Annotated in this window: 106 protein-coding genes (2 of these 106 cut by a window edge); 66 read left to right on the top strand and 40 right to left on the bottom strand. The window is 65.8% G+C overall.

Going from position 1 to position 113,670, the window contains the following annotated elements:
• The 6 genes from trpB to KYC_RS11105 all read left to right on the top strand — a co-directional run.
• Positions 1 to 374: the final stretch of a tryptophan synthase subunit beta gene (gene trpB, locus KYC_RS11130; RefSeq protein WP_008162038.1), read on the top strand. The gene continues 826 nt to the left of window position 1, outside the view; 374 of the gene's 1,200 nt are visible here — the last part of the coding sequence; its start codon lies off the left edge, out of view; the stop codon is at positions 372 to 374.
• 4 nt (positions 375 to 378) lie between these two features.
• On the top strand, positions 379 to 1,242 hold the full coding sequence (gene trpA / locus KYC_RS11125; protein WP_008162036.1) for a tryptophan synthase subunit alpha: 864 nt from the start codon (positions 379 to 381) through the stop codon (positions 1,240 to 1,242).
• 36 nt (positions 1,243 to 1,278) lie between these two features.
• Positions 1,279 to 2,154, top strand: coding sequence for an acetyl-CoA carboxylase, carboxyltransferase subunit beta (gene accD, locus KYC_RS11120; RefSeq protein ID WP_008162034.1), 876 nt, complete (start codon positions 1,279 to 1,281; stop codon positions 2,152 to 2,154).
• Between the two features lie 262 nt (positions 2,155 to 2,416).
• Complete coding sequence (locus KYC_RS11115) at positions 2,417 to 2,965, top strand: acyloxyacyl hydrolase (RefSeq protein ID WP_008162032.1); 549 nt, start codon at positions 2,417 to 2,419, stop codon at positions 2,963 to 2,965.
• A 292-nt stretch (positions 2,966 to 3,257) separates the two neighbouring features.
• Positions 3,258 to 4,265, top strand: coding sequence for a tripartite tricarboxylate transporter substrate binding protein (locus tag KYC_RS11110; protein ID WP_008162031.1), 1,008 nt, complete (start codon positions 3,258 to 3,260; stop codon positions 4,263 to 4,265).
• A gap of 63 nt (positions 4,266 to 4,328) precedes the next feature.
• Positions 4,329 to 5,876: a UxaA family hydrolase gene (locus KYC_RS11105; RefSeq protein ID WP_008162030.1), complete on the top strand. Its 1,548-nt coding sequence runs from the start codon at positions 4,329 to 4,331 to the stop codon at positions 5,874 to 5,876.
• Positions 5,877 to 5,944: 68 nt separating this feature from the next.
• Here the strand turns inward: KYC_RS11105 and KYC_RS11100 are convergent, their stop codons facing one another.
• Positions 5,945 to 6,880: a dihydrodipicolinate synthase family protein gene (locus KYC_RS11100; protein ID WP_008162029.1), complete on the bottom strand. Its 936-nt coding sequence runs from the start codon at positions 6,878 to 6,880 to the stop codon at positions 5,945 to 5,947.
• A gap of 164 nt (positions 6,881 to 7,044) precedes the next feature.
• Between KYC_RS11100 and KYC_RS11095 the strand changes: the two genes are divergently transcribed.
• On the top strand, positions 7,045 to 7,941 hold the full coding sequence (locus KYC_RS11095; protein ID WP_008162028.1) for a LysR family transcriptional regulator: 897 nt from the start codon (positions 7,045 to 7,047) through the stop codon (positions 7,939 to 7,941).
• Positions 7,942 to 8,079: 138 nt separating this feature from the next.
• Here the strand turns inward: KYC_RS11095 and KYC_RS11090 are convergent, their stop codons facing one another.
• Positions 8,080 to 11,133: an Rne/Rng family ribonuclease gene (locus tag KYC_RS11090; protein WP_008162027.1), complete on the bottom strand. Its 3,054-nt coding sequence runs from the start codon at positions 11,131 to 11,133 to the stop codon at positions 8,080 to 8,082.
• A gap of 507 nt (positions 11,134 to 11,640) precedes the next feature.
• Between KYC_RS11090 and KYC_RS11085 the strand changes: the two genes are divergently transcribed.
• The 4 genes from KYC_RS11085 (at position 11,641) to msrQ (ending at position 15,080) form a co-directional block, all read left to right on the top strand.
• The gene (locus KYC_RS11085) at positions 11,641 to 12,618 is read left to right on the top strand and encodes an RluA family pseudouridine synthase (protein ID WP_085945446.1); all 978 of its coding nucleotides are present in this window, start codon (positions 11,641 to 11,643) and stop codon (positions 12,616 to 12,618) included.
• 1 nt (position 12,619) lies between these two features.
• On the top strand, positions 12,620 to 13,282 hold the full coding sequence (locus KYC_RS11080) for an HAD family hydrolase (protein WP_008162025.1): 663 nt from the start codon (positions 12,620 to 12,622) through the stop codon (positions 13,280 to 13,282).
• A 180-nt stretch (positions 13,283 to 13,462) separates the two neighbouring features.
• Positions 13,463 to 14,425 carry a protein-methionine-sulfoxide reductase catalytic subunit MsrP gene (gene msrP / locus KYC_RS11075; protein WP_008162019.1) on the top strand — a complete coding sequence of 321 codons (963 nt, stop codon included), beginning with the start codon at positions 13,463 to 13,465 and terminating at the stop codon, positions 14,423 to 14,425.
• Positions 14,426 to 14,435: 10 nt separating this feature from the next.
• A complete protein-coding gene (gene msrQ, locus KYC_RS11070) occupies positions 14,436 to 15,080 on the top strand; it encodes a protein-methionine-sulfoxide reductase heme-binding subunit MsrQ (RefSeq protein ID WP_008162017.1) in 645 nt (214 codons plus the stop codon).
• A gap of 19 nt (positions 15,081 to 15,099) precedes the next feature.
• Here msrQ and KYC_RS11065 read toward each other — a convergent pair whose 3' ends face one another.
• From KYC_RS11065 to KYC_RS11055, 3 genes are read right to left on the bottom strand one after another with little or no spacing between them, the layout of a single operon-like run.
• Positions 15,100 to 15,885 (bottom strand): N-acetylmuramoyl-L-alanine amidase, encoded by a 786-nt coding sequence (locus KYC_RS11065; RefSeq protein WP_043518149.1) that lies wholly within the window; start codon positions 15,883 to 15,885, stop codon positions 15,100 to 15,102.
• A gap of 2 nt (positions 15,886 to 15,887) precedes the next feature.
• Positions 15,888 to 16,598, bottom strand: coding sequence for an SAM-dependent methyltransferase (locus tag KYC_RS11060; protein WP_008162014.1), 711 nt, complete (start codon positions 16,596 to 16,598; stop codon positions 15,888 to 15,890).
• Positions 16,595 to 17,197 carry a Maf-like protein gene (locus KYC_RS11055; RefSeq protein ID WP_008162008.1) on the bottom strand — a complete coding sequence of 201 codons (603 nt, stop codon included), beginning with the start codon at positions 17,195 to 17,197 and terminating at the stop codon, positions 16,595 to 16,597. Before KYC_RS11055 ends, KYC_RS11060 begins: the two co-directional genes overlap by 4 nt.
• A gap of 72 nt (positions 17,198 to 17,269) precedes the next feature.
• On the opposite strand from KYC_RS11055, the gene KYC_RS11050 reads away from it, so the two are divergent.
• The 19 genes from KYC_RS11050 (at position 17,270) to KYC_RS10960 (ending at position 34,242) form a co-directional block, all read left to right on the top strand.
• Positions 17,270 to 17,962 (top strand): YceD family protein, encoded by a 693-nt coding sequence (locus tag KYC_RS11050; RefSeq protein ID WP_081478018.1) that lies wholly within the window; start codon positions 17,270 to 17,272, stop codon positions 17,960 to 17,962.
• Between the two features lie 52 nt (positions 17,963 to 18,014).
• A complete protein-coding gene (gene rpmF / locus KYC_RS11045) occupies positions 18,015 to 18,197 on the top strand; it encodes a 50S ribosomal protein L32 (protein WP_006218037.1) in 183 nt (60 codons plus the stop codon).
• A 59-nt stretch (positions 18,198 to 18,256) separates the two neighbouring features.
• Positions 18,257 to 19,324 (top strand): phosphate acyltransferase PlsX, encoded by a 1,068-nt coding sequence (gene plsX / locus KYC_RS11040; protein WP_043518120.1) that lies wholly within the window; start codon positions 18,257 to 18,259, stop codon positions 19,322 to 19,324.
• Positions 19,324 to 20,310, top strand: a complete 987-nt coding sequence (locus tag KYC_RS11035; RefSeq protein ID WP_043518119.1) for a beta-ketoacyl-ACP synthase III — start codon at positions 19,324 to 19,326, stop codon at positions 20,308 to 20,310. The genes plsX and KYC_RS11035 overlap by 1 nt, the downstream gene beginning before the upstream one ends.
• A 95-nt stretch (positions 20,311 to 20,405) precedes the next feature.
• Positions 20,406 to 21,341: an ACP S-malonyltransferase gene (fabD, locus tag KYC_RS11030; protein ID WP_008162004.1), complete on the top strand. Its 936-nt coding sequence runs from the start codon at positions 20,406 to 20,408 to the stop codon at positions 21,339 to 21,341.
• Between the two features lie 3 nt (positions 21,342 to 21,344).
• Positions 21,345 to 22,097 carry a 3-oxoacyl-ACP reductase FabG gene (gene fabG, locus KYC_RS11025; protein WP_008162003.1) on the top strand — a complete coding sequence of 251 codons (753 nt, stop codon included), beginning with the start codon at positions 21,345 to 21,347 and terminating at the stop codon, positions 22,095 to 22,097.
• A gap of 212 nt (positions 22,098 to 22,309) precedes the next feature.
• Entirely contained in the window at positions 22,310 to 22,549 is a 240-nt protein-coding gene (acpP, locus tag KYC_RS11020) for an acyl carrier protein (protein ID WP_003813816.1), read from the top strand.
• Positions 22,550 to 22,736: 187 nt separating this feature from the next.
• Positions 22,737 to 23,966 (top strand): beta-ketoacyl-ACP synthase II, encoded by a 1,230-nt coding sequence (fabF, locus tag KYC_RS11015; protein ID WP_008161990.1) that lies wholly within the window; start codon positions 22,737 to 22,739, stop codon positions 23,964 to 23,966.
• Position 23,967: 1 nt separating this feature from the next.
• A complete protein-coding gene (locus KYC_RS11010; protein ID WP_008161989.1) occupies positions 23,968 to 24,462 on the top strand; it encodes a protein YgfX in 495 nt (164 codons plus the stop codon).
• Entirely contained in the window at positions 24,459 to 25,058 is a 600-nt protein-coding gene (gene rpoE / locus KYC_RS11005; RefSeq protein ID WP_008161984.1) for an RNA polymerase sigma factor RpoE, read from the top strand. The genes KYC_RS11010 and rpoE overlap by 4 nt, the downstream gene beginning before the upstream one ends.
• Positions 25,059 to 25,070: 12 nt before the next feature.
• The gene (locus KYC_RS11000) at positions 25,071 to 25,577 is read left to right on the top strand and encodes a sigma-E factor negative regulatory protein (RefSeq protein ID WP_008161982.1); all 507 of its coding nucleotides are present in this window, start codon (positions 25,071 to 25,073) and stop codon (positions 25,575 to 25,577) included.
• The gene (locus tag KYC_RS10995) at positions 25,577 to 26,665 is read left to right on the top strand and encodes a MucB/RseB C-terminal domain-containing protein (protein WP_008161980.1); all 1,089 of its coding nucleotides are present in this window, start codon (positions 25,577 to 25,579) and stop codon (positions 26,663 to 26,665) included. The genes KYC_RS11000 and KYC_RS10995 overlap by 1 nt, the downstream gene beginning before the upstream one ends.
• Before the next feature lie 37 nt (positions 26,666 to 26,702).
• A complete protein-coding gene (locus KYC_RS10990) occupies positions 26,703 to 28,190 on the top strand; it encodes a DegQ family serine endoprotease (RefSeq protein WP_043518117.1) in 1,488 nt (495 codons plus the stop codon).
• A gap of 191 nt (positions 28,191 to 28,381) precedes the next feature.
• On the top strand, positions 28,382 to 30,175 hold the full coding sequence (gene lepA, locus KYC_RS10985; RefSeq protein ID WP_008161975.1) for a translation elongation factor 4: 1,794 nt from the start codon (positions 28,382 to 28,384) through the stop codon (positions 30,173 to 30,175).
• 24 nt (positions 30,176 to 30,199) lie between these two features.
• Positions 30,200 to 31,084 (top strand): signal peptidase I, encoded by an 885-nt coding sequence (lepB, locus tag KYC_RS10980; protein ID WP_008161973.1) that lies wholly within the window; start codon positions 30,200 to 30,202, stop codon positions 31,082 to 31,084.
• Between the two features lie 2 nt (positions 31,085 to 31,086).
• On the top strand, positions 31,087 to 31,848 hold the full coding sequence (gene rnc, locus KYC_RS10975; RefSeq protein ID WP_043518115.1) for a ribonuclease III: 762 nt from the start codon (positions 31,087 to 31,089) through the stop codon (positions 31,846 to 31,848).
• Complete coding sequence (gene era / locus KYC_RS10970) at positions 31,845 to 32,735, top strand: GTPase Era (protein WP_008161968.1); 891 nt, start codon at positions 31,845 to 31,847, stop codon at positions 32,733 to 32,735. Before rnc ends, era begins: the two co-directional genes overlap by 4 nt.
• Positions 32,728 to 33,315 carry a DNA repair protein RecO gene (gene recO, locus KYC_RS10965; RefSeq protein WP_008161966.1) on the top strand — a complete coding sequence of 196 codons (588 nt, stop codon included), beginning with the start codon at positions 32,728 to 32,730 and terminating at the stop codon, positions 33,313 to 33,315. The genes era and recO overlap by 8 nt, the downstream gene beginning before the upstream one ends.
• An 18-nt stretch (positions 33,316 to 33,333) precedes the next feature.
• Entirely contained in the window at positions 33,334 to 34,242 is a 909-nt protein-coding gene (locus KYC_RS10960; protein WP_008161964.1) for a LysR family transcriptional regulator, read from the top strand.
• A 50-nt stretch (positions 34,243 to 34,292) separates the two neighbouring features.
• On the opposite strand, the gene KYC_RS10955 is transcribed toward KYC_RS10960, so the two are convergent.
• The 9 genes from KYC_RS10955 to KYC_RS10915 form a co-directional block, all read right to left on the bottom strand.
• Positions 34,293 to 35,393 carry a pyridoxal-phosphate dependent enzyme gene (locus KYC_RS10955; protein ID WP_043518113.1) on the bottom strand — a complete coding sequence of 367 codons (1,101 nt, stop codon included), beginning with the start codon at positions 35,391 to 35,393 and terminating at the stop codon, positions 34,293 to 34,295.
• A 3-nt stretch (positions 35,394 to 35,396) separates the two neighbouring features.
• Positions 35,397 to 36,377, bottom strand: a complete 981-nt coding sequence (locus KYC_RS10950; protein ID WP_008161960.1) for a M14 family metallopeptidase — start codon at positions 36,375 to 36,377, stop codon at positions 35,397 to 35,399.
• Between the two features lie 31 nt (positions 36,378 to 36,408).
• A complete protein-coding gene (locus tag KYC_RS10945; protein ID WP_008161958.1) occupies positions 36,409 to 37,365 on the bottom strand; it encodes a Bug family tripartite tricarboxylate transporter substrate binding protein in 957 nt (318 codons plus the stop codon).
• Positions 37,366 to 37,455: 90 nt separating this feature from the next.
• Complete coding sequence (locus KYC_RS10940; RefSeq protein WP_008161955.1) at positions 37,456 to 38,745, bottom strand: NTP/NDP exchange transporter; 1,290 nt, start codon at positions 38,743 to 38,745, stop codon at positions 37,456 to 37,458.
• 4 nt (positions 38,746 to 38,749) lie between these two features.
• A complete protein-coding gene (locus KYC_RS10935) occupies positions 38,750 to 39,664 on the bottom strand; it encodes an aldo/keto reductase (protein ID WP_008161953.1) in 915 nt (304 codons plus the stop codon).
• Between the two features lie 77 nt (positions 39,665 to 39,741).
• A complete protein-coding gene (locus KYC_RS10930; RefSeq protein WP_008161952.1) occupies positions 39,742 to 40,452 on the bottom strand; it encodes a Bax inhibitor-1/YccA family protein in 711 nt (236 codons plus the stop codon).
• Between the two features lie 131 nt (positions 40,453 to 40,583).
• On the bottom strand, positions 40,584 to 40,982 hold the full coding sequence (locus tag KYC_RS10925) for a hypothetical protein (protein WP_008161951.1): 399 nt from the start codon (positions 40,980 to 40,982) through the stop codon (positions 40,584 to 40,586).
• A 64-nt stretch (positions 40,983 to 41,046) separates the two neighbouring features.
• Positions 41,047 to 41,508, bottom strand: coding sequence for a DNA polymerase III subunit chi (locus KYC_RS10920; RefSeq protein ID WP_008161950.1), 462 nt, complete (start codon positions 41,506 to 41,508; stop codon positions 41,047 to 41,049).
• A gap of 22 nt (positions 41,509 to 41,530) precedes the next feature.
• Complete coding sequence (locus KYC_RS10915) at positions 41,531 to 43,039, bottom strand: leucyl aminopeptidase (protein ID WP_008161947.1); 1,509 nt, start codon at positions 43,037 to 43,039, stop codon at positions 41,531 to 41,533.
• Between the two features lie 57 nt (positions 43,040 to 43,096).
• On the opposite strand from KYC_RS10915, the gene lptF reads away from it, so the two are divergent.
• A complete protein-coding gene (gene lptF, locus KYC_RS10910; RefSeq protein ID WP_081478017.1) occupies positions 43,097 to 44,200 on the top strand; it encodes an LPS export ABC transporter permease LptF in 1,104 nt (367 codons plus the stop codon).
• A 43-nt stretch (positions 44,201 to 44,243) separates the two neighbouring features.
• On the opposite strand, the gene KYC_RS10905 is transcribed toward lptF, so the two are convergent.
• Positions 44,244 to 45,164, bottom strand: a complete 921-nt coding sequence (locus tag KYC_RS10905; RefSeq protein ID WP_008161943.1) for a LysR family transcriptional regulator — start codon at positions 45,162 to 45,164, stop codon at positions 44,244 to 44,246.
• Between the two features lie 214 nt (positions 45,165 to 45,378).
• Between KYC_RS10905 and KYC_RS10900 the strand changes: the two genes are divergently transcribed.
• The 4 genes from KYC_RS10900 (at position 45,379) to KYC_RS10885 (ending at position 49,771) form a co-directional block, all read left to right on the top strand.
• Positions 45,379 to 46,596: an ABC transporter substrate-binding protein gene (locus tag KYC_RS10900; protein WP_008161942.1), complete on the top strand. Its 1,218-nt coding sequence runs from the start codon at positions 45,379 to 45,381 to the stop codon at positions 46,594 to 46,596.
• Positions 46,597 to 46,705: 109 nt separating this feature from the next.
• On the top strand, positions 46,706 to 48,199 hold the full coding sequence (locus KYC_RS10895) for a CoA-acylating methylmalonate-semialdehyde dehydrogenase (RefSeq protein ID WP_008161941.1): 1,494 nt from the start codon (positions 46,706 to 46,708) through the stop codon (positions 48,197 to 48,199).
• A 94-nt stretch (positions 48,200 to 48,293) separates the two neighbouring features.
• Positions 48,294 to 49,238, top strand: a complete 945-nt coding sequence (locus KYC_RS10890; protein WP_008161940.1) for a CysB family HTH-type transcriptional regulator — start codon at positions 48,294 to 48,296, stop codon at positions 49,236 to 49,238.
• A 209-nt stretch (positions 49,239 to 49,447) separates the two neighbouring features.
• Positions 49,448 to 49,771 (top strand): DUF2325 domain-containing protein, encoded by a 324-nt coding sequence (locus tag KYC_RS10885; RefSeq protein ID WP_035212827.1) that lies wholly within the window; start codon positions 49,448 to 49,450, stop codon positions 49,769 to 49,771.
• Between the two features lie 180 nt (positions 49,772 to 49,951).
• On the opposite strand, the gene KYC_RS10880 is transcribed toward KYC_RS10885, so the two are convergent.
• On the bottom strand, positions 49,952 to 50,611 hold the full coding sequence (locus KYC_RS10880; protein ID WP_043518110.1) for a C40 family peptidase: 660 nt from the start codon (positions 50,609 to 50,611) through the stop codon (positions 49,952 to 49,954).
• A gap of 153 nt (positions 50,612 to 50,764) precedes the next feature.
• On the opposite strand from KYC_RS10880, the gene KYC_RS10875 reads away from it, so the two are divergent.
• The 6 genes from KYC_RS10875 (at position 50,765) to ltaE (ending at position 58,902) form a co-directional block, all read left to right on the top strand.
• Positions 50,765 to 52,789 carry a propionate--CoA ligase gene (locus tag KYC_RS10875; RefSeq protein ID WP_274428494.1) on the top strand — a complete coding sequence of 675 codons (2,025 nt, stop codon included), beginning with the start codon at positions 50,765 to 50,767 and terminating at the stop codon, positions 52,787 to 52,789.
• Entirely contained in the window at positions 52,786 to 53,193 is a 408-nt protein-coding gene (locus KYC_RS10870; RefSeq protein WP_008161933.1) for a GlcG/HbpS family heme-binding protein, read from the top strand. Before KYC_RS10875 ends, KYC_RS10870 begins: the two co-directional genes overlap by 4 nt.
• Positions 53,190 to 54,530, top strand: a complete 1,341-nt coding sequence (locus KYC_RS10865) for an MFS transporter (protein ID WP_008161932.1) — start codon at positions 53,190 to 53,192, stop codon at positions 54,528 to 54,530. The genes KYC_RS10870 and KYC_RS10865 overlap by 4 nt, the downstream gene beginning before the upstream one ends.
• 325 nt (positions 54,531 to 54,855) lie before the next feature.
• Positions 54,856 to 56,835: an acetate--CoA ligase gene (gene acs / locus KYC_RS10860; RefSeq protein ID WP_008161929.1), complete on the top strand. Its 1,980-nt coding sequence runs from the start codon at positions 54,856 to 54,858 to the stop codon at positions 56,833 to 56,835.
• 128 nt (positions 56,836 to 56,963) lie between these two features.
• A complete protein-coding gene (locus tag KYC_RS10855; protein ID WP_008161927.1) occupies positions 56,964 to 57,851 on the top strand; it encodes a DMT family transporter in 888 nt (295 codons plus the stop codon).
• Between the two features lie 40 nt (positions 57,852 to 57,891).
• A complete protein-coding gene (gene ltaE, locus KYC_RS10850; protein ID WP_008161926.1) occupies positions 57,892 to 58,902 on the top strand; it encodes a low-specificity L-threonine aldolase in 1,011 nt (336 codons plus the stop codon).
• A gap of 71 nt (positions 58,903 to 58,973) precedes the next feature.
• Here ltaE and KYC_RS10845 read toward each other — a convergent pair whose 3' ends face one another.
• The 4 genes from KYC_RS10845 to KYC_RS10830 form a co-directional block, all read right to left on the bottom strand.
• Positions 58,974 to 59,318, bottom strand: a complete 345-nt coding sequence (locus KYC_RS10845; protein WP_008161924.1) for an antibiotic biosynthesis monooxygenase family protein — start codon at positions 59,316 to 59,318, stop codon at positions 58,974 to 58,976.
• Positions 59,315 to 60,421: a cytochrome P450 family protein gene (locus KYC_RS10840; RefSeq protein ID WP_008161922.1), complete on the bottom strand. Its 1,107-nt coding sequence runs from the start codon at positions 60,419 to 60,421 to the stop codon at positions 59,315 to 59,317. Before KYC_RS10840 ends, KYC_RS10845 begins: the two co-directional genes overlap by 4 nt.
• Positions 60,422 to 60,493: 72 nt before the next feature.
• On the bottom strand, positions 60,494 to 61,345 hold the full coding sequence (locus tag KYC_RS10835) for an NAD-dependent epimerase/dehydratase family protein (protein ID WP_008161920.1): 852 nt from the start codon (positions 61,343 to 61,345) through the stop codon (positions 60,494 to 60,496).
• A gap of 73 nt (positions 61,346 to 61,418) precedes the next feature.
• Positions 61,419 to 63,065: an electron transfer flavoprotein-ubiquinone oxidoreductase gene (locus KYC_RS10830; RefSeq protein ID WP_008161918.1), complete on the bottom strand. Its 1,647-nt coding sequence runs from the start codon at positions 63,063 to 63,065 to the stop codon at positions 61,419 to 61,421.
• Between the two features lie 128 nt (positions 63,066 to 63,193).
• On the opposite strand from KYC_RS10830, the gene KYC_RS10825 reads away from it, so the two are divergent.
• The 3 genes from KYC_RS10825 (at position 63,194) to KYC_RS10815 (ending at position 65,280) form a co-directional block, all read left to right on the top strand.
• Positions 63,194 to 63,628: an acyl-CoA thioesterase gene (locus KYC_RS10825; RefSeq protein ID WP_008161916.1), complete on the top strand. Its 435-nt coding sequence runs from the start codon at positions 63,194 to 63,196 to the stop codon at positions 63,626 to 63,628.
• A 287-nt stretch (positions 63,629 to 63,915) separates the two neighbouring features.
• The gene (locus KYC_RS10820; protein WP_008161914.1) at positions 63,916 to 64,614 is read left to right on the top strand and encodes a CoA transferase subunit A; all 699 of its coding nucleotides are present in this window, start codon (positions 63,916 to 63,918) and stop codon (positions 64,612 to 64,614) included.
• 12 nt (positions 64,615 to 64,626) lie between these two features.
• Complete coding sequence (locus KYC_RS10815; RefSeq protein WP_008161912.1) at positions 64,627 to 65,280, top strand: CoA transferase subunit B; 654 nt, start codon at positions 64,627 to 64,629, stop codon at positions 65,278 to 65,280.
• A gap of 82 nt (positions 65,281 to 65,362) precedes the next feature.
• On the opposite strand, the gene KYC_RS10810 is transcribed toward KYC_RS10815, so the two are convergent.
• Positions 65,363 to 65,821, bottom strand: coding sequence for a GNAT family N-acetyltransferase (locus tag KYC_RS10810; protein WP_100148288.1), 459 nt, complete (start codon positions 65,819 to 65,821; stop codon positions 65,363 to 65,365).
• 186 nt (positions 65,822 to 66,007) lie between these two features.
• Here KYC_RS10810 and KYC_RS10805 point away from each other — a divergent pair, with 186 nt between their 5' ends.
• The 9 genes from KYC_RS10805 (at position 66,008) to KYC_RS10765 (ending at position 77,144) form a co-directional block, all read left to right on the top strand.
• Positions 66,008 to 66,883, top strand: coding sequence for a MurR/RpiR family transcriptional regulator (locus KYC_RS10805; RefSeq protein WP_008161908.1), 876 nt, complete (start codon positions 66,008 to 66,010; stop codon positions 66,881 to 66,883).
• On the top strand, positions 66,880 to 67,860 hold the full coding sequence (locus KYC_RS10800) for an isoaspartyl peptidase/L-asparaginase family protein (protein ID WP_008161906.1): 981 nt from the start codon (positions 66,880 to 66,882) through the stop codon (positions 67,858 to 67,860). The genes KYC_RS10805 and KYC_RS10800 overlap by 4 nt, the downstream gene beginning before the upstream one ends.
• Positions 67,861 to 67,900: 40 nt before the next feature.
• The gene (locus KYC_RS10795) at positions 67,901 to 69,787 is read left to right on the top strand and encodes a dipeptide ABC transporter ATP-binding protein (RefSeq protein ID WP_008161904.1); all 1,887 of its coding nucleotides are present in this window, start codon (positions 67,901 to 67,903) and stop codon (positions 69,785 to 69,787) included.
• Positions 69,788 to 69,824: 37 nt separating this feature from the next.
• The gene (gsiB, locus tag KYC_RS10790; RefSeq protein ID WP_043518106.1) at positions 69,825 to 71,378 is read left to right on the top strand and encodes a glutathione ABC transporter substrate-binding protein GsiB; all 1,554 of its coding nucleotides are present in this window, start codon (positions 69,825 to 69,827) and stop codon (positions 71,376 to 71,378) included.
• A gap of 89 nt (positions 71,379 to 71,467) precedes the next feature.
• Positions 71,468 to 72,388 carry a glutathione ABC transporter permease GsiC gene (gene gsiC / locus KYC_RS10785; protein WP_008161900.1) on the top strand — a complete coding sequence of 307 codons (921 nt, stop codon included), beginning with the start codon at positions 71,468 to 71,470 and terminating at the stop codon, positions 72,386 to 72,388.
• Between the two features lie 7 nt (positions 72,389 to 72,395).
• Positions 72,396 to 73,295 carry a glutathione ABC transporter permease GsiD gene (gene gsiD, locus KYC_RS10780; protein ID WP_008161897.1) on the top strand — a complete coding sequence of 300 codons (900 nt, stop codon included), beginning with the start codon at positions 72,396 to 72,398 and terminating at the stop codon, positions 73,293 to 73,295.
• Between the two features lie 95 nt (positions 73,296 to 73,390).
• Positions 73,391 to 74,485, top strand: a complete 1,095-nt coding sequence (locus tag KYC_RS10775; protein ID WP_008161895.1) for a DmpA family aminopeptidase — start codon at positions 73,391 to 73,393, stop codon at positions 74,483 to 74,485.
• A gap of 20 nt (positions 74,486 to 74,505) precedes the next feature.
• Positions 74,506 to 75,339 (top strand): M55 family metallopeptidase, encoded by an 834-nt coding sequence (locus KYC_RS10770; protein ID WP_008161893.1) that lies wholly within the window; start codon positions 74,506 to 74,508, stop codon positions 75,337 to 75,339.
• Positions 75,340 to 75,353: 14 nt separating this feature from the next.
• The gene (locus KYC_RS10765; protein WP_008161892.1) at positions 75,354 to 77,144 is read left to right on the top strand and encodes an aminopeptidase P family protein; all 1,791 of its coding nucleotides are present in this window, start codon (positions 75,354 to 75,356) and stop codon (positions 77,142 to 77,144) included.
• An 81-nt stretch (positions 77,145 to 77,225) separates the two neighbouring features.
• On the opposite strand, the gene KYC_RS10760 is transcribed toward KYC_RS10765, so the two are convergent.
• Positions 77,226 to 78,209, bottom strand: coding sequence for a hypothetical protein (locus tag KYC_RS10760; protein WP_008161890.1), 984 nt, complete (start codon positions 78,207 to 78,209; stop codon positions 77,226 to 77,228).
• A 224-nt stretch (positions 78,210 to 78,433) separates the two neighbouring features.
• Between KYC_RS10760 and KYC_RS10755 the strand changes: the two genes are divergently transcribed.
• The 4 genes from KYC_RS10755 (at position 78,434) to ftsB (ending at position 82,355) form a co-directional block, all read left to right on the top strand.
• The gene (locus tag KYC_RS10755; protein ID WP_008161888.1) at positions 78,434 to 80,086 is read left to right on the top strand and encodes a CTP synthase; all 1,653 of its coding nucleotides are present in this window, start codon (positions 78,434 to 78,436) and stop codon (positions 80,084 to 80,086) included.
• A gap of 203 nt (positions 80,087 to 80,289) precedes the next feature.
• Entirely contained in the window at positions 80,290 to 80,574 is a 285-nt protein-coding gene (locus tag KYC_RS10750; protein ID WP_008161884.1) for a DUF1330 domain-containing protein, read from the top strand.
• Between the two features lie 4 nt (positions 80,575 to 80,578).
• Positions 80,579 to 81,865: a phosphopyruvate hydratase gene (eno, locus tag KYC_RS10745; RefSeq protein ID WP_008161881.1), complete on the top strand. Its 1,287-nt coding sequence runs from the start codon at positions 80,579 to 80,581 to the stop codon at positions 81,863 to 81,865.
• Positions 81,866 to 81,932: 67 nt separating this feature from the next.
• On the top strand, positions 81,933 to 82,355 hold the full coding sequence (gene ftsB / locus KYC_RS10740; RefSeq protein WP_008161879.1) for a cell division protein FtsB: 423 nt from the start codon (positions 81,933 to 81,935) through the stop codon (positions 82,353 to 82,355).
• A gap of 90 nt (positions 82,356 to 82,445) precedes the next feature.
• Here ftsB and KYC_RS10735 read toward each other — a convergent pair whose 3' ends face one another.
• The 14 genes from KYC_RS10735 to KYC_RS10670 all read right to left on the bottom strand — a co-directional run bounded on the left by KYC_RS10735 (position 82,446) and on the right by KYC_RS10670 (position 97,053).
• On the bottom strand, positions 82,446 to 83,228 hold the full coding sequence (locus KYC_RS10735) for a TadE/TadG family type IV pilus assembly protein (protein WP_100148287.1): 783 nt from the start codon (positions 83,226 to 83,228) through the stop codon (positions 82,446 to 82,448).
• A gap of 69 nt (positions 83,229 to 83,297) precedes the next feature.
• The gene (hslO, locus tag KYC_RS10730; protein ID WP_008161872.1) at positions 83,298 to 84,227 is read right to left on the bottom strand and encodes an Hsp33 family molecular chaperone HslO; all 930 of its coding nucleotides are present in this window, start codon (positions 84,225 to 84,227) and stop codon (positions 83,298 to 83,300) included.
• A gap of 74 nt (positions 84,228 to 84,301) precedes the next feature.
• Positions 84,302 to 84,823 carry a gamma carbonic anhydrase family protein gene (locus KYC_RS10725; protein WP_008161871.1) on the bottom strand — a complete coding sequence of 174 codons (522 nt, stop codon included), beginning with the start codon at positions 84,821 to 84,823 and terminating at the stop codon, positions 84,302 to 84,304.
• A gap of 2 nt (positions 84,824 to 84,825) precedes the next feature.
• Positions 84,826 to 86,541, bottom strand: coding sequence for an acetate--CoA ligase (locus tag KYC_RS10720; protein WP_008161870.1), 1,716 nt, complete (start codon positions 86,539 to 86,541; stop codon positions 84,826 to 84,828).
• A gap of 125 nt (positions 86,542 to 86,666) precedes the next feature.
• On the bottom strand, positions 86,667 to 87,539 hold the full coding sequence (locus tag KYC_RS10715) for a UDP-2,3-diacylglucosamine diphosphatase (protein WP_085945445.1): 873 nt from the start codon (positions 87,537 to 87,539) through the stop codon (positions 86,667 to 86,669).
• A gap of 110 nt (positions 87,540 to 87,649) precedes the next feature.
• Complete coding sequence (locus tag KYC_RS10710; protein ID WP_043518141.1) at positions 87,650 to 88,546, bottom strand: DUF2167 domain-containing protein; 897 nt, start codon at positions 88,544 to 88,546, stop codon at positions 87,650 to 87,652.
• 148 nt (positions 88,547 to 88,694) lie between these two features.
• A complete protein-coding gene (locus tag KYC_RS10705; protein ID WP_008161864.1) occupies positions 88,695 to 89,216 on the bottom strand; it encodes an RDD family protein in 522 nt (173 codons plus the stop codon).
• A 178-nt stretch (positions 89,217 to 89,394) separates the two neighbouring features.
• Entirely contained in the window at positions 89,395 to 89,583 is a 189-nt protein-coding gene (locus KYC_RS10700; RefSeq protein ID WP_008161862.1) for a hypothetical protein, read from the bottom strand.
• A 250-nt stretch (positions 89,584 to 89,833) separates the two neighbouring features.
• Complete coding sequence (locus tag KYC_RS10695) at positions 89,834 to 91,483, bottom strand: THUMP domain-containing class I SAM-dependent RNA methyltransferase (RefSeq protein ID WP_420796111.1); 1,650 nt, start codon at positions 91,481 to 91,483, stop codon at positions 89,834 to 89,836.
• A 159-nt stretch (positions 91,484 to 91,642) separates the two neighbouring features.
• The gene (locus KYC_RS10690; protein WP_008161857.1) at positions 91,643 to 92,071 is read right to left on the bottom strand and encodes a CopD family protein; all 429 of its coding nucleotides are present in this window, start codon (positions 92,069 to 92,071) and stop codon (positions 91,643 to 91,645) included.
• A gap of 121 nt (positions 92,072 to 92,192) precedes the next feature.
• Positions 92,193 to 93,644, bottom strand: a complete 1,452-nt coding sequence (locus KYC_RS10685; RefSeq protein WP_008161854.1) for a bifunctional 2-methylcitrate dehydratase/aconitate hydratase — start codon at positions 93,642 to 93,644, stop codon at positions 92,193 to 92,195.
• Positions 93,645 to 93,701: 57 nt separating this feature from the next.
• Positions 93,702 to 94,895, bottom strand: coding sequence for a bifunctional 2-methylcitrate synthase/citrate synthase (prpC, locus tag KYC_RS10680; RefSeq protein WP_008161853.1), 1,194 nt, complete (start codon positions 94,893 to 94,895; stop codon positions 93,702 to 93,704).
• Between the two features lie 90 nt (positions 94,896 to 94,985).
• Positions 94,986 to 95,876, bottom strand: a complete 891-nt coding sequence (gene prpB / locus KYC_RS10675) for a methylisocitrate lyase (protein WP_008161851.1) — start codon at positions 95,874 to 95,876, stop codon at positions 94,986 to 94,988.
• A gap of 187 nt (positions 95,877 to 96,063) precedes the next feature.
• On the bottom strand, positions 96,064 to 97,053 hold the full coding sequence (locus tag KYC_RS10670; RefSeq protein ID WP_008161849.1) for a malate dehydrogenase: 990 nt from the start codon (positions 97,051 to 97,053) through the stop codon (positions 96,064 to 96,066).
• A 355-nt stretch (positions 97,054 to 97,408) separates the two neighbouring features.
• Between KYC_RS10670 and KYC_RS10665 the strand changes: the two genes are divergently transcribed.
• The 8 genes from KYC_RS10665 (at position 97,409) to KYC_RS10630 (ending at position 104,440) form a co-directional block, all read left to right on the top strand.
• Positions 97,409 to 98,188, top strand: coding sequence for a GntR family transcriptional regulator (locus KYC_RS10665; RefSeq protein ID WP_008161847.1), 780 nt, complete (start codon positions 97,409 to 97,411; stop codon positions 98,186 to 98,188).
• Positions 98,189 to 98,308: 120 nt separating this feature from the next.
• Complete coding sequence (sdhC, locus tag KYC_RS10660; protein ID WP_008161845.1) at positions 98,309 to 98,722, top strand: succinate dehydrogenase, cytochrome b556 subunit; 414 nt, start codon at positions 98,309 to 98,311, stop codon at positions 98,720 to 98,722.
• Positions 98,723 to 99,106 carry a succinate dehydrogenase, hydrophobic membrane anchor protein gene (gene sdhD / locus KYC_RS10655; RefSeq protein WP_008161843.1) on the top strand — a complete coding sequence of 128 codons (384 nt, stop codon included), beginning with the start codon at positions 98,723 to 98,725 and terminating at the stop codon, positions 99,104 to 99,106.
• Between the two features lie 3 nt (positions 99,107 to 99,109).
• Positions 99,110 to 100,888 (top strand): succinate dehydrogenase flavoprotein subunit, encoded by a 1,779-nt coding sequence (gene sdhA, locus KYC_RS10650; RefSeq protein ID WP_008161839.1) that lies wholly within the window; start codon positions 99,110 to 99,112, stop codon positions 100,886 to 100,888.
• 18 nt (positions 100,889 to 100,906) lie between these two features.
• Entirely contained in the window at positions 100,907 to 101,623 is a 717-nt protein-coding gene (locus KYC_RS10645) for a succinate dehydrogenase iron-sulfur subunit (RefSeq protein ID WP_008161837.1), read from the top strand.
• A gap of 26 nt (positions 101,624 to 101,649) precedes the next feature.
• Positions 101,650 to 101,910, top strand: a complete 261-nt coding sequence (locus KYC_RS10640; RefSeq protein WP_008161833.1) for a succinate dehydrogenase assembly factor 2 — start codon at positions 101,650 to 101,652, stop codon at positions 101,908 to 101,910.
• Between the two features lie 19 nt (positions 101,911 to 101,929).
• On the top strand, positions 101,930 to 103,240 hold the full coding sequence (gltA, locus tag KYC_RS10635; protein WP_008161831.1) for a citrate synthase: 1,311 nt from the start codon (positions 101,930 to 101,932) through the stop codon (positions 103,238 to 103,240).
• Between the two features lie 90 nt (positions 103,241 to 103,330).
• Entirely contained in the window at positions 103,331 to 104,440 is a 1,110-nt protein-coding gene (locus KYC_RS10630) for a hypothetical protein (protein ID WP_008161829.1), read from the top strand.
• Positions 104,441 to 104,449: 9 nt separating this feature from the next.
• On the opposite strand, the gene KYC_RS10625 is transcribed toward KYC_RS10630, so the two are convergent.
• From KYC_RS10625 to mdeB, 3 genes are all read right to left on the bottom strand, one after another.
• On the bottom strand, positions 104,450 to 104,902 hold the full coding sequence (locus KYC_RS10625; RefSeq protein ID WP_008161827.1) for a DUF2214 family protein: 453 nt from the start codon (positions 104,900 to 104,902) through the stop codon (positions 104,450 to 104,452).
• A gap of 97 nt (positions 104,903 to 104,999) precedes the next feature.
• Positions 105,000 to 107,300 (bottom strand): NADP-dependent malic enzyme, encoded by a 2,301-nt coding sequence (locus KYC_RS10620; protein WP_008161825.1) that lies wholly within the window; start codon positions 107,298 to 107,300, stop codon positions 105,000 to 105,002.
• 240 nt (positions 107,301 to 107,540) lie between these two features.
• Positions 107,541 to 110,228: an alpha-ketoglutarate dehydrogenase gene (mdeB, locus tag KYC_RS10615; RefSeq protein WP_008161824.1), complete on the bottom strand. Its 2,688-nt coding sequence runs from the start codon at positions 110,226 to 110,228 to the stop codon at positions 107,541 to 107,543.
• 213 nt (positions 110,229 to 110,441) lie between these two features.
• Here mdeB and KYC_RS10610 point away from each other — a divergent pair, with 213 nt between their 5' ends.
• Positions 110,442 to 112,481 (top strand): OPT family oligopeptide transporter, encoded by a 2,040-nt coding sequence (locus tag KYC_RS10610; protein ID WP_008161821.1) that lies wholly within the window; start codon positions 110,442 to 110,444, stop codon positions 112,479 to 112,481.
• 47 nt (positions 112,482 to 112,528) lie between these two features.
• Here the strand turns inward: KYC_RS10610 and KYC_RS10605 are convergent, their stop codons facing one another.
• A protein-coding gene (locus KYC_RS10605; protein ID WP_008161819.1) for a M20 family metallopeptidase crosses the window boundary here: on the bottom strand, positions 112,529 to 113,670 show its 3' portion. The gene runs 91 nt beyond the window's last position; 1,142 of the gene's 1,233 nt are visible here — the last part of the coding sequence; the start codon falls outside the window, past its right edge; the stop codon is at positions 112,529 to 112,531.

The following is a 113,670-nucleotide window of genomic DNA, read 5'->3' as shown; positions in this document are numbered from 1 at the left end:
TGGCCGCGGGCCAGGTCGGCGTGCTGCACGGCAACCGCACCTACGTCATGCAGGACGCCGACGGTCAGGTTCAGGAGACGCATTCGGTCTCCGCCGGCCTGGACTACCCTGGCGTGGGCCCCGAGCACGCCTGGCTCAAGGATACGGGCCGCGCCGAATACGTCGGCATCACCGACGACGAAGCCCTGAAGGCCTTCCACGATTGCTGCCGCATCGAAGGCATCATGCCCGCGCTGGAATCGTCCCATGCCATCGCCCAGGCCGTGAAGATGGCGCCCACGCTTGCCCGCGATGCCGTGATCCTCGTCAATCTGTCGGGCCGTGGCGACAAGGACATGCATACCGTCGCCGAACGTGCCGGTATCGAGCTCTAACACCATGACAACTCGCACCGATCGCATTGCCGCCGCATTTGCGCGCACCGCGGAATCCGGCCGCTCCGCGGCCCTGATTCCCTACATCGCCGCAGGCGATCCTTCCCCTGCCGCCACCGTTCCCCTGATGCACGCGCTGGTCGACGCCGGCGCCGACGTCCTTGAACTGGGCGTGCCGTTTTCCGACCCGATGGCCGACGGCCCGGTGATTCAGCGCGCCGCCGACCGCGCCATCGCACAAGGCGTGGGCCTGGCGCGGGTGCTCGATCTGGTCGCGGAGTTCCGCCAGCGCGACACCGCCACCCCGGTGGTCCTGATGGGCTACGCCAACCCGATTGAACGCATGGGCCAGTCTGAATTCGCCCGCCGGGCCGGGCAGGCCGGCGTGGACGGCGTGCTGGTCGTGGACTATCCCCCGGAAGAAGTCGTCGAATTCGCCGCCACGCTTGGCGAGCACGGCATCGCTCCCATCTTCCTGCTGGCCCCGACGTCCACGGAAGAACGCATCAAGGCCGTCGCCGCTGTGGCGCGCGGCTATGTCTATTACGTGTCGCTCAAGGGCGTGACCGGCGCGGGCTCGCTCAATACCGACGACGTCGCCGAGCGCGTGGCCCTGATCCGCCGCCATGTGCGCGACATTCCGGTTGGCGTGGGCTTCGGCATCCGCGACGCCGAAAGCGCCCAGCGCGTGGCGCGCGCCGCCGATGCGGTCGTCATCGGCAGCAAACTGATTGAAACCATGGAGCAGGCGGCCGCCAACGCGCCCGCCGACCAGAAAAACGACGCCGCAGTTGCCGCCGCCAGCGGCTGGCTGCGGACCATCCGGCAGGCGCTGGACCAAGTAAAACGAGAGAACGCGTCGGCCTGAGCGGCTGGGCGCGACTTCAACCGGGATGAAAAATCAATGAGCTGGATCGACAAACTCCTGCCTCCTCGCATCAACAAAACCAGCGACAGCGGCGCCCGCCGCGTTCCCGAAGGCCTTTGGGTGAAATGCCCGTCGTGCGAATCGGTGCTGTATAGCGAAGACCTGGCAGCCAACCTCCACGTCTGCCCCAAATGCGACCACCACATGCGGATCGGGGCTCGCGCCCGCATTGATTCGCTGCTCGACATGGAAGGCCGCGTGGAAATCGGCCAGACCACGCGTTCGGTCGATACGCTCAAGTTCAAGGACACCCGCAAGTACCCCGAACGTCTGCAAGAAGCCGTCAAGGCAACGGGCGAGACCGATGCGCTGGTGGTAATGAGCGGCTCGATCCGCGGCGTTCCGGCCACGCTGGCCTGCTTTGAATTCGAATTCATGGGCGGTTCCATGGGCTCGGTCGTGGGCGAGCGCTTCGCGCGCGGCGCGCAGGCCGCCCTGGACAACAAGACGCCGTTCATCTGCGTGGCCGCTTCCGGCGGCGCGCGCATGCAGGAAAGCCTGCTGTCGCTCATGCAGATGGCCAAGACGAACGCGATGCTGACCCGCCTTTCGGCGGCCGGCCTGCCGTTCATCAGCGTCCTGACCGACCCCACCATGGGCGGCGTGTCGGCCAGCTTCGCCTTCATGGGCGACGTGGTCATTGCCGAACCCAAGGCCCTGATTGGCTTTGCCGGTCCCCGCGTCATCGAGCAGACCGTGCGCGAAAAGTTGCCGGAAGGCTTCCAGCGCGCCGAGTTCCTGCTGCAAAAGGGCGCAATCGACATGGTCGTCGACCGCCGTCAGCTGCGCGAGGAAATCGCCCGCCTGCTGGCCCTCCTGAACAATCAGCCCGCGGACGTGGTTACTGCCTGATCTTGCGTGTGCGCCGGCGCGGTGGATCACCGCCCGCCGGCCGCCTCGGATGCCGTCGGCCGCCCAGGGTTGCCGACGGCATTCTTGTCTGGCGGGCATGCAGCTTGCTAACACCGGCGCGGCGCTCCGGCGCGTTGAATCGCACGGTTTTCGGAACAGTGTTTTTCAGGCGAATTTGTTGCCTTATTGCGACATGAATCAAGCCAGCTGATCCGGAGTTTGCTATGGTTCCCCGTTAGTCCGGAAATACATGGAGTTTCCAATGCAGTCGACGAAGAAGAAAATGCTTACGCGCCTTGCCGGCCTGGCCCTGGCAGGGGCCGCCACCATCGCAAGCGCCCAGTCGTCCGAGGGCACGCAGGGCGGCGTAAGCCTGCACTACGGCATTGGCGACCACTACAAGCGCCTGACGCTGAATTACGAAACGGCCTCGCTCTGGACCTATAACTTTGGCGGCAACTGGGGCCGGCTGGACCTGACGCCGGAATTCGGCGCCTCGTACTGGCAGGCCGATGGCTCGCGCTCGCCGGGCCACGTCTGGCAATTCAGCGCCATCCCGATGTTCCGCTGGTGGACCGGCGAACGCTTCTACATCGAGGCCGGCATCGGCGCCACCCTGTTCTCCAGCACGCGCTTCGCCAACGAGAACATCAGCACGGCATTCCAGTTCGGCGACCATGTTGGCCTGGGCTTTCTGCTGACGCCGAACAATCGCATCGGCGTGCGCTACTCGCACTTCTCGAACGCCAGCATCAAGCGCCCGAACCCGGGTCTGGATGTCGTACAGCTTACCTACACCTACCAGTTCTGATCCCGCCGCGCGCTGCGTTGCGGTCCTCGCTGCCGAGGACCCGCGGCCCGGGCGAATCACTCGAATCCACCCCCCCGGGGTGGATTTTTTTTGCGCCCGGTTCCAGGCTGGGTCGACGCACACCATAAAAATATTATGTTCTGACGGCGTGTCCACGTACTTGTTGGTGTGGAGTGCAATGGCCAGAATGCCTTGGCGTCACACCACACACACAATGAGCCGCCGCAGGGCTCCGGACCGCGTCGCGCGCGGGCTTCGGGCGTCCGCGACGACGGCAAACGGAGACAGTCAAATGAACAACCCCTGTACGCACGCGCGTCCGATGGCGCGCATGGCAACTGCAATCGGCCTGGCCCTGGCCCTGTCCGGCGCCGCTTCCGCCGTCATGGCCGAGGAATTCCCGAACAAACCGCTGCGCATGGTCGTGGGCTTTGCCCCAGGCGGCGGCGCAGACATCGTGGCCCGTCTTGTCGGCGCCAAGATGGCCGAAAGCCTGGGGCAGCAGGTCGTGATCGAGAATCGCGCCGGCGCCACGGGCACGATCGCGGCCGACAACGTGGCCCGGTCGCCCGCCGATGGCTATTCGTTGTTCCTGGGCTCGCAGTCCACCATGGTGGTGGCGCCCTCGCTGTTTCCGACGCTACCGTTCAAGCCCGAGAAGGACTTCGCGCCGGTGTCGCAGGTCGTCACCATGCCCTTGATCCTGGTGGTCAATCCCGCCCTGGTCAACGCCAGAACCGTGCAGGAGCTCACCGATCACATCCGTAAGTCCGGCGACGGCACGTTGAGCTACGCGTCGTCCGGGCAGGGCGGACCGCAGCACATTGCCGGTGAACTCTACGCGCACAAAGTGGGCACGAAGGTGACGCACGTGCCCTACAAGGGCGAGTCGGCGGCCATCGCCGACGTGCTGGGGGGACACGTTCCCTACATGTTCGCCAATCTGCCCGTGGCGCTGCCCCACATCAGTTCCGGCAAGCTCCGGCCGCTGGCCATTACCAGCCTGAAGCGGGATCCGAAGGCGCCGCAGATTCCCACCCTGGCCGAATCCGGATTCAAGGACTTCGAGGTGTCGACCTGGTACGGCGTCTTTGCGCCGGCCAATACGCCGAGGCCCGTGGTCGATAAGCTGTCGCGCTCGATCCGCACGGCGCTGGACCAGGGCGACATGCAGGCCAAGCTGGGCGAACAGGGTTTCACCATCGTCGGCAGCGATTCCGCCGCCTTCACTCGCTTCGTGGGCGCGGAATTGCCGCGCTGGTCCGTGCTGATCCGCGATATCGGCATCAAGCCCGAATAGCGCAGACCCGCCGCCCGGGTGCGTCCCGGCGGGACGTTCCCTTATCCTTTCCGAGACAAGCAAATGATCGACTTCACCGAAAAGCGCGCCGCCGGCCCCGTCATCCGGCTGCATTCCGCGGACAATGTCGTGGTGGCGCGGGTGCCCATCGGCATCGGCACGGCAGTACCCTCCGAGGGCCTGGTCAGCCGCAGCCAGGTTCCGGCCGGCCACAAGATCGCGGCGCGGGATCTGCGCGCCGGCGAGCCCGTCCTGAAATACAACGTCTGCATTGGCTTTGCGGCCGCGGACATTCCGGCCGGCACCTACGTGCATTCGCACAACATGGATTTCCAGGAATTCGACCGCGATTACGCGCACGCCCGCGACTATGTGCCGACGTCCGTCCTGCCCGAATCGGAGCAGGCACGGTTCCAGGGGATCGTGCGCGCCAACGGGCAGGTGGGCACGCGCAACTACATCGGCATCATGGCCACGGTCAATTGCTCGGCGACGGTGGTGCACCGCATTGCCGCCGCGTTCACGCCGGACCTGATGACGGCCTATCCGAACGTGGACGGGGTCGTGGCGCTGAGCCACGGCATGGGCTGCGGCATGGAGATGTCGGGCGAGCCCATGGACCTGCTGCGCCGGACCATGGGCGGATACGCCTGTCACGCGAACTTTGCCGGCGTGCTGATCGTCGGCCTGGGCTGTGAACGCAACCAGCTGGATGCCTTGCTCAAGGACCAGGGGCTGGAAGCAGGCGCGCGGCTGCAGACCTTCATCATGCAGGAGACCGGCGGCACGCGCAAAACCATCGAGGCCGGCATTGCCGCGGTCAAGGCCATGCTGCCCGAAGCCAATGAGGTTACGCGCGAGCCCGTGCCCGCGCGGCATCTTACGATTGGCCTGCAATGTGGCGGATCCGATGGCTTTTCGTCGATCACCGCCAACCCGGCGCTGGGCGCGGCCATGGATATCCTGGTGCGCCATGGCGGCACGGCCATCCTGTCCGAGACGCCGGAAATCTACGGCGTCGAGCACACGCTGACGTCGCGGGCGCGCAGCCGCGAGGTGGGTGAAAAGCTGGTGCAGCGCATCCGCTGGTGGAAGGAGGAATACTCGCCCGGGCGCGACGTGCAGATCAACGGCAAGGTCAGTCCCGGCAACCAGATGGGCGGCCTGGCCAACATCTTCGAGAAATCGCTCGGTTCCTCGATGAAGGGCGGCACGACGGGATTGATGCAGGTGTACCGCTACGCCGAGCCGGTGCGCCAGCCGGGCATGGTGTTCATGGATACGCCCGGATTCGACCCCGTGTCGGCGACAGGACAGATCGCGGGCGGCGCCAACATGATCTGCTTTACGACCGGTCGAGGGTCGATGTTCGGCGCCAAGCCGGTGCCCTCGCTCAAGCTGGCGACCAATACGCCGATGTACCAGAGGCTGACCGAAGACATGGACGTGAACTGCGGAGACATCCTGGATGGCGCCGCCACCCTGCAGGAAGTGGCGCAGCGCATCTTCGAGACGATCCTGCGGGTGGCCTCCGGCGAGCGCAGCAAGAGCGAATTGCTGGGCCTGGGCGACCACGAATTCGTGCCCTGGAATATCGGCGTCGTCAGCTGAGCGCGGGGCAGCCCCGTTCCCTGCGGCCAGTCATCGGCGATCGGCCGCGGGGAACGGAGCGGAACGTGTCAGGCGTCCGCCAGCGCGGCCGCGCCGGGCATGTCAAAGCCGTTGCCTTCCAGCGCGGCCCTCAGCGCCGCGGATTGCGCGGCATCCAGTTCGACCAGCGGCGGACGCACCGTCGCCCAGGCGGCGTCGCCAGATTTCCAGGCGATGGCGGCCTTCATGGCGGGAATCATCGGGAACTGCTGGAACACCCCGCGTGTCGCGTTCAGGCCGGCCTGCAGGGCGTCGGCGTCGGTCTCCCGCCAGCGCTGCTGCAGCGCGACGATCGGACTTGGATTGACGTTGCCGGTGGCCGTGATGCAGCCCACGCCGCCCGCACGCAGAGTTTGCAGCAGGAAGGCCTCGCTACCCGCATAGACCTGGAATCCGCGGGGTCCAAAGCGTTCGATCATGGCCGCGGTGTTGTTCCAGTCGCCGCCGCTGTCCTTGACGCCTGCGACGATGCGGGGGTAACGATCCAGCAGGCGGCCGATCAGGTCCAGGCCTAACGGCACCTGACTCACGGGCGGGATGTGGTACAGGTACATGCGCAGCTGGTCGTCGCCGACGCCTTCGATCAGCTCGGCGTAGTAGCGGAACAGCCCTTCGTCGCTGACCCCTTTGTAGTAGAAGGGCGGCAGGACCAGCACGCCCATGCTGCCGGCGCGCACCGCGTGCCGGGTCAGCGCAATGGCATCGGGAAGCGCGCAGGCGCCCGTGCCGGGCATCAGCGCCTCGGGCTCCACGCCGGCTTCCAGCAGCGCATCCAGCAGACTGTGCTTTTCTGTAAGCGAAAGCGAGCTGGCTTCCGAATTGGTGCCGAAGATGGCCAGCCCGACCGATTGTTCGCGCAGCCAGCGGCAGTGCTTTACGTAACGGCCCAGGGCTGGGCGATGGCGCTCGTCGAACGGCGTCAGGACCGGAGAAAAAACGCCGGGAATGCGGGCTTGGGTCGTCATGATCTCTACTCGGGTGGATGAAATGGAAGCGGCGCGCCGCGGCGCCGGCTCCTGAGATTCTGGCACTGGCCACGCCAATGAACATCTGCTGTTTAATGTGTTCAATCCATAAAATTATTGTGGTTTGCCACGGTTCAGGCCTCGCACCAGAAGAGGGGGAGACCATGGATACCCGGTATGTGCAGAGCTTCGTGTCGGTGATCGAGAGCGGATCGCTGGCCGAGGCGGCGCGGCGGCTGGACCTGACGCCCGCCGCCATCGCGGCGCGAGTGCGCACGCTCGAAGAAGAACTGGGCGCCACGCTCGTCAAACGGGTGGGCCGCAGCGTCAAGGCGACCGAAGCGGGCCTCAAGGTCCTGGAGCGGGCGCGCTCCGTGTTGCGCGAAGTGCGCGACCTGCGCGCCAGCGCGACGGACGACGCGCCCCTGGGTGAATTGCGTCTGGGCGTGTCGGCGTCGGCGCTGACCGGCATCATGCCGGTCGTGCTGGCGCGCCTGTACCGGCGCCTGCCCAAACTGGCCGTGTTCATGGAGCCCGGGACATCCAATCACCTGTATCACCGCGTGATCAACGGGGATCTGGATGCCGCGTTCATCGTAAAACCTCAGTTCAGCCTGTCGAAGGGTCTGGCCTGGAGACTGGTGACCGAGGAGCCGCTGGTGGTGTTGGCGCCGCCGGGCACCGCAAGCAACGATGCACACGAGCTCATGAGCACGCAGCCCTTCATCCGCTACGACCGCAATGTCTGGGGCGGTCGCCTGGCGGACCAGTACCTGCGGCAGCACGGCATCACGCCGCGCGAGCGACTGGAGGTCGACGGCTTGATGGGGATCGCCTGCATGGTGTCAGAAGGGCTGGGCGTGTCGCTGGTGCCGGACTGGGCCCCGGACTGGCTGGACAGCCGGCGCGTCAAGCGCGTGTTGCTTCCGGGGCGCGCGCCGCTGCGCCGGATGGGCATTCTGTGGGCGCGGCACATGCCGCATTCGGCGCTGGCGGAAGCCTTTGTGGAAGAGGCCGGCCGCGCGTTGAACCTGCCCGAGCAGCGGGCAGACGCGGACTGAGTCCCGGGCATGGGTCCCGCGCAGGTGGCGGGGCGATGGCGTTCGGCCGCGCCATGAAAAACGCCCCGCAAGCCGGATCGAAATCCAGCTTGCGGGGCGCGGTGTGCTGCCGGGCCGAAGCCCTTTCGGGCTTGCGGCTTAGTGGCGCGTTTCGACCTGAACCAGCGGCTCGTTGGAAACGGCGGCCACGGGCTTGCGCTCGCGGCCCAGGCGGACCGGCGTGTGGGCGGCGGCGATACGCAGTTGCGTCTGCGCATGGCGTTCAGGATCGGTTTCCACCCACTGCAGGCCGGCGGCGTTCACCACGTCATGCAGCGCCTGGGCCTTGGCAGCGGGCACGCTCGCGGGCACCACGATGGGCTGTTGCGCGCTGGCCGGCGCCACGGGGGCGGGCGACGGGGCGACCGAAGCCGCTTGCACGGGGGCCGCGACCACGGGTTCGACGGCAGGGGTTTCCGCAGCCGCCTGCACCGGTTCCGCCGGAACGGAAGCCACGCTGGCGGGTTCCACGGCGACCGGCTGGGTCGCTTCGGGAGCGGCGGTCTGCACAGGCTGGGCGACGGGCGCTGCCGCGGCTTGCACGGGCTCGGCCTTGACGGCTTCGGCCTGCTCGGCCGGCGCTTCCTGGGTCTGGACCGGCTGCGCGGCCGCTTGGACGGGCTGGGGTTGGGCCTGGGCGGCTTCAATCTGTTGCGCCGGCGCGGCTTCAGCCTGCTGGACGGGAGTCGGGGCAGCTTGCGGCTTGGCGGCTTCGGCCTGCTCGGCGGATTGCTCGCCCTGGGCGGCTACGCCTTCGGCTTGCTGTTCGCCGGCGTCGTCCGAGCCGTCTTCCTGCTGTTCGTCGCTGCCGGCCAGGCCTGCTTCTTCCTGGCTGCGGCGGCCGCGGCGGCTGCGGCGGCGGCGGCGCTTGCGCTCAGGATCGGCCGCGCCTTCGGCGCCTTCAGCGCCCGGAATCGCATCGGCGGTCTGTTCGACAGCGTCGGCGGCATCCTGGACGGGTTCAGCGGAAGCCTTGGTTTCAGGCAGCGCGGTGGCGACGGTCTGGGCCAGAGCCGCGACCATGCTTTCCTGTTCGCTCATCGGGGCGTCGGACTGGCCTTCCTCGCGGCGGTTGCGGCCGCGGCCGCGGCGGCGGTTGCGACCGGCGCCAGCGTCTTCGCCGTTGAGCTCCACTGCCTGCTCGGGACGATTGGACGCCAGGGATGCCTGGACGGCCTGCGTGTCGCGCTCGGCGCGGCCTTCGTTGCGGCGATCGCCGCGTTCGCCTTCGGCGCGGCGGTTGCCGCGAACGTGGTGGCGGCCGCCTTCGCTGCCCTCGGCGCCTTCGCCGCGGGATTCGCCGCGACGATTGCGATTGCGGTCAGAACCGTGGCGCTCGCCGCGGCGTTCCTGGCCATCGTGGCCGCTGCGGCCCTTGCCGCGGCTGGAGGCGGGACGCTTGGCGCCTTCTTCCGTGGCGGCGGGGGCTGCGGGCTTGGCGGGCTCGGCGCTGCCGGTCAGCCAGCCGAACAGGCGCTTGAACAGGCCGACGGGCGCGGCGGGAGCCGCGGGCGCTGCGGCCGGGGCCGCAGGCGTCGAGACCGGAGCGGGCTGCGAGGGGGTGATGCCCTTGACCAGCGCTTCCGGACGGGCCTTGACTTCGCTTTCGCGCGGTTGCCAGGGCGCATCGGTGGCGGGCGCTTCAACCAGTTCGAAGCTGGTCTTCACTTCTTCCAGGCGCGGGTCGTCGTGGCGCAGGCGCTCGATGTGGTGGTGCGGCGTTTCCAGATGCTTGTTGGGGATCAGCATCAGGTTGACCTTGAGGCGGGCCTCCATCTTGGTGATGTCGGAGCGCTTTTCGTTCAGCAGGTAGGTGGCCACGTCGACCGGCACCTGGGCGTGGACCGCCGCGGTGTTCTCCTTCATGGCCTCTTCCTGCAGCAGGCGCAGCACGTGCAGGGCGCTGGACTCGGCGTCGCGGATCACGCCGGTGCCGTTGCAGCGCGGGCAGGTGATGTGCGAGCCTTCGTTCAGGGCCGGACGCAGGCGCTGGCGCGACAGTTCCATCAGGCCGAAGCGCGAGATCTTGCCCATCTGCACGCGGGCGCGGTCGAAATGGAGGGCATCGCGCAGGCGCTGTTCGACGGCGCGCTGGTTCTTGCTGTCTTCCATGTCGATGAAGTCGATGACGATCAGGCCGCCCAGGTCGCGCAAGCGCAATTGGCGGGCCACTTCGTCGGCGGCTTCGGAGTTGGTGCGCAGCGCGGTCTCTTCGATGTCGGCGCCGCGGGTGGAGCGGGCGGAGTTGACGTCGACGGAAACCAGCGCTTCGGTGTGGTCGATCACGATGGCGCCGCCCGAAGGCAGCTGCACGGTGCGCGAATAGGCCGTTTCGATCTGGTGTTCGATCTGGAAGCGCGAGAACAGCGGGATGTCGTCGCGGTAGCGCTTGACGCGCTGGACGTTGTCCGGCATCACCACGCTCATGAAGGCGGTGGCCTGGTCGGCGATTTCGTCGGTATCAATCAGGATCTCGCCGATTTCGGGCGAGAAATAATCGCGGATGGCCCGGATGACCAGGCTGGATTCCAGATAGATCAGGATGGGCGCGGAATTGTCGCGCGCGGCGCCGTCGATGGCGGTCCAGAGCTGCAACAGGTAGGACAGGTCCCACTGGAGTTCTTCGACGTTGCGGCCGATGCCCGCGGTGCGGGCGATGATGCTCATTCCCTGGGGCAGTTCAAGCTGCTCCATGGTGTCGCGCAGTTCCTGGCGGTCCTCGCCCTCGACGCGGCGCGAAACGCCACCGCCGCGGGGGTTGTTGGGCATCAGGACCAGGTAGCGGCCGGCCAGCGAGATGAACGTGGTCAGGGCGGCGCCCTTGTTGCCGCGCTCTTCCTTTTCAACCTGGACGATCAGTTCCTGGCCTTCGCGCAGGGCGTCCTGGATGCGGGCGCTGCGGACATCCACGCCTTCCTTGAAGAAGCTGCGGGCAACTTCCTTGAAGGGCAGAAAGCCGTGGCGGTCTTCGCCGTAGTTGACGAAGCAAGCTTCGAGGCCGGGTTCGATCCGGGTGATGACACCTTTGTAGATGTTGCCTTTGCGTTGTTCGCGGCCGGCAGTCTCGATGTCAAGGTCGATGAGTTTTTGCCCATCGACGATAGCGACGCGTAATTCTTCCTGATGCGTCGCATTGAACAGCATGCGCTTCATGAGAGGGTTTCTCCGTTGTCATGACGCGCCGATATCGGCGCGTGACCTCGGGCCACTCGGGCTGCGGCTGAAGCGGGCAAGAAATGCGGACCGTACCTGGGCGGCGCCCAGGCGTATCCGCCGCGGGTCAGGCGGGCACGTCGTGCCGTGCGGCACGGGGTTCTGTCAGCAGGAGGGTCAGCTTCACTGAATGTGGTTTGACGGAGTTGTGCTGTGAACGGCAGCTGCGGTCGGATTGGTTGCCTACGCGCAGCTGGTGCTTTAAATATGCGACGATTCTTGCAGTGCTTCAGAGCCGCTTGCGGCATGCAACGGACCTGCTGGGACAGCGGGCAAAATGAATGCCACACCACTATCCCGCAGGGCGCGGTTGCGCCGGCGACCAAGAGACCCAGGGGTTGAATGAGCAGGCAGTACAATGGCGGCCCGCGCGCTCGACGGAGTTGCGTGTTGGTTGCATCTCTACGCCAGGCGGCTAGTTCAGCCCCTTAAGGCTGTCCCGATTATATGTCGCTTTCCGCAATGCGCAAAGAAACTTCCTCCCCTGAATCCGCCTCTAAAGCAGCCCCCGCCGTCCGCATGGTCGAAGTGGGTGCCGAACACGCCGGCCAGCGCCTGGATAACTACCTCATGCGGCTGTGCAAGGGCGTCCCCAAAACGCACATCTACAAGGCCATCCGCGGCGGCGAGGTGCGTGTAAACAAGGGACGCATCTCGGCCGACTACCGCGTCGCGGAAGGGGATGTCGTCCGCATTCCGCCGCTGCGTCTGCCCGATCCCGGCAAGCCCAAGCCGGTCCCCGGGGCGGAATTTCCCATTGTCTTTGAAGACGACGCCATGCTGGTGGTGGACAAGCCCGCCGGCGTGGCGGTCCACGGCGGCAGCGGCGTGTCGTTCGGCGTGATCGAACAACTGCGCGCCGCCCGGCCGCAGGCCAAGTTCCTGGAACTGGTCCACCGGTTGGACCGCGAGACCTCCGGGCTGCTGATGGTGGCCAAGAAGCGCAGCGCGCTGCTGGAGCTGCACGCGATGCTGCGCGAAGGCAGGAGCGACAAGCACTATCTGGCGCTGGTCGAGGGCGATTGGGTCAATGACCGCCAGCACATCAAGCTGCCGCTGTCCAAATGGACCACGCAGACCGGCGAGCGCCGCGTCAAGGTCGACCGGGACGGCCAGGCCGCGCATACCATTGTCACGCTCAAGCAGCGGTTTGGCGGTTACAGTCTGGTCGACGCGGAGCTGCGCACCGGGCGCACCCACCAGATCCGGGTGCATCTGGCCGCCAGCGGCTTTCCCATCGTGGGTGACGACAAATACGGCAGCGACGACGTGCGCGCGCAATTCGCGCGCCAGGGGTTCGGCCGGATGTTCCTGCACGCCCACAGCCTGACCCTGCCTCACCCCCTTACGGGCGAGGTCATGACCCTTACCGCCGAGCTGCCGCCAGCTTGCCGGAATATTCTGAAATCACTGGAGTCTGTCTGATATGTCGTATTCGCTGGTCGTCTTTGACTGGGATGGCACCCTGATGGATTCCACGCACAGCATCGTGGCCGCCATCCAGGGCGCCTGCCGCGACCTGGAGCTGGCAGTGCCGTCGGCGTCCGACGCGAGCTGGGTGATCGGCCTGTCCCTGGAAAGCGCCCTGCGCCGGGCCGTGCCCGAGCTTACCCAGGCGATGCTGCCGCGCTTTCTCGAGCGCTATCGCACGCATTATCTTCTGCGGGATCCCGAACTGCGCCTGTTCGAGGGCGTGGAAGGCCTGTTGGCCGAATTGGCGGGGCAGGACGTGCGGCTGGCCGTCGCCACGGGCAAGAGCCGTGTCGGCCTGACCCGCGCGCTGGCCGCTACCGGCCTGGGGCCGCTATTCGACGCCACCCGCACCGCCGACGAAACCTTCAGCAAGCCGCATCCCGCCATGCTGCATGAGCTGATGCAGGAGCTGGATGTGGATCCCGCCCGCGTCGTGATGGTCGGCGATACCTCGCACGACCTGCAGATGGCCTGCAATGCGGGGGTCCATGGCCTGGGCGTGACCTATGGCGCGCACACCCTGAAGGAGCTTCAGGGATGTGCCCCGCAGGCGGTGCTCGACAGCGTGCCGCTGCTGCGCGAATGGCTGATGCCGCGGGTCGGCGCAGGCGTCTAGCATCCCGGGAGTCCCTGTCGGCGCGGAACGTCCGCCGGGGCTCCCTGTCTATCGAACAGAGGTAGGGCGGTTGCGCCCGACTTCAGACCGTCGCCGCGGAATATTATTGGGCTGTCCAGCGTCCATGGAGTGCGCGGGGCGTGCTCATGGCGCCTGGCGGGCGCCATACCGGAGACCACGATGCTGATACGCAAGCCCGACGATTTTGTTCCCTCCGAGATCACGTCCGAGGCCGTATGGCGCTCGCGCCGCGAACTCATGTTGCGCGCGGGGCTGGCTGCCACCGCGATCGGGCTGCCGGGATGGGCTGCGCGCAGCGCCCGCGCCCAGGACGCCGGCGCCTTGCCGGGCAAGTCCAACCCGGCCTTCAGCGTGATTGACAAGCAGACATCGCTGGCCGACGTCACGTCGTACAACAATTACTACGAGTTCGGCGTCGATAAGGGCGATCCCGCCGCCAATGCCGGCAAGTTGCAGACGCGTCCCTGGTCTGTCGCCGTGGAAGGCGAGGTGGCAAAGCCGCGCGTCTTCACCATCGAGGAATTGCTCAAGCTGGCGCCCATGGAAGAGCGCGTCTACCGCCTGCGCTGCGTCGAGGGCTGGTCGATGGTCATTCCGTGGGTCGGTTACTCGGTGTCCGAACTGCTCAAGCAGGTCGAACCCACCGGCAACGCCAAATATGTGGAATTCGTGACGGCCGTGCAGCGTGACAACATGCCGGGCGTGCGCACGGCCATCCTGGAATGGCCCTATGTTGAAGGGCTGCGCATCGACGAGGCCATGCATCCGCTGGCGATGCTGGTGTTCGGCGTCTATGGCCGGGTGCTGCCCAACCAGAACGGCGCGCCGCTGCGGCTGGCGGTGCCCTGGAAGTACGGATTCAAGTCGGCCAAATCGCTGGTGAAGATCCGCCTGGTGGAAAAGCCGCCGGTATCGTCGTGGATCAAGGCGGCGCCGCAGGAGTACGGCTTTTACGCCAATGTGAACCCCAATGTGCCGCATCCGCGCTGGAGCCAGTCCACCGAGCGCCGCATCGGCGAGGACGGCCTGTTCAGTCCCAAGCGCAAGACGCTCATGTTCAATGGCTATGGCGACCAGGTGGCGGCGCTTTACCAGGGCATGGACCTGAAGGCCAATTACTGAGACGCCGCCGATGCCCGCAGGTGCTCCCCAGGCGGCGTCGGCGCCGCGCAAAGCGCAGTTGTCGGCCAGGACGGTGGGGCGCTTCAAGCCGCTGCTGTTCCTCCTGGGGCTGGCGCCGTTCGCGCGCTGGATCTGGCTGGGCATGCACAACGGGCTGACGGCGAACCCGGTGGAATTCCTGACCCGCTCGTCCGGCACCTGGACCCTGGTCTGCCTGCTGGTCACGCTGTCCATCACGCCCTTGCGCCGCCTGACCGGGCAGCCCGCGCTGGTGCGGGTGCGTCGCATGTGCGGCCTCTTTGCGTTCTTCTACGCAAGCATGCACTTCATGGCCTGGGTGTGGTGGGACCGGGGCTTCGATCCGGCGGAGATGTTGCGCGACATCGGCGAACGCCCCTTCATCATGGTGGGGTTTTCGGCGTTCGTGTTGATGACGGCGCTGGCCGCTACTTCCACGCAATGGGCCATGCGGCGGCTGGGCAAGCGCTGGCAGACGCTGCACCGCGCCGTCTACGCGATCGGCCTGCTTGCGATCCTGCACTACTGGTGGCACAAGGCCGGCAAGAACGACCTGACGCAACCGGCGATCTACGCTGCGGTCCTGGCCCTGCTGCTGGGCTGGCGCCTGGTTGCGTGGTGGAAACGCCGCCCCTAGGCGCGGCGCCCCAGGGGCGTTACAGCATCGCCAGCATGATGGCGGCCGTTTCCGCATCCGGCTGGCCGTCGTGCAGTGCGGGCCGGTAGTGCATCTGGAAGGCCGCCAGCGTGTTGATGGTGGCGCGGTCCAGTGTGCCGTCCTGCGGGCTCGCATAGCCCAGCCGCTGCAGCTGCTTCTGGAACCAGGCTGCATCCGGCGTGCCTTCGACCTGCAGGCGCGCCAGGTGCGCGGCGGCGCCGGTTTCGTCGTACCAGCGGCCGATGCCGGCCGCAGCCAGCGCTTTCCAGGGGAAAAGCGGGCCGGGGTCCACCTTGCGCTGCGGCGCGATGTCGCTGTGGCCCACGATGTTCTCGGGCGCGATGCCGTGGCGCTGCATGATGTCGCGTAACAGGATCGTCAGCGCGCGCATCTGGCGTTCGTTGTAGGCGTGCCAGAGCGGCTTGCCGTCTTCGCCCTCCGTCCAGCCGGGATTGACGATTTCGATGCCGATCGACGTGCTGTTCATGGCGACATTGCCGTACCAGGAGCTGGCGCCGGCATGCCAGGCGGCACGGTCCTCGTCGACCAGGCGATAGGCGCGGCCGGATTCGTTCACCAGGTAGTGGGCGCTGACTTTGCCCTTGGATAGCAATTGCATCGACCGGGCGTCGTCCACGGTCGTGTAGTGCAGCACGATGGAACGGACGCGGCTGCTCTGGCTGACAGCCTTGACCGAAGTGTCCAGATCGAGCCCGGCGGGGCCGCGCGTGGCGCAGCCCGCAAGGGCCGCCGCGGCCAGCAGCGTGCAGATAAGGCGGAACATCATCAGCGGGCCAAATAGAGGAACAGCGTGGGCAGCTTGTCCAGCTGGGGCGCCGGCAGCTTTTTCCAGTCGGCCACGGTGTGCGTGACGACCCATTCGTCGGCGGTCGTCACCGAACGGGCGATGCAGAGCTTCGTGTCGCCTTTCAGGGTTGCCAGCAGCGTGGCGAACATGGCGGCGTTACGGTACGGGGTTTCGATCAGCAACTGCGTCTGGTTGTGCTTGGCCGAGTGCTGTTCCCAGGCGCGCAACTGCTTGGCGCGTTCGGAAGCGTCCACCGGCGCGTAGCCATGGAAGGCGAAGCGCTGGCCGTCCAGTCCGCTGGCCATGAGGCCCAGGAGGATGGAAGAGGGGCCGACCCACGGCTTGACGGCGATTCCCAGGCGATGCGCGGCGTCGACCACCTTGGCGCCGGGGTCGGCCACGGCGGGGCAGCCGGCTTCCGAAACCAGTCCGATCTCGGCGCCGCGTTTAATGGGGTCAAGCCACGTCTTGATTTGTGCGGCATCGGTCTTGTCGGTCAGCGTATGGATCGTGATTTCCTGCAGCGGCCGCGTCGTGCCGATAAGCTTCAGGAAAGCGCGCGCCGTCTTGGCGTTCTCGGCGATGTAGGTGTCCAGTCTGCCCGCCAGGGCGCGAACGTCTGCGGGCAGCCAGCGCTCCGGCGGCGCTTCGCCCAGGCTGACGGGTATCAGGTGCAGGGCGCCGCTCATGCGGACGCTCCGGGCGCGTTCAGCGGATCCAGTCCGAATTTCGCCAGCATGCGGGTCAATTCGATCAGGGGCAGGCCTATGATGGCGGTGGGGTCGTCGCTTTGGATGCTTTCCATCAGGGCGATGCCCAGGCTTTCCGCTTTGGCGCTGCCTGCGGTATCGTAAGGTTCTTCGGCGCGCAGATACGCGTCGATGGCGTTATCCGACAGCTGACGGAAGCGGCAACGGGTGATGATGTCCGCTTTTTCCACCCGCTGGCCGTCTGTAACCGCCAGCGCGCTGTGAAACTCCACCAGTTGGCCCGACAGTGCGCGTAATTGCGCCTGGGCGCGGGGAAAATCGCCGGGCTTGCCGATGGGGTCGCCGTTCACGGTGGCTACCTGATCCGATCCGATAACGATGCTGCCAGGGTGGTTTGCCGCCACCGCCATGGCCTTGGCCACAGACAGGCGCAGCGCCAGCGCCTCGGGCGTTTCGCCGGGTTGTGGCGTTTCGTCTACATCGGGGGAAATCGCGGTAAAGGGCAGTCGCAGGCGCGACAGCAGTTCTTTGCGGTAACGCGAGCTGGACGCGAGGATCAGGCTAGGCTTCGAAGGCATGCGGCATTTGACGATATTACGTAAGTCACAGTATTATCTAACGTTTTGCGGCATTTTTGCAGGAACATCAACATGACACCTAAGGGATTGCCTGGCGGCGCGAGCCGCGAAGCAGGCGGATCGGCGGGTGCTGGCAAAGGTGTATCTGCCAAGGGTGCCTGCGCGGATGTGGACGTCAAGCGCATCGACGCCTTCGCTTTTGCCCGCTTGGGCAAAGAGGCGCAGGGTTCTATCGCTCTGGTGCGGCTTGCTCGCGTGGTTGACGGCTTGCCTGAACAACCCTCGGGCGAGGCCGGTCTGGTGATCTGGTCCGTGCGCGGCGAAGAAGGCAAGACCGGCTTGCTGATGGGTCAGCCGCTACTGCGCCTGCATGTGCAGGCGAATCCGGTCGTGATCTGCCAGCGGTGCAATGCGCCGTTTGCGTATCCGGTCGACAGCGAAGTCCTGCTGCAGTTGGTCAAATCCGAAGACGACCTCGACGATGGGTATTCCGTTGCTGAACAAGGCGACGGCTACGACGACGAGGACGACGAAGACGAAGGAAAGGATTCTGTGGCCAACCTGCCTGAAAAGGTGGTGGGGTCGCATCACTTTGATCTGTTGGCCCAGATCGAAGATGAGCTCATTCTGAGCATTCCGTATGTGCCCAAGCATGATGTATGCCCGGGCGCGCAGGCCAATGCCAGCGAAGCTTCTGAAGAGGAGCCCGCTGTCAAGCGTCCGTCGCCGTTTGCGGTGCTGGAACAACTGAAGCACAAAGATTGAGATCAACATCGGGCCGCTTGGCGTACAATGCGCCCCGTTTCTAGGAGTCATCATGGCCGTTCAACAAAACAAGAAGTCCCCCTCCAAGCGCGGTATGCACCGTTCGCACGATTTTCTGGTGGCCCCGTCGACCGCCATCGAACCCAACACCGGTGAAACGCACCTGCGTCACCACATCAGCCCGAACGGCTTCTATCGTGGCCGCAAGGTCCTGAAGACCAAGGCCGACGAATAAGGCCCCCGGGCCGAACTCGTACTCGGACCAATTCGGCTGAGCGCTGATACCTGGCACCCGTGATACGCATCGCCATAGACTGTATGGGCGGAGACTTCGGTCTGCCCGTCACGATTCCGGCTGCGATCGAGTTCGCCCGGCAATTCCCGGACACCCGGCTATTGCTGGTCGGGCTTCCCGACGCTATTGAAGCGGCGCTCTCCGAGCACCGCAGCGTGGCGCGTGATCGTCTCGAGATCGTGGCGGCTTCCGAAGTCGTCACCATGGACGACCCGGTCGAGGTCGCCCTGCGCCGCAAAAAAGACTCCTCCATGCGCCTCGCCGCCCAGTCCGTCAAGGACGGGCGCGCGGACGCCTGCGTTTCCGCCGGCAACACCGGCGCATGGATGGCCATTTCACGCTATGTGCTCAAGACGCTGGACGGCATCGACCGCCCCGCGATCGCCACGTCCATTCCAAACCAGACGGGCCGCGCCACCACGGTGCTGGACCTTGGGGCGAATGTGGACTGCACGGCCGAGCACCTGCTGCAATTCGCCATCATGGGCGCCGCGCTCTCGCAGGCGGTGGACCATCGCGACAACCCCACCGTGGGCTTGCTCAACATTGGCGAAGAAGTCATCAAGGGCAATGAAGTCGTCAAGGAAGCCGCCGAGCTCCTGCGGGGCAGCCCGCTGAACTTCTACGGCAACGTGGAAGGCAATGACATCTTCAAGGGCACTGTCGATGTCGTCGTCTGCGACGGTTTCGTCGGCAATGTCGTGCTCAAGTCCGTCGAAGGGCTGGCGAAGATGCTTTCAAACGTCATTCGCGAAGAGTTCAAACGCAATCTGATCACGCTGCTCGCCGGCGCGGTGGCCAAGCCGGTGCTCAACCGCCTGCGCAACCGCGTCGACAATCGTCGCTATAACGGCGCCGCCTTGCTGGGCTTGCGTGGCGTGGTAATCAAGAGCCACGGTTCCGCGGACGTTTACGCCTTCGGTTTTGCGTTGCAACGAGCCCGCGAAGCCGTAGTGAGTAAACTGCTGGAGCGCACCGCTCAGACGGTCGCTCAAATTACCAAGCGCGTTCAATCTGGCGATCGCCCTTCGGCGGCGGCGCCCAACGTGGCTGGGGACACCGCTTGATGGATACCGCAATGAAATATTCCGTGATCGCGGGCACCGGCAGCTTCCTGCCGGAACGCGTGGTTTCGAATGACGAACTGGCTGCGGAACTGGCGACGCGCGACATCGCCACGTCCGATGAATGGATTGTCGAGCGCACTGGCATCCGGCAGCGCCACCTCGCCGAACGCGGCGTGACCACCAGCCAGCTGGCCACCGAGGCATCGCGCCGCGCGCTGGCCGATGCCGGGGTCGATGCGTCCGACGTCGACCTGATCGTGGTGGCCACGTCCACCCCGGATTTCGTGTTTCCCAGTACGGCTTGCCTGGTGCAGGCCAATCTCGGCGCCAAGGGTTCGGCCGCATTCGACGTGCAGGCCGTCTGCAGCGGCTTCGTTTACGCGCTCACCACCGCCGACAGCTTCATCCGCGCCGGCCGCGCGCGTTGCGCACTGGTGATCGGCGCCGAAGTGTTCTCGCGCATCCTGGACTGGAACGATCGCAGCACCTGCGTGCTGTTCGGCGACGGCGCCGGCGCGGTAGTGCTGAAGGCTTCCGACAAGCCGGGCATCCTGGCCGCGCAGCTGCATGCCGACGGCAGCCAGATGAAGATCCTCAGCGCTGCGGGCAACGTGGCCTACGGCGACGTGACGGGCGATCCTTTCCTGCGCATGGACGGCCAGGCCGTGTTCAAGCAGGCCGTGACCGTGCTGGATCGCTCCGCGCGCGACACCTGCGCCGAAGCCGGTGTGGAAGTCGCCGACGTGGATTGGCTGATTCCGCATCAGGCCAATGTGCGCATCCTGAATTTCCTGGCCCGCAAGCTCAGCGTGCCGGTCGAGAAGGTCGTCATCACCGTCGATAGCCACGCCAATACCTCTGCGGCCAGCGTGCCGCTGGCGCTCGATGCCGCGCGCCGCGATGGCCGTGTCAAGCCGGGCCAGCTCATCCTGATGCAAGGCGTAGGCGGCGGATTCACCTGGGGCTCGGTCCTGGCCCGCATGTAAAGGCTTGCGCCGGGCGAGGCGACATGTGTGCCGCGACCGCCCGGAGCATGCGCCTGGCGCTCCTCACAGACACTGAATCTATCCACACGCTAATCATGAAAATCGCTTTTGTCTTTCCTGGCCAAGGTTCTCAAGCAGTCGGCATGCTGGATGCCTGGTCTGGCGTGGCCGCGGTCACCGACACCGTCGCGCGCGCTTCGCAGGCGCTGGGGCAGGACCTGGGCGCGCTCATCGCGCAGGGGCCCGCCGAACAGCTCAACCTGACCACCAACACCCAGCCCGCCATGCTGACCGCCGGCGCCGCGTTCTACGCGGCCTGGTGTGCCGCGGGCGGCCGCAAGCCGGACGTCGTGGCCGGCCATAGCCTGGGCGAATACGCCGCGCTGACCGCCGCCGGTTCGCTGGCGCTCGAAGACGCCGTGCGCCTCGTGCGCGTACGCGCCGACGCCATGCAGGCGGCCGTGCCCGTGGGTACCGGCGCCATGGCTGCGATCCTCGGCCTGGATGACGACGCCGTGCGCGCCGCGTGCGCCGATGCCGCGCAGGGTGAAGTTGTCGAAGCCGTCAACTTCAACGCGCCCGCTCAGGTCGTCATCGCCGGCCACAAGGCCGCCGTCGAGCGCGCCTGCGAACTTGCCAAGGCAGCGGGCGCAAAGCGCGCGCTGATCCTTCCGGTGTCCGCGCCGTTCCATTCCAGCCTGCTCAAGCCCGCCGCCGATGTGCTGTCCGCTGCGCTCGCAGACGTCGCCGTCGCGGCGCCGCAGATCCAGGTGATCAACAACGTCGACGTGGCTTCGCCCACGGAACCCGGGGCAATCCGGGATGCGCTGGTGCGCCAGGCGTGGCATCCTGTGCGCTGGGTGGAAACCCTGCGCGCCATGAAGGCGCAAGGCGTCACGCACATCATCGAATGCGGTCCCGGCAAAGTGCTGGCCGGCCTGACCAAGCGCATTGATCCCGAACTTACCGGCCTGGCCATCACCGATCCGGCTTCGCTTGAGGCCGCGCTGGCAGCCGTTAACGGAAACTGAATAATGGATAACACCTCGACCGAACTGCAGGGCAAGATCGCGCTCGTCACCGGCGCCACGCGCGGCATTGGCCGCGCCATCGCCCTGGAACTGGCCGCCCGCGGCGCTACCGTGGTCGGCACCGCCACTTCCGAATCGGGCGCGGCCGGCATCACCGAAGCGCTGGCCCCGTTTGGCGGCCGCGGCGTGGTGCTCGACGTTACCAACGCCGAAGCCTGCGATGCGCTGATCGACGCGCTGGGCAAGGAAGGCGGCGGCCCGCACATCCTCGTCAATAACGCGGGCATCACCCGTGATACGCTGGCGATGCGCATGAAGGACGACGACTGGTCGGCCGTGATCGACACCAACCTGGCGTCGGTCTTCCGCCTGTCGCGCGCCGTTTTGCGCAGCATGATGAAGGCGCGCTGGGGACGGATCATCAACGTGACTTCCGTGGTGGGCTCCAGCGGCAACGCCGGGCAGGCCAACTATGCCGCCGCCAAGGCTGGCGTGGCGGGCATGTCGCGTGCGCTGGCGCGTGAACTGGGCAGCCGCAACATCACCGTGAACTGCGTCGCGCCTGGTTTCATCGACACTGACATGACGCGCGCGCTGGGCGAAAACCAGACCGCCGCGTTGCTGCAACAGATTCCGCTGGGCCGTCTGGGCTCGCCGACGGACATCGCCCACGCCGTGGCATTTTTGTCCGGACCGCAGGCGGGTTACATTACCGGCACCACCCTGCACGTCAACGGCGGGATGTATATGCAATAAATCACGAATCGCGCGGGGCGGCTTGCGCCGCCACGCTGCCGCCGGGAAGCCGGCGGCGCAGCGCGCGATTCACCGGAAACGCCGCACACGGATATCCCTGCGCCGCTCTCGGCGACAGAACCAGTGCGCGGTGTTATTTTTGTCACGGTCAGGCGTTGCATCGCTCCGCGCTTGGCTATAATTCGCGGGATTTTTCCCAATTGGAGATCTGCATGGAAAGCATCGAACAGCGCGTCAAGAAGATCGTCGCTGAACAACTTGGCGTCAACGAAGCCGAGATCAAGAACGAATCCTCCTTCCTTGACGACCTCGGTGCCGATTCGCTCGACATGGTCGAACTGGTCATGGCCCTCGAAGACGAATTCGAGACCGAGATCCCCGACGAAGAGGCCGAAAAGATCACGACCGTGCAACAAGCGATTGACTACATCAATTCGCACGGTAAGCAGTAAGCTCAGCCTATATCGTTCTGGTTGCCCGAGCTGACCTCGGCCAACCGGGAATCGGGGCGGTTTCAGGAATTTGCCGTGTGGTCCACCTGCGGGAAGGGCGTCGTATTGCCTGACCCGCTTTCGTGTGGTCCACACGCGCAGCGCATCCCGAAAACCGCCTTTCTTTTGTCTGTTTGAGGAGTCATCCGTGAAGCGACGTGTCGTCATCACCGGCCTGGGTATCATTTCTCCCGTAGGAAATGACCTGACCACCGCTTGGGACAATATCGTCAACGGACGTTCTGGCATCAGCCGCATCACCCGTTTCGATCCCTCGGCCATCACCACCCACATTGCCGGCGAAGTCAAAGACTTCGACATCAGCACCTACATTTCGGCCAAGGAAGCCCGCCAGATGGATACCTTCATCCATTACGGCCTGGCCGCCGGGATGCAGGCTTGGCGCGATTGCGGCCTGGAAGTCACCGAAGCCAATGCCGAGCGCATCGGCGTGATCGTGGGTTCCGGCATCGGCGGTCTGCCGCGTATCGAAGAAACCCAGGTCGAATACCTGTCCAAGGGACCTCGGCGCATTTCGCCGTTCTTCGTCCCGGGTTCGCTGATCAACCTGATTTCCGGCCATCTGTCGATCAACTACGGCATGAAGGGCCCCAGCTACGCCGTGGTATCGGCTTGCACGACGGGCCTGCATTGCATCGGCGATGCGGCGCGCCTGATCGAATACGGCGATGCCGACGTGATGATCGCCGGCGGCGCCGAATCGACCGTTTCGCCGCTGGGCATCGGCGGCTTTGCCGCGATGCGCGCCTTGTCTACCCGCAACGACGATCCTCAGACGGCGTCGCGTCCCTGGGATCGCGACCGTGACGGTTTCGTTCTGGGCGAGGGCGCCGGCGTGCTGGTGCTGGAAGAATACGAGCATGCCAAGAAGCGCGGCGCGCGCATCTACGGCGAACTTGCCGGCTACGGCATGAGCTCGGACGCCCATCACATCACGGCTCCGGACAAGGACGGCCCGCGCCGCGGCGTCATGAACGCCCTGCGCAACGGCGGCCTGAACCCCGAGGACATCCAGTACGTCAACGCGCATGGCACGTCGACGCCGCTGGGCGACAAGAACGAAACCGATGCACTGAAGCTGGCCTTCGGCGATCACGCCAAGAAGCTGGTGGTCAACTCGACCAAGTCGATGACCGGCCACTTGCTGGGCGCCGCGGGCGGCATCGAAGCCGTGTTCACGACCCTGGCCGTGTACAACCAGGTTTCGCCTCCCACGATCAACATCTTCAATCAAGATCCGGAATGCGATCTGGATTACTGCGCCAACGAGGCGCGGCAGATGAAGATCGAAGTCGGCCTGTCGAACTCGTTCGGCTTTGGCGGCACCAACGGCTCGATGGCCGTTCGCCGGGTCTGATTTGGAAGGCTCGGTCGGGGAACGTTGGGCGTTCCGCGTCCCTGTCTCGCAGCACAGGGGCGCCGCCGCGCTCTTCGGGCTGGCGCTGGCCGTTGCCGCGGCCAGCATGCTGACAGCGGCCGCGTGGCACGGGCAGGCCTGGGCGGCTATTGCGCTGCTCGCGTTTCTGCTCGTGCTGTCGGGGCTGTTACACTCGGCACGGAGCACCCCGTCCCCGGTAACGGCGCTACGCACGGCAACCGGGACTGGCCGCTGGCAGGTGCGCCGGCCGCAAGGCTGGCAAGATGCGCTGCTGGTGGACCAGCAGCGGGGTCCTGCCTGGCTGACGCTCACTTTGCAGCCCTTGCCCACCGGGAGTACGGCCTTTACCACTCGCAAAATCACTCTTACCGTCTGGCGCCAGACGCTGCGGTCCGATTCCTGGCGGCGCCTGCGCCTGCTCACGGGCGCGGCGCGGCGCGCGCGCCCGGCATTCCGTCCGCAGGAGGCCTCATGAGCGAGCGCGAAGTCGACGCTGAGCTCGTTGCACGCGTCCAGCGGGGCGACAAGAAGGCGTTCGATCTACTGGTGCTCAAGTACCAGCGCAAGATCCTGCGTCTGTTGGCCCGGATGATCCGCGACCCCGCCGAAATCGAGGACGTCGCCCAGGAAGCCTTCATCAAGGCCTATCGGGCCTTGCCCCAGTTTCGGGGCGAAAGCGCCTTCTACACGTGGCTGTACCGAATCGCCATCAATACGGCCCGCAATTGGCTCGCCTCCCAGGGGCGCCGGCCCAGCGCGCCAAATGCGATAGAAACGGAAGACGGTGAAACTTTTAACGAAACCGACAACCTAACCGATATAAGCACGCCGGAATCCATGGTTGCCAGCCGCGAAATCGCCGAAACGGTGAACGCGGCAATTGAGGAATTGCCTGAAGAATTGCGCACCGCAATTGTCCTGCGTGAAATCGAAGGTATGAGTTACGAAGACATCGCCCAGAGCATGGATTGCCCGATTGGTACGGTGCGCTCCCGCATTTTTCGTGCGCGCGAAGCCATTGCCACCAAGTTGCGTCCATTGCTCGACACCGATGTCGAGCGTCGCTGGTAAGGAGTGGCAGTCATGCAAACAGCAGCCAAATCCGTTGAGATCGCCGAGTCCTCCTGGGAGGAATCGGTCTCCGCCTGGATGGACGGAGAGGATTCCGACGATATTCTTCCCAGTCTGTTGTCCAAAGAGGGACGCCAGACCTGGGACACCTATCATCTGATCGGTGATTCCCTACGTAATTCCGACCTGGCGCTGACGCCGAGCGCGGCCTTCCAGGCCCGGCTGGCACGGGCGCTGGACGCGGAATTGCCCATCGTAGCGGCGCCCCGGCGCCGCTCGCCTTTGCGTCTTGGCCTGTCCGGCCTGGCCGTGGCGGCGGCTGTCGCGACGGTCGCCTGGGTGGCGCAGCCGTATGTGACGGGCGCACCGGCCACTGAGGTGCGCGTGCTGGCCGACGCCAGTTCCCCGGCTGCTGCCTCCGACGATTCGGGCTTGCGCGACTACCTGGAGGCCCATCGCCAGATGGCGGGTCCCAGCGCGGTGCGGCAGGTGTCGTTTGAAGCCGGAGCGGGACGTTGATGGCGCTTGTGCTTCCGTTACGCTGGCCGGTGCTGGGACGAGCCGCCTCATGGCAGGCGCACCGCGCAGGCTGGTTCGCCGCAACGCTCCTGACTGCTTTCCTGGCCGCGCATGAACCCGCGGCAGCCGCGGGCGCCACGCCCGCCGGCCAGACCGACGATGTCGTGCAGCTGCTTTCCCGCATCCAGCAGGCGGCGCGCAAGCAGGACTACGCCGGCGTCTTCATGTATCAGCAAGGCGAGATGATCCAGTCGTCGCGCCTTGTTCACGTGCTGGACGGCACGGGCGAGCGCGAGCGCCTCGAGATCCTCGATGGCCAGCCCCGCGAATACCTGCGCCACAACGACGACGTGCAGTGCCTGATCCCCGAGCGCAAGACCGTCCTGGTCGAGCGCCGCCGCGGCGACCGGTTCCCCGGTCTGCTGCTGGGCGATCCCGCCAATCTGTCCGAACACTACAAGATCCGCACCGAGCCGGCCCTGCATCGCGTGGCCGGCCGCGAGTGCCGCCTGATCACCATTGAACCGCTGGACAAGCTGCGTTACGGGTATCGTTTGTGCGCAGACGTCGAAACCAACCTGCTGCTGAAGGCCCAGACCCTGAACGCCTCCCGTGGCGTCGTCGAGCAGGTGTCCTTCACCTCGCTGCGGCTGGGGTCGGAAGTGGATCCGCAATCGCTGTCCTCGCGCTGGAACACGCGCGACTGGAAAGTGCTCGAGCCCAGCATGAAGCCCGTGGACCTGGCCGCGCAAGGCTGGCGCATCCCCGCGCCCAAGGGGTTCAAGGCCATCATGCAGGTGGCGCGCTCCATGGGGCGCGGGTCGCCGGTGAGCCAAATGGTGCTGTCCGACGGCCTGGCCGCGATCTCAGTCTTCATCGAACCGTACGATAACCAGCGCGGCCATCCGCCGCCGCATGGCGCGGCCCAGCGCGGCGCCATCAATGTCTACGGCGCGCGCATCGCCGATTTCTGGCTCACGGCGGTGGGCGAAGTGCCTGCGGCCACGCTGGAACAGCTTGCGCAAGCCACTGAGTACGTGCCTCCCGCACCCGCGGCAGCCGCACCGGCGGAGGCGGGGTCCAAGTGATCCTGCTCTTCCGCAAGCAGTAATTTCGGAGTCACTTATGAAAGCAATGACGGTCTCGAACGCTACTTTCCGGCGCTTTGTCGCGGCTGTCGCGGCGGGTGTGGTGCTGTCCGCCGCCTATGTTCCGGTTTCGATCGCGCAGACGCCGCCCGCAGCGGTCGGGCTGCCCGATTTCACGGCCATCGTCGAAAAGGCCGACCCCGCGGTGGTCAACATCCGCACCACCGCCACCGTCCCGGTGCGAGGCGGCAACGGCCCGGGCGGCAATGACCCCTACGAGCTGTTCCGGTGGTTCTTCGGGCCCGAGTTCCAGCCCCCGGGCGGCGGCCAGCCGACACCCAATCCGCGCCAGCGCCCGCAGCCTTCCCAGCCGGAAGAGCGCACCGTGCCGCGCGGCGTCGGGTCGGGCTTCTTTATTTCGGCTGACGGCTTCATCCTGACCAACAACCACGTGGTCGTGGATGCGACGGACATCTATGTCACGTTGACCGACGGTCGCGAGTTCAAGGCCAAGGTCATCGGCACGGACGAGCGCACGGACGTTGCGCTTATCAAGATCGAAGCCAAGGACATGACCCCGCTGGTCATCGGCGATCCCAAGAAGCTGAAGAAGGGGCAGTGGGTGCTGGCTATCGGTTCGCCGTTCGGCCTGGATTCCACCGTAACGTCGGGCATCGTCAGCGCCATCGGCCGGGATACCGGCGAATATCTGCCGTTCATCCAGACTGATGTCGCGGTCAACCCGGGCAATTCGGGCGGTCCGCTGATCAACCTGGATGGCGAGGCCGTGGGCATCAATTCGCAGATCATTTCGCGCAGCGGCGGCTTCATGGGCATTTCGCTGGCCATTCCGATCGACGAAGCGATGCGCGTGGTGGATCAGCTGCGCACCACGGGCAAGGTCACGCGCGGCCGCGTCGGCGTGCAGATCGGCGAGGTCGGCAAGGACGTGGCCGAAGCCATCGGCCTGCCCAAGGCCGAGGGCGCGCTGGTCAGCAGCGTCGAAGCCGAGGGTCCTGCCGAGCAGGCGGGCGTGCAGCCGGGCGATGTGATCCTGAAATTCAACAATGAACCGATCAAGCGCTGGTCCGACCTGCCGCGCATCGTGGGCGAGACCAAGCCGGGCACCCGCGCCGACATGGAAGTCTGGCGCAAGGGCAAGAGCGTGACGCTGTCGGTCAAGGTGGGCGAGATCCCCGCCGAGAAGACGGCGGCGGCTGGCAAGAAGCCGGCGCCCGCGCCCGAAGTCACCAATGCGCTGGGCCTGGGCGTGGTGGATGTGCCTGCCGACGTCCAGAAGAAGCTGCGCATCAAGGGCGGCGTGCAGGTGAAGGTTGCCGAGGGCGCGGCCGCGAAGGCGGGCCTGCAGGAAGGCGACATTGTGTTGGCTTTGAACGACACCGACGTCACCGGCGCGAAGCAGTTCGGCGAGCTCGTCGGCAAGCTGGACAAGACCCGTTCCGTCGGCCTCCTGGTGCGCCGCGGAGAGCAGACGCAATGGGTGGCCGTGCCGGCGTCGAAGTGATCGGGGCCTGCTGGCAGAAAAAATGGCCCAAGACCAGCTAAAATGGCTGGTTGCCACAAGAGGGGGCGCAGGGCGCCCCCTCGTTTTTGTCCGGGCATAGCCCGTCAGCGCCCTACACGTCGGCCGTGCGTACTCCGGCGGCGGTGTCATCCGGCAGTGTGCCGACCGTTCCGTCCCTTATAAATTCAAGCATGCAGCATATCCGCAACTTCTCCATCATTGCCCACATCGATCACGGCAAGTCGACCCTGGCCGATCGCCTGATCCAGCGCTGCGGCGGGCTGGCGGATCGCGAAATGTCTGCGCAGGTCCTCGATTCCATGGAAATCGAGCGCGAGCGCGGCATCACCATCAAAGCGCAGACCGCCGCCCTGCATTACAAGGCGCAGGACGGCAAGGTCTACAACCTGAACCTGATCGACACCCCGGGGCACGTGGACTTCTCGTACGAGGTCAGCCGCTCCCTGTCCGCGTGCGAAGGCGCGCTGCTGGTGGTGGACGCGTCGCAGGGCGTGGAAGCGCAGACGGTGGCCAACTGCTACACCGCCATCGAGCTGGGCGTGGAAGTGGTGCCGGTTCTGAACAAGATGGACCTGCCGCAAGCCGATCCGGATGGCGCGCGCCAGGAAGTCGAGGACGTGATCGGCATCGACGCCACCGACGCCGTGCTGGCCAGCGCCAAGACCGGCATGGGCATCGACGAGATCCTCGAAACCATCGTGGCCCGGGTTCCGGCTCCGAAGGGCGATCCCGATGCGCCGCTGCAGGCGCTGATCATCGACTCGTGGTTCGACAACTACGTGGGCGTGGTCATGCTGGTGCGCATCGTCAATGGCGTGCTCAAGCCCAAGGACAAGATCCTGCTGATGGCCTCCGGCGCCACCCACCTTTGCGAGCAGACCGGCGTGTTCACGCCGAAGTCGCAGCAGCGTCCGCATCTGTCCGCGGGCGAAGTGGGTTTCATCATCGCCGGCATCAAGCAACTGGAAGACGCCAAGGTCGGCGATACGGTCACGCTGGCCAACAAGCCCGCCGCCAGCCCGCTGCCCGGCTTCAAGGAAGTCAAGCCGCAGGTGTTCGCCGGCCTGTACCCGGTGGAAAGCTCGGAATACGACCAGCTGCGCGATTCCCTCGAAAAGCTCAAGCTCAACGACGCCGCGCTGATGTTCGAGCCCGAAGTCTCGCAGGCGCTGGGCTTCGGCTTCCGCTGCGGCTTCCTGGGCCTCCTGCACATGGAAATCGTGCAGGAACGCCTGGAGCGGGAATTCGACATGGACATCATCACCACCGCGCCGTCGGTGGTGTATGAAGTCGAGCAGCGCGACGGTTCCGTGATCACCGTGGAAAGCCCCTCGCGCATGCCCGAGATCGGCAAGATCCAGGACATCCGCGAACCCATCGTGAAGGTCACGCTGTTCATGCCGCAAGACTATGTCGGCCCGGTGATGACGCTGTGCAACAACAAGCGCGGCGTGCAGGTCAACATGAGCTACCACGGCCGCCAGGTCCACCTGGTGTACGAGATCCCGCTGGCCGAGATCGTGCTGGACTTCTTCGACAAGCTGAAGTCGGTGTCGCGCGGCTATGCCTCGATGGACTACGAGTTCCTGGAATACCGCTCGGCGGACGTGGTGCGCGTGGACCTGCTGATCAACAACGACCGCGTCGACGCGCTGGCCGTCATCGTCCACCGCAGCAATGCGCGCCACCGCGCCCGCGACGTCGTCACCCGCATGCGCGGGCTGATCCCCCGCCAGATGTTCGACGTCGTCATCCAGGCGGCGATCGGCGCGGAAATCATCGCGCGCGAAAACGTCAAGGCGCTGCGCAAGAACGTGCTGGCCAAGTGCTATGGCGGCGACATCTCGCGCAAGAAGAAGCTGCTGGAAAAGCAGAAGGCCGGCAAGAAGCGCATGAAGCAGGTGGGCAGCGTGGAAATCCCGCAGGAGGCGTTCCTGGCCATCCTGCAAGTGGAAGACAAATAGAACCAAAAAGAAGGCGATTAGCTGATGAGTTGGAACTTTGCCCTGATCTTGTTTGTTCTGCTGGTCTTGACCGGCATTATCTGGGTGCTTGATCTGGCGGTGCTGCGCAAGGGGCGCGAGCGCCGCGCTCAGGCCGCCATGGCGCAGTACGACGTTGCCCTGGTGGGCGACGCCCAGGAAGCCGAACGCCTGCGCCGCGAAGCCGGCGACGCCGCGCGGCGCGTGCCGTGGTGGATCGAGTACGCGGTCAGCTTCTTTCCCGTCATTCTGTTTGTCTTCATGCTGCGTTCGTTCGTGGTCGAGCCGTTTCGCATTCCGTCGGGCTCGATGCTGCCCACGCTGCAGTCGGGCGACCTGATCCTGGTGAACAAATTCAGCTATGGCCTGCGCCTGCCGGTGATCGACAAGAAGATCATCCCCATCGGCACGCCGCAGCGCGGCGATGTCTTCGTGTTCCGCTATCCGGTGGATCCGGACGTCGACTACATCAAGCGCGTGGTGGGCCTGCCGGGCGACGAAATCGCCTACCTGGACAAAAAACTGTACGTGAACGGTGAATTGGTGCCGCATGTGCGCGACGGCGACTATTTTGAGCCGGATCGTGTGTCGTATATTGCCCAATATAAAGAGAAGTTGGGCGACGTTGAGCACAAGATCCTGCTTGATGAAGGAAAGCCGCAGGAATATTCCCCGATGTGGCAATTTCCCAACCGCGGTAACTGCCAATACAGCCGCAATGGGGTACGCTGCAAAGTACCCGAAGGGAATTTTTTCGCCATGGGCGATAATCGGGATAACAGCGCAGACAGCCGGTACTGGGGCTTCGTGCCCGAATCCAATATCGTCGGCCGCGCTTTCTTCATCTGGATGAACTTCAGCGATCTCAGCCGTATCGGCCGATTCAACTGATTATGTCGCTAGCCACGCTAGAAAATCGCCTGGACCACCACTTCGGTGATCCGGCCTTGCTTGAACAGGCCCTGACGCATCGCAGCCATGGTGCGCGCCATAACGAGCGGCTGGAATTCCTTGGGGATTCCGTGCTGAACTTCGTCGTGGCGGCGATGCTGTTCGAGCGTTACTCCAAAATCGACGAAGGCGATCTGTCGCGCCTGCGGGCCAACCTGGTCAAGCAGGCGTCGCTGGCGGATATCGCCCAGCGCCTGGAATTGTCGCAGTACCTGCGCCTGGGCGAAGGCGAACTCAAGAGCGGCGGTTTCCGCCGCCCATCCATCCTGGCCGACACCGTCGAGGCGATCTTCGGCGCGGTCTTCCTGGATGCCGGGTTCGATGCGGCCCGCCGCGTGATCGTGCGCCAGTACCAGCCGGTGCTGGCGTCCGTGGATCCCAAGACCCTGGGCAAGGACGCCAAGACCCTGCTGCAGGAATTCCTGCAGGGCCGCAAGCTGGCCCTGCCGCTGTATACGGTGGTGGCCACGCACGGTGCGGCCCACAGCCAGCAGTTCGAAGTCGAATGCGCCATTCCGGCGCTCGATATCAAGGTGATGGCGCCCGGCGCCAGCCGCCGCGCCGCCGAACAGTCAGCGGCCAAGCTGGCGCTGGAGGCCGCGCTGGCCGTCAGCCCGGCCACCAAGGCTGCCCGCAAGTCGGGCAAGGCGCGCAAAACCGCGCAATTGTCGCTGCCTGTGGCAGTGGCTCAAGAGACTAAATGAGCGATACCCCTTTTCGTACCGGCTTCGTAGCCATCGTTGGCCGTCCCAATGTGGGCAAGTCCACGCTGACGAACGCCCTGATCGGTTCCAAGATCTCCATCGTGTCGCGCAAGGCGCAGACCACGCGCCACCGCATCCACGGTGTGCTGACGCGCGAGCACGAACAGTTCGTGTTCGTCGACACGCCCGGCTTCCAGACGCGCCACGGCGGCGCGATGAACCGCATGATGAACCGCGTCGTCACGCAGGCCCTGGCTGACGTGGACGTGGTGGTGCATGTGGTTGAAGCCGGCAAGTGGTCCGAAGGGGACGCCAAGCTGCTGCCGCTGCTGCCCAATCCGGAGCGCACGATACTCGTCGTGTCCAAGATCGACGCGCTGAAGAACCGCGACGACCTGTTCGCCTTCGTGTCCAAGATCATGGCGCAGCATCCGTTCGGCGCCGTGGTGCCGGTCAGCGCCACCAAGAACCAGCAACTGGACCAGCTGCTGGACGAAATCGCGTCGCGCCTGCCGGAAGGCGAGCCGATGTTCGAAGAGGACACGCTGACCGACCGCCCCATGCGCTTCATCGCCGCCGAGCTCGTGCGCGAGAAGATCTTCCGCCTGGTGGGCGACGAACTGCCTTACGGCTGCACCGTCGTCATCGAGCAATGGGAAGAGACCGCGAAGGGCGCCAGCATCAATGCCTGCGTCGTGGTCGAACGCGACAGCCACAAGCCCATCCTCCTGGGCACGGGCGGCATGCACATGAAGCGTATCGCCACGGAGGCGCGGCAGGACATCGCCAAGCTGCTGGACAAACCGGTGCACCTGGAGGTCTACATCAAGGTGCGCAAGGGCTGGTCCGACCGCGAGGGTGCGCTGCGCGATCTGGGATATGAGTAGAAGGGCGCCTCGCGTCCAGGATCGTCCCGGATTCATGCTGCACGCCACGGCGTGGCGTGAAACCTCCCTGATTGTTCAGACCTTCTCGCGCGATCATGGCTGCGTGGCCATGGTCGCCAAGGGCGCCAAGCGCCCGTATTCCGTCCTGCGTCCGGTGTTGTCCGCGTTCCAGCCGCTGCTGCTGTCCTGGACCGGCAATGGCGAAGTCAAAACCCTGACGCGCGCCGAGATCGCCGGTATACGGCCGCTGGCCGGGTCGGCCCTGATGTCGGCGTGGTACATGAATGAACTGCTGCTGCGCCTGCTCCCGCGCGAGGACGCGCATCCGCTGTTGTTCGACGCCTACGACATGGCCCTGCAGCAGTTGTCCGGAGGCACCCGCGCCGCCGGCGCACTGCGCCGCTTTGAATGGACCCTGCTGCGCGAAACCGGCTATGGCGTGGACGAGGCGACGCCCGATTTCGACGATCCCGTGATCGAGCCCGCGCTGCGCAGCGACCTGCGCGCGCGCCTCGCCGAGAACCTGGCTGGCCGTCCGCTGTCGACGCGGCGCGTGCTGCTGGACCTGCAACGCATCTGAACGCTCTGCGCGCGGACCATGACCTTCACGCTCAAGCAGGTCGAGACCTTCCGCACCGTCTATGAAACGGAAAGCGTGACCGCCGCCGCCCGGCGGCTGGACGTGTCGCCCGCGACCGTCAGCGCCACGCTGGCCGCGCTGGAGAGCAGCATTGAAATGCGCCTGTTCGAGCGGGTGCGCCAGCGCATGCAGCGCACACCCGAGGCCACGCTGCTGTACGAGGAAATCCGCCGCCTGAATGTGGGCCTGGAAAGCCTGGGCCGCAAGATCCGCGCGATCCGCGGCGCCGCCCAGCCGCGGCTGCGCATCGGCTGCATTCACGCCTACAGCGGCGCCATCGTCAGCGACGCCATCTCGCGTTTCCGCACGCGCTATCCCGACACGCCGCTTTATCTGCAGATCCGGGATTCCAACACCTTGCGCGACATGGTCGTGTCGGGCGAACTCGATCTGGCGGCGGTTGCCGACGAATCGGAACTGGAAGGCCTGCGCGGGCATCGCCTGGCCAGCCTGCGGGCGGTGGCGGTGTTTCCGGCGGGGCACGCCCTGGCTCGGCTGGAGTCGGTGGATTTTTCACATCTGGCCGATGCGGACGTGATCGCCCTGAATGCCGAGGACGGCTCGCGCAAGCGGTTGGACGCCTTGCTGCATCAGGCCGGGCGGACGCTCCGCGTCGCGATCGAGACGCCGTACTCCAGCACGGTCTGCCAACTGGCGCTGGCCGGGCACGGCGTCGGCATCGCCAACCCCGCGACCGCGCTGGGGATGGAGGCGGCGGGGCTGAGCTACCGGCCGCTTGCGGCGCCCGTGCATTTCGAATGCCACATGATTCTGCATGGCAGCCGGCCGTTGTCCGAAGCCGGCAAGTTCTGGGCCACCTGCTTGCGCGCGGCGCTGGCGCCCCTGGTCGAGCGTTTCGGCGTCTAGCGCCTGCTGCCGCAGGCCGCAGGCCGCGCGCATCGCGCCCGACGCGGTGCTCAGCCGCGGCGCCCGTCGGATGTCAGGATCAGCACCACGGACGATTCCGCGTCCAGCTTGCCCGCCAGGCGGAGCCGGGACACGGCCGCCAGCGCCGCGGCCGAGGACAGCTCCGCGCCCAGCCCCATGCGTTCCAGCCGCTGGCGCGCGTCGCCCGCCTGAGCGTCCGATGTTTCCACTGGCGCGCCGCCCGAACGAGCAAGGGCTTCCAGCGCCTGCAGCGTGCATGTGCCGCCCGCGATGGAGTATTGCTCCGTCGCGCTTTCCCACTGGCCGCGGGCATCGCCCGTGGCCAGGGCGCGCGACAGGCGGGCGTAGGGCTCTACCGCGTGCAGCCGGGGCAGGCGGTCGATGCGGCCGGTCTGGTGTAGATGCTGCCAGCCCAGGTAGATGCCCCAGAGCAGGTCGCCGCGCGCCGTGGGCACGATGATGTCGGTGGGCAGGCCGCAATCGTCCAGGATCTCCTGCGCGATCGGCTTGTAGCCTTCCACGCCGTAGGGGTGGGTGCCCACCGGCGGGTTCAGGTAGTTGGTGCCGGCAAACGCGCCGTGGTTGCGGCACAGGTCCTGGACATATGGCCAGCGGCCCAGGCTGTCTTCGAAGGCGCGGAGCCGCGCGCCGAAGCGCTCCATGGCGTCGCGCTGCAGGGGCGGGCAGTTGCGGGTGATGGCGATGTCGGCCTGCAGGCCCGCGGCGGCGCAATAGGCGGCCAGGGAAACGCCGGCGTTGCCGCTGGAGGCTGCCGCCACGCGGGTGGCGCCGGCAAGGCGTGCGCGCGACACCAACTGGGCCGACATGCGGTCCTTGTGGCTGCCAGTGGGGTTGGCGCTTTCGCATTTGATCCACAACTGGCCCACGCCTTCCGCGCGCGCCAGGTCCGCCGCGTCGAGCGTGGGGGTGGCGCCTTCACCCAGCGTGACCGGCGCGAGCACGGGCAACGGGATGGCGAGATCATGCGGGGCGGCGGTGTATAGGCATTCCAGCGTGGCGGGATGGCCGGCCGCCAGGCAGCTTGGGCAGCCTTCGGGATAGTCGCCGGGAGGCCAGAGGCTGGCGCAGCGGATGCAGCGCAGGTTGGACAATCTGGGGTTCATCTGCATGGATCAGTACTTTGAAACAAGGGAGTCCAGGGGAAGGGCTGGCGCGACCTGCAGCAGGCAGTCGCCGTCGTCGCTGCGCGCGATGGGCCGCAGGCAGACGACGGTGCCCGACTGCGGGCTCAGCAGGGCGCGCATGGGGCTGTCGGGGCGGGCGGGTTCGATCAGGCGGCCGATGTGCTGGAGCGCAGCGACGGATTGTCCCAGTTCCACGCCGGGGACGAACACGCCGGACTCGCGCGCACGCAGCGTCGCGGCGGCCGCGTCCAGGTCGTAGAGGCGCACTTCCGGCGCGGGCGCGGGCGTGCGGTCCGGCAGCAGGCCCAGTTCGCCCAGGCAGCCCAGCAGGCCTGCGCGGCAGCGGTCCGCCAGCGACTGGCTGGTTTCCCGGCCGCCGCCGATCTCCGCGCTCAGGCGCAGCACGCCGTGCCGGCTGGCCGCGGCGGGCATGGAGCCGGGCTCGCCGCCGCGGAAGAACATGCAGTGAGGCAACCCGAAGGCGCGGGCCAGCGCGGGCAGGCGCGCATCGTAGGCATCGTCGCCATGGCGCGTGATCACCGAGGAAGGAAGGTAGCGCAGCGAGGCGCCGCCGCTGTGCACGTCCACCATGGCCTGCACGCGGGGCAGCAGCCGGGCTTCCAGCGCGGCGGCCACGCCTTCGGTATAGCCTCGTGCGGGGGCGCCGAGGAACGCGCGGTTCAGGTTGCCGCCGTCGGCCGGCGACAGGCGCGTGCCGGCCAGCGAGGCCTCGGCGTTGACGGCGGGCAGCAGATATACCGTGCCGCGCGTCAGTATGCTGGGCAATTCGTGCCAGAGGTCCAGGATGGCTGCCTGGCCCTCCCATTCGTCGCCATGCACGCCGGCAATCAGCGCGACGGCGGGCCCCGGGCCCGCTTCTACCCGCAGCACCGGGACCGTGATGCGGCGGTACGCCGACACATTGGTGGCGGCGGCCACGCTGAAGTCCTCGCGGCTTACGCGGACCATGCTGCGGCTCCCGTGCGGACAGGCGCCGGGTTCAATCCAGCGTGGCGGCCTTGATGATGCTTTCCCATTTGGGCAGCTCCTTGCGAATCTGGGTCTGTACGTCCTGCGGCGTTCCGCCCAGGGGTTCCTGAGAGCGGCTGCGCAGCTCTTTGCTGACGCTGTCCGAGCGCAGCGCCTGGTTCATCGCGGCATTGAGCCGGGATATGGCGGCCTTCGGGGTGCCCGCCGGCGCGACCAGCGCGCTCCACGCGGACTGCTCGTAATCGGGATAGCCCTGTTCGGCGACTGTCGGCACGTCCGGATTGGAAGCGGCACGGTTCCGGGTCGTCACGGCGAGCGCCCGCAGGCGTCCGTCCTTCAGGTTGCCGATCAGGGGCGGCAGGTTTTCCATCATCGAGTCGACGTGGCCGCCGAGCAGGTCGGAAAGCTGCGCGGCCGTCGCCTTGTACGGAATCTGGCGCACCGCCGCCCCGGTCTGGGCGATGAACAGCTTGACGCCCACTTCGCTGGTCGTGCCCGGGTCCGCCGACGTCATGGTCAGGCGGTCCGGCTGGGCGCGGCTGGCCTCGATGAATCCCTTCAGGTCGCGATAGGGCGACGCGGCGTTCACCACGATGACGTTCGGTGTTTCGGCCACCAGGCCGATCGGCATGATGTCGCGGTCCAGGTCGTAGAGCTGCTGTTTGAACAGGAACCGGTGTAGCACTAGCGTGCCGACGTGCGCATAGCCGATGGTGTAGCCGTCGGCCGGGGCGCGGGCCACGGCTTGGGTTCCGATGCGCCCGCCAGCGCCGACGCGGTTCTCGATGACCACCGGCTGGCCCAGCAGCCTGCTCATTTCCTGACCGACGAGGCGGGCGGTGATGTCCGCATTGCCGCCCGCCGCGGCCGGCACGATCAGCGTGATCGCGCGTTCCGGGTAGTCAGCATGCGCGTGGGGCGCGGCAAGGCAAAGCAGCAGGGCGGCAAGGCAGGCGGTGCGTTTCATGACGATTCCCGAGGCGTTGAGGGCAGCGCCATTGTGCGGCGGCCCTGTGCGGAATCCGTTTGTTTTTATGAGATGGATGTTCGATAAAATCTAATGGTTTTCTTCGTTGCGCCGGTCCGCCTGCCTGCCCAGGCCATAGCCGACCGCGGCCGCCGCGAGGGCCACGAATGCGCCCAGCAGCGCGATCAGCGACGCCCCGTAGCCCAGCATGTCCAGCCCGGCCTTGACCCAGCCGCTGGCCGCGTCGCCGCCCCGGTAGACCACGGTGTCGATGACGTTCTTGGTCTTGTACTTGTCTTCGGGCGACACCGCGGTGAACAGCATTTCCCGTCCGGGCCTGATCAGGGCGTACTCTCCGGCCCGGCGCAGGATCATGGCGCCCGCCAGCACCGCGAAGACAGGGAAGGCGGCCAGGGCCAGGAACGCCAGCGCCACGGCAAGCGGCACCGCGGTCAGGAGGAAGCGCAGGCCCAGCCGGGCGGCCACGCGGCCGGTGATGAAGATCTGCGACAGCAACGCCAGCGTCTGCACAGTGAAATCCAGCGCGCTGAAGACGCGGATGCGCTGGGCGGTATCCGGAAACGCATCGGCGACCAGCCGCGCCTGCTCCATGTAGAGAAAGGTGTTGACCGTGGCCAGCAGCACCACCAGAAGCGAAATGCCCAGCAGATAGCGCGACTGGAATATGCGCGTTATGCCGGCGAGGATTGCGCCCTTGATCGGCCGCTCCATGTCTTCGTCGGCGACATCCGCGCGCGTGGCGGAGCGCCAGCGCAGCAGCCATTGCTTGAGCGGCAGTGTGGCCGTCAGCAGCAGCGCGGACAGCAGGAGCAGGCCGGCAGGGCCCAGCGCGCCCGCGAGCAGGGCGCCCAGCAGCGGACCGCAAAGCCCGCCGGCGCTGGCTCCTGCGGCGATCAGCGCGAACAGCCGCTTGGCGGATTCCATGCGGAACACGTCGGCCATCAGGCTCCAGGCGATGGAGACGACGAACAGGTTGAAGACCGACAGCCAGACGTAGAACGTGCGCGCGGCCCAGATGCTGCCTGGACGCAGGTGCAACAGCAGGGCGAATCCCGCCATGGTCAGGGCGAACAAGGCGTAGACCCAGGTCACCAGGGTGGCGCGCGGGACGCGGGCGGATATCCAGCCGAACAGCGGCACCACCGCCAGCGTGGCGACGAAGGTGGCGGTGAACAGCCATTGCAGCTGGTTCACGCCCGCCTGGATGCCCATGGTCTCGCGGATAGGGCGCAGCATGAAATAGCCGCAGAACAAAAAGAAGAAAAACGCGAAACCGCACGCCGCGGGGGCCAGTTCCTCTTCCCGTATGCCCAAGGCCCGCGCCGCCCGGGCGCGCCAGGATGCCAGGACGGCCGCCATGGCGTCAGCCGAGCAGCGCGGCGATGCGTTCGCGCATGGCGGCGTCGGGCTGGCGGCCGTAGCCCGCCCGCGCGTTGTCCGCCATGTTGGCGGGCTTGGAGGTGGCGGGTATGACGGCCGTGACGGCAGGATGGCCGATGATGAATTTCAGGAAGATCTGCGCCCAGGACGTGCAGTCGATTTCCGCGGCCAGCTTGGGCAGTTCGACGCCCTTCACCCGCCGGAACAGCGCCCCGTCCTGGAATGGCCGGTTGATCAGCACCGCCACGCCATTGGCCCGGCACGCCGGGAGCAGGCGCTTTTCCGCGCTGCGGGCGCCGATCGACAGGTTGACCTGGAGGAAGTCGGGCTTTTCGCGTTCGACGAGTTCGGTCAATTCATCGTGGGCGTGGTCGGTGTAGTGCGTGATCCCGATGTAGCGGGTCAGGCCCTGCTGTTTCAGATCCCGCAGCAGGGCGAGCTGATTGCGGGTGTCGATCAGGTTATGCACCTGGATCAGGTCCAGTTTGTCGCTGCGCAGCGCCTTCTGCGATTCGCGTATCTGGCGCATCGCGGCGTCATGGCCGCGCGTGCTGATCTTGGTGGCCAGGAAGACGCGGGGGCGCAGCCCGGCGTCGCGCGCCAGCAGGGTCCCGGTGACGGCCTCCGCGTCGCCATAGCTGGGGGCGGTGTCGATCAGGGTGCCTCCAGCCTGCAGCAGCGTATCCAGCACCTGGGCCAGCGGCGCCATGGCCGCGGCGTCGCCGGGCGGCACGTTGAACGTGTCCGCTGTGCCCAGTCCGATTACCGGTAGCAGCGCGCCCGAGGAAGGAATCGAGCGGGTCAGCATGGGGGACGCGGCGAGCGACAGCGCCGGCCAGGCGGAACCGAACAGGGCGGCGCCGGCGGCGGTCTGGAGGAAGCGGCGGCGGTCTGGCATGGCGTGGCTCCGTCGGGCAATGAAAAAGGGCCTACATGCGAATGTAGGCCCCTGAGTGCGGATCTGGCGATCGGGTGTTACTCGCGATTGCCGCCGAAGATGCCCAGCAGCATCAGCAGGTTCGAGAACACGTTGTAGACGTCCAGGTAGATGGCCAGGGTGGCGGAGACGTAGTTCGTTTCGCCGCCGTTGACCACGCGCTGCAGGTCGACCAGCATGAACGCCGAGAAGATGACGATGGCCATGACCGAGATGGTCAGCATCAGCGCGGGCAGTTGCAGGAAGATGTTGGCCAGGGCCGCCACCAGGATCACGACCGCGCCGATGAACAGGAGTTTCTGCATTCCCGACAGATCGCGCTTGATGGTCGTGGCCAGGGTGGCCATGGTGCCGAAGACGATCGCGGTGCCGCCGAAGGCCGTCATGACGAGCTGCGAGCCGTTGCTCATGCCCATGACGAAACCGAGCAGGCGCGACAGCATGATGCCCATGAAGAACGTGAAGGCCAGCAGCAGGACGACGCCCATCGAGTTGTTCTTGTTCTTCTCGATAGCGAACATCATGCCAAACGCGCCCACCAGGAAAATGATGGCGGACAGGCCCGGGCTGGCGCCCATGACACGGTTGATGCCGGTGTAGAGGCCGACCGCGGCGCCCAGCACCGTGGGAATCAGCGACAGGGCCAGAAGCCAGTAGGTATTGCGCAGGACCTGGTTGCGAGCGACCTCGCCCGGCGCGCCGGCCATCGAGCCGGAACGGTTAAAAGGGGACGGACGATATTCGTTCATGGAGAACTCCTGTGTACGGCAAATATAGTGATTGCCTAGAAGGCTTAGAGGCGAAGGATACCTTACAGTTCCCTGAAGAATCCAGTTTTTGCAGGTATTAGGCCGTCGGCGCCATGCCGCGACCGGAACATCTATCCCGGCCTGACGCCATTAAGCACCCGGGAGACAATGGCTGGCAACTCCGCGTCCATGCGGGCCTGGATCTGTTCGATGGCGTCGGCCAGGGCGACTCGCATGAGTTCTTCGACCTCGGCCTGCAGCCTTGCGGCCAGCACGGCAGCGTCGGGCAGGGTGGCGGACTGTGCAGGGGAGGATCCGGATTGCACCAGAGGGGCGTCCACCGGCGACCCGGCGTCATCCGCCACATCAGTCAGCAGGGGAAACGCGTCGTCGTCGGTCCCCGGCATAACGTCGTCGGCCAGCTCCGTCAGCAGCGGTGCGTCCGCTTCATCGTCGGCGGGGTCATAAAGAGAGGGTTCGGCCCGGTGGGTCAGGGTGGGGATGCCGGGGTCGGAAGAGCGAGAGGGCATGGAAGCTCCCGAATGTCTGGATGGCGCGGCGGGCAGGCGCGCGCGCCGGGGACGGATAGGGCGGTCAGTCGCCTGCGGGCTTGCGGCTCAGGTCGTGGCTTTGCGGCGCATGTCCGGCCGTCTGGTACGTCCGCCAGCGTAGTCGGGCAGCCTGCTTGTCGTCGGGGTCGTCCGAGACGATTTCAAGCAGGCGCTCGAAGGCGTCGAATCCCGGCGGGCAGTCGTCGTCCAGGTTCAGCAGCCAGGGCTGCGGCTGGTCGTCCTGGCCTGCCGCCTGGGCGGCCTGGCGGGGATCGCCGGCGGTCAGCACAACCGGGGTTTCGGACGCCAGGGGATCGTTGGCCAGCACATGCGGCACGAAGGCCGTGTCGTCGAATGCCCAGAGCATGCGGTCGAACGCGGCCAGGCGGGTACCGTCCTTACAGTACACCACCAGCCGCTGTCCGGCCAGGAAACGCTTGCGCACGACCTGGCAGGCCATGCGCAAGCGGTCGGGCGCGCCGAATGCGAAGTCGATGCGCGTCATGCGGGCTTCCGGTGCAGGCGCTTCAAGCCTGGTCCAGCAGGTATTGCATCAGCAGGGGCACGGGGCGTCCCGTTGCACCCTTGTCCTTGCCGCCGCGCCAGGCGGTGCCGGCGATGTCCAGGTGGGCCCAGGGGTAGGCCTTGGCGAAGCGCGACAGGAAGCAGGCCGCCGTGACCGCGCCGGCCGGGGGGCCGCCGATGTTGGCCAGGTCGGCAAAGTTGGACTTGAGCTGCTCCTGGTAGGCGTCGTCCATGGGCATGCGCCATGCGGTGTCCAGCGACTCGCGGCCGGCGGACGCAAGCGCCTCGGCCAGATCGTCGTCCTTGGAAAACAGGCCGCTGTTGACGTTGCCCAGGGCCACGACGCAAGCGCCGGTCAGCGTGGCGATGTCGATCACGGCCGACGGCTTGAAGCGCTCGGCGTAGGTCAGCGCGTCGCACAGGACCAGTCGGCCTTCCGCGTCGGTGTTCAGGATTTCGATGGTCAGGCCGGCCATGCTGGTGACGACGTCGCCCGGCTTGTTGGCCTTGCCGCTGGGCAGGTTCTCGCACGCGGGGATCAGGCCGACCACGTCCAGCGGCAGCTCGAGTTCGGCCAGGGCGCGGAACGAGCCCAGGACGCTGGCGGCGCCGCACATGTCGTATTTCATTTCGTCCATGGTGGCGGCGGGCTTGAGCGAGATGCCGCCGGCATCGAACGTGATGCCCTTGCCGACCAGCACGATGGGGCCCTGCGGGGTCTTGGCGCCTTTCTTGACCGTCTTGGCGCCGGCGTGGCGCAGGACGATGAAGCGCAGCGCTTCCTCGGAGCCGCGGGCGACCGACAGGAACGAGCCCATACCCAGCGCCTCGACCTGCTTGCGGTCCAGGACTTCGACCTTCAGCGACTTGAATTCGCGCGCCAGGCGCTTGGCGGTGTCGCCCAGATAGGTGGGCGTGCAGATGTTGCCCGGCAGGTTGCCCAGCGTACGGGTCAGTTCCATGCCGTTGGCGATGGCGTTGCCTTCGCGCAGGCCCTTCTGGGCCTGGGCCGCGTCGGCGCGCTCGACGACCTGGACGATCTTCTTGAGCTTGGGACGGGCGTCGCGGTCGGGCTTGCCGAAGCTGGCGTCGTAATGATAGGTGGCGCTGCCGGCCGCGATGGCGGCGCTGCGCGCGCGCGCCACGACGGCGACGTCGGCGACCGGGTTGGCGACCAGGGTGGAAACGCCTTCGGCAAGCTGCGCGGCGACGCAAGCCGCGGCGAAGGCCTGCTCGGCCGATGCGTGGGTGCGGGCCGAATAGTCGTCCTGCTTGCCCAGGCCGACCAGGACCACGCGCTGCGCCGAGACGCCGGGCAGATTGCGCAGCGTCAGCGTGGAGCCGGCGCGGCCGCGGAATTCGCTTTTGACCACTGAACGGACGGCGCCGTTGGATGCGCGGTCGATGAGATCGGCGGCGGGGCTCAACACGCCGTCCGCGTACACGCCGACGGCGAGGGCGGCGGTTTTGACCTGGTGCAGGGAAGCAGTGGTCTGTGTGCTAAATTCCATGAGGGTTTCCCGTGTGCGTCTGTGTATGATGCGGTCGATTATCCCGCATATTCTCCCATGTCTCTATTTAAACGCTCGGTCGTCAGCGAGATCACCAGTCACGCTGGCGTTGTCTTTTCCACGTTGCTCGTCGTGTGGCTCAGCGTGCTTCTCGTGCGCCTGCTCGGCGAGGCCGCGGGCGGCAACATCGGAGCGGACGTCGTTGTCGTGCTGGCCGCGCTGTCGACCATCACCGCGCTGCCGACCATCCTGGCGGTCTCCATCTTCATCGCCGTGCTCACCACGGTGACGCGCAACTACCGCGAATCCGAAATGGTGGTGTGGTTCGCCAGCGGATTGTCGCTGGCCGACTGGCTCAAGCCCGTGCTGCGTGTCGCGGTTCCCGTGGCCATCGCCGTCGCGGGCCTGACGCTGGTTGCGTCGCCGTGGGCCTATCGTCAGATCGCCGAATACCACGAACGCTTCGAGCAGCGATCCGACCTGTCCAAAGTCACGGCGGGCCAGTTCGCCGAATCGTCCGGCGGTAGCCGCGTGTTCTTCGCTGAAGACCCCGTCAAACCTTCCGACGAACTGGGCAACGTGTTCGCGCGCGAAATCGGCCCCGAATGGCTGAGCGTGCTGACCGCAAGCAGCGCCCACAGCGAAACCCTGCCCAATGGCGACCGCTTCCTGGTGCTGGGCGAAGGCCACCGCTACGACCTGAAGCCGGGCACGCCCGAGATCAGGCTGGTGCACTTCGAAAAGTACGGACTGCGCCTTGAAAGCAAATCGGGCGGCGATCCCGTGGCGGAGGCCCGCGCGGCGGCCGAGCGTTCCTCCAAGGCGCGCACCACGTCGCAGCTCATTGAAGACAACACCAACAGCAGCTGGTCGCAGGTCATGTGGCGCATTTCGCTGCCGCTGGCCGCCTTGAACCTGGCCTTGCTGGCGATTCCGCTCGGGGCCGTGAATCCGCGCCTGGGCCGGTCCGGCGACCTGCTCATCGCCGGCCTGGTGGGTCTGCTGTACATGAACCTGATCAACCTGTCGCGCGCCTGGATCTCCAACGGCAAGCTCAGCTTCGGCCTGGGCGTCTGGGTTATCCACGGGGCGGTGGCGTTGCTTGCCGCCTTCCTGCTGATGCGGCGCCTGCGCGTCAAGGCGCCCAAGAACAGCGCCTAAAGGCAGAAGCCGCGCAGGCCCCGCGAGCGGGGCCTGCGGCGCATCAGGGCAGATACTTCATCGTTCCGCCCCGGCCGGCCAGCAGGTCGGCATTCTTAAGCACCGACTTGCGGATGAACTCCCACAGCGCCGTGACGCGCTTGAGCTTGCGCAGGTCTTCGTGGCAATACATCCAGAATGAGCGCGTGATCGCGATCTCGTTTTCCAGCACGGGCTTGAGCCTGGGGTCCTGCGCCGCGATGAAGCAGGGCAGGATGGCCAGCGACTGGCCCTGCAGTGCGGCGTGGTACTGCGCGACGACGCTGGTGCTGCGCAGCACCACCTTGCTTGCGGGCAACAGGTCTTCCAGGTAGCGCAGGCGTTCGCTGAACAGCAATTCGTCAACGTAGCCGATGAACGTGTGGCCGGCCAGGTCCGCGCGTTCGCGGATGGGGGCGTGGCGCGCCAGATACCCCGGTGTTCCGTACAGGCGCAGCGTGTAGTCGCACAGTTTGCTGCACACATAGGGGCCGCGCTGCGGCCGTTCGATGGTGATGGCCAGGTCGGCTTCGCGCTTGGACAGGCTGACGAAGCGGGGCACCGGCAGGATATCCAGCGTGATGTGCGGATAGCGCCGCTGGAAGTCCGCGGCGAGCGGCGTAAGCACGTAGCTGCCGAAGCCTTCCGTGGCGCCGATGCGCAGGTGCCCCGACAGCGCCTGGCCGATGCCGGAGAGGTTTTCGCGCGCCGTATGCACGACGCTTTCCATCTGCTCGGCATGGACGAACAGGCGCTGGCCATCGTCGGTCAGTACGAATCCGGCGCTGCGCGACTTCTCGAACAGCAGGGTGTCCAGTTCCGTTTCCAGCGCCCGGATGCGGCGCGACACGGTCGTGTGCTCCACCCCGAGCTTGCGCGCGGCGGCGCTGACGCGCTGGGTGCGCGCCACTTCCAGGAAGTACCTCAGGCTGTCCCAATCAAGCAAGATCCGGCTCTCCAGCCCCCTGCGCCGTGGGGCGATGAAGGCAAATTTCAGATGTGCAGGAATGCACAAGGAATGTGCATTTCTGGTGTTGCTTGTTGATTTTCACACATCTACACTGGGTTGGCTGGCCTTGGGCTATGCCCTGGGACCGCAAGCCGCGCAGACGGCGCCATAACGCTGGAACTCAGCGCACAAAAACTCAGGAGACAAATCCATGGAATTGCACGCACGCGGGCTGGCCGCAGGCTTGTGTCTGGGCGCCGCACTGGTGGGCCAGGCGTATGCGGCGGACAAGCCGCCAGTGAAGATCGGCATTCTGACGGACATGTCCGGCACCTACGCCGGCATGGGGGGAGCGGGTTCGGTGGCGGCGGCGCAATTGGCGATCGACGACTGCCTGGCCGCGGAATGCAAGGGCATGAAAATCGAGCTGGTGTCCGCGGACAACCAGAACAAGGCGGACGTCGGGGCGGCCCGGGCGCGTGAATGGTTCGACCGCGACGGCGTGACCGCCATTGCCGACCTGACCAATTCCGCGGTGGCGCTGGCCGTGCAGGGCATCGCCCGTGAAAAGAACAAGGTGGTGATGTTCTCGGGCCCGGCCACCACGGCGCTGACCAACAAGGAATGCTCGCCCGTAGGCTTTCACTGGATGTTCGACACCTATTCGCAATCCGCGGGCGGGGCCAAGGCCACTGTGCGTTCGGGCGGCAAGTCGTGGTTCTTCATTACCGTGGACTATGCGTTCGGCCACTCGCTGGAAGCCGATACGGTCAAGGCGGTGAAAGCCCTGGGCGGCACCGTCGCCGGCAGCGTCCGGCACCCCCTGAACGCGCCCGACTTCGCGTCCTACCTGCTGCAGGCGCAGAGCTCGAAGGCGCAGGTGGTGGCGCTGGCCAATGGCGGCCAGGATACGGTCAATGCCGTCAAACAGGCCCGCGAGTTCGGCATCGTGGCCGGCGGCCAGCGGCTGGTGTCCCTGCTGATCTTCCTGTCCGACTTGCGTGCATTGGGTCTGGAGAACGCCCAGGGGCTGTCGTACGTGGACGGCTTCTACTGGGATTACGACGACGCGACGCGCCAATGGTCCACGCGCTTTGAAAAGGCCTTCCGCGGCCTGAAGCCCACCATGACCCAGGCCGGCGTGTATTCCAGCGTGCTGCATTACCTGCGCTCGGTGGCCGCCTCCAGCAGCACCGACGGCAAGGTCGTGGCCGACAAGATGCGCGAGCTGCCGATCAAGGATCCGATCATGCGCAATGCGTCGATCCGTCCCGACGGCCGCGTGATCCACGACATGTACCTGTACGAAGTGAAGAAGCCCGCGGACTCCAAGGGCGGCTGGGACTATTCGAAGCTGGTGGCCACCATCCCGGCGGCCGAAGCCTTCCAGCCCCTGTCCGATTCCCTATGCCCGCTGGTGAAGAAATAGTCCGGGCAGGTCGCCCGAAGGCGTGCCGCGGACCCGTTCCGCGGCGCGCCGAAACATCCAAGAACGCGGATTCCATCCGCATCGACTACGCAGTGTGAGGAGCATCAAAATGAGTGAAGTCCCGCGCGTTCCGCTATTGATCGGCGGCAAGCTTGTGCAGTCCAAAACCACCGAATGGCGAGACGTGATCAACCCCGCCACCCAGGAGGTCGTCGCCAAGGTTCCCTTCGCCACGCGCGAAGAATTGGATCTGGCAGTCTCCAATGCCAAAGAGGCCTTCAAGACCTGGCGCAACAGCGGGCAGGGCGCGCGCATGCGCGTCATGCTGAAGTTCCAGGAGCTGCTGCGCGCCAATACCGGCAAGCTTGCCGAGATGATCACCCGTGAACACGGCAAGACGCTGCCCGACGCCGAAGGCGAAGTGGGCCGTGGCCTGGAAGTGGTCGAGCACGCCTGCTCCATCGCCAACCTGCAGTTGGGCGAATACGCCGAAAACGCCGCATCCGGCATCGACGTCTACACCCTGATCCAGCCGCTGGGCGTGTGCGCGGGCATTACCGCGTTCAACTTCCCGGTGATGCTGCCCTGCTTCATGTTCCCGATCGCCGTCGCCTGCGGCAACACGTTCGTGCTCAAGCCGTCCGAGCAGGATCCGACCTCGTCGCTGTTCCTGGCCCAGCTTGCACTGGAAGCCGGATTGCCCCCGGGCGTGCTGAACGTGGTGCACGGCGGCCCCGAGACGGCCAACGGCCTGTGCGAACACCCGGACATCAAGGCGGTGTCGTTCATCGGGTCCACCCGCGTCGGCACCGAGATCTACAACCGCGCATCGGCTGCCGGCAAGCGCTGCCAGTCCATGATGGGCGCCAAGAACCACTGCGTGATCCTGCCGGATGCGGATCCCGAAGTGGCGCTGAACCAGTTGCTGGGCGCGGCCTTCGGCGCAGCCGGACAGCGTTGCATGGCCTCGTCGGTGGCGGTGCTGGTCGGCGAAGCGCGTAACTGGCTGCCCGACTTTGTCGAGCGCGCCAAGAAGCTCAAGGTCAATTCCGGCACTGACCGCGAAGCCGACCTGGGCCCGCTGGTGTCGCCCAATGCCAAGAAGCGCGTCGAGAGCCTGATCCAGAAGGGCGTGGACGAAGGCGCCAAGCTGCTCCTGGACGGCCGCAACCTGAAGGTCGCGGGCTTCGAGGAAGGCAACTTCGTGGGCCCGACGGTATTCGATGCCGTGACGGAAAACATGACCATCTACACCGAGGAAATCTTCGGCCCGGTCCTGTGCTGCGTCGGCGCGGAAACGCTGGAAGACGCGGTGGCCTTCATCAACCGCAACCCCAACGGCAACGGCGTGGCGCTGTTCACCCAGGACGGCGGCGCGGCGCGCTACTTCCAGAACAACATCGACGTGGGCCAGGTGGGCATCAACGTGCCCATCCCCGTGCCGGTGGCGTGGTTCAGCTTCACGGGATCGCGCGGCTCCAAGCTGGGCGACCTGGGCCCCAACGGCAAGCAGGCGGTGCAGTTCTGGACGCAGACCAAGACCGTCACCGCTCGCTGGTCTGCGCATGCCAAGACCGTGAACACCACGATCTCGATGCGCTGAAAGGGGGACGCCTTGCTCCTAAGCTTATACGAATAATTCATATAGCAAGGCGTTCTTATTACTTATAATTGGCCCGTCTATCAGGGGCCAATTAATGAACCTCCAGCAATTTCGTTTCGTTCGTGAAACCATCCGGCGCGACTTCAACCTGACCGAAGCCGCCCGGATGCTCTATACCTCGCAGCCGGGCGTGTCCAAGGCGATCATCGAATTCGAGGACGAGCTGGGCATCAAGATCTTCGAGCGGCACGGCAAGCGTATCAAGGGGCTGACCAAGCCTGGGCTGGCCGTCTCCCAGGTCATCGACCGTATCATGCGCGAAGTCGATAACCTCAAGAAGGTGAGCGACGAATTCGCGCGCCGCGACGAGGGCGGCCTGGTCATCGCATGCACCCACACGCAGGCGCGCTATCTGCTGCCCCGCGTGATTCCGGCGTTCCGCAAGCAGTTTCCCAAGGTCCACCTGTCGCTGGCGGAGGGCAGCCCCGCCCAACTGGCCGAAATGGTGCTGCACGAGCAGGCCGATCTGGCGCTGGCTACCGAATCGCTGGCGCTGACGCCCGGCCTGGCAACCCTGCCGGTGTACGCCTGGGAGCACACCGTTGTGGTGCGCCCGGACCACCCGCTGGCCGAACTGACGTCCAGCGCCGCCAAGCGCCTGTCGCTGGCCCAGCTGGCTGAATATCCCATCGTTACCTACGACCGCGCCTTTACCGGCCGCAGCACGATCGACGAGATATTCGCCAACCAGGGCATCCATCCGGACATCGTGCTTGAAGCCATTGATGCCGACGTGATCAAGACCTACGTGGACGTGGGGCTGGGCATCGGCATCATCGCTGGCGTGGCCTACGATCCGCGCCGCGACTCGAATCTGGTCGGACTGCCGGTGGGGCATCTCTTCGGCACGCACACGACCCGCGTGGGCGTCAAAGCGGGCGTGTTCCTGCGGGACTACGTCTACACCTTCCTGGAAATGCTGGCGCCGTCCCTGACCCGCGCCGTCGTCACCGACGCCGTCCAGGGCGCGCCCAAGTAGGGGCCGCTACCCCCGTCAACCGCGGAAAGCGCGGCGTCCTGATGGCGCCGCGCTTTTTTTTGCGCGGACAGGGAAGAGGCGGTGTTGCCGGCTATCCCTTTCCATAAGCTCATAAAAATAATTAAATAAGAACTGATCTCATTTGAGTTGACGAAAAAATAGGAATCATTATCATTACATCCAGGCTCAACGACCCAGTGAGGTTCATCATGACGGCAGGACTTAGTGCAGTAGTAGTGGGCGCCGACCGCCTCGGCAATATTCCCGATCTGCTCAAAGGACACAATATCTCGATCACGCACCACATCAGCGGGCGCGATCCCTCGCATCAGAAGAAGACGCTGCAGTTGCCGTCCGGCACTCAGCTGGTCATTTTGCTGACCGATTTTTTGGGGCACAACGTCATGAAGACCTTCCGCAACGCGGCTCAGCGCGGCGGCATCCGGGTCGTCGCTTGTCGCCGTTCGGTGTGCAGCATGCAGCAGGCCCTGCAGCAGTGCGGCCTGTGCCCGCGAGCCGGCACGGTCCACTGAGCGCAGGCGTCTTGCCGCGCAACTACGACTAACTGGGGAGGCCGGAAAGGCCTGCGGACTGAAAACCGCGAAGAGAAACAAAAACGCCGCCTGACGGGGATGTCAGGCGGCGTTTTGCATTCTGGGGGATGGCGCGCCGCCTTGCGGGCGTGCGAATATGCTGCTGAAGGGCGGGGCCGGTCAGTTGGCCGCGCGGGCCGATGCCATCAGGGTATTGTCCAGGCGGCGGGCGCCGTTGTAGCGCTTGGTCCAGTAGGCCATGGTCATGTTTTCGACGCGAACCACACCACCGGCGCTGGGCGAATGCACGAAGCGGTTGTCGCCGAGGTAGATGCCTACGTGGGAGTAGCGGCGGCCCATGGTGTTGAAGAAAACCAGGTCGCCGGCCTTGAGTTCGTTCTTGGCTACGGCCACGCCTTGCTGCGCGATTTCGGCGGCGTTGCGGGGCAGCTTCAGGCCCAGGGAACGTTCAGCGGAGTAGGCGACCAGTCCGCTGCAATCGAAACCGGTGTCGGGGGTGCTGCCGCCGAAGCGGTAGCGGATGCCCAGGTGATTCAGGGCTTCGCTGACCATGGCGTTGTCGCTATTGACACCCGAATGGGTGCGCTGGCGTTCGCGCTTGAATTTTTGCACCACCAGCATGCCGATGGGGTCATCAGCGGTGGCAACCCATTCCATCTCGTAGGGGTCGATCTCGGACGTATGGGCGGTTGACTTTTGGCTATTACTTGCACAACCCGCCAAACCCGCGACGCATGCAACCAGCGCGAGCATGCGCAGACCGCGCTTTGCCTGGCCGGAGGATGAATTGAATCGCGCGAGTAAGGAGTGTCGATGCATTCGCCTGGGGATGATTCGCCGATAACAGCACAAACCACGGCATTCGCCGCGGATGAGGCCGAAATGTCAGCAAAATCAACAATTGTGTGCAACTTCGCGGGGATTCTACCAAACTTTTAAGGCCAATTCGTGACGTAACGGCCCTAAATATCCATGCAGCGTGGACATTTGGAAGAAAATTTTGACTTGCGGCAAGCCTCGTGCAAGGTTCGCCTACCAGAATGGCCAAAAAGATTCGAAAAGAAATCAATCAGCCTTAAGGCCTATGAACAATACCAGGAGACAAAAATGCAAAGAACCCGGGATTTCCATTACCGCTCGGTACATGATCGCGACGCGTTCTGGCGCGAAGAGGCCAGCCGGATCCACTGGGAAACGCCGTTCGAGTCTGTGCTGGACTTCTCCCGCCCGCCATTCGCCAAGTGGTTTGTAGGCGGGCGCACCAACCTTTGCTACAACGCCGTCGACCGCTGGCTGCCTACCCAGGCCGACAAGCCCGCGCTGATCTGGGTGTCCACCGAGGTCGACCGGGAACAGGTCTACACCCGCCAGGACGTCTTCGAAGAGGTCAACGCCGCGGCTGCGATGCTGCGGGAACTGGGCGTGGGACGGGGCGACCGGGTGCTGCTGTACATGCCGATGGTGCCGGAAGCGGTGTTCACGATGCTGGCGTGCGCGCGTATCGGCGCGGTCCATTCCGTGGTGTTTGGCGGTTTTGCTTCCGTGAACCTGGCCCAGCGTATTGATGACGCCGCGCCCAAGGTAGTGGTGTGCACCGACGGCGGCAGCCGCGCAGGCAAAGTCGTGCCCTACAAGCCGCTGCTGGACCGCGCCCTGGGCCTGGCGAAGTCGCCTCCGGCGTCCGTGGTGGTGTTCGACCGCGGGCTGGCGCCGTTCGAACCCGTGGCGGGCCGCGACCTGGACTACGCCTCTCTGCGCGAGCGCCACCGCGGCGCCCGGGTGCCTGTGGAATGGCTGGAGTCTTCCGAGCCCAGCTACATCCTCTATACCTCCGGCACGACGGGCCGCCCCAAAGGCGTGCAGCGGGATACGGGGGGCTATGCCGTGGCGCTGGCGTCATCCATGGAATACCTGTTCGACGGCCGGCCCGGCGACACCTATTTCTGCACCAGCGACATCGGCTGGGTGGTAGGGCACTCTTATATTGTGTACGGCCCGCTTATCGGCGGGCAGGCCACCATCCTGTACGAAGGCACGCCGGTGCGCCCGGACGGGGCCATCCTGTGGAAGCTGGTCGAGCAGTTCGGCGTGAACACCCTGTTTTCCGCGCCTACGGCCGTGCGCGTGCTCAAGCGCCAGGACCCGGCGCTGCTCAGAAAGCACGATCTGTCGACGCTGCGGGCCGTCTATCTGGCCGGTGAACCCCTGGATGAGCCCACCGCCCAGTGGATTTCGGAAGGGCTGGGCAAGCCTATCATCGACAACTATTGGCAGACCGAATCCGGCTGGCCGATCCTGTCGGCCCAGCCCGGCGTCGAGAAAGTGCCCACCCGCTTCGGCAGCCCGTCGTTTCCGGTCTATGGCTTTGATGCGCGCATCGTCAGCGAATCCAATGGCGAGGACCTTGGCCCCGACCAGAAGGGCGTGGTCGCCATCGTGCCGCCGCTGCCGCCCGGCGCGATGTCCACTATCTGGGGCGACGACGAGCGCTTCGTGCAGACCTATTTCACGTCCATTCCGGGGCGGCAGGTGTACTCCACCTTCGACTGGGGGCTGGTGGACGCGGACGGCTATTGGTTCATTCTGGGGCGCACGGACGACGTGATCAACGTGGCCGGCCATCGGCTGGGCACGCGCGAGATCGAGGAATCGGTCAACAGCCACAACGGCATCGCGGAGTGCGCGGTGGTGGGGGTTGCCGACCCGCTCAAGGGCCAGGTCGCGATGGCCTTCGCCGTGCTGAAGAATCCCGCCGGCGCCGATACGCCGGAGGGGGCAAAGCAGCTGGAAGGCGATATCATGCGGCTGGTGGAGGAACAGCTGGGCGCGGTGGCGAGGCCGGCCAGGATCCGGTTCGTGGGCGCTTTGCCCAAGACCCGGTCGGGCAAGGTGCTGCGCCGCGCGATCGTCGCGGTGTGCGAAGCGCGCGATCCCGGCGACCTGACCACCATGGAAGATCCCAACGCCCTCGAACAGATCAAGGAGTCACTGCAATGAAAACCAAACCCGTGCTGAGCGCCGAAGACGTCAAGAAGATCCTGGCCGCGGCCGAAGCACACGCCTTGCAGAACAAGTGGGCCGTCACCATCGCGGTGACCGACGACGGCGGCCACCTGCTGGGCATGCTGCGCCTGGACGACGCGGCCCCGATCTCCTCGCACATCGCTCCCGCCAAGGCCAAGACCGCCGCCCTGGGCCGCCGCGAGTCGCGCATCTACGAAGAGATCATCAACAACGGCCGCTACTCGTTCCTGTCGGCGCCCCTGATCGAAGGCATGCTCGAAGGCGGTGTGCCGGTCGTGGCTGACGGCCAGGTCATCGGCGCGGTGGGCGTCTCGGGCGTGAAGTCCACCGAAGACGTGCAGATCGCGCAAGCAGGCATCGCAGCGCTGGGCCTATGAGCCAGGCGCTTCCGCCGGAAACGCCAGCCGGCGTTTCCGCGCAGGCCGCCGGGGCGGCGGACGCAAGTCCGCTGAACCCTGGCGTCGCCAAGCGCGAAGTCTGGGCCTGGGCCATGTACGACTTCGCGAACTCCGGCTACACCACCGTCATTCTGACGGCGGTCTTCAGCACCTATTTCGTCGGCGTGGTCGCCGGGCGCGCGCACTGGGCCACGCTGGCATGGACCGCGGCGCTGTCGCTGTCCTACCTGCTCATCATGCTGACCATGCCCACGCTGGGCGCCCGCGCCGACGCGCGGGCAAGCAAGCGCCGCCTGCTCTACACCAGCACGGCGGGCTGCGTGGCGGCCACGCTGGTTCTGACTCAGGCCGGACCTGGCGACGTGTGGCTGGCGCTTGCCGCCATCGTGGTGTCCAACTACTGCTATTGCGTCGGCGAATCCGTCGTTGCGGCGTTCCTGCCGGAACTGGCCAAGCCTGCGGCGCTGGGGCGCGTGTCCGGCTGGGGCTGGAGCTTCGGCTATTGCGGCGGCATGCTCACGCTGGGATTGTCCCTGGTCGTCGTGACGCTGGCCGAGGCGCGCGGCGCCACGGCGGAACAGTTCGTACCCTGGGTCATCTTGGTCACCTGCACGGTGTTCGCGCTGGCCGCGCTGCCTTCGTTCCTGCTGCTGCGCGAGCGCGCCAAGCCGCAGCCCGGCAACCAGGCCGCGCTCGACATGCTGCGGCGCCTGGCCTACGCCTGGCGCGAAACCGGGCAGCACTTCCCGGAGTTCCGGCGCCTGCTCATGTGCATCGCCTGCTACCAGGCGGGCATTTCCGTCGTGATTACGCTGGCCGCCGTCTATGCGTCGGAAGTCATGGGATTCACCACGCCGCAGATCATGCTGCTGGTCTTTACCGTGAACATCGGCGCGGCGGCGGGGGCGTTTTCGTTCGGCTATGTGCAGGACCGCATTGGCCACAAGCCGGCGCTGGCCATCACGCTGTGCGGCTGGATCGTGATGGTGCTGGTGGCCTATGCGGCCGTGACCGCGCCCGTGTTCTGGGTTGCCGCCACGCTGGCCGGCTTGTGCATGGGCACCACGCAAAGCGCGGGGCGGGCGATGACCGGCGCGCTGGCGCCCGCGGGCCGCCTGGCCGAGTTCTATTCGCTGTGGACCTTCGCGGTGCAGCTTGCCGCGGTGATCGGGCCGCTGACCTACGGCCTGGTGACCTGGGGCACGGAGGGCAACCATCGCCTGGCCATTCTGGTCACCGGGCTGTTCTTTGTGGGCGGACTGGTCCTATTGTCGCGCGTGGACATGAAGGGCGGCCTGGCGCGCCGGGCCGCCTGAACGCGGTATACGCCAGGCCCGCGCCGGCTGCTATCCTTATGGACTGCCCGGCGCCGCCTCGACCATGCGGCGGCGCCTGCTGAATGCTTGGCATTGTTTTCGCACTGTGCGCTGGTGCGTTGTTTGCTTGTGCATGCCGTGCGGGGCCGCCTTCGGGCGCCGTTCCGCCCTTTACCGGCGCTGCCAGGTCGCTGCGCTACACGCAAATGCGCGGGCTCCGGCCCGCTTTTTGCGTAAGGTGCCCGTAAGAGCGTGGCGATACGGTTGCAGGTGGGTAATAAAAAAGCGGCATAAACAACAGAATCACCGATTGGAGACAAAGATCATGTCGAACGCTATTGAGTCCGTCCTGGTGGAAAACCGCGTGTTTCCGCCGCCCGAGCGCGCGTCGCAGGGCGCCGCGATCCCCAGCATGGATGCCTACAACGCGCTGTGCGCGCAGGTCGAGAACGATTTCGACGGATTCTGGGCGGGGCAGGCCCGTGACAACCTGCAGTGGACCAAGCCTTTCACGCAGGTCCTGGACGAATCCGATGCGCCGTTCTATCGCTGGTTCGGCGACGGCGAACTGAACGTCTCGGCCAACTGTCTGGACGTCCACCTTACCAACGGCAATGCCGACAAGACGGCCATCATCTTTGAATCCGACGACGGCAAGGTCGACAAGGTCACCTACCGTGAACTGCTGGCGCGCGTGTGCCGCTTCGCCAACGGTCTGGCCGCGCAGGGCTACAAGAAGGGCGACCGCGCCATCATCTACATGCCCATGTCGATCGAGGCGGTCGTGGCCATGCAGGCCTGCGCCCGCCTGGGCGTGACGCACTCGGTGGTGTTCGGCGGCTTCTCGGCCAAGAGCCTGCAGGAACGCATCGTCGATGTGGGCGCCTCGCTGGTCATCACCGCCGACGAACAGGTGCGCGGCGGCAAGACCATTCCGCTCAAGCCCGCCGTGGAAGAAGCCATCGCCATGGGCGGCTGCGAAGCCGTCACCAAGGTCATCGTGTACCGCCGCACGGGCGGCAAGGTGCAATGGAACGAAGGCCGCGACCTCTGGATGCACGACGTCGAGGCCGGCCAGCCCGACACCTGCGAACCCGTCGCGGTCAACGCCGAACATCCGCTGTTCATCCTGTACACGTCTGGTTCCACTGGCAAGCCCAAGGGCGTGCAGCATTCGTCGGCGGGCTATCTGCTGTGGGCGCTGCTGACCGTCAAATGGACCTTCGACGCGCGCAAGGAAGACGTCTACTGGTGCACGGCCGATGTGGGCTGGGTCACTGGCCACACCTACATCACCTACGGCCCGCTTGCCGCCGGTCTGACGCAGGTCGTCTTCGAAGGCGTGCCCACCTATCCGAACGCGGGCCGCTTCTGGGACATGATCGCCCGCCACAAGGTCACCACGTTCTACACCGCGCCCACTGCGATCCGCTCGCTGATCAAGGCGGCCGAGGCCACGCCCGAGGCGCATCCGCAGAACTACGACCTGAACAGCCTGCGCATCATCGGCACGGTGGGCGAGCCCATCAATCCCGAGGCCTGGATCTGGTATCACAAGAACGTGGGCCGCGAGCGCTGCCCCATCGTGGACACCTGGTGGCAGACGGAAACCGGCGGCCACATGATCACGCCGCTGCCCGGCGCCACGCCCACCAAGCCGGGCTCGTGCACGCTGCCCCTGCCGGGCATCGCCGCAGCCATCGTCGATGAAACCGGCGGCGACGTCGACAAGGGCAATGGCGGGTTCCTGGTCATCAAGCGCCCGTGGCCGGCGATGATCCGCAACATCTGGGGCGACCCCGAGCGCTTCAAGAAGAGCTACTTCCCGCCGGAACTGCGCGGCTACTACCTTGCAGGCGACGGTGCGCAGCGCGACGCGGACGGCTACTTCTGGATCATGGGCCGCATCGACGACGTCCTGAACGTGTCGGGCCACCGCCTGGGCACGATGGAAGTCGAATCCGCGCTGGTGGCGCATGAAATGGTGGCCGAGGCCGCCGTTGTGGGACGCCCCGACGACACCACCGGCGAGGCCGTCGTCGCCTTCGTGGTGCTCAAGCGTTCGCGTCCGGAAGGCGACGAGGCGCAAGCCATCGCCAAGCAACTGCGCGACTGGGTAGCCCGCGAAATCGGCCCCATCGCCAAGCCCAAGGACATTCGCTTCGGCGACAACCTGCCCAAGACCCGTTCCGGCAAGATCATGCGCCGCCTGCTGCGCGTGGTCGCCAAGGGCGAGGAAGTCACCCAGGACGTGTCCACGCTCGAGAACCCCGCCATCCTGGAGCAGCTGTCCAAACCCCTGTAATCCAGTCCGGCCGGCTTCGGCCGGCCATTTGCAGCGCGACAGGCGCATAATGTCTACGCCCGTGCCGGCAAATTCCGGCACGGGCGTATTCTTTTGCCATTGTCTTTCCTTTGTACGGAGTCTCACCCGTGAGCAGCAGCAGTTTCGATCGCGCAGGGCTGGCCCTGATGTTCAGCACCATCCTGGTCTGGGCGGGCAGCTGGATCGCGATGAAGCTGATCGTTCCCTACATCGGCCCGTTCGATTTCGTGGCGCTGCGCTACGTGGTGGGCAGCCTGGTGCTGTTCGTGCTGGTGATCGCCACGCGCCGGCCGCTGGCGATGCCGCCCTGGAAACTGACCCTGCTGATCGGCCTGACGCAGACGGCCGGATTCCAGGGGTTCGTGCAGACCGCGCTGGTGTCGGGCGGCGTGGGCAAGGTTTCGCTCATGGCCTACACCATGCCGTTCTGGGTGATCCTGTTCGCCTGGTGGCTGCTGGGCGAACGCCCCACGGCCCGGCACGGGGCTGGCATCGCGCTCGCGGCCATCGGCCTGGTTTGCTTCGTGGAGCCATGGAACGGGCTGGGCGACATCCGCCCGGTGCTGCTGGGCCTGGGCAGCGGCCTGTGCTGGGGTGTGGGCACGGTGCTGTCCAAGCGCATGTTCGAGCGGCATGCGCCCGACGTGATGACATTTACGGCCTGGCAGATGCTGTTTGGCGGCCTGGTCATGGTGCCTGTGGCCTATCTGGTGCCGCAGATGACGGCGCAATGGGGCTGGCCGCTATGGACCGGCATGACCTACATCGTGCTGATCGCCACTGCGGCGGGCTGGCTGCTGTGGCTGCAGGTGGTGCGCCGCGTCCCCGCGTCGATCGCCGGCCTGTCCAGCCTGGGCGTGCCGGTGGTGGCCATGCTGCTGGCCTGGGCGATCCTGTCCGAAAAGCCCACGCCCGTCGAATTGGGCGGCATGGTGCTGATCCTGGCGGGCATCTGGGTGGTGAGCCGCGCGGCGCCGGCGGCTCGCGCCGACTGAATTTCCTGACGACCTTCTTCTATCTTTCCTGGAATCTCTCATGATTGATCTGCGTAGCGACACTGTCACCCGGCCCGGCGCCGCCATGTTGCAGGCCATGACCAGCGCGCCCCTGGGCGACGATGTGATGGGCGACGATCCCACCGTCATTCGCTTGCAGGAGACACTGGCCGAGCGCACCGGCAAGGCTGCCGGGCTGTTCTTTCCTTCCGGCACGCAAAGCAATCTGGCCGGGCTGATGGCGCATTGCGAACGCGGCGACGAGTATCTGGTCGGCCAGTTGGCGCACACGTACAAGTACGAAGGGGGTGGGGCGGCGGTGCTGGGCAGCATCCAGCCGCAACCGATCGAGCACGCGCCGGACGGCTCCCTGCCGCTGGAAAAGCTGGCCGCCGCGCTCAAGCCCAAGGGCGATCCGCACTTTGCGCGCACGCGTCTGCTGGCCCTGGAGAACACCTTCCACGGCAAGCTGATCCCGGCCGCCTACATCCAGGCCGCGACGTCGTGGGCGCGTGAACACGGTCTGGGCACGCACCTGGACGGCGCGCGCGTGTTCAACGCGGCGGTGGCCAGCGGCAAGCCCGTGGCGGACCTTTGCCAGCCGTTCGACTCGGTGTCCATCTGCTTTTCGAAGGGCCTGGGCGCGCCGGTAGGATCGGTGCTGGTGGGCAGCCAGGAGCTGATCGCGCGCGCCCGCCGCTGGCGCAAGATGCTGGGCGGCGGCTTGCGCCAGTCCGGGGTGCTGGCGGCGGCCTGCCTGTATGCGCTGGAACACAATGTGGAACGGCTGGCTGAAGACCATGCGAACGCCAGGCAATTGGCCGAGGGCCTTCGCGGCATTCCCGGCGTAAAGGTGCTGAGCCAGGACACCAATATGGTGTTCGCGGAATTCGAGCCGTCCCGCTGCGACGCGCTGACGGCCGCGTTGGCGCAGGAAGGCATCCTGATGCGCGCCGTCTATGGCGGCCCGACCCGCCTGGTCACGCACCTGGACGTGTCCGCCGATGATGTGCGGCGCGTGGTCCAGGCGGTGGCCCGCCTGCTGGCATAGGCCCGGGCGTTGTCAGGCGCTGGCGCGCAGTACGTCCGCCAGTACCGAGACCATCGCGGCCTGAGCCGCCGTCAGCCGTGATGGGCACGGCTGTCGGCGGGCGCCTCACTGCGTTCGTTCATGCCGTAGTCGCGCAGCACCTGCGCAACGCGCAGGCGGTAGCCCTGGAAAACACCGCCGCGCCCGGCTTCCTGCGCGCGGCGGTGCGATTCCAGCGACCGCCACTGCCGGACGGCGGCCTCATCGCGCCAGAACGACAGCGACAGCAGCTTGCTTGGCGTGGAGAGGCTCTGGAACCGTTCGACGGAGATAAACCCGTCCATGGTCCGCAGCTCGTCGATCAGCCCGGCGGCGATGTGCAGATAGGGGGCGGGATCGCCATGGGCGGGCTCGACTTCGAAAATCACGGCAATCATGGTTTGCTGTCCTCAAGAAAATCAAATTGGGGCACGCGCGCGTTGGGCAGCGCGCGATAGCGGAATCGTGCCGCCAGCGCCGACGGGTCCACGCCTGCGCGCAGCAGGTGCACGCTTGCGTCGGCGGCGTGGCGGCGGGCGGGAAGGCCGCCGGGGCAGGCATGATTGTGTGCGCCGAAGGTCCAGCCGGCTTCGGGCTGGATCATGGTTGCGGCGGCAAGCACCAGCAGGACGGTCTGGCCGGCCTCGATGCGCTGTCCGCCGATCTGGGCGGCTTCGGCCATGAAACGCCGGGTGTTGTGCAAGGGCGGGTCGTGGCGCACGACCTCGTCGATCAGCGCTTCGGCGTCCTCGGGTGTAATCGCCGCGGGCGTCCGGCGGCGTCCGGCCATGACGAGCGCATTGCCGAGCAGTCCGGCGCCCGCCTCGCAAGATTGGAAGAGCAGGCCGGCCAGGTTGGCCGCCAGCGATTCGCGCGCGATGCCGGCCTGGGCCGCATCCGTGCATAGCCTGTGCAGCGCCGGGCTGGCGTGCTGGCCGGTCAGGAGCGTTTCCAGGCGGCCCAGCAGGCGGGCGGCGGCGGCATGACCGGCGGCGATTCTACCGGCGCCCGCCTGGGCGGGAAGCGCGGACAGGAAGCCGCCGATATCCGCCGCACAGTCGGCATGCAGGTCGCGCTCAAGTCCGAGGAACGCGGCCTGCGCATGCACCGGCGCGGCGTACAGATAGCCGTCGATGCCGGCGGCATCGTGCGGCGCGGGCGGCAGCCATGCCGGTGAAGTCGGCGCGGACTGCTGCTGGGCTTGAATGAAGACCGCGAGCAGCCCCTTCAGGCGCGTATGCGCCGCGCTGTCGTTCATACGCACAAAGCGGCTAAACATGTCGCCCGCGGCGCCTGGGCACAGGCCCCGCGGCACAGGCTCGGCCACTGGCCGCACGCGGGCGGCGGGGTGGCGCATGACGGCCGAGATGGCGTCGGGATGCGCCGCGATCCACATGTCCAGCGCCGCGTCGCGATAGAGCGGCCGGTCGCGCGCCAGCGCGGCGTAGTAAGGGTAAGGATCGGGATGCGTGACGGCATCCAGGGGATGGGCGGGCTGCATGGCGATGGCGGGCAGTGGAAGTTGCCGCCAGTATCGTTCGGCGCCTCAGACAACGATTCGGCGTGCGGCGAACTATGCCTGCGCCGCGCTGTCCTCCGCCAGCAGGGCCGCGTAGCCCAGGCGCGAATCCGGCCATTGAAGCGTCAATCCGCTGGCGCGCAGCCGGGCGTTGCTGAGCTTCTTGCTGCCGACATTGGCGGGCGCAGGCGCGATGCGCGGCTCGGGGGCGCCGATCATCCTGGCCAGTTCCGCATACAGGACGTGCAGGGGCAGCGGGGTGTCGTCGCAGCCGATATAGATCGGTTCGACCTCGGGGAGCAGCGCCAGATGGACCACCGCGGCCGCCGCGTCGTCGATATGGATCCGGTTGGCCCAGTGCTCGGGCTGGACCGGCGCGCCGGCCGCGCCGCTGCGCAGGCGTTCGATCAGCTGCAGCCGGCCCGGGCCGTACAGGCCCGCGAACCGCACGGCGGTCGACGATACCGGTTGCGCCGCAAGCGCCGCCTCGGCCTCGAGCAGCACGCGGCCATTGAAGCCCTGAGGCGCGGGCGGCGTGTCCTCGGTCACCCAGTCGCCGTGATGTTCGCCATACACCGCGCTGGACGAAACGAACACAATGCGCTGCAGGCGGGAGCCATCCAGGGCCTTGAGCACGTTTGCCAGGCCGTCGACGAACACGCCCCGATAGGCCTCGGGATCGCGCCCGCCGGGCGAGGGCAGATGGATCAGCCGGGTCACGCCTTGCGGCAGGGCGGGCAAGGTGTCGGGGCGGGTGATGTCGCCCTGCAGCCACTGGATGCCGCTGTCGTCGCCAGCCGGAGGATGGCGGCGCAGGGCATGGACCTCGTCGCCGCGCGCCAGGAAGCGGCGCGCCACGCGCAGGCCGAGGTCCCCGCAGCCAATGAGAAGTACGCGTTCGCGCATGATGTCGCTCCTGGTGGTCGGAAAAAAGGCGCCCCGCGGGGCGCCTTTCGGGCGGGCGCGGACGCCCCGGGGATTACATGCCGCTGTAGACGGGCCCCTCGCCGCCCTGCGGGGCCACCCAGACGATGTTCTGGGTGGGATCCTTGATGTCGCAGGTTTTGCAATGCACACAGTTCTGCGCATTGATCTGCAGGCGGTCCTCGCCGTGGTCGTCCTTGACGAATTCGTACACGCCCGCCGGGCAATAGCGCGATTCGGGGCCGCCGTACTTGGCCAGGTTGACCTTGACCGGCACGGACGCGTCCTTGAGGGTCAGGTGGACGGGCTCGTTTTCGTCGTGGTTGGTGTTGGAAATGAACACCGAGCTGAGCTTGTCGAAGGTGAGCTTGCCGTCGGGTTTGGGGTAGTCGATGCGCGCGCATTCCGATGCCGGCTGCAGACAGGCGTAATCGGGCTTGTTGTGGCGCAGCGTCCAGGGCATCTTGCCCTTGAACAGCAGTTGTTCGACGCCGGTCATCACCGTGGCGATCGTGCGGCCCTTCTTGAACCACTGCTTGAAGTTGCGCGCCTTGTTCAGTTCGGCGTGCAGCCAGGAGGCTTCGAAGGCCTTGGGGTAGGCGGTCAGCTCGTCCTGGCGGCGGTCGGCGGTCAGGGCGTCGAACGCGGCTTCGGCGGCCATCTTGCCCGACTTGATGGCGGCGTGGCTGCCCTTGATGCGCGAGGCGTTCAGGAAGCCGGCTTCGCAGCCGACCAGCACGCCGCCGGGGAACGTGAGCTTGGGCAGCGCCAGCAGGCCGCCCGCCGTGATGGCGCGGGCGCCGTAGGCGATGCGCTTGCCGCCTTCAAAGGTGCCGCGGATGGCCGGGTGCGTCTTGTAGCGCTGGAATTCGTCGAAGGGCGACAGCCAGGGGTTGGCGTAGTCCAGGCCGACGATCATGCCGACGGCCACCAGGTTGTTGTCCAGGTGATAGAGGAACGAGCCGCCGTAGGTGTCGGCGTCCAGCGGCCAGCCGGCGGTGTGGATCACCAGGCCGGGCTTGGACTGGGCCGGATCGACTTCCCACATTTCCTTGATGCCGATGCCGTACGACTGCGGATTGCGGCCGTCGTCCAGCTTGTAGCGTTCGATGAGCTGTCGGCCCAGCTGGCCGCGCGCGCCTTCGCCGAACACCGTGTAGCGCGCATGCAGTTCCATGCCGGGCTGGTAGTGATCGGTATGGGAGCCATCGCGGGCCACGCCCATGTCGCCCGTGGCCACGCCGCGGACGGCGCCGTTTTCGTCGTACAGCACTTCAACCGCGGCAAAGCCCGGGAAGATGTCCACGCCCAGCGCCTCGGCCTGTTCGCCCATCCACTTGACGACGTCGCCCAGACGGACGATGTAATTGCCTTCGTTGTGGAAGCATTGCGGCAGCAGCCAGTTAGGCGTGGCGCGCGCGCCGGTTTCGGACAGGAACAGGAACTTGTCCTGCGTGACGGGCACGTTCAGCGGCGCGCCTTTTTCTTTCCAGTCGGGGATGAGCTCGGTCAGCGCCAGCGGATCCATGACGGCGCCGGACAGGATGTGCGCACCCAGTTCAGCGCCTTTCTCAAGTACGCAGACGCCGATCTCTTGATTCTTTTCAGCGGCCAGCTGCTTCAGACGGATTGCTGTGGCAAGGCCGGCGGGTCCACCGCCAACCACGACCACGTCATATTCCATCGACTCGCGTTCAGACATTTGCAAAGCTCCCCGTATGTATTCCATATATGGCTGGAAGTATTATCGGCGATTGTATTGCAGGCGGAGGTCGAGTATGTCTTCGCATTTCTTTTAGCTCAGAGGAGTAATCGGTGAACCCGGACAATATGTCTGCGCGGCTTCTTGCGGTGGGCGACACCCATCAACTGGAATTGCCCTTGCGCTGGGGCGATTCAGACGCCTTGAACCACTTGAACAACACGCTGTACTTCCGCCTGATGGAAGAGGCGCGCATGCAGATCCTGTATGGCGCGGGCTTCGAACTGCCAGCCGACAACGGCGCCATCCTGGCGCACGCATCCTGCGATTTCCTGCGTCCGCTGACCTATCCGGCCCAGGTGCGGGTCACGCACACCGTCACTCGCATCGGCCGCTCCAGCGCCGAATTCGAGCTGCTGCTCGAAAAAGTGGGCGACGCGGCGGGCCCCTATGCCCGCGGGCGCAACGTGCTAGTCTGGATGGACTACGTGGCCAATACGTCCGCGCCGTGGCCACCCGAGGTCCTGGCGCAGATGGCCACGCAGTTCACGCCGGCCGCGTGACCCGGCGTCGGGCCATGTGCGGCAACCGGCCAAAATAGCGCGTGCTTTGGCCGGGCATGCCGGTAAAATCTAGCGCAAAATCAAAAAAGCAATGAGGGCGCGCCACCCTCGGCGCCGCCGCTCCACGGACATCGGGCCTTGCCGCGATGCTCATGAAGCTGGCGCCGGCAGCCGCGCCCCAAGGAAAGAAAGGGCTTGCCCCGGTTTGCCGCCCCCTTTGCGGGGCCCCGACGCGCAAGCGGCGGGGCGGGCTCTCTTTGGTTCGACCTTAACTAGGAGTTGGAGCGATGGACAAGGTTTATGCAAGCGCCCAGGAGGCGCTGGCAGGCATCGTCAAGGACGGTCAGATGATCGCCGTCGGCGGTTTCGGCCTGTGCGGTATTCCCGAGGCGCTGATCGCCGCGTTGCGCGATTCGGGCGTCAAGGACCTCACCTGCATCAGCAACAATGCGGGCGTCGATGGTTTCGGCCTGGGCCAGTTGCTCAATACCCGTCAGGTGCGCAAGATGATCGCGTCCTACGTGGGCGAGAACAAGGAATTCGAACGCCAGTTCCTGTCGGGCGAGCTCGAGCTCGAATTCACGCCCCAGGGCACGCTGGCTGAAAAGCTGCGCGCCGGCGGCGCCGGCATCCCGGCGTTCTTCACCCGCACCGGCGTGGGCACCATCGTCGCCGACGGCAAGGAAATCCGCGAATTCGACGGCCATCAGTACGTGATGGAGCGTTCGCTCGTGCCGGACGTGTCGCTGGTCAAGGCGCACATCGCCGACCGCAGCGGCAACCTGGTGTTCCGCAAGACCGCCCGCAACTTCAATCCGAACGTCGCCATGGCGGGCAAGTTCACGGTGGTCGAAGTCGAGGAAATCGTCGACACCGGCAGCCTGGACCCGGACCAGATTCACCTGCCCGGCATCTATGTGCAGCGGATCGTGCTCAACACGACTCCCGAAAAGCGCATCGAACAACGCACCACTCGCCCGGCCTAAGGAGAAGACGACATGGCATGGTCCCGCGATGAAATGGCGGCGCGCGCGGCGCGCGAGCTGCAAGACGGCTTTTATGTGAACCTGGGCATCGGCCTGCCCACGCTGGTCGCCAACCACGTGCCCAAGGGCGTGGAAGTGTGGCTGCAATCCGAAAACGGCCTGCTGGGCATCGGCCCGTTCCCCACCGACGACGAAGTCGACGCCGATCTCATCAACGCCGGCAAGCAGACGGTCACGACCCTGCCGGGGTCCTCGATCTTCTCGTCGGCGGACTCGTTCGCGATGATCCGAGGCGGCAAGATCAACTTGGCCATCCTGGGCGCGATGCAGGTCTCCGAAAAAGGCGACCTGGCCAACTGGATGATCCCGGGCAAGATGGTCAAGGGCATGGGCGGCGCGATGGACCTCGTGGCCGGCGTCGGCCGCGTGGTGGTGCTGATGGAACACGTCGCCAAGAAGAAGGACGGCACGGAAGACATCAAGCTGCTGCCCGAATGCAACCTGCCGCTGACCGGCGTCGGCGTGGTCGACCTGATCATCACCGACCTGGGCGTGATGGAAGTCACTGAAAACGGCCTGAAGCTGCTGGAAACGGCGCCCGGCGTGACGGTGGACGAGATCAAGTCCAAGACCGGCGCGAAGCTGGACGTGTCGGCGGTCCAGTAAGGATTCTTCGCCCGTATGAAAAACGCCCTTCGGGGCGTTTTTTTCGTCTCGCGCTAGCGCGATGCCGAGCGCGGAATGGCGGCTAGGCGGCTTCCTGCAGCAGCATGCCCACGTGCGGGATGCCGTCTTCCATGTACTCGTCGGTGACCGGCACGAAGCCGTGGCCGCCGTAGTAGTTCTTCAGGCGGGCTTGTGCGCCCAGGTAGACCGGCTGGTCCGGCCAGAGCCGCTGCGCCTCCTGCTTGGCGCGGCGCATCAGTTCGTGGCCCAGGCCCGTGCCGCGGGCGGCCGGCGCTGTGATCACGCGGCCGATGATGGCGCGGCCGTCATTCAGGGCGGGCTCCAGCAGCCGGCAGTAGGCCAGCAGCGCGCCGTCCTTCCATGCCATCAGGTGCTCCGTCTGGCCCTGCAGATCCTTGTCGTCCATGTCCAGGAAGACGCAATGCTGTTCCACCACAAAGACTTCCGAGCGCAGGCGCAGGATGGCGTAGAGCTCGGCCGTGGTCAGTTCGGCATGGGGTTTGCAGGTCCAGGCGGGCAGCATGCGGGCGATTCCAGATAGCGGGATGAAAATGCGGGGCAACTAGCGTACATCAAGCTGGCCCCGTTATTTAAACGGTATTGTTACATCCGATCACGGGTATACCCTTAGTATGAAAATCTATTTTCTTAACTAAAATTTGTGTGTAAACAGATTTACACAAACCCCGCCAAGAATTTCCCGTTGATGAACAAGGCCGCACTCACGATCGCTGATCGGATCGCCCGGGCCCAGCCCGCGCTGAGCCGGACCCAGCACAAGATGGCCGAGTACGTCCTGGCGCATCAGTTCCGCGTCGCGACCATGACCATCGACGAGTTCGCCGTGGCGGTGGGGGTGTCGGTGGCCACGGCCAATCGTTTCGCGCGCGCCCTGGACCTGCCGGGCTACCCGCAATTTCGCGCCGAACTGGCGCGGGGCTTCGAGGCCGCGCTGGAACCCGTTGAAAAGCTGCGCACCGAACTGGCCCACTCGGCCAGCGCCGTCCAGATCTTCGCGGCCACGCTGGAAGAAGACATCCGCAACGCGCAGCGCAACCTGCAGGCGCTGGATTCCGCCGCCTGTGAGCAGGCGGTCGACGCCATCCTTGGCGCCGACCGGGTCTTCATCATCGGTTTCGGCGCCAGCGGCTTCCTGGCGGGGCTGCTGCAGCGCGGCCTGTGCATGCACCTGCACTCGGTCGAATCGCTGGCCGGTCCCGGCGGCGTGTCGCACGCCGCGCGTCAGATGTCCCGCATGACCGCCAAAGACCTGGTGATCGCCATCGGCTTTCCGCGCTACCTGGCCGACACCGTCACGCTGGCCGGCGCGGCCAAGCAGGCCGGCGTGCCCGTGCTGGTGCTGACCGACAAGCCCACGTCCCCGCTGGCGCCCACGGCATCCGTCGTGCTGTATGCGTATTCCGCGCGCCAGCTCATTCCCAATTCCGAAACCGCCGCGCTCGGGCTGATCGAAGCCCTGTCCGCCGCGGTGGCCTATCGGGCCAAGAATTCCGTCGCGGCCGCCGCTGGGGTGACCCAGTCCGTGATGCCGTGGCTCATCCATGGAGTAGGTAAACGATGATTCAACCCGTGATCGCCATTCACGGTGGCGCCGGCGCGATGTCCCGCGCGGCCATGTCGCCCGAAAAAGAACAGGAATACCTGGCCGCCCTGGAGTCCATCCTGACCGCCGGCCAGGCCGTGCTGGCCAAGGGCGGCAGCGCCCTGGACGCCGTCACCGAAGCCGTGCGCCTGCTCGAGGACTGCCCGCTGTTCAACGCCGGCCATGGCGCCGTGTTCACCAGCGCCGGCACGCACGAGCTGGACGCCGCCATCATGGACGGCGCCACGCTGCGTTCGGGCGCCATCGCCAACGTGAACCGCGTGCGCAACCCCGTGTTCGCCGCGCGCAAGGTCATGGAAAACAGCAAGCATGTCTTCTTCGTGGGCGAGGGCGCGGAAGCGTTCGCCCGCGACGAGGGCCTGGAACTGGTAGACCCGTCCTATTTCTCGACCGAAGCCCGCCGCGAACAGCTGTTGCGCGTGCAACGCGAAACGCCTGACGCCGCCGTGCTGGACCACGACGGCCAGGCCATGGTCGCCCGCGGCCAGCCGGCTCCGGCGGACCCGCTGGACGCCGACAAGAAGTTCGGCACTGTGGGCGCGGTGGCGGTGGACGCCCAGGGCAACCTGGCCGCGGCCACGTCCACCGGCGGCATCACCAACAAGCAGGTCGGCCGCGTCGGCGACGCGCCGCTGATCGGCGCCGGCACCTATGCCAGCAACAAGACCTGCGCCGTGTCCACCACGGGCACGGGCGAAATGTTCATCCGCATGGTCGCCGCGTACGACGTGGCGGCCCAGATGGAATATTGCGGTGCGTCGCTGGAAGCGGCGGCGGATCGCGTCGTGATGGAAAAACTGCCCACCATCGGCGGCAAGGGCGGCCTGGTGGCCGTCGACGCCCAGGGCAATGTGGCCTTGCCGTTCAACACGGAAGGCATGTATCGGGGTTACGCCCGCGTAGGCGAAAAGCCGGTTGCCGCCATCTACCGATGAGCGGCGGCGGGTTCTGTATTGATATTGGGGAACAATGAAGATGGTTGATCGCGCAAACAGCCTGGCGCTGCCGGAAAACCGCGTGGTCCAGGTCGACGACCTGACGGTGCGCTTCGTGGGTTCGGAGCGCACGGTCGAAGCCGTGCGTAATCTGTCGTTCCATGTGGACCGGGGCGAAACCCTGGCCATCGTGGGCGAATCGGGTTCGGGCAAGTCGGTGACGTCCCTGGCGCTCATGCGTCTGGTGGAGCACGGCGGTGGGCGCATCGCCCAGGGCAGCATGGCCCTGCGCCGGCGCAACGGCTCGGTGATCGACCTGGCCAATTCCAGCCAGCGCGTCATGCGCAACGTGCGCGGCGCCGACATGGCCATGATTTTCCAGGAGCCCATGACCTCCTTGAACCCGGTGTTCACGGCCGGCGACCAGATCGCCGAATCGATCCGCGAACACCAGGGCATGGATGCGGCGGCGGCGCGCGCGGAAGCGCTGCGCATGCTGGAGCAGGTCCGGATTCCGGAGGCCAAGTCTGTGCTGGACCGCTATCCCCATCAGCTGTCGGGCGGCATGCGCCAGCGCGTCATGATCGCCATGGCGCTGGCCTGCAAGCCGGCCCTGCTGATTGCCGACGAGCCGACCACCGCGCTGGACGTGACGATCCAGGCCCAGATCCTGCAGCTGATCCGCCAGCTCCAGGAAGAAATGCACATGGGCGTGGTGTTCATCACCCACGACATGGGCGTGGTGGCCGAAGTCGCCGACCGCGTGCTGGTCATGTTCCGCGGCGACAAGGTCGAGGAAGGTCCGTCCGAACGCGTGTTCGCCGCGCCCCAGCACAACTACACCAAGGCGCTGCTGTCGGCCGTGCCGAAGCTGGGCGCCATGCAGGGCACCGACCTGCCCGCGCGTTTCCCGCTGCTGCAGGTGGAAGGCAAGGCCCAGCCCGTGGCCGAGCCCGGCGCGACCAGCACGCAAGAGGTGCCCGCCGGCAAGCGCGAACCCATCCTGAGCGTGCGCAACCTGGTGACGCGCTTTGACCTGCGCGGCGGCATCATGAGCCGCGTGCAACGCCGCGTGCACGCCGTGGAAAAGGTCAGCTTCGACCTGTATCCCGGCGAGACCCTGTCGCTGGTCGGCGAATCCGGCTGCGGCAAGTCCACGACCGGCCGTTCGCTCCTGCGTCTGGTGGACAGCCAGGGCGGCGAAATCCGTTTCGGCGGCCGCGACATCGTGCGCCTGAAGAATACCGAGCTGCAGTCCCTGCGCCGCGACATCCAGTTCGTGTTCCAGGATCCGTTCGCTTCGCTGGATCCGCGCGTGACCGTCGGCTTCTCCATCATGGAGCCGCTGCTGGTGCACGGCGTGGCCAAGGGCAAGGACGCTGAAAAGCGCGTGGCCGAACTGCTCGAGCGCGTAGGCATGCCGCCCGAAATGGCGCAGCGCTATCCGCATGAATTCTCGGGCGGCCAGCGCCAGCGCATCTGCATCGCGCGCGCCCTGGCCCTGAACCCGAAGGTCGTGATCGCCGACGAATCCGTGTCGGCGCTGGACGTGTCGATTCAGGCGCAAATCGTGAACCTGCTGATCGACCTGCAGCGCGACATGGGCATTTCGTTCCTGTTCATCTCGCACGACATGGCCGTGGTCGAACGCGTGAGCCACCGCGTGGCGGTGATGTACCTGGGCCAGATCGTCGAAATCGGCCCGCGCCGCGCGATCTTCGAGAACCCGCAGCATCCCTATACCAAGAAGCTGATGTCGGCCGTGCCGATCGCCGATCCGGCGCGCCGCCACATGAAGCGCACCTTGTTGTCCGATGAAATCCCCAGCCCGATCCGCAAACTGAATGACGAACCCGTGGTGCAGCCGCTGGTTCAGGTCGGTACGGATCATTTTGTAGCCCGCCATCCTGTTGGCGGCGCGTATTGAGTCAGTAGTTCACCCTTTTTTGGAACCAGGAGTTGCAATGATGAAAGTTCTGCGCCCCACCAAGCTGATGGCCGCCGCCGCGGTGGCCTTCGGCGTGCTCACCGCGCCGTTGGCCCACGCCGCCAAGGACGTGACGTTCGCCGTCTCGATCGCGCTGGAAACGCTCGATCCCTACAACACCAACAGCACCCTGAACCAGGCGGCCGGCAAGGCCTACTACGAAGGCCTGTTCGAATTCGACAAGGACCTGAAGGTCCAGAAGGTCCTGGCCACCGACTACACCGTCAGCGAAGACGGCCTGGTGTACACGTTCAAGCTGCGTCCCGGCGTGAAGTTCCATGACGGCACCGACTTCAACGCCGAAGCGGTCAAGATCAACTTCGACCGTCCGTCCAATCCGGACAACCGCCTGTCGCGCTACATCCAGTTCAGCGTCATCGAGAAGACCGAAGTGGTCGACCCCATGACCGTCAAGATCACGCTGAAGAAGCCGTTCTCGGCCTTCATCAACGCGCTGGCCCACCCGGCCGCCATGATGATCTCGCCCGCCGCCCTGGCCAAGTACGGCAAGGAAATCGGCTTCCACCCGGTCGGCACCGGTCCCTTCGAATTCGTCGAATGGAAGCCGGCTGAGTACCTGAAGGTCAAGAAGTTCGACGGCTACTGGAAGAAGGGCTACCCGAAGGTCGACACGCTGACCTTCCGCACCGTGACCGACAACAACACCCGCGCCGCCGTGGTGCAGACGGGTGAAGCGCACTTCGCCTTCCCGGTGCCGTTCGAGCAGGCCGCCGTGCTGAAGAAGAACGACAAGCTGGACGTGGTCGATCACCAGAACTCGATCATGGCCCGCTACCTGTCGATGAACACGCAGCAAAAGCCGTTCGACAACGTCAAGGTGCGTGAAGCCATCAACTACGCCATCAACAAGGAAGCCCTGGCCAAGGTCGCTTTCTCGGGCTACGCCACCGTCGTCGACGGCGTCGTGCCGCAAGGCGTGGACTACGCGCACAAGATCGGCGCATGGCCGTACGACATCAAGAAGGCCAAGGCCCTGCTGGCCGAAGCTGGCTACCCCAACGGCTTCGAAAGCCAGCTGTGGTCCGCCTACAACGACGGCACCTCGGTGAAGGTGGTTCAGTTCCTGCAGCAGCAGCTCGCCCAGGTCGGCATCAAGGTGTCGGTGGAAGTCCTGGAATCCGGCCAGCGCGTGCAGCGCGTCCAGCAGGTGCAAAAGCCTGAGGACGCCAAGGTCCGCATGTACTACGCCGGCTGGTCCTCGTCGACCGGCGAAGCCGACTGGGGCCTGCGCCCGTTGCTGACCACCGCCGCTTTCCCGCCGGTGCTGAACAACGTGTCGTACTACTCGAACAAGTCGGTTGACGCGGGTATCCAGGAAGCCCTGGCCACCACCGATCGCGCCAAGAAGACCGAAATCTACAAGAACGTTCAGGAAACCATCTGGAAGGACGCCCCGTGGGCCTTCCTGGTGACCCAGAACAACCTGTACGTGAAGTCGAAGAACCTGTCGGGCGTGTACGTGGAGCCGGACACCTCGTTCTGGTTCGGCGACATCGACCTGAAGCAGTAAACCAAGCAGTAACTCTCGGGGCCTTCGGGCCCTTGTAAGGCCACATACGGCGGGGGCGCGGTGTCCCCGCCGATGTTGCAGGAATTTCAATGCTGACCTACATCGTCAAACGTCTTTTGGGCATGATCCCCACGCTGCTGCTGGTAGCGGTGGTCGTGTTCCTGTTCGTGCACATGCTTCCGGGCGACCCGGCGCGACTGGCCGCGGGCCAGGAGGCCGACCAGCAAACCGTCGAGCTCGTGCGCAAGGAACTTGGGCTGGATCTGCCCCTGCCGCAGCAGTTCGTGCGCTACTTCAGCCACATGCTGCAAGGCGACCTCGGGACCTCGCTGCGCACCAAGCGCCCCGTCTCGACCGAAATCGCCGACCGCTTCATGCCCACGTTGTGGCTCACAATCGCCAGTATGGTGTGGTCTGTGGTCTTCGGCATGATCATCGGCATCGTGTCGGCCGTGTGGCGCAATCGCTGGCCCGACCGTCTCGGCATGACGCTGGCGGTGTCCGGCATCTCGTTCCCCGCGTTCGCGCTGGGCATGATGCTCATGCAGGTGTTTTCCGTGAACCTGGGCTGGCTCCCCACCGTGGGCGCATCCACCTGGCAACACTACATTCTTCCGTCCATCACGCTGGGCGCCGCGGTGGCTGCGGTGATGGCGCGCTTCACGCGGGCGTCTTTCGTGGAGGTCATCCAGGAAGACTTCGTGCGCACCGCCCGCGCCAAGGGCCTGACCGAACGCCGCGTCGTGATCAAGCACGCGCTGCGCAACGCGCTGATTCCCGTCGTGACCATGATGGGCCTGCAGTTCGGCTTCCTGCTGGGCGGCTCGATCGTGGTCGAGACCGTGTTCAACTGGCCCGGCCTTGGCCGCCTGCTGGTGGACGCCGTGACCCAGCGCGACTATCCGGTGATCCAGGGCCTCGTGCTGCTGTTCTCGCTGGAATTCATCCTGATCAACCTGATTGTCGATGTGCTCTATGGCGTCATCAATCCCAGCATCCGTTACAAGTGAGGCGGCAATGAGCAATACGACACCCGCCGCAACCATCGCCGCCGCTCCCAAGACCGACGTGCGCACGCCCGCCACCGAGTTCTGGCGCAAATTCAAGAAGCAGAAGCTCGCCGTCGGCGCGGGCATCTTCGTCCTGCTGCTGGTCCTCGTCGCGGTGTTCGCGCCCTGGATCGTGCCGTTCGACCCGGAGAACTTCTTCGACTATGACGCGCTGAACGCCGGACCGTCCCTGACGCACTGGCTGGGCGTGGACTCGCTGGGCCGCGATATCTTCAGCCGCATCATCATGGGCGCCCGCATCTCGCTGGCCGCGGGCTTCCTGTCGGTCGCCATGGGCGCGGTCGTCGGCACCTTCATGGGCCTGATGGCGGGCTACTACGAAGGCTGGTGGGAACGCATCACGATGCGTATCTCCGACGTGCTGCTGGCTTTCCCCGGCATGCTGCTGGCCATCGGCGTGGTCGCCATCCTGGGTTCGAGCATGGTTAACGTGATCGTGGCCGTGGCCGTGTTCAGCGTGCCGGCGTTTGCCCGCCTGGTGCGCGGCAACACTCTGGCGATCAAGCAGATGACCTACGTCGAGGCGGTCAAGAGCGTGGGCGCGTCCGACTGGACGATCATCATGCGCCATATCCTGCCTGGCACGATCTCGCCGATCGTGGTGTACGGCACGATGCGGATCGGCACGTCGATCATCACCGCGGCCAGCCTGTCGTTCCTCGGCATGGGCGCTTCGCCTCCCACGCCGGAGTGGGGCGCGATGCTGAACGAAGCGCGCGCGGACATGGTCATCGCCCCGCACGTTGCGATCTTCCCGGCGCTGGCGATCTTCCTGACGGTGCTGGCGTTCAACCTGCTGGGTGACGGCCTGCGCGACGCGCTCGATCCGAAGATCGACCGCAAGTAAAGAGCAACTGGATTTGCGCCGCCGACCTCGTTCCGCATGCGATGAACGAAGACGGCGGCGTTTTGCATTGAGGCGCGTGGCGACACGTGACGACCATGGAACAACAAGCGCAGGACTTTCCCCGCATCGGCGTGCTGCCGTCGGGTCCGCTGGATTCGATTTGCGACGTGGGAGATGTGACGGTCGGGCATTGCACGCTGGCTGACGGACCCGTGCAGACGGGCGTGACCGTCGTGCGCCCGCACGGCGGTGATTCCTACCTGAACAAGACTCCCGCCGCCGCGACCGTGCTCAATGGGTTCGGCAAAAGCACGGGGCTCATCCAGGTGCAGGAACTGGGCGTGCTGGAAACGCCCATCGCGCTGACCAACACCTTTGGCGTGGGCACCGTCGCCAATGCGCAGATCCGCAGCGCGGTGGCCGCCAACCCGGGCATCGGGCGCGGCATGGCTACCGTGAATCCGCTGGTCTTCGAGTGCAATGACGGCTATCTGAACGACATCCAGGCCTTGCCCGTGCAGGAGTCGCACTACGCCGACGCGCTGGCGGCCGCGGCCAAGCCGTTCGCGCAAGGCGCGGTCGGGGCAGGGCGGGGCATGTCGTGCTTTTCCTTCAAGGGCGGCATCGGCTCGGCTTCGCGGATCGCTTCCATCCAGCCCGGCCTGCGCCACACCGTGGGCGCGCTGGTGCTGGCCAATTTCGGCCGCCTGCCCAACCTGACGGTGGCGGGCCGGCCCTTCGGGCGCCGGCTGGCCGACCAGCTGGACCGCGGCCTGGCCCAGCAGGGCGAGAATGCCGTGATCGTGCCGGAGAAGGGCTCCATCATCCTGCTGCTGGCCACGGACGCGCCGCTGGACGCGCGCCAACTGCGCCGCCTGTCGCTGCGCGCGGGCGCCGGGCTGGCGCGCACGGGTTCGGTGTTCGGGCACGGCAGCGGCGATATCGCGCTGGCGTTCTCCACCGCCTACACGATTCCGCAGCAGGCCGAGCAGCCGATGCCGTCCATCCCGATGCTGCACGAAACGCGTATCGACCCCCTGTTCGAGGCCGCCGCCGAAGCCTGCGAACAAGCCATCATTTCCGCGCTCTGGCATGCCGAGGGCGTGACCGGCCGCGATGGCCACCAGCGCGCGGCCATCCGCGACGCCGCGCCCCAGTGGCGCGAATGGCTGGCCTCCACCCAATTCTGAATTCACCGTAGGCAATCCCCATGAAAATCCTGATTTCCACCGATATCGAAGGCGTCGCCGGCGTCTTCCATGCAGAGCAGGTCCGCGCCGGCAATGGCGAATACGAGCGCGCCCGCGCCTGGATGACCGCCGAGGCCAACGCGGCCGTGCAGGGCGCGATCGCCGGCGGCGCCGAAGAGATCCTGGTCAACGATTCGCACGGCGGCTTTCGCAACCTGCTGCCCGACGGTCTGGACGAACGCGCCCGCCTGGTGCTGGGCAAGCCGCGCTACCTGGGCATGATGGGCGGGCTGGAAGAGGGCTGCGATGCCGTCTTCATGATCGGCTACCACTCGCGTTCGCAGGGCCGCGGCGTCCTGGCGCACACCATCAACAGCTTTGCGTTCGCGCGCGTCGTCATCAACGGCATGGAGCTGGGCGAGGCCGGGCTGTACGGCGCGCTGGCCGGCGAGATGGGCGTGCCCGTCATCCTGGGCACCGGCGACGACGTGTTCATCGAGGAAACCCGCGACACCTTCCCGGGCGCCGAATGGGTGCAGACCAAGGTCGCGCACGGGCAGGGCAGCGGCGTCACGCTGTCGCCGGCGGCGTCGCGCCGCGCCATCGCCGCGGGGGCCGAAGCCGCCGTGCGCAACTTCCTGCGTGGCGGCGACAACAAAGCCGTTCCTTTCCGCATTCCCGCCCCTATAGAATGCCGGTTGCAGACGCAGAGCGCGGCGCTGGCCGACCTGTTCTGCATGTGGCCCACGCTGGAACGCGTGGACGGCGTCACCTTGCGATTCACCACGGATAGCATGCAGTCGGCCGTCCGCACGCTGAACAGCCTGGCCGCCATGTCTTTCATGTTGCGCTAAGGATCCCTCCCTCCATGTCTAGCACCGACGCCCGTATTGCCCAACTGCGGCAGGCCATGAGCCGCCGCGGCCTGTCCGCCTATGTCGTTCCCTCCTCGGACCCGCACCTGTCCGAATACCTGCCGGCCCGGTGGCAGGGGCGGCGCTGGCTGTCGGGTTTCACGGGGTCGGTGGGCACGCTGGTCGTTACGCCCGGATTTGCCGGACTATGGGTCGACAGCCGCTACTGGGTGCAGGCCGAAGCGCAATTGGCCGGCACCGGCGTGCAGCTGATGAAGATCGCCTTGGCCACCACGCCCGGCCACGTCGACTGGCTGGCCGCCAACACCAAGGCTGGCGACGTCATCGGCGTAGACGGCCAGGTGCTGGGCCTGGGCGCGTTCCGCGCCCTGTCCGCCGCGGCGGCCGCTTCCGGCGCCGCGCTGGAAATCCGCGAGGACCTGCTGGACGAGGTCTGGCCGGATCGCGCCGGCCTGCCGGACGCCCGCATCTACGAACACGTGGCCCCCGACGCCTGCGTGTCGCGCGCCGACAAGCTGGCGCAGGTGCGCGAGGCCATGCGTGCGCACGGCGCCGACGTGCACTTCATTTCCACGCTGGACGATATCGCCTGGCTGTTCAACCTGCGCGGCGCGGACGTGGACTACAACCCCGTGTTCGTTGGACACGCGCTGATCGGCCTGGACCACGCCACGCTGTTCGTGGCGGACGGCAAAGTGGACGACGCGCTGCGCGCCGTCCTGGCCGCCGACGGGGTGGAAGTGGCGGGCTATGCCCAGGCCGCGGACGCCCTGGCATCGCTGGAACTGGACCAGAAACTCCTGATCGACCCGGCCCGCGTGACCTGCGGCGTGTTCCACGCGATGGACCCCGCCGTGCCGCGCGTCGAAGCCATCAATCCGTCCACGCTGCTCAAGTCCAGGAAGACCGACGCCGAACTGGCCAATGTGCGCCAGGCGATGGCGCAGGACGGCGCGGCGCTGTGCGAATTCTTCGCCTGGTTCGAAGGCGCGCTGGGCAAGGACGCCATCACCGAGCTGACGATCGACGAGCAGATCACCGCCGCCCGCGCGCGCCGGCCCGCCTACGTCTGCCCCAGCTTTGCCACGATCGCCGGCTTCAATGCCAACGGCGCCATGCCGCATTACCGCGCCACCCCGGAATCGCACGCCGTCATCGAAGGCGACGGCCTGCTGCTGATCGACTCGGGCGGCCAGTACCTGGGCGGCACCACCGACATCACCCGCGTGGTCGCCGTGGGTACGCCCAGCGCCGACCAGAAGGTCGATTTCACGCTGGTGCTCAAGGGCATGATTGCGCTGTCGCGCGCCTCGTTTCCGCGCGGCACGCCGTCGCCCATGCTGGACGCCATTGCGCGTGCGCCCATCTGGGAAGGCGGCGCGGAATACGGCCACGGCACCGGCCACGGCGTGGGCTACTTCCTGAACGTGCACGAAGGCCCGCAGGTCATTTCCTACCGCGCGATGCCGGGCCCGCACACGGCCATGGAGCCGGGGATGATTACGTCGAACGAACCCGGCATCTATCGTCCTGGCCGCTGGGGCGTGCGCATCGAGAACCTGGTTGCCAACCGCAGTTGGCTGACCTCCGAGCTGGGCGAGTTCCTGTGCTTCGAAACCCTGACGATGTGTCCCATCGACACGCGCTGCATCGAACCTTCGCTGATGCGCGAGGACGAGATCGACTGGCTGAACGATTATCACAAGACGGTGTTCGAACGCCTGTCGCCGCTGGTCGACGGCGAGGCCCTGGCCTGGCTGACGCTGCGCTGCGCCGCGATCTGAACCGTCTCGCAATGCCGGCGTGAGACGCCGGCGCAATGAAAAAGCCGCGGTCATTGCCGCGGCTTTTTCATGAAACTGACCTTAGCCTTCGCGGTAGAGCAGGCGCGAGCCGACGAAGCAGCCCAGCGCCAGTAGCGCCCCGTAGGCCAGCAGGGCCAGGCCGGCGGCGGCCTGGGATTGGGTGGCCCAGACAAGCTGGTCCCAGGTCATGCTTTTCAGCACCATCAGGCCCAGCCCGATGCCCAGCGCCTGGGCAAACCAGAAGGCCAGGCTGCCGAGCGCCACGGCGCGCCCCAGGCGCGGGGTTTCCAGGTGGCGGGGCAGGACCTTCAGGCAGACAAACATGGACAGCGCCAGCACGGCTAAGGGCAGCAGCCAGTACCCCATGGCGTACTGCGCCCAGCCCGCTTCCAGCGTCTGCATTTGCAGATAGCCGCCCAGCGTGATCGAAACGCTCGTCTGCCAGGCCAATATGGTCAGGCCGCAGATCCACACCAGGTTCCGCCGCGTCAGGGCCGGGGCGCCGGACGGCCCGGCGGGAGCCGTCGTCCAGGCCGCGATGCGCAGCGCCAGGCAGATGCCGATGATTTCCAGGGGGATGGCGACCGCCCGGATCAGAAGATTCATGACGATGAACCGCCCGGTGACGCCCAGGCCGAACCAGGTTTCCAGCAGCGAGCCGCTTTTGATCAGGCTGACTGTGAACGAACTTTGCGCCATGGCGATGCCGCTCGTCAGGCACAGCGTATAGAGGGCCTGCAAGGCAAGGAACGTGCCCAGCAGCCTGCCCGGCTGGTCGACGGTGGACGTATTGTGACGCGCCAGCCAATGGCGCGTGGCGCCCCAGGCGGCGAGGCCGACGATCAGCAGGGTGGAAGCCGCGTTGGCCAGCAGCGGCACCAGCACAGGCGGCTGCATATAGCTTTCCCGGATCCGGTCCATGTAGGGCGAAGGGCTCATCAGCGAGTAGGCCTGGACCAGCGCGGTGTAAGCCAGGCGCAGCAGGACGGCGGCGACGGCTAGGCGCCAGGCAAGGGAATAGGCAGGTCGGGAAAGGGCGCTCATCGGCGGGTTCGCGAAGGACTAGGGAAAGGCTGTCGGAAAAAAACAGCGGCCAAAAAATAGGGATCGAACATAGCACGACGGCGCCGCGCGGCTCGCAGCCATGTCGTGCGGAGTGCAGCCAAATGTTACGTGAACGGCGCTAGGGGAAAACCCAAATAAGTCGCGCCGCCCGGCTATAATCCAAATTTCCCGCACGCGCCCGCTCGTCCCGGGTGCTCATTACGATGACCAAATACGTATTTGTCACCGGCGGTGTGGTGTCTTCCCTGGGCAAGGGCATCGCCGCTGCGTCGCTTGCCGCTATTCTTGAGTCGCGTGGTTTGCAGGTAACCATGCTGAAGCTCGACCCCTACATCAACGTCGATCCGGGCACGATGAGCCCCTTCCAGCACGGTGAAGTGTTCGTCACTGAAGACGGCGCCGAAACCGACCTGGACCTGGGCCACTACGAGCGTTTCATCTCCGCCCGCATGCACAAGGTGAACAACTTCACCACGGGCCAGATCTACGAATCCGTGCTGCGCAAAGAGCGCCGCGGCGACTACCTGGGCAAGACCGTCCAGGTCATTCCGCACATCACGAACGAAATCCAGGACTTCATCGCCCGTGGCGCCGAAGCCGGCTGGAATGGCAACACCGACGTCGCCATCGTCGAAATCGGCGGCACGGTTGGCGACATCGAGTCCCTGCCTTTCCTTGAAGCCGCCCGCCAGATGAGCCTGCGCATGGGCCGCAACAACGCGGCCTTCGTCCATCTGACCCTGGTGCCCTTCATCGCCTCCGCTGGCGAACTGAAGACCAAGCCCACCCAGCACTCGGTGCAGAAGCTGCGCGAAATCGGCATCTACCCGAACGTGCTGTTGTGCCGCGCCGACCGCCGCATCCCCGATGACGAGCGCGCCAAGATCTCGATGTTCTCCAACGTGCCCCTGGACGCGGTCATCTCCGTCTGGGACGCCGACTCGATCTACAAGATCCCGGCCATGCTGCACAAGCAAGGCGTGGACAACATCGTCTGCGAGGCCCTGGGCCTGACCCCGCCGCCGGCCGACCTGTCCATGTGGGACAACCTGGTCGAAGCGCTGGAGCACCCCGAGCACGAACTCACCATCGGCATGGTCGGCAAGTATGTCGACCTGACCGAGTCGTACAAGTCGCTGACGGAAGCCCTGGTCCACGCCGGCATCCACACGCGTTCGAAGATCAACATCGAATACATCGACTCGGAAGACATCGAAACCCGCGGCACCGACCAGCTCAAGCACCTGGACGCCATCCTGGTTCCGGGCGGCTTCGGCAAGCGCGGCACCGAAGGCAAGATCGCCGCCATCCGCTATGCCCGCGAAAACGGCGTGCCCTACCTGGGCATCTGCCTGGGCATGCAGCTGGCCGTCATCGAATTCGCGCGCCACGTCGCCGGCCTGGGCGGCGCCAACAGCACGGAATTCGATCCCTCCGCGCCGCACCCCGTGGTTGCGCTCATCACCGAGTGGATGGACCGCGAAGGCAAGGTCGAAAAGCGCGACAACTCGTCCGACCTGGGCGGCACCATGCGCAAGGGCGCGCAACGCGTGCCGATCAAGGCCGGCACCCGGGCCCAGGCCATCTACGGCGACGAAGTGAACGAACGCCACCGTCACCGCTACGAAGTCAACAACGTCTACGTGCCGCGTCTGGAAGAATCCGGCATGGTGATCAGCGCCCGCACCCCGACCGAAAACCTCCCGGAAATGATGGAATTGCCCGACCACCCGTGGTTCGTGGGTGTCCAGTTCCACCCGGAGTTCACGTCCACCCCGCGCGACGGCCACCCGCTGTTCTCCAGCTACATCCGCGCCGCCATCGAGCAAAAGGCTCGCCGCGGCCAGGAGGCCTGATGGGCGTCCGCGGTCTCGAGTTCCGTAAGCGGATCTTCGGGGCCGCGGGCCGTTTCTCCAGCGCCGCCCTATACGGCGGCGCTTCTTTCGGATACAACCGATTAGCATCGGATATGCGTCGCCCGTCCGCCTTGCGCGACACTGGCGGCAGCGCCGTATCCGGCGTCAGACCGAAACCAACGCAACTGCTCTGAAGGAACCCCATGAGTGCCTATCTGATCGCCGACGTCAAAGTCACCAAGCCTGCGCAGTACGAGGATTACAAGCGTCTGTCCACGCTCGCGATGCGCGCGTACGATGCCAAGATCCTGGTGCGCGGCGGCGAATCCCGGCACCTCGAGGGGCGTGAGCCAGGCCGCACCGTCGTCATGGAGTTTCCGTCCATGGCCGCGGCCCAGGCCTTCTACGACTCCTGGCAGTATCGCCGCGCCCGCAATGCCCGCGAAGGCGCGGCCGTCATGAATATGTTTATCGTTCAGGGAATGTAAAGTCATGAGTGCAATCGTCGACATCATCGGCCGCGAGATTCTGGATTCGCGCGGCAACCCCACCGTGGAATGCGATGTGCTGCTGGAATCCGGCGCCATGGGCCGCGCGGCCGTGCCGTCGGGCGCATCCACCGGCGCCCGCGAAGCCATCGAGCTGCGCGACGGCGACAAGAGCCGTTATCTGGGCAAGGGCGTGCTGCGCGCCGTTGAAAACCTGAATACGGAAATCTCCGAGGCCCTGATGGGCCTGGACGCCCAGGAACAGACCTTCGTCGATCGCACGCTGATCGAACTGGACGGCACCGAGTCCAAGGAACGCCTGGGCGCCAACGCCATCCTGGCGGCCAGCATGGCCGTGGCCCGCGCCGCCGCCGACGAATCGGGCCTGTCCCTGTATCGCTACTTTGGCGGCAGCGGCCCCATGAGCATGCCCGTCCCGATGATGAACGTCATCAACGGCGGCGCGCACGCCAACAACACGCTGGACCTGCAAGAGCTGATGATCCTGCCGGTGGGCGCCGGCAGCTTCCGTGAAGCCCTGCGCTGGGGCGCCGAAGTCTTCCACATGCTCAAGAAGCTGATCCACGGCCAGGGCATGTCCACCGCCGTGGGCGACGAAGGCGGTTTCGCACCCAACGTCCCCAGCCATGAAGCCGCGATCCAGCTGATCCTCAAGGCCATCACCGAAGCCGGCTACGAGCCCGGCTCGCAGATCGCCCTGGGCCTGGACTGCGCCAGCTCCGAGTTCTACCGCGACGGCAAGTACACGCTGGCCGGCGAAGGCGGCATCTCGCTGTCCTCGCAGGAATTCACCAACCTGCTGGCCACGTGGTGCGACAAGTACCCGATCATCTCGATCGAAGACGGCATGGCCGAAAACGACTGGGAAGGCTGGAAGCTCCTGACCGACCAGTTGGGCAAGAAGGTGCAGCTGGTGGGCGACGACCTGTTCGTCACCAACACCAAGATCCTGCGCGAAGGCATCCAGAAGGGCGTCGCCAACTCGATCCTCATCAAGATCAACCAGATCGGCACCCTGACCGAAACGTTCGCCGCCATCGAAATGGCCAAGCGCGCCGGCTACACCGCCGTTGTGTCGCACCGTTCGGGCGAAACCGAAGACTCGACCATCGCCGACATCGCCGTGGCAACCAACGCCATGCAGATCAAGACCGGTTCGCTGTCGCGTTCGGATCGCATGTCCAAGTACAACCAGCTCCTGCGCATCGAAGAGGAACTGGCTGAAGTGGCGTCGTACCCCGGCCTGGAAGCTTTCTACAACCTGCGTTGATGAGAAGCGCGGCCCGGGCTTGATGCCGGGGCCGCATCCACGCCACGACTGCTGAGGGTTCCCGCGTATGCGCCTGTTGTTCCTGGTGCTGTTCGTGCTGCTAGGCCTGATCCAATACCCGCTGTGGCTGGGTAAGGGCGGGTGGTTCAAGGTCTGGGATCTGCAACGCCAGGTGGCGGAGCAGCGCGAGACCAACGAAGGCCTGCGCGCGCGCAACGCCGCGCTTGAAGCCGAAGTGCGGGATCTTGAAGGCGGTTCCGGCGCCATCGAAGAACGGGCGCGCGGAGAACTGGGCATGATGCGCGACGGCGAAGTGTTCGTGCACATCCTGCCCCAGAACACGCAACCTCCCGCCGGCGCCTCCCTGGCTGCCGACGCCGCGGCCAAGCCCGCGAGTCCGACGCGCGCCAGCGCGCCGGCTGCCCGGCCCGCGGCTTCTGCCCCGGCGCGACCCGCCGCCGGCGCCAATCCCGCCAATACCCGGCATTGATGCCCGAAGGGCAGCCCCGCAGGCGCTTTTGCCTGGTCATGGGCTGTCCTGATTCCTATTGGCCCTTGCCCGCGTCGTCCTGACGCGGGGTCAGCCTGTTTCCTGATCGCAGCGGAGTTGGCGGCATTCGCCGTACACCATGCCCGCCGGATGGGGCGTCCTGCGCGCCCAATCCAGCGGATGCGTGTGCATCTCGGTTTCCAGCTCGACCCGCATCGGCAGCAGGCCCTGGGCCAGAGCCTGCCCGGCATAGGTGTCCTCGCCGCGGCCAAGCAGGGCCAGCAGGGTGCGCAACGGGGGCAGCAGCGGCTTGTGCAGATAGGTCAGGCGCAGCCTCAGCGTGTTGGCGTGGAATATGTTCTGGTCGCCCGGCGCGAGTGGCCGGCGTGCGTGCTGCAGGTCCTGGTAGTCGTTGTCGATGGCGCGCAATTCTGGCGCCGCGGCGACCTTCAGGCCGGCCCGCGTGTGCAGGCGGAATGACCGGTCGTCCGGCTGCAGCACTTCGATGCGCCAGGGGTGCGACCCCATCAGCGCGGTCAGCTCCCCCATGGCGCGCGCCTGCCGGGCCAGCGCGCCCGCCGTGCCCCGCGCATCCGCGTGCAGCGGCAGCAGCGCCTGCAGGAAGGCCGCCCGCATGCGCGCCGGATCTCCATGGCCCGTGGCCCCCGCGCGCGCCGCTTCCATCAGCGCCAGGTGCGCGATCTGGCGAGCCCCATGCCAGCGGGCGGCCTCGGCCGTCAGCAGTCCCAGCAGCAGCAGGATGGCGCCCGCCACGGCGAATTCGATGGCGGCGGCGCCCCGTTGCCGGCCGGCGGCGCGTAAGCGGCGTGCAGAGAAAAAGGCGGTCATGGCTGCGCAGTGTGGCGCGCTCATGACCGCCTGTCGATGAGGACTATCCGGCGTGGCGAATGTGTGCCGGCGGGCTTGCCGGCAACGCCTTCTTCAATGCACCGTGGGCGGCTTGTCTCCGGAGGCGGGCTGGTGCGCCGAGAACAGGGCCGCGCAGTCGACGGCGTCGAACTTGTAGGGCTTGCCGCAGAAGTCGCAGCCCACGTCCACCTGTCCGCGTTCCGCCAGGATGCTGTTCACTTCTTCTTCGCCCAGCGAGCGCAGCATGTTCGCCACGCGCTCGCGGGTGCAGGGACAGTGCCAGCTCACGGGCAGGGGGTCGAACGCCACCAGCGTTTCTTCCCAGAACAGGCGGTGGATCAGGGTGTCGATGTCGGTTTCCAGAATCTCGTCGCGCTTGAGGGTGCCGGCCAGCGCGGTGATACGGTCCCAGGTCTCGGTGGCGGCCTGTTCGCTCAGGATCTGCGCGTCGGCGCCGCCGTGGTGGGGCAGGCGCTGGATGAGCATCCCGGCGGTGTGCCCGGCATCGGCGGCCAGCCACAGGCGGGTATCGAGCTGTTCGGAGGCCTTCATGTAGTGCTGCAGGGCCTGGGCGACAGTGTCGCCCTCAAGCGGCACGATGCCCTGGTAGGCCTGCTGGCCGGGCAGTTTGCGCTGCGGATCCAGCACCACGATGAAACGCCCGTTGCCGCCGGGGTTCAGGAGGCTCTGCATGGTGCCGTCGGTGGGCACGTCGTGGCCTTCGCGCATTTTGACGGTGGCGCGCAGGCTGAGATCGGAGCGGCATTCCACCACCAGCAGGGCGATGGGGCCGTCCCCCTGGATCTGGAGCACCAGCGAGCCGTCGAACTTGATGTTTGCGGCGAGCAGGGTGGAGGCGGCCACCAGTTCGCCCAGCAGGTTGGTGATGGCCGGCGGGTAGTCGTGATTAGCCTGGACGGCCTTCCAGGTGTCCTCCAGGCGCACCGCTTGCACGCGGACGCTACGGTCTTCGGTAAGGTATTTTTTGAGCTGATCGGTCATGGAGGAATGTTAGCCGATCGGAGGGGGGTATTCCCCCTGCTGCCAGCAGGGGGTTGCGCCGTTCCCGGGGAGGGTCAGGCCAGCCGCTTCAGGGCCGTCTTGTACTGTTGGCCGCGCGCCACGTAGTGGGCGGTGTTTTTGTGCATGTTGGCGATTTCTTCTTCCGAGAGCTCCCGGACGACCTTGCCGATGCCGATGACCAGCGAATTGTCCGGAATGACGCGGTCTTCCGGGATGATGGCGCCCGCGCCGATCAGGCAGTTGCGGCCGATGACGGCGTTGTTCAGGACGATCGCCTGCATGCCCACCAGGGCGCCTTCATGGATGGTGCAGCCGTGCAGCATGGCCTGGTGGCCCACGGTCACGTTGGGGCCGATTGTCATGGGACAGCCCGCATCCACGTGCAGGACGCTGGATTCCTGGATATTGGTGCCCTGGCGGATCACGATGGCGTCGTTGTCGCCGCGGATCGAGACATGCGACCAGATGCTGACGCCCGCCTCGAGCGTGACGTTGCCGATGATGTCGGCGCTGTCGGCCACGTAGGTCTGCGGATCAATGCGGGGGATAAGGTCGTTGAGCTGGTAAATCGCCATGCCTAGGTCTCCGGTTGCTGTGCCGGGGCGACCAGGGGCGCTCCAACGTCTGTATTGGCCGCGGGTGCTTGCGCCCGCTCTTCTTCGCGCAGGCGCAGGACGCCGCGCTGGATCTTGCCGTTCGTGGTCATGGGCAATTCGTCCACGAACTCGATTTCCTTCGGGTATTCGTAGGGCGCCAGGCGTTCGCGCACGTGTTCCTGCAGGTTTTCGAGGATGTCGTTGCGGTCGCGGTGCGCGAATTCCGGCGTGAGCACCACATAGGCCTTGACCAGCGCGCCGCGCTCGGTGTCCGGCTTGGGCACCACTGCCGCGTTCGCCACGGCCGGGTGGCCGATCAGGCAGCTTTCGATCTCTCCGGGGCCGATCCGGTGGCCGGCCGACTTGAATACGTCGTCCGCACGCCCGGCATGCCAAAAGTAGCCGTCGCCATCCACGCTGGCCAGGTCGCCCGTCAGGCACCAGTCTCCCTTGAACTTTGCCTGCGTGGCGGCCTCATTGCGCCAGTAGCCAAGGAACATTACCGGGTCGGGGTAGCCATGGGCATCCTGCCGGTTGACGGCGATCTCGCCGGTTTCGCCTGCGGCGGCGGGTACGCCGTCTTCGTTCAGCACGGCCACGTTGTGGCCGGGATAGGGACGGCCCATGCTGCCGGGCCTGGCGGGCCAGCGCTTGTTGCTGTTGCCCACCACATAGTTCATTTCCGTCTGGCCGAACATCTCGTTGGGCGTCACGCCCAGCGCCGACTGGCACCATTCGAATACGGTTTCGCCCACGCTTTCGCCCGAGCTCATGATGGAGCGCAGCGCAAGCTGGTAGCGGTGGCGGGGCTCGGGCACCGCCTTCATCATCATCTTCACCACGGAGGGGGCGAGGAAGGTATTGGTGACCTGATAGCGTTCCAGCAGTTCGAACGCGCGCTCGACGGAAAACCGTCCACGCGTGCCGACGATGGGGTGGCCGAAATACAGCGTGGGCAGCAGCGCGCCCATTATGCCGCCGGTGGAAGCCCAGTCAGCGGGCGACCAGAACACGTCGGCGGGCTTGGGGAACCAGTCTTGCGAGGCCACGAAGCCAGGCAGGTTGCCGATCAGGACGCTGTGCGGCAGCAGCGCGCCCTTGGGCGCGCCAGAGGCGTCGGAGGAATAGAGCAGGATGGCGGGATCCGCCGAACGCGTCTGTACCGCCTTGAATTCGTTGGGTTGGCGGGCCAGCAGGCTGCGCCAGGGCAGCACGCGTTCGTCCGCGAAACCGATGCCGATGATCTGCTGCAAGGCGGGACAGTTGTCGCTGACGGCCAGCAGGTTGGCGCTGGAGGCATGATCGACAATGGCGACCCGGGTTTCGGAGTCGCACAGGCGGCTTTCCAACGCTTCGGGCCCGAACTGCGCCGAAAGCGGCAACACCACGCCGCCGACGCTATAGATGGCCATGTGGGCGACCACGGTTTCTGGACGTTGTCCCAAAACCACACCCACCCGGTCTCCCCGGCCCACGCCCATTTTCACCAGGCCATTGGCCAACTGGTTGGCGGCTTCGGCCAGCCGCGCGAAGGTCCAGACCTCGCGGTTGCCGGATTCGTCTTCGTAGTAGATGGCGATGCGCCGCGCATCCGGACTACTGGATGCCCAGCGGTGGCAGCACGCTTCCGCGATGTTGAACTGGGTGGGCACCAGCCAGCGGAATGTTTGGTAGAGCGCCTGATATTGGTCGTTCATGGCCCTATGTTGTGAGCACGTTGCAGCGTGAACGGGTCAGATCGCCCGTTACCCAGTTGCAAGCATGACCTAGAGGGCCGTGAACTGCAACATCCCCGTTGCGTAACGGGGACGCATACGGGTTATCACGGGTGCTTGCCCTGCCGGCGCAGCGCCGAAGGGAGGGCGGGCAGGGTCAGGGATCGGGGAGGGCGGCTGGCGGGATCGCGCTGCCGTTCCGCCTGCAGCACGGCCCAGTCCAGCAGCTGGAGCTGGCCGTCGTGGGTCTCGGCCAGGGCGGTCAGGCTCTCCACCCAATCGCCGTCGTTGCAGTACAGGATGCCCCCGACGTCTCGCAGCTCGGCCTTGTGGATGTGGCCGCACACCACGCCGTCCAGGCCCCGGCGCCGGGCTTCGCCCGCCAGCGTTTCCTCGAAATCGGTGATGAATGACACGGCGTTCTTGACCTTGTGTTTCAGGTATTGGGACAGCGACCAGTAATGCATCCCCAGGCGGTGCCGCAGCCGATTGAAGTGGTGGTTGATCCACAGCGCCAGTTGGTAGAGGCCGTCGCCCAGGTGCGCGAGCCAGCGGCTGTGCTGGATCACCCCGTCGAATTGGTCGCCGTGCAGCACCAGCAGGCGCAGGCCCTTAGCCGTGACGTGGATGTCTTCGTCCAGGACTTCGATGTCGCCGAAGGCGAAACCCGCGAATTCACGGGCGAATTCGTCGTGGTTGCCGGGAATGAACACGACCCGGGTGCCGTTGCGCGCCTTGCGCAGAATGCGCTGGATAACGTCGTTGTGCGCACGGGGCCAGTGCCAGTGCTTGCGCAGTTGCCAGCCGTCCACGATGTCGCCCACTAGGTACAGGGTGTCCGAATCGTTGTGGTCCAGGAAATCGAGCAGGAATTCCGCCTTGCACCCGGCGGTGCCCAGGTGGATGTCGGAAATCCAGAGGGCGCGCCAATGTGCGGGTTGGATTTCGGTCACGGTCGCTTCCCTGTGGGCTGTGGTCATGCTTGGGAATGAAACCATCGGGCGATGACGCGCGCATGACGAATCCATGACGCAGTTGTGACGGCGGCGGCGCGTCAGCGGGCCGCCGTCTTGGGGACGTATCGGGCCGCTTATTCCGCCTTTTTGCCGCGCAAAAGCTTCCACAAGCTGCCGCCCAGCGCCGCGGCGGCCAGGATGCCGACCTTGGCGAATTTGGCCAGGAAGGCGGCGATCACCGCGAACAGCCCCAGCTTCTTGGCGGCCACGCCCGCCACCAGCGCCGCCAGGCCATATTCCGCGACCTTGTCGGTGGACGCGTCGAAATCGGCGTATCGCTTGCCGTCGACATAGTGCAGGTTGTCCAGCAGCGCCAGCACGGCGGACTTGTCCACGGGCACCCGGTTCTGCTGCGTGATCAGGTCCAGCGTGATGTAGCCGTCGCGGCCCAAGGCATAGGTGTTGTAGTTGACGGTCGGGTCTTCATCGGCGCCCGCTCCTTTGTGCTTGGCGGCAACCGACCACACCAGGCGTTGCGTGTTGCTGTCGTACTTGGGCGCTTCAACCCAGCCGTCCACCGTCAATTCGGGAAAGCCGCGCTTCTTGCGTTCCTCGTTGGAGGCTTCGGTGCCTTCGCGCAGGTTGTCCAGCAATTCGCCGACATTCCAGTTCCGGGCGTCGTCGTCCTTGATGTAGCCCGCCTTGTCGAAATTCACCGTGACGAGCCAATCCTCCTCGTCGCTCTTGGGCATCACGACGCCCAGCAGCGATGGATCCCTGCCGTTGCCGTAGGCCTGCATCAGCCGTTCTGCCTGCGCGCGCGGCACAAAGAACATGGTCTGGGGCAGCTTCAGGGTGGCCTGGTCGCCCAGCGGGACATCCGCGGGACCATGCTTGGCGGCTGCGAACGCGGCCCTGGAGGCCGATTCGATCTCTTGCTGGGCGGATGCGTTTTGGGCGGATGCTCCCGCGTGCAGGCACAGCAGTGCGCAGGCAAGGACCAGCGGCAGGCGGGAAAGAAAAGCGCGCATCATGATAAAGCCTCAAATAAATGGGGCCTTATTGTCTTCGGGGTCTGCTGTCAGGTTTCTGAACGCCGAACCAAAGTCATTAAGAAGGGCGTTATCTGCAACGGGTCGCGTCGCCGGGCGAGAGCCGGTTGCAGGGGAGGGGGCGGCTTCAGCGCGCCTTCCTGCCCTTGGCCTGCGGCGCATTGCGCAGGCGCGTGCCGAGGATCCGGTCGTGCAGGAACTGGCCGTCCGGATCCAGCCAGGACCAGATGAAGATCGTGAAGGGCGCCGCGACGATGAACATGTCGATGGACGGCCAGCCGGTGGCGATAGCGCCAGCCCAGACCAGGGCCGCGCCCGCCAGCACCAAAGGCCAGGCCAGGATGTAGCGCAGGACCAGCCGACCCGTCGAGGGCGTGTTGCCGTCGCGGTCGACGAGCCGGATGTTCCAGGTCTTCATGGGCAACGTCTGGCCGCGGCGGCGCCAGCACAGCACGAAATACGCGCCAATGGCGATGAACAGCCAGGCCTGGCGGGCGGGACGCAGATCGAGCGCGCTCTTGCTCTGGGTCAGCGTATCCATCAGATAACCAGCCAGGAACACCACGCCGAACAGCAGCACGGCTTCGTACATCATGCAGGCGAATCGGCGCAGGCGATTCGGGGTCTGTTCGAGGGCGGTATCGTTCATGGAGCCGTATTATGCACTGCCCCGCCTTGGGACGGCCCGGCGGACTGGCTTGCCTGGATCTTGTGGTCAAGCCGCCTGGCAGGCACAAAAAAAAACCCGCCGGTAAGGGCGGGTCTATAAAAGGGGCTATGCAGCCCCCAAGGGGAAAATCTGTCGGGCCCGAAGACCCAGGCCTTGCTTAGGCAGCGGAGTGCGCGTTCTTGGCGCTCGTCTTGCCAGCCAGGGCCTTGATGCCGTGGGCCAGCTTACGCAGGCCTGCAGCCAGCGCCCGCATCGGGTGCGGACGGAATTGTTCTTCAATTGCCTGGAGCATCAGTTGACGCTCGAGTTCGTCGGTCAGGCGGATGGTGTTGTTCGGGTTGATCACAATAGCCTCCACGGGCTTGCTCAGTTGTGTGCTACTAGGGAATACCCGAATTATAGGGTTTACCCTGAAACTGTGCAAGAGGGAGGTGCAAGCTGGTGCAACCAGGCAACACCTTGGTGCTGATAATGCCCCAAAACCGCGCGGCGGGGCACCATAAGCAAAGATAGGGGCGGCATGTTGCGGCGCTTTTACAACGCGGCGCTAGGGCTGCAGCGCCAGGCTGCAGCCCCGGAAGGCGGCGTAGGCGGGATCAGGCGTCGCGGTAGCCCGCGGCCACCAGTTCGAAGCCGAACAGGCGGCAATCCAGCGAACCGTTGTGCAGGGGCACCCGGCGCTTGGGTTTCAGGCGCATCTGGTTGGGCAGCGTCAGGTCGCTGGTGATGACATGGAGCTGCCAGCCTGCGAAGTTGCGCTTCAGGCAGGTGGCCCAGTCGCGCCACAGGTCCGCTTCCTGTTCGGTCCCCATCCGTTCGCCATAGGGCGGATTGGTGACGATCCAGCCGTGATCGGCAGGCGCCGTCACGTTGCGTGCATCGCCGACTTCGAAGCGGATCGAGTCGGCAGTAAGCCAGGCCCGTTCCGCGTTGTTGCGGGCGAATTCGATGGCTAGCGGATTCAGGTCGTATCCCACCAGCGGCGCATCCAGTTGGGGCAGGATGCGGGCGCGTGCGTCTTCCTTCAGGTCGCGCCACCGGTAGGCGTCGTGGTCGCGCAGGCGCTCGAAGCCGAACGGGCGGGAAATGCCCGGGGGCACGCCCAGTGCGATCCAGGCGGCTTCGATGAGGATAGTGCCCGAACCGCAGAACGGATCGAGCAGCGGCGCGGCCGGATCCCAGCCTGCCAGCGCCAGCATGCCGGCCGCCAGGTTTTCCCGCAGCGGCGCTTCACCCTTGTCCAGGCGCCAGCCGCGCTTGAACAGGGATTCGCCGGAGGTGTCCAGGTAGAGGGTGGCGGTATGGCCCGTCAGGAACAGATGGACGCGCGCATCCGGGCGCACCGTGTCGATGCTGGGGCGTTCGCCTTCCAGTTCGCGCAGGCGGTCGCAGATGCCGTCCTTGGCGCGCAGGTTGCAATACTGCAGGCTTTGCACCGGGCTCTTGATGGCCGACGTGTCGACGCGCAGCGTCTGTTCGGCGCCGAACCAGCGTTCCCAGGGCGTGCTGCGAGCCAGGTCCAGGATGTCGTCTTCGTGCGAGATCTCGGCGTGGGCAACCTGCACCAGGATGCGGGTCGCCAGGCGGGAATACAGATTGGCGCGCTGTACGCCGGGCCAGTCGGTCGTGAACGAGCAGCCCGCGCGGCCGGCCTGTGCGTCTTCGTAGCCCAGGGCCTGCATTTCGGCGGTCAGCGCCTCTTCCAGGCCCTGGGGGCAGGGGGCGAACACCGTAAAGATTTCGGGGCGGCGGACGTCGCGCGGACGCCGGCTGCGTGTTTCGACGGTGGGGGCGTGGCGCTCGCGGGAATGTTCGGATTCCTGCGCGAATTCCGGTGCGTCCCCGTGTTCGGGTTCGGGGGCGAACTCGGGCGCGGGGCCGTCATCTTCAAAGGGGTCGTAAAAGCGGCCCGCGGGCGTGGCCGGAGCAATGTACTGGTCGTCGCGCAGTCGCGGCGCACGCTGCGGGGCGCGGCCGGAACGCGAACCGGACGCCGTGTCGCCGCGCGTGTCGTCAGCGCGGCCGCGCGCCGATGGGCCCCGGCCGGACGCGCCGCGCCCGCCTTCGCGATCCGGGCCGCGATCATATTGTCCGCGTCCGGGCTGGCCCTCGCGGGCCGGCCCTCGGCCGGCGCTGCTTCGACCGCCGGCAGAGGGTTTGCGCGCACCGCGCGCTTCCTCTTCCTGGCGCCGCTGGTAGCCGGCGGGATCCTTCTGGCGTTCGACGCTTTCCCGGGTGCGCTCGATCTGCGCGACCAGGCGCGCGCGGGCGCCGGTGCGGGTGCGCTTGGGCGCGCCTTCGGCGTGCGCGTCGCGCGCCGTCTTCTTGATCGTCAGCGTCTTGCGCGAACGGTCCTGTTCATCAGAGGACATACGAATCCTGGCGAATGTGCAAAGGTAGGGGTATCAGAAGGGTTTGACGACGACCAGCGCCACCACCACCAAGAGCAGCAAGACGGGAACTTCGTTGAACCAGCGATAGAACTTGTGCGAACGGGTGTTCTTGCCCTGTTCGAATTTACGCAGCATGACGCCACAGGCGTGATGGTAGCCGATGACGAGCAGGACGAAAAAGAGCTTGGCGTGCATCCAGCCATTGCCCGGGCCGACGCCGATGCGGTAGCCCAGGTACAGCCACATGCCGAACACGATGGCCACGACGGCCAGGATGGTGGTGAACCGGTACAGGCGGCGGGCCATGCCCAGCAGCGTGGCCTGGACGGTCTCGTCCGACTGCTGCGCCAGATTCACGAAGATGCGCGGCAGATAGAACAATCCGGCAAACCAGGAAGCGATGAAGACTATATGAAAGGTCTTGACCCAGAGCATGGCCATGGCGCGATCCGATCGAGGAAAGCCGCATTGTAAGCTGCGGCCATCCTCGATCCAGGCCGGGCATCGGGGCTTGCGCGCGGGCGCAGGCCCCGATGCCGGGGCGGATCTCCAGGAGAGCGCCTCAGATTACGTAAAGATCCAGATACTCGTGGACTGGCATCGCCTCCAGGGCTTTCTGGTCCAGCGATGCGCCCAGGATGCGCTGCTGCTGGCGGGCCGGAAACACGCGGGCGAGGTTGGTGCGGAACTTGGCTTCCAGGAGTGGAATGCCGTCGGCCCGGCGGCGCTTGTGGCCGATGGGATATTCGCAGACGACTTCATCCAGCGCGGATCCGTCCTTGAATTCGACAGTCAGGGCATTGGCGATCGAGCGCTTGGCGGGGTTGTGGTAATCGCTGGTGTAAGCCGGATCCTCTACGCAGACGATCTTGTCGCGCAGCGCGTCGATGCGCGGGTCCCGGGCCACGTCGTCTTCGTAGTCGCCCGCAGTGAGGCGTCCGAACAGCAGCGGCACGGCCACCATGTACTGGATGCAGTGGTCCCGGTCGGCGGGGTTGTCCAGCGGACCCTTCTTGTCGATGATGCGGATGCAGGCCTCGTGGGTGCGGATGGTGATCTTCTGGATGTCGTCCGCGCTCTTGCCCAGAGCCTTGAGCCGGCCGTGGATCTGCATGGCGCATTCCACCGCAGTCTGGGCATGGAATTCAGCCGGAAACGAGATCTTGAACAGCACGTTTTCCATCACGTAGCTGCCGTACGGGCGCTGGAACTTGAACGGCTGGCCCTTGAAGAGCACGTCGTAGAAGCCCCAGGTCTTGGCGGTGAGCACCGACGGATAGCCCATTTCGCCGGTCCGGGCGATGAGCGCCAGGCGCACCGCGCGGCTGGTGGCGTCGCCAGCGGCCCAGCTCTTGCGGCTGCCGGTGTTGGGGGCGTGGCGGTAGGTGCGCAGGCTTTGGCCGTCGACCCAGGCCAGCGATACGGCGTTGATCACCTCGTCCCGGCTCAGGCCCAGCATTTGCGCGACGACGGCGGTGGACGCCACCTTGACCAGCACCACGTGGTCCAGGCCCACCTTGTTGAAGGAGTTTTCCAGGGCGATGCAGCCCTGGATCTCGTGCGCCTTGATCATGCTGGTCAGCACGTCGCGCATGGAAAGCGGCGGCTTGCCCGCGGCGACCGCCGTGCGCGACAGCCAGTCGGCCGTGGCCAGGATGCCGCCCAGGTTGTCGGACGGATGGCCCCATTCGGCCGCCAGCCAGGTGTCGTTGAAATCCAGCCAGCGGATCATGGCGCCGATATTGAAGGCCGCCTGCACGGGATCAAGCTGGAACTGCGTGCCGGGCACCTTGGCGCCGTTGGGCACCACGGTGCCCGGCACGACCGGGCCCAGCAATTTCCGGCACGCCGGATACTCCAGCGCTTCCAGGCCGCAGCCCAGCGTGTCGATCAGGCAGTTGCGGGCGGTCTCGTACGCAAGATCGCTGCTGATTTCATAAGTCAGGACGTAGTCCGCGATATCGGCCAGGACCTGGTCGGGATCGGGACGCACGTTGGAGATCGGGGCAGACATAGCGGTACCTCTCCGGAAAGTGAATACAGGTGGCCATGCCGCGCCCTCGATCCCGCCTTACTTGCGCTTTTCGATGGGCACGAACTTCTGGTCTTCCGGGCCCACGTAGTTGGCGGTGGGGCGGATGATCTTGTTGTCGATGCGCTGCTCGATGATGTGGGCCGACCAGCCCGCGGTGCGCGCAATGACGAACAGCGGAGTGAACATGGCGGTGGGCACGCCCATCATGTGGTAGCTGACGGCCGAGAACCAGTCGAGGTTGGGGAACATCTTCTTGACGTCCCACATGACGGTTTCCAGGCGTTCGGCGATGTCGAACATCTTGGTGGTGCCGGCCTTCTTGGACAGCTTCTTGGCCACTTCCTTGATGACCTTGTTGCGGGGGTCGGACACCGTGTAGACCGGGTGGCCGAAGCCGATGATGACTTCCTTGGCTTCCACGCGGCGGCGGATGTCGGCCTCGGCCTCGTCCGGCGTTTCGTAGCGCTTCTGCACTTCGAACGCCACTTCGTTGGCGCCGCCGTGCTTGGGGCCGCGCAGCGCGCCGATGGCGCCCGAGATGGACGAGAACATGTCCGAACCGGTGCCGGCGATGACACGCGCCGTGAACGTGGAGGCGTTGAATTCGTGCTCGGCGTACAGGTTCAGCGAGATGTGCATCGCCTTGACCCATTCGTCGCTGGGCTTTTCGCCGTGCAGCAGGTGCAGGAAATGGCCGCCGATGCTGTCGTCGTCGGTTTGCACGTCGATCACGCGGCCGTTGTGGCTGTAGTGATACCAGTAGAGCAGGGCGGAGCCCAGGTTGGCCATCAGGCGGTCGGCGATGTCGCGCGCGCCGGGGGTGTTGTGGTCGTCTTTTTCAGGCAGGACGCAGCCCAGCACCGACACGGCCGTGCGCATCACGTCCATCGGGTGGCTGGCGGCGGGCAGGGCTTCCAGGGCCACCTGCAGCTGCGCGGGCAGGCCGCGCAGGCTGCGCAGCTTTTCCTTGTAGGCCTTGAGTTCGGCTTTGTTGGGCAGCTTGCCATGGACCAGCAAGTGGGCGATTTCCTCGAACTCGCTGGTGTGGGCGATGTCCAGGATGTCGTAGCCGCGATAGTGCAGGTCGTTGCCGCTGCGGCCGACCGTACACAGTGCGGTGTTGCCCGCGACCACGCCGGACAGCGCGACCGACTTCTTGGGCTTGAAGCCGGCCTTTTCTTCCGGCTTGGCGTCCGTTTTGGCTTCTTGCTTCTTGGGAGCCGTGCTCATGTCTCTACTCCTTTCCTTACGCGTTGGAAGATGCAATGGGGGGCGGGCAGCGCGCCGGGATCGCCGGGGCGCGGCCTGGAGGTTGTGGGACTACGCCTTGCCCTTCTGGAAGAGCGCGTCCAGCCTGGATTCGAATTCGTGATAGCCGATGCGGTCGTAAAGTTCTTCGCGCGTCTGCATCAGGTCGACCACGTTCTTCTGGTGGCCGTCGCGGCGGATGGCCGTGTAGACGGCTTCGGCGGCCTTGTTCATGGCGCGGAAGGCGGACAGCGGATAGAGCACCATGCCCACGCCCACGCTCTTGAGCTCTTCGACCGAGAACAGCGGGGTCTTGCCGAATTCGGTGATGTTGGCCAGCACCGGCACCTTGACCGCTTTGACGAAGCGGTCGTAGGTGGGCAGGTCGTAGGCGGCTTCGGCGAAGATGGCGTCGGCGCCGGCTTCCACGCAGGCCAGCGCGCGCTCGATGGCGGCGTCAACGCCGTGCGAGGCGATCGCGTCGGTGCGGGCGATCAGGTAGAAGTCGCTGTCGGTGCGCGCGTCGGCGGCGGCCTTCACGCGGTCGGCCATTTCTTCGGTGCTGACGATTTCCTTGCCGGGGCGGTGGCCGCAGCGCTTGGCGCCGACCTGGTCTTCGATGTGGCAGGCGGCCGCGCCGAACTTGATCAGGCTCTTGACGGAGCGGGCGATGTTGAACGCCGACGGGCCGAAGCCGGTGTCGATGTCGACCAGCAGCGGCACATCGCAGACGTCGGTGATGCGGCGCACGTCGGTCAGGACGTCGTCCATGGTGTTGATGCCCAGGTCCGGCAGGCCCAGCGAGCCGGCCGCGACGCCGCCGCCGGACAGGTAGATCGCGCGGTAGCCGGCGCGCTTGGCCAGCAGGGCGTGGTTGGCGTTGATGGCGCCGATGATCTGCAGCGGATTTTCTTCGGCGAGCGCGCGACGGAAGAGGGCGCCGGGCGATTCGGGTCTGGACATGTTTGTCTCCTGTTCTTGGTAGCCCACGACCTTAGCGTGGGTCCGAAAAATAAATCTGTCCCCTGCGCGACAATCCTTCCGCGGCTGGGCAACGAGACAGGTTTATGTTCCGGCCTTGCTTGTGTTCCTGCCTTGCTTAAGGATTGGGCCCGCATGAACGGGCCCAATCCTGTTTACTGCGCGCTGCTTACTTCAGCAGGTCCTTGACGCCGTCGCGCTCTTCCAGGAGCTCTTTCAGCGTGAAGTCCAGGCGCTCGCGCGAGAAGGCGTCGATTTCCAGGCCTTCGATGCGCTTGTATTCGCCGTTTTCGGTCGTGACCGGCACGCCGTAGATGATGCCTTCGGGGATGCCGTAGGAGCCGTCCGACGGGATGCCCATCGTGACCCACTTGCCGTTGCTGCCCAGGACCCAGTCGCGGACGTGGTCGATGGCGGCGTTGGCGGCCGAAGCGGCCGAGGACAGGCCGCGGGCTTCGATGATGGCGGCGCCGCGCTTGCCCACGGTGGGGATGAACGTGTCGCGGTTCCAGGCGTCGTCGTTGATCAGCTTGGACAGCGATTCGCCGCCGACGGTGGCGAAGCGGAAGTCGGGGTACATCGTGGGCGAGTGGTTGCCCCACACGACCAGCTTTTCGATGTCGGCGACGGCCTTGCCCGACTTGGCGGCCAGTTGCGACAGGGCGCGGTTGTGGTCCAGGCGCAGCATGGCGGTGAAGTTCTTGGCCGGCAGGTCCGGGGCCGACTTCATGGCGATGTAGGCATTGGTGTTGGCGGGGTTGCCGACGACCAGGACCTTGACGTTGCGGCTGGCGACGTCGTTCAGGGCCTTGCCCTGGGCCGTGAAGATCTGGGCGTTGACCGACAGCAGGTCCTTGCGTTCCATGCCGGGGCCGCGGGGACGGGCGCCGACCAGCAGGGCCACGTCGGCGTCCTTGAAGGCGGTGCGCGGGTCGCTGTGCGCGGTGACTTCCTGCAGCAGCGGGAAGGCGCAGTCATCCAGTTCCATGATGACGCCCTTCAGGGCCTTTTGCGCTTTCTCGTCGGGGATTTCCAGCAGTTGCAGGATGACGGGTTGATCTTTACCCAGCATTTCGCCCGAGGCGATGCGGAATAGCAGTGCGTAACCGATTTGGCCGGCGGCGCCGGTGACGGCGACACGCAAGGCAGGCTTGGACATGGACGTTCTCCGTAATGGTTTGGCGAGAAAAATCTCACCGATCAGTGTAATCGTTGGGCGCGGGTATCAGCGCGGCCGCAGCCGCTCTGCGCGTCGCGCGGGCAGCTTTGAATCCTAGATCGAATTAACGTATGCGTCAATTGCTCTTCTATCTTATATAAGACATAAGACGTTGGACAGCTCGCCTCCCGATATGCCACAATAGAGCGTTTATTCGAATGCGCCGCGGCCCCGCTTGGCCGTGCGCCTGTAACAAGCCAGAAGACCGGCCGCAGCAGCGCATTACAGATGGGGTTGCATCCTTTGCGCCGCTTTCCCATTCATCCGGATAAACATGACACTTTCAAGAAGATCCATGGCAGAGCCCCGGCCCGAAACCTCCTTACGCACTCGCGCCGCCCGTCCCACGGGCGAGGGGGCCGCTTTCAGTCCGCTCTACCGCCAGATCAAGGATCTGCTTGTCCAAAGCCTCGAACGCGGCGAATGGAAGCCCGGCGAGCTCATCCCCAGCGAAATTGATCTGGCCGCCCGTTTTCAGGTGAGCCAGGGCACGGTGCGCAAGGCGGTCGATGAGCTGGCTGCCGAGCACATGCTGCTGCGCCGCCAGGGCAAGGGCACGTTTGTCGCCACCCACCACGAAGCTCGCGTGCGATACCGTTTCCTGCGCCTGGCCCCCGACGAAGAAGGCGAGGCCGGCCGCGCTGAGAGCCGCATCCTGGAGTGCCGCCGCATGCGTGCGCCCGCCGAGATCGCGCGGGCCCTGGATCTGCGGGCCGGCGAAACGGTCGTGATGATCCGCCGCCTGCTGTCCATGGGGCAGACGCCCACCGTGCTGGACGACATCTGGCTGCCCGGCTCTATTTTTCGTGGTCTTACCCTTGAGCTGCTGACCGCCAACAAGGCGCCGCTCTATGGCCTGTTTGAATCCGAGTTCGGCGTCAGCATGGTGCGCGCAGACGAGAAGCTGCGCGCGGTGGCCGCGCCGGCCGAAGCCTGTACGCTGCTTAATGTTGCCGCCGGCACGCCGTTGTTGCAGGTAGACCGGGTGTCTTACACGTACGGTGACCGCCCCATGGAAATCCGCCGGGGGTTGTACTTGACCGATCGTTACCACTACCGCAATAGTCTGAATTGATGAGCTTTTTACCTACGATTTGATACCAACCCAATCTCTGGGCGAAAATACCGTGTTTGCCCGCAAGGGCTCGGCATTTTTGCCGTAACGATTCCCTAGTTCCGAAACACCGAGGCCGTCATGTCCGACACCGCTGCCAAGCCACGTCCGCAGTTTCGCAATATTGGTATTGCGCAACTTGCCAGTTACCGCCTGCCCCTGGCCGGCAAGCTGTCCATCCTGCACCGCGTCAGCGGCGCGTTGCTGTTCCTCTGTCTTCCCTTGGTCATTCTGCCGTTGTTCGCGGCCAGCGTGGCCGCGCCTCAGACGTTCGCAGCCGTGGCGGCGTACGCGGGCAACCCGATCGTAAAGCTTGTCTTCCTGGTCCTCGTCTGGGGCTACCTGCATCACTTCTGTGCCGGCATCCGGTACCTGCTGCTGGACCTGCACATCGGTATCGACAAGCTGTCGGCCAAGAAGAGCGCCGGCGTGGTGTTCGGCGTCAGCCTCGCGCTGACCCTGGTGTTCGCTCTCAAACTGTTCGGAGTGCTGTAAATGGCCGCCGCTAAAAACTACGGGCCCAAGCGCCTGGTCGTCGGCGCCCACTACGGCGTCATGGACTTCATCATCCAGCGCATCACCGCCGTCATCATGGCCGTGTACACGCTGGTGCTGCTCATCGGCATCCTGATGATGCCGGCTTTCACGTACGAACACTGGACCGCGCTGTTCAATTTCTACGTGGGCGTTCTTCCGGTTGGCCAGATCCTGGCCACCCTTGCATTCATTGCGCTGGCCTGGCATGCCTGGATTGGCGTGCGCGACATCTGGATGGACTACGTCAAGTCGGTGGGCGTGCGCCTGCTGATGCAAGTGCTGACGATCCTCTGGCTGGTCGGTTCGGTCGTTTACTTCGCGCAAATCCTCTGGAGCATTTAAGCCGTGGTCTCTGTCCTGAAATCCTTGCCGCGCCGCCAGTTTGATGTGGTGGTCGTTGGCGCCGGCGGAGCCGGCATGCGTTGTTCGCTGCAACTGTCCCAAGCGGGCCTGTCGGTTGCGGTGCTCTCCAAAGTGTTCCCCACCCGTTCGCACACCGTTGCCGCTCAAGGCGGCGTGAGCGCCTCGCTGGGCAACATGAGCGAAGACAACTGGTACTGGCACATGTACGACACCGTCAAGGGTTCGGACTGGCTGGGCGACCAGGACGCCATTGAATTCATGTGCCGTGAAGCGCCGAACGCCGTGTACGAGCTCGAGCACTTCGGCATGCCGTTCGACCGCAACCCCGACGGCACGATCTACCAGCGTCCGTTCGGCGGCCACACCGCCAACTTCGGCGAAAAGCCGGTCCAGCGCGCCTGTGCCGCTGCCGACCGTACCGGCCACGCCCTGCTGCACACCCTGTACCAGCGCAACGTCGCCGCGCGCACCCAGTTCTTCGTCGAATGGATGGCGCTGGACCTGCTGCGCAACGAAGCCGGCGACGTCGTGGGCGTGACCGCCCTCGAAATGGAAACGGGTGAAATCTACATCCTGGAAGCCAAGACCACGGTGCTGGCCACTGGCGGCGCGGGCCGTATCTGGGCCGCTTCCACGAACGCCTTCATCAACACCGGCGACGGCCTGGGCATGGCTGCCCGCGCCGGTATTCCGCTGCAGGACATGGAGTTCTGGCAGTTCCACCCGACCGGCGTGGCCGGCGCGGGCGTGCTGATCACCGAAGGCGTGCGCGGCGAAGGCGGCATCCTGCTGAACAAGGATGGCGAACGCTTCATGGAGCGCTATGCGCCCACGCTGAAGGATCTGGCCCCGCGCGACTTCGTGTCGCGCTCGATGGACCAGGAAATCAAGGAAGGCCGCGGCTGCGGTCCCGACGGCAGCTACGTCGTGCTCAAGCTGGATCACCTGGGCGCCGACGTCATCAACAAGCGCCTGCCCTCGATCCGCGAAATCGCCATCAAGTTCGGCAACGTGGACCCGATCAAGGAACCGATTCCCGTCGTCCCGACCATCCACTACCAGATGGGCGGCATCCCGGCCAACTACCACGGCCAGGTGCTGACGCGCGAAAACGGCGAAAACAAGATCGTCAACGGCCTGTATGCAATCGGCGAATGCGCCGCGGTGTCGGTCCACGGCGCCAACCGCCTGGGCACGAACTCGCTGCTGGACCTGATCGTGTTCGGCCGCGCCACCGGCAACCACATCGTGAATTCGCATCCCGAGCGCCAGCATGCGCACCAGGACCTGCCCACGCAGGCCGTCGAGTTCTCGCTGGACCGCATCAACAAGCTGGAATCGCGCACCTCTGGCGAAAAGACGCAGGATATCGGCAACGCCATCCGCTTCTCGATGCAGCGCCACTGCGGCGTGTTCCGCACGCTGGACCTGCTGAACGAAGGCGTGACCCAGATCGAAGACCTGGCCAAGCAAGCCGACAGCATCTACTTCAAGGACAAGTCCAAGGTGTTCAACACCGCCCGCGTCGAGGCGCTGGAACTGGCCAACATGACCGAAGTGGCTCGCGCCACCATCAAGTCGGCCGCCGCCCGTACCGAAAGCCGCGGCGCGCATGCGCTGGACGACCACCCGACCCGCGACGACGAGAACTGGCTGAAGCACACGCTGTGGTATTCCGAAGGCAGCCGCCTGGATTACAAGCCTGTTCAGATGAAGCCGCTGACGGTCGAGTCCTTCCCGCCCAAGGCGCGTACCTTCTAAGTCCGGATTGAGCCCACTATGAGCACCAAGAGAATCGTCAAGTTCGAAATCTACCGCTACGATCCGGACAAGGACGAGCGTCCCTACATGCAGAAGCTGGACGTCGAACTCCAGCCCACCGACAAGATGCTGCTCGATGCGCTGGTGCGCATCAAGAACGACGTCGATGACAGCCTGGCCCTGCGCCGCTCGTGCCGTGAAGGCGTGTGCGGTTCCGACGCCATGAACATCAACGGCAAGAACGGCCTGGCCTGCACCACCAACCTGCGCGAACTCAAGGAACCCATCGTTCTGCGTCCGCTGCCGGGCCTGCCCGTCATCCGCGACCTGATCGTGGACATGACGCACTTCTTCAACCAGTACCACTCGATCCGTCCGTACCTCATCAACGACACGCCGCCGCCCGAGAAAGAGCGCCTGCAGTCGCCCGAGGCGCGCGAAGAACTCGATGGCCTGTACGAGTGCATCCTGTGCGCGTGCTGTTCCACTTCCTGCCCGTCGTTCTGGTGGAATCCCGACAAGTTCGTCGGCCCGGCCGGTTTGCTGCAAGCCTACCGCTTCATCGCCGATAGCCGCGACGAAGCCACGGGCGACCGTCTGGACAACCTGGAAGACCCGTACCGCCTGTTCCGTTGCCACACGATCATGAATTGCGTCGACGTCTGTCCCAAGGGGCTGAACCCGACCAAGGCGATCGGCAAGATCAAGGAACTGATGGTCCGCCGCACGGTCTAGTTTTTAGTGTATTTAAGGTGTGAAGCATGAGCAGGCTGACTGAACTGGAGCGGGCGCGACTGCGTTGGCGGGCGCGCCGCGGCCTGCTCGAAAACGACTTGATCATCACCCGGTATCTGGATGCCCACGAGGCCGAACTTACCGATGATGACGTGGCCGCATTGACCCAGCTTTTCGAGATGGGAGACAACGATCTTCTCGATTTGCTGCTGGCCCGTAAGGAACTCGAAGGCGAGCTTGATACGCCCAGGCTTCGAACGATTATTGGCCAGATGCGCGCGCTCTGATTAATTGAGAGGAATAAACATGAACCTGTCTGACAAAAAAGCCACTCTATCCTTCTCGGATGGCAGCGCACCCATTGAGTTCCCTGTCTACAAGGGCACGGTCGGTCCGGATGTGATCGACATCCGCAAGCTGTATGGCCAGACGGGCATGTTCACGTTTGACCCCGGCTTCATGTCGACGGCTGCCTGCGAATCGGGCATCACGTACATCGACGGCGACAAGGGCGAACTGCTGTACCGCGGCTTCCCGATCGAACAGCTGGCCGTCAATTGCGACTTCATGGACATCTGCTACCTGATCCTGAACGGCGAACTGCCGAACCAGGAACAGAAGGCCGATTTCGACTCGCAAGTTACCCATCACACGATGGTTAACGAGCAGCTGCATTTCTTCCTGCGCGGCTTCCGCCGCGACGCGCACCCGATGGCCGTCCTGACGGGCCTGGTCGGCGCGCTGTCCGCCTTCTACCACGACTCCACCGACATCACGAACCCGCAGCATCGCCACATCTCGGCTATCCGCCTGATCGCCAAGATGCCGACGCTGGTCGCGATGGCCTATAAGTACTCGCAAGGCCAGCCGTTCATCTACCCGCAGAACAACCTGTCCTACACGGGCAACTTCCTGCGCATGATGTTCGCCACGCCGTGCGAAGACTACAAGGTGAACGAAGTCGTCGAGCGCGCGCTGGACCGCATCTTCATCCTGCACGCCGACCACGAGCAGAACGCCTCGACCTCGACCGTGCGCCTGTGCGGTTCGTCGGGCACCAACCCGTTCGCCGCCATCTCGGCTGGCGTGGCTTGCCTGTGGGGCCCGGCTCACGGCGGCGCCAACGAAGCCTGCCTGCAGATGCTGGAAGAACTGCAAGCCAACGGCGGCGTGGCCAAGGTCGGCGAGTTCATGGAAAAGGTCAAGGACAAGAACTCGGGCGTGCGCCTGATGGGCTTTGGCCACCGCGTCTACAAGAACTACGACCCGCGCGCCAAGCTGATGCAGGAAACCTGCAAGGAAGTGCTCTCGGCCCTGGGCCTGGAAAACGACCCGCTGTTCAAGCTGGCCATGGAACTGGAACGCATCGCCCTGTCGGATCCGTACTTCGTGCAGCGCAAGCTGTACCCGAACGTGGACTTCTACTCGGGTATCGTCCAGCGCGCCATCGGCATCCCGACCTCGCTGTTCACGGCCATCTTCGCGCTGGCCCGCACGGTGGGCTGGATCGCCCAGTGGAACGAAATGCTGTCGGATCCCGATTACAAGATCGGCCGTCCGCGCCAGCTGTTCACCGGCGCCGTCACCCGCGACGTGCCCCCGATGGACAAGCGTTAATTCGCTGTTCGCTTCGGCAAAGGAAACCGCCTTCGGGCGGTTTTTTTTCGTCCGCCGGCCGGGGCGCGTTTTGCGGATATCATCCGTCCCATGATTCCGATAGCACTGCCTTCCGCCGGTTTTTTCATTCTGTTGTCCGCCGGTTTTTTCGCCGGCCTGTTGTTGCTGGGCTGGGCGGTGGTCCTGGCCATCAGCGGGCGCGCGCGCCGCACGGTCCGCAAGTACTGGAAGACGTCCACGTTGCTATGCCTGGCGCTTATTGCGCCGTTCAGTTTCTATGCCTGGTTCCAGGCCATGATGTGGCAGCTTGAGCGGGAGATCCGGCGTGAGGAAGCGGCGCACAATGTCACGCTGCAGGAGCCGATGACGGTGAGCGGCGTGTCCATGCCTGCCGGCACGCGCCTGAAGGTGCAGGACAAAGGGCTGCTCGACACCTATATCGAGGCGAGCTTTCCCCAGGCGGTGTCCATCCTGGGCGTGCAGGCGACGTCCGCGCGCCGCTATCTGGACGCCGAGTACGACAAGGAATACAACCTGATCGGCAGGCGCCCGCGCACGGTCATCCTGCGCGGGGCGGGCGAGCAGTCGGTCCTGGGCTGGCGTTGCGACGCCACGCAGGATATCGAGTTCGATGTGGCGCCCGACGGCGCCATGAAGCGTTTGACGCAATGCGTGCTGGCCGCGGGCAACCAGGCCGCGGACCTGACCATTGGCGCGGGGGCTGTCTTAAGGGGATCCAATGGCACCGTCTATACCGATGGGTCGCGCGATCCCGACCGCTGGTGGATCGACATTCACGACGACACGGCCGTGACGTTGTTTGGGCTGGCCCTGAGCAAGCCGCGGGTCTATCTGGACGAGGCGCGCAAGCTGCTGCGCGTCACCGATGCGGAGCTGGCGTGCCCGACGCAGTTCGGCGGGCTGAGCTACCCGGCCGGCACGCAGGTCAAGACCGCACGGAGGGGGGCGGGGAACGGACGCGAACCGTATCCCGGCATCCTGGTCTTCAGTCCGTGGAATGGCCAGGCCGCCGCACGGTCTGGCTTTGATGACGTGCCCGAGGGCATGTCCGTGATGCAGACGCTGCAGGGCGATGTCCTGGACGTGGTCACGAACGACGCGGCGGGCGTGTTCCGCTTCGACACCTTCATCGTCGACGGCAAGGAACCTGAAATGCCGGCGCGCGCCCGCTGTCCGTAGCGGGCCTTGCTAGAAGCCGATGCCGCGCGCCATCAGCACGGCAAAGAGCGGCAGGAAGATGAACAGGTGCGACGCGATCATCACCCAGCGCCGCGCGCGCTTGATTTCGGGCAGGGCAGGGACGAAGCCCGGCTGCTGCCGCGTTTGTCTGGCCCAGCGCAGGAAGGTCAGCGTGGGCGGGATGGAACAGAGCGCGATGAGGACGAACAGCGTGATCTTGGCGTGGAACCAGGGGTTGCTCATGTAGAACGCCGCGCCCTTGGCGCCCAGCGTCAGGCGCAGCACGCCGGTGACCAGCACGAGGATGGCGCTGACGCCGTAGAGGCGGTCATAGATGATCAGGCGTTTTACGGCCGCGGCGGTAAGGTCGGGTCGCAGCAGCACGGCTTCGGCGGTCAGCACCACCACCAGTACGAAGATGGCCAGGTAATGGAACCAGGCATACATTGCATCGGCCAGCATGACGTCTCCAGGGTAAAGGACAAGCTAGGTTTTACCATTCAGGCATAAAAACGGGCGCCCCGTAGGGCGCCCGCGGCATGTCAGCGAGACGCTGCGATCAGCGGCGGCGCTTCTTGGCTTCTTCGGCGGCTTCCTGCTGCGCGTCCACCACGGCCAGCGCCGTCATGTTGACGATGCGGCGCACGGTGGCGCTGGTGGTCAGGATGTGCACGGGGCGAGCGGCGCCCAGCAGGATCGGACCCATCGCGACGCCATTGCTGCCGGTCATCTTCAGCATGTTGTACGTGATGTTGCCGGTGTCCAGGTTGGGCATGACCAGCAGGTTGGCGCGGCCCTTGAGCGTGCTGTCCGGGTAGGCCAGGACGCGGATCTTTTCGGACAGGGCGGCGTCGGCATGCATTTCGCCGTCGACTTCCAGATCCGGGGCGCGGTCCTGCACGATCTTGCGCGCGGCCGCCATCTTGCGCGACGATTCCGTGACGCGGCTGCCGAAGTTGGAGTGCGACAGCAGCGCGATCTTCGGCACCACGCCAAAGCGCAGCATTTCGTCGGCAGCCTGGATGGTGATGCTGGCGACTTCCTCGGCCGACGGGTTCTCGTTGACGTGCGTGTCGGTGACGAACAGCGTCTGGTCGGGCAGCATCAGCACGTTCAGGGCGCCGTAGGTCTGGCCTTCCTTCTTGCCGATGATTTCGTCGATGTACTTGAGCTGGTTGTCGTACTTGCTGGCCACGCCGCACAGCAGCGCGTCGGCATCGCCACGGCGCAGCAGCATCGCGCCGATCAGCGTGTTGTGCTTGCGGATCATCGCCTTGGCGATGGCCGGCGTCACGCCTTCGCGGCCCTTCAGCTGGTAGTACGCGTTCCAGGTTTCGTTGAAGCGGCTGTCGTCTTCGGGATCCACGATCTCGAAGTGCTGGCCGGCGACGAGGCGCAGGCCGGCCTTCTGGATGCGCATCTCGATCACGGCCGGACGGCCGATCAGGATCGGGAACGCCAGCTTTTCGTCGGCCACCGTCTGCACGGCGCGCAGGACGCGTTCGTCTTCGCCGTCGGCATAGATGACGCGCTTGGGCGCCTTCTTGGCCTGGGCGAACAGCGGACGCATCAGCTGGCCGGAGTGGTACACGAAGCCCATCAGCTTCTGGCGGTAGGCTTCGATGTCTTCGATCGGGCGGGCGGCGACGCCGGAATCGGCGGCGGCCTGGGCCACGGCCGGGGCGATCTGGACGATCAGGCGCGGGTCGAAGGGCTTGGGGATGATGTAGTCGGGACCGAACGACAGTTCCTGGCCGGCGTAGGCGCGGGCCACTTCGTCGTTCTGTTCGGCCTGCGCCAGATCGGCGATGGCCTTCACGCACGCCAGCTTCATTTCTTCAGTGATGCGCGAGGCGCCGGCATCCATGGCGCCGCGGAAGATGAAGGGGAAGCACAGCACGTTGTTGACCTGGTTCGGGTAGTCCGAACGGCCGGTGGCGATGATGCAGTCGGGGCGGGCGGCCTTGGCGACCTCGGGGCGGATCTCGGGTTCCGGGTTGGCCAGGGCCAGGATCAGCGGACGGTCGGCCATGGTCTTGACCATGTCGCCAGTCAGCACGCCAGCGGTGGAGCAGCCCAGGAACACGTCGGCGCCGTTGACCACGTCGGCCAGCGTGCGGGCGTCGGTCTTCTGCGCGTAGCGCTTCTTGTTGGCCTCCATGTTCTCGTCGCGGCCTTCCCAGATGACGCCGCGGGAGTCGACCACGTAGATGTTCTCGCGCTTGATGCCCAGGTGGACCAGCAGGTCCAGGCAGGCGATGGCGGCGGCGCCGGCGCCCGAGCAGGCCAGCTTGACCGAGCCGATGTCCTTGTTCACGACCTTCAGGCCGTTCAGGATGGCGGCGGACGAGATGATCGCGGTGCCGTGCTGGTCGTCGTGGAAGACGGGGATCTTCATGCGCTCGCGCAGCTTCTTTTCGATGTAGAAGCACTCGGGCGCCTTGATGTCTTCAAGGTTGACGCCGCCCAGCGTGGGTTCGAGCGCGGCGATGATGTCGACGAGCTTGTCCGGATCGTTTTCGGCCAGTTCGATGTCGAACACGTCGATGCCGGCAAACTTCTTGAACAGGCAGCCCTTGCCTTCCATCACGGGCTTGGCGGCCAGGGGGCCGATGTTGCCCAGACCCAGCACGGCGGTGCCGTTGGTGATCACGCCGACCAGGTTGCCGCGCGAGGTGTACTTGGACGCCGCGTCGTCGCCCTGGTCGAAGATGGCCATGCAAGCCGCAGCCACACCGGGGGAGTAGGCCAGGGACAGGTCGTCCTGGTTGGCCAGGGTCTTGGTCGGGGTGACCGAGATTTTGCCGGGGGTGGGATAGGCGTGGTAGTCCAACGCCAATTTGGTGAGAGTTTCGTCCATGGGATCGGGGCCTGGTAGGCGCTAACTGAAAAGGAAACAGGGATGCAAAAGGCGGGCTCGCGGCCCGCCGTATTCTTTGCGAAATGCTTGGGGAACACCCGTATTTCACCAGAAAGCGCGGGCGCTTGGTTGCTGCACTGCAGCGAGCGTTCGCTTTTGATCAAGAAAAACGCTCGCCGCGCCAGCCGAAGTGACGATGGCTTATTGGTGTAAGTCCAAACCAGGCCGAGGTTTTTCCGCCTAGATCTCCCAGGGCGGCGCCAGGCGGCTGCCGGCGTTCAGCTTCTGGCGCAGCGCGCGGACATCGTCCTGCCGGTCCAGGCTGTCCAGCGCATACAGGACGATCCAGTCTGCGCTGACCTCGAAGAAATCGCGCAACTGGGCCCGGGTGTCGCTGCGGCCGAAGCCGTCCGTGCCGAGCGTGCGGTAGGGCGCGGGCACCCAGGCGCGGATCTGTTCGGGCACGGCGCGCACGTAATCGCTGGCGGCGATCACCGGCGCATTGCTGGCGCCCAGGCAGGCGCGGACCCAGTCGTCTTCCTTTGCGGATTCCAGCCCCAGCACGCGCGCGCGTTCGGCCTGGCGGCCGCCGCGAGCCAGCTCGGAAAAGCTGGTGACGCTCCAGACTTCCGCCTCTACGCCGTAGTCGTCGCGCAGGCGCGCGGCGGCAGTCTCGGCTTCGCGCAGCATGGGGCCGGCGCCGAGCAGGCGCACCTGCGCCTCGCCCTGGGCCGGCCGCAGCAGGTACAGGCCGCGCAGGATGCCTGCGCGCACGGCGGGATCCGCCGGCATGGCGGGCTGCGCAAGATTCTCGTTGGTGACGGTCAGGTAGAAGAATTCGTCGCGCTGCTCGTCCAGCATGCGGCGCATGCCGTATTCGACAATCACCGCCACTTCGAAGGCGTAAGCCGGGTCATAGGCGCGGCAGTTGGGCACGGCGGCGGCCATGACGTGGCTGGAGCCGTCCTGGTGCTGCAGCCCTTCGCCGCCCAGCGTCGTGCGGCCGGAGGTCGCCCCGATGAGGAAGCCGCGCGTGCGCTGGTCGGCGGCTGCCCAGATCAGGTCGCCGATGCGCTGGAAGCCGAACATCGAGTAGTAGATATAGAAGGGCAGCATGGGCAGCCCGTTGACCGAGTAGCTGGTGCCGGCCGCCGTCCATGACGAGATGGCTCCCGCCTCGGTGATGCCTTCTTCAAGGATCTGGCCGTCGCGGGCTTCGCGGTAGTACAGCACCGAGCCGATGTCCTCGGGTTCGTAGAGCTGGCCCTGCGCGGAATAGATCCCGATCTGCCGGAACAGGTTGGCCATGCCGAACGTGCGCGCCTCGTCCGCCACGATGGGCACGATGCGCGGCCCCACGGTGGCGTCCTTGAGCAGGGCGGTGAGCATGCGCACGATCGCCATGGTGGACGACATTTCCTTGCCGTCGGCGGCCAGCGCGAAGCGCGCCCATTGCTCGGCATCGGGCGGCGCCAGGCGCGGAGCCTCGGCGTTGCGCCGGGGGATGTGGCCGCCGAGCGCGGCGCGGCGCGCCTGCAGATGGCGCATTTCCGCGCTGTCCGCGGCGGGGCGGTAGAACTTCAGCGCCAGGCAGTCGGCGTCGGACAGCGGCAGCGCGAACCGGTCGCGGAAGGCCAGCAGGGCCTCGTCGTCCAGCTTTTTCTGCTGGTGGGTGGTCATCTTGCCCTGGCCCGCCGCACCCATGCCGAAGCCCTTCTTGGTCTGCGCCAGGATCACGGTGGGCTGGCCGCGATGCTGCGCGGCGCGGTGATAGGCGGCGTGGATCTTCACCATGTCGTGGCCGCCGCGATGCAGGCGGTCGATGGCCTCGTCGGACCAGTCGGCCACCAGGGCGGCCAGCTCGGGATTCTGGTTGAAGAAGTGCGCGCGATTGAAGGCGCCGTCGTTCGCGGCGAAGGTCTGGAACTGGCCATCGACCGTATTGGCGAAGGCGCGGGCCAGCGCGCCGCCGGTGTCGCGGCGAAGCAAGGCGTCCCAGTCGCTGCCCCAGACGAGCTTGATGACATTCCAGCCGGCGCCCGCGTACAGCGTTTCCAGTTCGTCGATGATGCGGCCGTTGCCGCGCACGGGGCCGTCGAGCCGCTGCAGGTTGCAGTTGACGACGAAGATCAGGTTGTCCAGCTTTTCTCGGGCGGCCAGCGTCAGCGCGGCAATGGATTCGGGCTCGTCCATTTCGCCGTCGCCAAATATGCCCCAGACCTTGCGGTCTGCGGCGGGGACCAGGGAGCGGTGTTCCAGGTAGCGCATGAAGCGCGCCTGGTAGATCGCGTTGATCGGACCGATGCCCATGGACCCGGTGGGAAACTGCCAGAAGTCGGGCATCAGCCAGGGATGCGGGTATGAGGACAGGCCGCGCAGGCCGCGTGCAGTCGCGGTGATTTCCTGGCGGAAGTGCGCCAGGTCTTCTTCGCCCAAAAAGCCTTCAAGAAAGGCGCGGGCGTAGACCCCGGGGGCCGAGTGCGGCTGCATGTAGACGATGTCGCCCGGGCTGTCCGGCGTGCGCGCGCGGAAGAAGTGGTTGAAGCCCACTTCGAACAGGTCGGCCGCCGACGCGTAGCTGGCGATGTGGCCGCCCAGCTCGCCGTGCGCCTGGTTGGCGCGCACCACCATGGCCAGCGCGTTCCAGCGGTTGATGCGCGCGATGCGTTCCTCGACGGCCAGGTTGCCCGGAAAAGGAGGTTCCTGGTCCGCGGGGATGGTGTTCAGGTAGGCGGTGCGCGTCTGGCTGTTGGCGCGCAGCCCGAGCGACGCGGCGTGGCCCAGCAGGCTGTCCAGCACATACCCCGCGCGCGCGGCGCCATCGGCCTGCACCAGCGACTGCAGGGCGTCGCGCCATTCGGCGGTTTCGGCGGGGTCGGCGTCGTCCTGGCAGGCCGGTCCGGGAAGAGGCTGGCGGGCGTCAAGCATGGTGTGTCGTCTCCTGTTTTATCGACCATGCTAGACCCTTGCCGGTGGCATGAGTAATCAAAATCCTGGGGGATTGCCCCGGAATTCAGCATAATCTGTTGGCAGGTTTTCACCTCGCGGCAGGTTCTACCGCGGAATCGTGCTTACGGCGGGTGACCACGGGGTGGACGTTCAGGCGCTAGAATCCGTGGCTATCTTGATAGGGAGAAATCCATGACCGAACCCTTGCGCGTCCCTGCGGAGGTCACGTTGCCGGAACTGACGTTCCGCGGCGTCCTGCTTGGCGCCCTGATCACCGTAATCTTCACGGCCTCGAATGTCTTTCTGGGCCTGAAGGTCGGCCTGACGTTTTCGTCGGCCATTCCGGCCGCGGTGATCTCGATGTCCGTCCTGCGCATGTTCAAGGACGCCAACATCCTCGAAAACAACATGGTGCAGACGCAGGCATCCGCCGCGGGCACGCTTTCTTCCATCATCTTCATCCTGCCGGCGCTGGTCATGATGGGCCACTGGCAGGGGTTCCCGTTCTGGCAGACGCTGGGCATCTGCGCGGCCGGCGGCATGCTGGGCGTGATGTTCACCATTCCGCTGCGCCATGTGATGGTGGTGCAGAGCGAACTGCCGTATCCGGAGGGCGTGGCGGCGGCGGAGATCCTGCGGGTGGGCAGCGCGGAGCGCGCGCAGGACGACACGCAGGCATCGGCCAAACCCGCCGCCACCGGCATGGGCGATATCGTCGCCGGCGGCATCGCTGCGGCCGTGGTCAGCTTTGCCGCCAGCGGCCTGCGGGTGCTGGGCGATAGCGTCAGCGGCTGGTTTGCGCTGGGCGGCGCCGTGTTCCGGCTGCCGATGGGTTTCTCGCTGGCGCTGCTGGGGGCGGGCTACCTGATCGGCATTGTCGCGGGCCTGGCGATGTTGACCGGCCTGGTTATTTCGTGGGGCATCGCCGTGCCGATCCTGACCGCCATGGGCGACATGCCGGCGGGGATGTCGCTGGCGAAGTACGCGACGCAGTTATGGTCGTCGCAGGTGCGCTTCATCGGGGCGGGAGTGATCGGCGTGGGCGCGATCTGGACACTGGCGACGCTGTTCGTGCCCATGGCGCGCGGCGTGAAGGCCTCGTTTTCGGCGCTGACCAAGGCGGGCGCCGCGCGGGCCGGCAGCGCGCCGCGCACCGAGCGCGATCTGTCGGCCGGCTGGATTTCGGTGGTGACGCTGGTGTTGGTGGCGATCCTGGTGATCACCTTCCAGGTCTTCCTGGCGGGGGCGCCGCTGTCGGCCGGCGCCATCTGGAAGCTGGTGGCGTACGCCGTGCTGTTCGCGTTCGTGTTCGGCTTTCTGGTGGCCGCGGCCTGCGGCTACATGGCGGGCTTGGTGGGCTCGTCGACCAGCCCCATTTCCGGCGTGGGCATCGTCGCCATCGTGCTAGTGTCCGTGCTGATGCTGGGGGTGGGCGGCGAATTGATGGCGGTGCAGAACGGCGTGCAGATGGCGATTGCGCTGGCGATCTTCAGCACGTCGGCCGTGGTGGCGGTTGCGTCCATTTCCAACGACAACCTGCAGGATCTGAAGACCGGCTGGCTGGTGGGCGCCACGCCCTGGCGCCAGCAGGTGGCGCTGCTGATCGGCTGCGTGGTCGGGGCGGCGGTAATTTCGCCCGTGCTGGAGCTGCTGTACAACGCCTACGGTTTCGCGGACGCGATGCCGCGCGAGGGCATGGATCCGGCGCAAACGCTGTCCGCGCCGCAGGCGACGCTGATGCTGGCGATCGCGCGCGGCATCTTCACCCACCAGTTGAACTGGACCATGATCCTGATCGGCATGGTGGTGGGCGTGGGCCTGATCGTGGTGGATGAAATCCTGAAGCGCACCTGCAAGGTCGCTCGCATTCCGGTGCTGGCAGTGGGCATCGGCATCTACCTGCCGCCGACCGTGGCCGCGCCCATCGTGGCGGGCGCGCTGCTGGCCTGGCTGCTCGAGGGCGCCTTGCGCCGCCGCGCTGCCGCCGCCGGCCAGCCCTACGAGCACTATGCCGACGCGGCCAACCGACGCGGCGTGTTGATCGCATCCGGCCTGATCGTGGGCGAAAGCCTGGTGGGCGTGCTGATGGCGGCCATCATCGGCGCGTCCGGCACGGAGGCGCCCCTGGCCCTGGTGGGCGACGGCTTCGAGTCGACCGCTTCCTACCTGGGGTTGGCCGTCTTCGTTCTGGTGGCCGTGCTGTTCTGGCGCCGGGTGATGAAACTGGCGTAGCGCCGGGGCAGATCGGGTGTCTGACACCCGATCTGCATCGAGCAGTCTCACTCGGTTGCCAGCAGGTCTGCCAGGGTGCGCGCGACGACCTTGGTGGCGCGGCGCAGGTCTTCCAGCACGACGCGTTCGTCGCTGCGTTTGGCGTGCGACTCCAGCACCGTGCGCGGACCGGCGCCGTAGATCACGCCGGGTATGCCGGCTTCCGCATACAGGCGCACGTCGGTGTAGAGCGGCGTGCCCATCGCCGGGATGGGTTCGCCGAACACATCCTGGCCGTGTTTCTGGATGGCCTGCACCAGCGGTTGGCCGCCGGGCAGGGGGCGCATCGAATTGGCCAGCAGCAGGCGCTTGATGTCGATGCTGATGCCTGGCATTGCCGCGGCGGCATCCTGGATGATGCGCCGGATATCGGCTTCGACATCGGCCGCGTTTTCTTCGGGGATCATGCGCCGGTCCAGCTTGAAGCTCACCTTGCCGGGCACGACGTTCGTATTGGTGCCGCCCTCGATGCGGCCCACGTTCAGGTACGGATGTGAAATGCCCGGGACCTGGGAAGTGATCTCCCGATACTTCGCGTTCTGCGCGTACAGGGCATTCAGGATGCCGACGGCGCCCTGCAGCGCGTCCACGCCGCTGCTGGGGATGGCCGCATGAGCCATCTTGCCGTGCACCGTCACCTCCATCTGCAGGCAGCCGTTGTGCGCGGTCACCACTTCATAGCTGAAGCCCGCCGCGATCATCAGGTCCGGCCGCGTCAGGCCTTGCTTGAGCAGCCAGCCGGGTCCCAGCAGGCCGCCGAACTCTTCGTCATAGGTGAAATGCAGTTCGACCGCGCCCTGGGCGGGCCCGACGACTGCCTCCAGCGCGCGCACGGCAAAGGTGAAACTGGCGAAATCGCTCTTGCTGACGGCGGCCGCGCGGCCGTACAGGCTGCCGTTGTCGATCTCGGCGCCGTACGGGTCGTGCGTCCAGCCGTCGCCCGGCGGCACCACGTCGCCATGGGCGTTGAGCGCGATGCGGCGTCCGCCGCCGCCGTATTCGCGGCGCACGATGAGGTTGGTGATGGATTGCATCCCATAGGCCTGCACGTCCGCGGCGGGGACGGGATGCGCTTCGGCCTGCATGCCGAAGCCTTGCAGCAATTCCGCGGTGCGCGCGGCGTGCGGCGCGTTGTTGCCTGGCGGCGTGT

The organism is Achromobacter arsenitoxydans SY8 (genome assembly GCF_000236785.1).
GTDB lineage: Bacteria > Pseudomonadota > Gammaproteobacteria > Burkholderiales > Burkholderiaceae_B > Achromobacter > Achromobacter arsenitoxydans.
Note: the sequence above shows the minus strand (reverse complement) of the source record. Positions and strands in the feature narration are given on the sequence as shown.

Coding starts and splice junctions, on each gene's coding strand:
- KYC_RS10805 (WP_008161908.1), top strand. CDS start 66,008: ATGAACAAGGCCGCACTCACGATCGCTGATCGGATCGCCCGGGCCCAG.
- KYC_RS11055 (WP_008162008.1), bottom strand. CDS start 17,197: ATGCCTTCGAAGCCTAGCCTGATCCTCGCGTCCAGCTCGCGTTACCGC.
- KYC_RS10990 (WP_043518117.1), top strand. CDS start 26,703: ATGAAAGCAATGACGGTCTCGAACGCTACTTTCCGGCGCTTTGTCGCG.
- KYC_RS10720 (WP_008161870.1), bottom strand. CDS start 86,541: ATGAACGACCAATATCAGGCGCTCTACCAAACATTCCGCTGGCTGGTG.
- KYC_RS11085 (WP_085945446.1), top strand. CDS start 11,641: ATGTCGCTTTCCGCAATGCGCAAAGAAACTTCCTCCCCTGAATCCGCC.
- KYC_RS10645 (WP_008161837.1), top strand. CDS start 100,907: ATGAGCACCAAGAGAATCGTCAAGTTCGAAATCTACCGCTACGATCCG.
- KYC_RS10710 (WP_043518141.1), bottom strand. CDS start 88,546: ATGCGCGCTTTTCTTTCCCGCCTGCCGCTGGTCCTTGCCTGCGCACTG.
- KYC_RS10875 (WP_274428494.1), top strand. CDS start 50,765: ATGCAGCGTGGACATTTGGAAGAAAATTTTGACTTGCGGCAAGCCTCG.
- KYC_RS10665 (WP_008161847.1), top strand. CDS start 97,409: ATGGCAGAGCCCCGGCCCGAAACCTCCTTACGCACTCGCGCCGCCCGT.
- KYC_RS10760 (WP_008161890.1), bottom strand. CDS start 78,209: ATGAGCGCCCTTTCCCGACCTGCCTATTCCCTTGCCTGGCGCCTAGCC.
- KYC_RS10610 (WP_008161821.1), top strand. CDS start 110,442: ATGACCGAACCCTTGCGCGTCCCTGCGGAGGTCACGTTGCCGGAACTG.
- trpA (WP_008162036.1), top strand. CDS start 379: ATGACAACTCGCACCGATCGCATTGCCGCCGCATTTGCGCGCACCGCG.
- KYC_RS10935 (WP_008161953.1), bottom strand. CDS start 39,664: ATGCCAGACCGCCGCCGCTTCCTCCAGACCGCCGCCGGCGCCGCCCTG.
- KYC_RS10880 (WP_043518110.1), bottom strand. CDS start 50,611: ATGCATCGACACTCCTTACTCGCGCGATTCAATTCATCCTCCGGCCAG.
- KYC_RS10930 (WP_008161952.1), bottom strand. CDS start 40,452: ATGAACGAATATCGTCCGTCCCCTTTTAACCGTTCCGGCTCGATGGCC.
- KYC_RS10840 (WP_008161922.1), bottom strand. CDS start 60,421: ATGCAGCCCGCCCATCCCCTGGATGCCGTCACGCATCCCGATCCTTAC.
- KYC_RS11090 (WP_008162027.1), bottom strand. CDS start 11,133: ATGAAGCGCATGCTGTTCAATGCGACGCATCAGGAAGAATTACGCGTC.
- KYC_RS10775 (WP_008161895.1), top strand. CDS start 73,391: ATGGAACAACAAGCGCAGGACTTTCCCCGCATCGGCGTGCTGCCGTCG.
- KYC_RS10795 (WP_008161904.1), top strand. CDS start 67,901: ATGGTTGATCGCGCAAACAGCCTGGCGCTGCCGGAAAACCGCGTGGTC.
- fabG (WP_008162003.1), top strand. CDS start 21,345: ATGGATAACACCTCGACCGAACTGCAGGGCAAGATCGCGCTCGTCACC.
- KYC_RS10750 (WP_008161884.1), top strand. CDS start 80,290: ATGAGTGCCTATCTGATCGCCGACGTCAAAGTCACCAAGCCTGCGCAG.
- KYC_RS10960 (WP_008161964.1), top strand. CDS start 33,334: ATGACCTTCACGCTCAAGCAGGTCGAGACCTTCCGCACCGTCTATGAA.
- msrP (WP_008162019.1), top strand. CDS start 13,463: ATGCTGATACGCAAGCCCGACGATTTTGTTCCCTCCGAGATCACGTCC.
- fabD (WP_008162004.1), top strand. CDS start 20,406: ATGAAAATCGCTTTTGTCTTTCCTGGCCAAGGTTCTCAAGCAGTCGGC.
- KYC_RS10705 (WP_008161864.1), bottom strand. CDS start 89,216: ATGAACGATACCGCCCTCGAACAGACCCCGAATCGCCTGCGCCGATTC.
- prpC (WP_008161853.1), bottom strand. CDS start 94,895: ATGAGCACGGCTCCCAAGAAGCAAGAAGCCAAAACGGACGCCAAGCCG.
- KYC_RS10955 (WP_043518113.1), bottom strand. CDS start 35,393: ATGCAGATGAACCCCAGATTGTCCAACCTGCGCTGCATCCGCTGCGCC.
- KYC_RS10845 (WP_008161924.1), bottom strand. CDS start 59,318: ATGATTGCCGTGATTTTCGAAGTCGAGCCCGCCCATGGCGATCCCGCC.
- KYC_RS10715 (WP_085945445.1), bottom strand. CDS start 87,539: ATGACCACAGCCCACAGGGAAGCGACCGTGACCGAAATCCAACCCGCA.
- KYC_RS10915 (WP_008161947.1), bottom strand. CDS start 43,039: ATGGAATTTAGCACACAGACCACTGCTTCCCTGCACCAGGTCAAAACC.
- KYC_RS10690 (WP_008161857.1), bottom strand. CDS start 92,071: ATGGCCATGCTCTGGGTCAAGACCTTTCATATAGTCTTCATCGCTTCC.
- gltA (WP_008161831.1), top strand. CDS start 101,930: ATGAACCTGTCTGACAAAAAAGCCACTCTATCCTTCTCGGATGGCAGC.
- KYC_RS10630 (WP_008161829.1), top strand. CDS start 103,331: ATGATTCCGATAGCACTGCCTTCCGCCGGTTTTTTCATTCTGTTGTCC.
- gsiC (WP_008161900.1), top strand. CDS start 71,468: ATGCTGACCTACATCGTCAAACGTCTTTTGGGCATGATCCCCACGCTG.
- KYC_RS10765 (WP_008161892.1), top strand. CDS start 75,354: ATGTCTAGCACCGACGCCCGTATTGCCCAACTGCGGCAGGCCATGAGC.
- KYC_RS11100 (WP_008162029.1), bottom strand. CDS start 6,880: ATGACGACCCAAGCCCGCATTCCCGGCGTTTTTTCTCCGGTCCTGACG.
- KYC_RS11105 (WP_008162030.1), top strand. CDS start 4,329: ATGATCGACTTCACCGAAAAGCGCGCCGCCGGCCCCGTCATCCGGCTG.
- KYC_RS10620 (WP_008161825.1), bottom strand. CDS start 107,300: ATGGACGAAACTCTCACCAAATTGGCGTTGGACTACCACGCCTATCCC.
- sdhC (WP_008161845.1), top strand. CDS start 98,309: ATGTCCGACACCGCTGCCAAGCCACGTCCGCAGTTTCGCAATATTGGT.
- mdeB (WP_008161824.1), bottom strand. CDS start 110,228: ATGCTTGACGCCCGCCAGCCTCTTCCCGGACCGGCCTGCCAGGACGAC.
- acpP (WP_003813816.1), top strand. CDS start 22,310: ATGGAAAGCATCGAACAGCGCGTCAAGAAGATCGTCGCTGAACAACTT.
- KYC_RS10825 (WP_008161916.1), top strand. CDS start 63,194: ATGTCTGCGCGGCTTCTTGCGGTGGGCGACACCCATCAACTGGAATTG.
- KYC_RS10950 (WP_008161960.1), bottom strand. CDS start 36,377: ATGGTCCGCGTAAGCCGCGAGGACTTCAGCGTGGCCGCCGCCACCAAT.
- KYC_RS11080 (WP_008162025.1), top strand. CDS start 12,620: ATGTCGTATTCGCTGGTCGTCTTTGACTGGGATGGCACCCTGATGGAT.
- gsiD (WP_008161897.1), top strand. CDS start 72,396: ATGAGCAATACGACACCCGCCGCAACCATCGCCGCCGCTCCCAAGACC.
- KYC_RS11060 (WP_008162014.1), bottom strand. CDS start 16,598: ATGAGCGGCGCCCTGCACCTGATACCCGTCAGCCTGGGCGAAGCGCCG.
- acs (WP_008161929.1), top strand. CDS start 54,856: ATGTCGAACGCTATTGAGTCCGTCCTGGTGGAAAACCGCGTGTTTCCG.
- KYC_RS10920 (WP_008161950.1), bottom strand. CDS start 41,508: ATGACGCGCATCGACTTCGCATTCGGCGCGCCCGACCGCTTGCGCATG.
- KYC_RS10670 (WP_008161849.1), bottom strand. CDS start 97,053: ATGTCCAAGCCTGCCTTGCGTGTCGCCGTCACCGGCGCCGCCGGCCAA.
- KYC_RS10945 (WP_008161958.1), bottom strand. CDS start 37,365: ATGAAACGCACCGCCTGCCTTGCCGCCCTGCTGCTTTGCCTTGCCGCG.
- lepA (WP_008161975.1), top strand. CDS start 28,382: ATGCAGCATATCCGCAACTTCTCCATCATTGCCCACATCGATCACGGC.
- KYC_RS10830 (WP_008161918.1), bottom strand. CDS start 63,065: ATGTCTGAACGCGAGTCGATGGAATATGACGTGGTCGTGGTTGGCGGT.
- KYC_RS10820 (WP_008161914.1), top strand. CDS start 63,916: ATGGACAAGGTTTATGCAAGCGCCCAGGAGGCGCTGGCAGGCATCGTC.
- KYC_RS10995 (WP_008161980.1), top strand. CDS start 25,577: ATGGCGCTTGTGCTTCCGTTACGCTGGCCGGTGCTGGGACGAGCCGCC.
- KYC_RS11050 (WP_081478018.1), top strand. CDS start 17,270: ATGACACCTAAGGGATTGCCTGGCGGCGCGAGCCGCGAAGCAGGCGGA.
- KYC_RS10640 (WP_008161833.1), top strand. CDS start 101,650: ATGAGCAGGCTGACTGAACTGGAGCGGGCGCGACTGCGTTGGCGGGCG.
- KYC_RS10925 (WP_008161951.1), bottom strand. CDS start 40,982: ATGCCCTCTCGCTCTTCCGACCCCGGCATCCCCACCCTGACCCACCGG.
- KYC_RS10940 (WP_008161955.1), bottom strand. CDS start 38,745: ATGGCGGCCGTCCTGGCATCCTGGCGCGCCCGGGCGGCGCGGGCCTTG.
- KYC_RS11065 (WP_043518149.1), bottom strand. CDS start 15,885: ATGTTCCGCCTTATCTGCACGCTGCTGGCCGCGGCGGCCCTTGCGGGC.
- KYC_RS10865 (WP_008161932.1), top strand. CDS start 53,190: ATGAGCCAGGCGCTTCCGCCGGAAACGCCAGCCGGCGTTTCCGCGCAG.
- rnc (WP_043518115.1), top strand. CDS start 31,087: ATGTCGCTAGCCACGCTAGAAAATCGCCTGGACCACCACTTCGGTGAT.
- KYC_RS11035 (WP_043518119.1), top strand. CDS start 19,324: ATGGATACCGCAATGAAATATTCCGTGATCGCGGGCACCGGCAGCTTC.
- KYC_RS11115 (WP_008162032.1), top strand. CDS start 2,417: ATGCAGTCGACGAAGAAGAAAATGCTTACGCGCCTTGCCGGCCTGGCC.
- KYC_RS11110 (WP_008162031.1), top strand. CDS start 3,258: ATGAACAACCCCTGTACGCACGCGCGTCCGATGGCGCGCATGGCAACT.
- KYC_RS11095 (WP_008162028.1), top strand. CDS start 7,045: ATGGATACCCGGTATGTGCAGAGCTTCGTGTCGGTGATCGAGAGCGGA.
- lptF (WP_081478017.1), top strand. CDS start 43,097: ATGTCTCTATTTAAACGCTCGGTCGTCAGCGAGATCACCAGTCACGCT.
- KYC_RS10685 (WP_008161854.1), bottom strand. CDS start 93,644: ATGTCTGCCCCGATCTCCAACGTGCGTCCCGATCCCGACCAGGTCCTG.
- sdhD (WP_008161843.1), top strand. CDS start 98,723: ATGGCCGCCGCTAAAAACTACGGGCCCAAGCGCCTGGTCGTCGGCGCC.
- KYC_RS10815 (WP_008161912.1), top strand. CDS start 64,627: ATGGCATGGTCCCGCGATGAAATGGCGGCGCGCGCGGCGCGCGAGCTG.
- KYC_RS10770 (WP_008161893.1), top strand. CDS start 74,506: ATGAAAATCCTGATTTCCACCGATATCGAAGGCGTCGCCGGCGTCTTC.
- gsiB (WP_043518106.1), top strand. CDS start 69,825: ATGATGAAAGTTCTGCGCCCCACCAAGCTGATGGCCGCCGCCGCGGTG.
- KYC_RS10835 (WP_008161920.1), bottom strand. CDS start 61,345: ATGCGCGAACGCGTACTTCTCATTGGCTGCGGGGACCTCGGCCTGCGC.
- KYC_RS10895 (WP_008161941.1), top strand. CDS start 46,706: ATGAGTGAAGTCCCGCGCGTTCCGCTATTGATCGGCGGCAAGCTTGTG.
- hslO (WP_008161872.1), bottom strand. CDS start 84,227: ATGACCGATCAGCTCAAAAAATACCTTACCGAAGACCGTAGCGTCCGC.
- KYC_RS10900 (WP_008161942.1), top strand. CDS start 45,379: ATGGAATTGCACGCACGCGGGCTGGCCGCAGGCTTGTGTCTGGGCGCC.
- KYC_RS10735 (WP_100148287.1), bottom strand. CDS start 83,228: ATGAGCGCGCCACACTGCGCAGCCATGACCGCCTTTTTCTCTGCACGC.
- eno (WP_008161881.1), top strand. CDS start 80,579: ATGAGTGCAATCGTCGACATCATCGGCCGCGAGATTCTGGATTCGCGC.
- ltaE (WP_008161926.1), top strand. CDS start 57,892: ATGATTGATCTGCGTAGCGACACTGTCACCCGGCCCGGCGCCGCCATG.
- rpmF (WP_006218037.1), top strand. CDS start 18,015: ATGGCCGTTCAACAAAACAAGAAGTCCCCCTCCAAGCGCGGTATGCAC.
- KYC_RS10870 (WP_008161933.1), top strand. CDS start 52,786: ATGAAAACCAAACCCGTGCTGAGCGCCGAAGACGTCAAGAAGATCCTG.
- lepB (WP_008161973.1), top strand. CDS start 30,200: ATGAGTTGGAACTTTGCCCTGATCTTGTTTGTTCTGCTGGTCTTGACC.
- KYC_RS11000 (WP_008161982.1), top strand. CDS start 25,071: ATGCAAACAGCAGCCAAATCCGTTGAGATCGCCGAGTCCTCCTGGGAG.
- KYC_RS10800 (WP_008161906.1), top strand. CDS start 66,880: ATGATTCAACCCGTGATCGCCATTCACGGTGGCGCCGGCGCGATGTCC.
- KYC_RS10755 (WP_008161888.1), top strand. CDS start 78,434: ATGACCAAATACGTATTTGTCACCGGCGGTGTGGTGTCTTCCCTGGGC.
- ftsB (WP_008161879.1), top strand. CDS start 81,933: ATGCGCCTGTTGTTCCTGGTGCTGTTCGTGCTGCTAGGCCTGATCCAA.
- KYC_RS10890 (WP_008161940.1), top strand. CDS start 48,294: ATGAACCTCCAGCAATTTCGTTTCGTTCGTGAAACCATCCGGCGCGAC.
- KYC_RS10725 (WP_008161871.1), bottom strand. CDS start 84,823: ATGGCGATTTACCAGCTCAACGACCTTATCCCCCGCATTGATCCGCAG.
- prpB (WP_008161851.1), bottom strand. CDS start 95,876: ATGTCCAGACCCGAATCGCCCGGCGCCCTCTTCCGTCGCGCGCTCGCC.
- era (WP_008161968.1), top strand. CDS start 31,845: ATGAGCGATACCCCTTTTCGTACCGGCTTCGTAGCCATCGTTGGCCGT.
- KYC_RS10625 (WP_008161827.1), bottom strand. CDS start 104,902: ATGCTGGCCGATGCAATGTATGCCTGGTTCCATTACCTGGCCATCTTC.
- msrQ (WP_008162017.1), top strand. CDS start 14,436: ATGCCCGCAGGTGCTCCCCAGGCGGCGTCGGCGCCGCGCAAAGCGCAG.
- rpoE (WP_008161984.1), top strand. CDS start 24,459: ATGAGCGAGCGCGAAGTCGACGCTGAGCTCGTTGCACGCGTCCAGCGG.
- KYC_RS10885 (WP_035212827.1), top strand. CDS start 49,448: ATGACGGCAGGACTTAGTGCAGTAGTAGTGGGCGCCGACCGCCTCGGC.
- accD (WP_008162034.1), top strand. CDS start 1,279: ATGAGCTGGATCGACAAACTCCTGCCTCCTCGCATCAACAAAACCAGC.
- recO (WP_008161966.1), top strand. CDS start 32,728: ATGAGTAGAAGGGCGCCTCGCGTCCAGGATCGTCCCGGATTCATGCTG.